The sequence below is a fragment of the Bacillus sp. CD3-5 genome, from assembly GCF_006349665.1.
Taxonomy (GTDB): Bacteria; Bacillota; Bacilli; order Bacillales; family Bacillaceae_G; genus Bacillus_A; species Bacillus_A paranthracis.
Window position 1 is genome coordinate 1 of record NZ_VEPX01000010.1, and the last position, 115,343, is coordinate 115,343.

118 protein-coding genes, 4 pseudogenes and 1 other annotated feature are annotated in these 115,343 nt (G+C 36.0%); of the genes and pseudogenes, 77 read left to right on the plus strand and 45 right to left on the minus strand.

Translation table 11 applies throughout. The features are described from left to right. The first annotated feature begins 213 nt into the window (after positions 1-213). The 7 genes and pseudogenes from FH036_RS18275 to FH036_RS27575 all read left to right on the plus strand — a co-directional run. Complete coding sequence (locus FH036_RS18275; protein ID WP_139896053.1) at positions 214-642, plus strand: hypothetical protein; 429 nt, start codon at positions 214-216, stop codon at positions 640-642. Positions 643-803: 161 nt separating this feature from the next. Further along, positions 804-2,336, plus strand: a complete 1,533-nt coding sequence (locus FH036_RS18280; protein WP_001055154.1) for a fatty acid--CoA ligase family protein — start codon at positions 804-806, stop codon at positions 2,334-2,336. A gap of 112 nt (positions 2,337-2,448) precedes the next feature. Next, positions 2,449-2,700: a hypothetical protein gene (locus tag FH036_RS18285; protein WP_139896054.1), complete on the plus strand. Its 252-nt coding sequence runs from the start codon at positions 2,449-2,451 to the stop codon at positions 2,698-2,700. A gap of 89 nt (positions 2,701-2,789) precedes the next feature. Beyond that, positions 2,790-3,815, plus strand: coding sequence for an S-layer homology domain-containing protein (locus FH036_RS18290; RefSeq protein WP_139896055.1), 1,026 nt, complete (start codon positions 2,790-2,792; stop codon positions 3,813-3,815). A gap of 18 nt (positions 3,816-3,833) precedes the next feature. Next, positions 3,834-5,114 (plus strand): annotated as a pseudogene (locus FH036_RS18295) (hypothetical protein); the annotation flags it as partial. A gap of 329 nt (positions 5,115-5,443) precedes the next feature. Beyond that, positions 5,444-6,316, plus strand: a pseudogene (locus FH036_RS18305) (Rpn family recombination-promoting nuclease/putative transposase). Positions 6,317-6,752: 436 nt separating this feature from the next. Then, positions 6,753-7,103: pseudogene (locus FH036_RS27575) on the plus strand (hypothetical protein); the annotation flags it as partial. A 50-nt stretch (positions 7,104-7,153) separates the two neighbouring features. Here FH036_RS27575 and FH036_RS18310 read toward each other — a convergent pair. Further along, positions 7,154-7,699 (minus strand): TetR/AcrR family transcriptional regulator, encoded by a 546-nt coding sequence (locus tag FH036_RS18310; RefSeq protein WP_139896058.1) that lies wholly within the window; start codon positions 7,697-7,699, stop codon positions 7,154-7,156. 169 nt (positions 7,700-7,868) lie between these two features. Between FH036_RS18310 and FH036_RS18315 the strand changes: the two genes are divergently transcribed. Together FH036_RS18315 and FH036_RS18320 are read left to right on the plus strand one after the other, a co-directional pair. Beyond that, a complete protein-coding gene (locus FH036_RS18315; RefSeq protein WP_139896059.1) occupies positions 7,869-8,786 on the plus strand; it encodes an alpha/beta hydrolase in 918 nt (305 codons plus the stop codon). Positions 8,787-8,932: 146 nt separating this feature from the next. Next, complete coding sequence (locus tag FH036_RS18320) at positions 8,933-10,039, plus strand: metallophosphoesterase (RefSeq protein WP_070805454.1); 1,107 nt, start codon at positions 8,933-8,935, stop codon at positions 10,037-10,039. A gap of 41 nt (positions 10,040-10,080) precedes the next feature. Here FH036_RS18320 and FH036_RS18325 read toward each other — a convergent pair whose 3' ends face one another. After that, positions 10,081-10,434: a DUF5412 family protein gene (locus FH036_RS18325; RefSeq protein ID WP_097852187.1), complete on the minus strand. Its 354-nt coding sequence runs from the start codon at positions 10,432-10,434 to the stop codon at positions 10,081-10,083. A 358-nt stretch (positions 10,435-10,792) separates the two neighbouring features. Here FH036_RS18325 and FH036_RS18330 point away from each other — a divergent pair, with 358 nt between their 5' ends. Next, entirely contained in the window at positions 10,793-11,770 is a 978-nt protein-coding gene (locus FH036_RS18330) for an HD domain-containing protein (RefSeq protein ID WP_139896060.1), read from the plus strand. A 39-nt stretch (positions 11,771-11,809) separates the two neighbouring features. Here the strand turns inward: FH036_RS18330 and FH036_RS18335 are convergent, their stop codons facing one another. Further along, positions 11,810-12,928: an anti-sigma factor gene (locus FH036_RS18335; RefSeq protein ID WP_139896061.1), complete on the minus strand. Its 1,119-nt coding sequence runs from the start codon at positions 12,926-12,928 to the stop codon at positions 11,810-11,812. Positions 12,929-12,933: 5 nt separating this feature from the next. After that, the gene (locus FH036_RS18340) at positions 12,934-13,419 is read right to left on the minus strand and encodes an RNA polymerase sigma factor (RefSeq protein ID WP_000823999.1); all 486 of its coding nucleotides are present in this window, start codon (positions 13,417-13,419) and stop codon (positions 12,934-12,936) included. A gap of 137 nt (positions 13,420-13,556) precedes the next feature. On the opposite strand from FH036_RS18340, the gene FH036_RS18350 reads away from it, so the two are divergent. After that, positions 13,557-14,459, plus strand: coding sequence for an AraC family transcriptional regulator (locus tag FH036_RS18350; protein WP_000446822.1), 903 nt, complete (start codon positions 13,557-13,559; stop codon positions 14,457-14,459). A 237-nt stretch (positions 14,460-14,696) separates the two neighbouring features. Here FH036_RS18350 and FH036_RS18355 read toward each other — a convergent pair whose 3' ends face one another. Both FH036_RS18355 and FH036_RS18360 read right to left on the minus strand, forming a co-directional pair. After that, complete coding sequence (locus FH036_RS18355) at positions 14,697-16,439, minus strand: sensor histidine kinase (RefSeq protein WP_001010469.1); 1,743 nt, start codon at positions 16,437-16,439, stop codon at positions 14,697-14,699. 9 nt (positions 16,440-16,448) lie between these two features. Beyond that, positions 16,449-17,153 carry a response regulator transcription factor gene (locus tag FH036_RS18360; protein ID WP_000272698.1) on the minus strand — a complete coding sequence of 235 codons (705 nt, stop codon included), beginning with the start codon at positions 17,151-17,153 and terminating at the stop codon, positions 16,449-16,451. A 135-nt stretch (positions 17,154-17,288) separates the two neighbouring features. On the opposite strand from FH036_RS18360, the gene FH036_RS18365 reads away from it, so the two are divergent. From FH036_RS18365 to aceA, 11 genes and pseudogenes are all read left to right on the plus strand, one after another. Next, positions 17,289-18,143 (plus strand): CPBP family intramembrane glutamic endopeptidase, encoded by an 855-nt coding sequence (locus tag FH036_RS18365; RefSeq protein ID WP_139896062.1) that lies wholly within the window; start codon positions 17,289-17,291, stop codon positions 18,141-18,143. 1 nt (position 18,144) lies between these two features. Further along, positions 18,145-18,537, plus strand: a complete 393-nt coding sequence (locus FH036_RS18370) for a hypothetical protein (RefSeq protein WP_014481607.1) — start codon at positions 18,145-18,147, stop codon at positions 18,535-18,537. Between the two features lie 147 nt (positions 18,538-18,684). Further along, the gene (locus FH036_RS18375) at positions 18,685-18,984 is read left to right on the plus strand and encodes a hypothetical protein (protein WP_001006053.1); all 300 of its coding nucleotides are present in this window, start codon (positions 18,685-18,687) and stop codon (positions 18,982-18,984) included. Between the two features lie 11 nt (positions 18,985-18,995). Next, the gene (locus FH036_RS18380) at positions 18,996-19,184 is read left to right on the plus strand and encodes a hypothetical protein (protein ID WP_000949422.1); all 189 of its coding nucleotides are present in this window, start codon (positions 18,996-18,998) and stop codon (positions 19,182-19,184) included. A gap of 134 nt (positions 19,185-19,318) precedes the next feature. Further along, entirely contained in the window at positions 19,319-20,584 is a 1,266-nt protein-coding gene (locus FH036_RS18385; protein WP_139896063.1) for a M48 family metallopeptidase, read from the plus strand. Positions 20,585-20,679: 95 nt separating this feature from the next. Beyond that, positions 20,680-21,582 carry a DMT family transporter gene (locus FH036_RS18390; protein ID WP_076856150.1) on the plus strand — a complete coding sequence of 301 codons (903 nt, stop codon included), beginning with the start codon at positions 20,680-20,682 and terminating at the stop codon, positions 21,580-21,582. 58 nt (positions 21,583-21,640) lie between these two features. Next, a pseudogene (locus FH036_RS18395) lies at positions 21,641-21,769 on the plus strand (S-layer homology domain-containing protein); the annotation flags it as partial. Positions 21,770-22,180: 411 nt separating this feature from the next. Further along, positions 22,181-22,840 (plus strand): S-layer homology domain-containing protein, encoded by a 660-nt coding sequence (locus tag FH036_RS18400; protein ID WP_000739940.1) that lies wholly within the window; start codon positions 22,181-22,183, stop codon positions 22,838-22,840. Positions 22,841-23,179: 339 nt separating this feature from the next. Beyond that, positions 23,180-23,842, plus strand: a complete 663-nt coding sequence (locus FH036_RS18405; protein ID WP_000731027.1) for an S-layer homology domain-containing protein — start codon at positions 23,180-23,182, stop codon at positions 23,840-23,842. Positions 23,843-24,029: 187 nt separating this feature from the next. Continuing rightward, positions 24,030-25,619: a malate synthase A gene (gene aceB / locus FH036_RS18410; protein ID WP_139896064.1), complete on the plus strand. Its 1,590-nt coding sequence runs from the start codon at positions 24,030-24,032 to the stop codon at positions 25,617-25,619. A gap of 174 nt (positions 25,620-25,793) precedes the next feature. Next, entirely contained in the window at positions 25,794-27,071 is a 1,278-nt protein-coding gene (gene aceA / locus FH036_RS18420; protein ID WP_000787355.1) for an isocitrate lyase, read from the plus strand. Between the two features lie 276 nt (positions 27,072-27,347). On the opposite strand, the gene FH036_RS18425 is transcribed toward aceA, so the two are convergent. Next, positions 27,348-28,139, minus strand: a complete 792-nt coding sequence (locus FH036_RS18425; RefSeq protein WP_139896065.1) for a phosphotransferase — start codon at positions 28,137-28,139, stop codon at positions 27,348-27,350. A 352-nt stretch (positions 28,140-28,491) separates the two neighbouring features. On the opposite strand from FH036_RS18425, the gene cspA reads away from it, so the two are divergent. Beyond that, positions 28,492-28,695 (plus strand): RNA chaperone/antiterminator CspA, encoded by a 204-nt coding sequence (gene cspA / locus FH036_RS18430; RefSeq protein WP_000301522.1) that lies wholly within the window; start codon positions 28,492-28,494, stop codon positions 28,693-28,695. A gap of 199 nt (positions 28,696-28,894) precedes the next feature. Here cspA and FH036_RS18435 read toward each other — a convergent pair whose 3' ends face one another. Further along, positions 28,895-29,098 carry a hypothetical protein gene (locus FH036_RS18435; RefSeq protein ID WP_044792694.1) on the minus strand — a complete coding sequence of 68 codons (204 nt, stop codon included), beginning with the start codon at positions 29,096-29,098 and terminating at the stop codon, positions 28,895-28,897. A 307-nt stretch (positions 29,099-29,405) separates the two neighbouring features. Then, entirely contained in the window at positions 29,406-29,591 is a 186-nt protein-coding gene (locus FH036_RS18440; RefSeq protein ID WP_139896066.1) for a hypothetical protein, read from the minus strand. Between the two features lie 284 nt (positions 29,592-29,875). Here FH036_RS18440 and FH036_RS18445 point away from each other — a divergent pair, with 284 nt between their 5' ends. From FH036_RS18445 to FH036_RS18480, 7 genes are all read left to right on the plus strand, one after another. After that, positions 29,876-30,457 (plus strand): competence protein ComK, encoded by a 582-nt coding sequence (locus FH036_RS18445; RefSeq protein WP_044792696.1) that lies wholly within the window; start codon positions 29,876-29,878, stop codon positions 30,455-30,457. Between the two features lie 239 nt (positions 30,458-30,696). Beyond that, positions 30,697-31,293 carry a DUF4306 domain-containing protein gene (locus FH036_RS18450; protein ID WP_139896067.1) on the plus strand — a complete coding sequence of 199 codons (597 nt, stop codon included), beginning with the start codon at positions 30,697-30,699 and terminating at the stop codon, positions 31,291-31,293. Positions 31,294-31,643: 350 nt separating this feature from the next. After that, positions 31,644-32,237 (plus strand): TVP38/TMEM64 family protein, encoded by a 594-nt coding sequence (locus FH036_RS18460; RefSeq protein WP_000347516.1) that lies wholly within the window; start codon positions 31,644-31,646, stop codon positions 32,235-32,237. A gap of 56 nt (positions 32,238-32,293) precedes the next feature. Further along, the gene (lepB, locus tag FH036_RS18465; RefSeq protein ID WP_000751898.1) at positions 32,294-32,857 is read left to right on the plus strand and encodes a signal peptidase I; all 564 of its coding nucleotides are present in this window, start codon (positions 32,294-32,296) and stop codon (positions 32,855-32,857) included. A 116-nt stretch (positions 32,858-32,973) separates the two neighbouring features. Beyond that, on the plus strand, positions 32,974-36,489 hold the full coding sequence (gene addB, locus FH036_RS18470) for a helicase-exonuclease AddAB subunit AddB (RefSeq protein WP_139896068.1): 3,516 nt from the start codon (positions 32,974-32,976) through the stop codon (positions 36,487-36,489). Then, positions 36,486-40,211 (plus strand): helicase-exonuclease AddAB subunit AddA, encoded by a 3,726-nt coding sequence (gene addA / locus FH036_RS18475; protein WP_139896069.1) that lies wholly within the window; start codon positions 36,486-36,488, stop codon positions 40,209-40,211. The genes addB and addA overlap by 4 nt, the downstream gene beginning before the upstream one ends. Before the next feature lie 12 nt (positions 40,212-40,223). Continuing rightward, a complete protein-coding gene (locus FH036_RS18480) occupies positions 40,224-40,511 on the plus strand; it encodes an RNA polymerase alpha subunit C-terminal domain-containing protein (RefSeq protein WP_000845836.1) in 288 nt (95 codons plus the stop codon). A 32-nt stretch (positions 40,512-40,543) separates the two neighbouring features. Here FH036_RS18480 and gerPF read toward each other — a convergent pair whose 3' ends face one another. The 7 genes from gerPF to FH036_RS18515 form a co-directional block, all read right to left on the minus strand. Then, positions 40,544-40,759, minus strand: coding sequence for a spore germination protein GerPF (gerPF, locus tag FH036_RS18485; RefSeq protein ID WP_001141566.1), 216 nt, complete (start codon positions 40,757-40,759; stop codon positions 40,544-40,546). Between the two features lie 42 nt (positions 40,760-40,801). After that, positions 40,802-41,188, minus strand: a complete 387-nt coding sequence (locus tag FH036_RS18490) for a spore germination protein GerPE (RefSeq protein WP_000902334.1) — start codon at positions 41,186-41,188, stop codon at positions 40,802-40,804. Positions 41,189-41,203: 15 nt separating this feature from the next. Next, positions 41,204-41,398, minus strand: coding sequence for a spore germination protein GerPD (gerPD, locus tag FH036_RS18495; protein ID WP_001052802.1), 195 nt, complete (start codon positions 41,396-41,398; stop codon positions 41,204-41,206). 6 nt (positions 41,399-41,404) lie between these two features. Beyond that, positions 41,405-42,019 carry a spore germination protein GerPC gene (gene gerPC / locus FH036_RS18500; protein ID WP_001070747.1) on the minus strand — a complete coding sequence of 205 codons (615 nt, stop codon included), beginning with the start codon at positions 42,017-42,019 and terminating at the stop codon, positions 41,405-41,407. Between the two features lie 67 nt (positions 42,020-42,086). Beyond that, positions 42,087-42,293, minus strand: coding sequence for a spore germination protein GerPB (gene gerPB / locus FH036_RS18505; RefSeq protein ID WP_001012508.1), 207 nt, complete (start codon positions 42,291-42,293; stop codon positions 42,087-42,089). Between the two features lie 14 nt (positions 42,294-42,307). Beyond that, a complete protein-coding gene (gene gerPA, locus FH036_RS18510; protein WP_001111188.1) occupies positions 42,308-42,529 on the minus strand; it encodes a spore germination protein GerPA in 222 nt (73 codons plus the stop codon). 96 nt (positions 42,530-42,625) lie between these two features. Continuing rightward, positions 42,626-42,805, minus strand: a complete 180-nt coding sequence (locus FH036_RS18515) for an aspartyl-phosphate phosphatase Spo0E family protein (RefSeq protein ID WP_000462850.1) — start codon at positions 42,803-42,805, stop codon at positions 42,626-42,628. Positions 42,806-43,052: 247 nt separating this feature from the next. Here FH036_RS18515 and FH036_RS18520 point away from each other — a divergent pair, with 247 nt between their 5' ends. Then, positions 43,053-43,952 carry a fumarylacetoacetate hydrolase family protein gene (locus FH036_RS18520; RefSeq protein WP_001241724.1) on the plus strand — a complete coding sequence of 300 codons (900 nt, stop codon included), beginning with the start codon at positions 43,053-43,055 and terminating at the stop codon, positions 43,950-43,952. A 35-nt stretch (positions 43,953-43,987) separates the two neighbouring features. Here FH036_RS18520 and FH036_RS18525 read toward each other — a convergent pair whose 3' ends face one another. Both FH036_RS18525 and rocD read right to left on the minus strand, forming a co-directional pair. Next, entirely contained in the window at positions 43,988-44,272 is a 285-nt protein-coding gene (locus tag FH036_RS18525) for a hypothetical protein (protein ID WP_000926867.1), read from the minus strand. Positions 44,273-44,382: 110 nt separating this feature from the next. Continuing rightward, positions 44,383-45,573 (minus strand): ornithine aminotransferase, encoded by a 1,191-nt coding sequence (gene rocD / locus FH036_RS18530; RefSeq protein ID WP_139896070.1) that lies wholly within the window; start codon positions 45,571-45,573, stop codon positions 44,383-44,385. Between the two features lie 150 nt (positions 45,574-45,723). On the opposite strand from rocD, the gene FH036_RS18535 reads away from it, so the two are divergent. Then, on the plus strand, positions 45,724-46,092 hold the full coding sequence (locus FH036_RS18535) for a YisL family protein (protein ID WP_000233504.1): 369 nt from the start codon (positions 45,724-45,726) through the stop codon (positions 46,090-46,092). A 54-nt stretch (positions 46,093-46,146) separates the two neighbouring features. Here FH036_RS18535 and FH036_RS18540 read toward each other — a convergent pair whose 3' ends face one another. Then, positions 46,147-46,701 carry a DUF2777 domain-containing protein gene (locus FH036_RS18540; protein WP_139896071.1) on the minus strand — a complete coding sequence of 185 codons (555 nt, stop codon included), beginning with the start codon at positions 46,699-46,701 and terminating at the stop codon, positions 46,147-46,149. Positions 46,702-46,939: 238 nt separating this feature from the next. Here FH036_RS18540 and asnB point away from each other — a divergent pair, with 238 nt between their 5' ends. From asnB to katB, 3 genes are all read left to right on the plus strand, one after another. Next, positions 46,940-48,787: an asparagine synthase (glutamine-hydrolyzing) gene (gene asnB / locus FH036_RS18545; protein ID WP_000333961.1), complete on the plus strand. Its 1,848-nt coding sequence runs from the start codon at positions 46,940-46,942 to the stop codon at positions 48,785-48,787. Between the two features lie 188 nt (positions 48,788-48,975). Beyond that, the gene (hemH, locus tag FH036_RS18550; protein WP_139896072.1) at positions 48,976-49,935 is read left to right on the plus strand and encodes a ferrochelatase; all 960 of its coding nucleotides are present in this window, start codon (positions 48,976-48,978) and stop codon (positions 49,933-49,935) included. 59 nt (positions 49,936-49,994) lie between these two features. Beyond that, positions 49,995-51,461, plus strand: a complete 1,467-nt coding sequence (gene katB, locus FH036_RS18555; protein ID WP_044792704.1) for a catalase KatB — start codon at positions 49,995-49,997, stop codon at positions 51,459-51,461. A 422-nt stretch (positions 51,462-51,883) separates the two neighbouring features. On the opposite strand, the gene FH036_RS18560 is transcribed toward katB, so the two are convergent. Further along, positions 51,884-53,116 carry an ammonium transporter gene (locus tag FH036_RS18560; protein WP_139896073.1) on the minus strand — a complete coding sequence of 411 codons (1,233 nt, stop codon included), beginning with the start codon at positions 53,114-53,116 and terminating at the stop codon, positions 51,884-51,886. 213 nt (positions 53,117-53,329) lie between these two features. Here FH036_RS18560 and FH036_RS18570 point away from each other — a divergent pair, with 213 nt between their 5' ends. Next, entirely contained in the window at positions 53,330-54,631 is a 1,302-nt protein-coding gene (locus FH036_RS18570; RefSeq protein ID WP_139896074.1) for an alpha-amylase family glycosyl hydrolase, read from the plus strand. Between the two features lie 316 nt (positions 54,632-54,947). Then, positions 54,948-55,850 (plus strand): helix-turn-helix domain-containing protein, encoded by a 903-nt coding sequence (locus FH036_RS18575; RefSeq protein ID WP_000397905.1) that lies wholly within the window; start codon positions 54,948-54,950, stop codon positions 55,848-55,850. A 483-nt stretch (positions 55,851-56,333) separates the two neighbouring features. Here FH036_RS18575 and FH036_RS18580 read toward each other — a convergent pair whose 3' ends face one another. Further along, on the minus strand, positions 56,334-56,825 hold the full coding sequence (locus FH036_RS18580; protein WP_001040153.1) for a YajQ family cyclic di-GMP-binding protein: 492 nt from the start codon (positions 56,823-56,825) through the stop codon (positions 56,334-56,336). A 246-nt stretch (positions 56,826-57,071) separates the two neighbouring features. Between FH036_RS18580 and FH036_RS18585 the strand changes: the two genes are divergently transcribed. Beyond that, entirely contained in the window at positions 57,072-57,926 is an 855-nt protein-coding gene (locus FH036_RS18585) for a CvfB family protein (protein ID WP_000281266.1), read from the plus strand. A 49-nt stretch (positions 57,927-57,975) separates the two neighbouring features. Here the strand turns inward: FH036_RS18585 and prsA are convergent, their stop codons facing one another. Both prsA and FH036_RS18595 read right to left on the minus strand, forming a co-directional pair. Then, entirely contained in the window at positions 57,976-58,833 is an 858-nt protein-coding gene (gene prsA, locus FH036_RS18590) for a peptidylprolyl isomerase PrsA (protein WP_001214229.1), read from the minus strand. 130 nt (positions 58,834-58,963) lie between these two features. Next, positions 58,964-59,095 carry a DUF3941 domain-containing protein gene (locus FH036_RS18595; RefSeq protein ID WP_001120845.1) on the minus strand — a complete coding sequence of 44 codons (132 nt, stop codon included), beginning with the start codon at positions 59,093-59,095 and terminating at the stop codon, positions 58,964-58,966. Between the two features lie 100 nt (positions 59,096-59,195). Between FH036_RS18595 and FH036_RS18600 the strand changes: the two genes are divergently transcribed. Then, entirely contained in the window at positions 59,196-60,053 is an 858-nt protein-coding gene (locus FH036_RS18600; protein WP_000364453.1) for a YitT family protein, read from the plus strand. A gap of 25 nt (positions 60,054-60,078) precedes the next feature. Here FH036_RS18600 and FH036_RS18605 read toward each other — a convergent pair whose 3' ends face one another. From FH036_RS18605 to FH036_RS18615, 3 genes are all read right to left on the minus strand, one after another. Next, on the minus strand, positions 60,079-60,276 hold the full coding sequence (locus FH036_RS18605; RefSeq protein WP_000527392.1) for a DUF3813 domain-containing protein: 198 nt from the start codon (positions 60,274-60,276) through the stop codon (positions 60,079-60,081). Next, entirely contained in the window at positions 60,277-60,417 is a 141-nt protein-coding gene (locus FH036_RS18610; protein WP_000516816.1) for a hypothetical protein, read from the minus strand. A gap of 105 nt (positions 60,418-60,522) precedes the next feature. Further along, a complete protein-coding gene (locus tag FH036_RS18615; protein ID WP_001041237.1) occupies positions 60,523-61,332 on the minus strand; it encodes a Cof-type HAD-IIB family hydrolase in 810 nt (269 codons plus the stop codon). Positions 61,333-61,826: 494 nt separating this feature from the next. On the opposite strand from FH036_RS18615, the gene FH036_RS18620 reads away from it, so the two are divergent. Together FH036_RS18620 and clpB are read left to right on the plus strand one after the other, a co-directional pair. Then, positions 61,827-62,006, plus strand: coding sequence for a YjzC family protein (locus tag FH036_RS18620; protein ID WP_000531421.1), 180 nt, complete (start codon positions 61,827-61,829; stop codon positions 62,004-62,006). A 211-nt stretch (positions 62,007-62,217) separates the two neighbouring features. Further along, a complete protein-coding gene (gene clpB / locus FH036_RS18625) occupies positions 62,218-64,818 on the plus strand; it encodes an ATP-dependent chaperone ClpB (protein ID WP_139896075.1) in 2,601 nt (866 codons plus the stop codon). A 37-nt stretch (positions 64,819-64,855) separates the two neighbouring features. Here clpB and FH036_RS18630 read toward each other — a convergent pair whose 3' ends face one another. After that, a complete protein-coding gene (locus FH036_RS18630; protein ID WP_001211116.1) occupies positions 64,856-65,038 on the minus strand; it encodes a YjzD family protein in 183 nt (60 codons plus the stop codon). 156 nt (positions 65,039-65,194) lie between these two features. On the opposite strand from FH036_RS18630, the gene FH036_RS18635 reads away from it, so the two are divergent. From FH036_RS18635 to FH036_RS18675, 9 genes are all read left to right on the plus strand, one after another. Next, entirely contained in the window at positions 65,195-65,929 is a 735-nt protein-coding gene (locus FH036_RS18635; RefSeq protein WP_000028698.1) for a lipase family protein, read from the plus strand. 29 nt (positions 65,930-65,958) lie between these two features. After that, positions 65,959-66,831, plus strand: a complete 873-nt coding sequence (locus FH036_RS18640) for an NAD-dependent epimerase/dehydratase family protein (RefSeq protein WP_139896076.1) — start codon at positions 65,959-65,961, stop codon at positions 66,829-66,831. Between the two features lie 53 nt (positions 66,832-66,884). After that, positions 66,885-67,058 carry a ComZ family protein gene (locus FH036_RS18645; RefSeq protein WP_139896077.1) on the plus strand — a complete coding sequence of 58 codons (174 nt, stop codon included), beginning with the start codon at positions 66,885-66,887 and terminating at the stop codon, positions 67,056-67,058. 226 nt (positions 67,059-67,284) lie between these two features. Then, positions 67,285-68,322: a Kiwa anti-phage protein KwaB-like domain-containing protein gene (locus tag FH036_RS18650; RefSeq protein WP_139896078.1), complete on the plus strand. Its 1,038-nt coding sequence runs from the start codon at positions 67,285-67,287 to the stop codon at positions 68,320-68,322. Positions 68,323-68,354: 32 nt separating this feature from the next. Then, the gene (locus FH036_RS18655) at positions 68,355-68,972 is read left to right on the plus strand and encodes a hypothetical protein (protein WP_139896079.1); all 618 of its coding nucleotides are present in this window, start codon (positions 68,355-68,357) and stop codon (positions 68,970-68,972) included. A 231-nt stretch (positions 68,973-69,203) separates the two neighbouring features. Then, positions 69,204-70,136: a beta-ketoacyl-ACP synthase III gene (gene fabH, locus FH036_RS18660; protein WP_001100552.1), complete on the plus strand. Its 933-nt coding sequence runs from the start codon at positions 69,204-69,206 to the stop codon at positions 70,134-70,136. 31 nt (positions 70,137-70,167) lie between these two features. Then, a complete protein-coding gene (fabF, locus tag FH036_RS18665; RefSeq protein ID WP_139896080.1) occupies positions 70,168-71,406 on the plus strand; it encodes a beta-ketoacyl-ACP synthase II in 1,239 nt (412 codons plus the stop codon). 106 nt (positions 71,407-71,512) lie between these two features. Next, positions 71,513-72,301 carry a DUF2268 domain-containing putative Zn-dependent protease gene (locus FH036_RS18670; RefSeq protein WP_139896081.1) on the plus strand — a complete coding sequence of 263 codons (789 nt, stop codon included), beginning with the start codon at positions 71,513-71,515 and terminating at the stop codon, positions 72,299-72,301. A 143-nt stretch (positions 72,302-72,444) separates the two neighbouring features. Then, positions 72,445-73,191, plus strand: coding sequence for a YjbA family protein (locus FH036_RS18675; RefSeq protein ID WP_000966133.1), 747 nt, complete (start codon positions 72,445-72,447; stop codon positions 73,189-73,191). Positions 73,192-73,346: 155 nt separating this feature from the next. Here the strand turns inward: FH036_RS18675 and trpS are convergent, their stop codons facing one another. After that, a complete protein-coding gene (gene trpS / locus FH036_RS18680) occupies positions 73,347-74,336 on the minus strand; it encodes a tryptophan--tRNA ligase (protein ID WP_139896082.1) in 990 nt (329 codons plus the stop codon). A 75-nt stretch (positions 74,337-74,411) separates the two neighbouring features. Continuing rightward, positions 74,412-74,628, minus strand: a binding site (T-box leader). Positions 74,629-74,733: 105 nt separating this feature from the next. Next, the gene (locus FH036_RS18685) at positions 74,734-75,114 is read right to left on the minus strand and encodes a DUF3899 domain-containing protein (protein WP_001044990.1); all 381 of its coding nucleotides are present in this window, start codon (positions 75,112-75,114) and stop codon (positions 74,734-74,736) included. A 319-nt stretch (positions 75,115-75,433) separates the two neighbouring features. On the opposite strand from FH036_RS18685, the gene FH036_RS18695 reads away from it, so the two are divergent. The 5 genes from FH036_RS18695 (at position 75,434) to FH036_RS18715 (ending at position 81,125) form a co-directional block, all read left to right on the plus strand. Beyond that, complete coding sequence (locus FH036_RS18695; RefSeq protein WP_042515569.1) at positions 75,434-77,065, plus strand: peptide ABC transporter substrate-binding protein; 1,632 nt, start codon at positions 75,434-75,436, stop codon at positions 77,063-77,065. Between the two features lie 127 nt (positions 77,066-77,192). Continuing rightward, entirely contained in the window at positions 77,193-78,122 is a 930-nt protein-coding gene (gene opp3b, locus FH036_RS18700) for an oligopeptide ABC transporter permease (protein WP_000534165.1), read from the plus strand. Then, on the plus strand, positions 78,119-79,135 hold the full coding sequence (opp3C, locus tag FH036_RS18705) for an oligopeptide ABC transporter permease (protein WP_000974101.1): 1,017 nt from the start codon (positions 78,119-78,121) through the stop codon (positions 79,133-79,135). The genes opp3b and opp3C overlap by 4 nt, the downstream gene beginning before the upstream one ends. Positions 79,136-79,153: 18 nt before the next feature. After that, the gene (locus FH036_RS18710) at positions 79,154-80,197 is read left to right on the plus strand and encodes an ABC transporter ATP-binding protein (protein ID WP_000854348.1); all 1,044 of its coding nucleotides are present in this window, start codon (positions 79,154-79,156) and stop codon (positions 80,195-80,197) included. Next, positions 80,190-81,125 (plus strand): ABC transporter ATP-binding protein, encoded by a 936-nt coding sequence (locus FH036_RS18715; protein ID WP_000166346.1) that lies wholly within the window; start codon positions 80,190-80,192, stop codon positions 81,123-81,125. The genes FH036_RS18710 and FH036_RS18715 overlap by 8 nt, the downstream gene beginning before the upstream one ends. 110 nt (positions 81,126-81,235) lie before the next feature. On the opposite strand, the gene FH036_RS18720 is transcribed toward FH036_RS18715, so the two are convergent. Beyond that, positions 81,236-82,681 carry an MATE family efflux transporter gene (locus FH036_RS18720; protein WP_002035938.1) on the minus strand — a complete coding sequence of 482 codons (1,446 nt, stop codon included), beginning with the start codon at positions 82,679-82,681 and terminating at the stop codon, positions 81,236-81,238. Between the two features lie 352 nt (positions 82,682-83,033). Here FH036_RS18720 and FH036_RS18725 point away from each other — a divergent pair, with 352 nt between their 5' ends. Further along, positions 83,034-84,680: a peptide ABC transporter substrate-binding protein gene (locus tag FH036_RS18725; RefSeq protein ID WP_000728613.1), complete on the plus strand. Its 1,647-nt coding sequence runs from the start codon at positions 83,034-83,036 to the stop codon at positions 84,678-84,680. A 28-nt stretch (positions 84,681-84,708) separates the two neighbouring features. Here FH036_RS18725 and FH036_RS18730 read toward each other — a convergent pair whose 3' ends face one another. Continuing rightward, positions 84,709-84,912, minus strand: a complete 204-nt coding sequence (locus FH036_RS18730; RefSeq protein WP_000559980.1) for a hypothetical protein — start codon at positions 84,910-84,912, stop codon at positions 84,709-84,711. Between the two features lie 596 nt (positions 84,913-85,508). On the opposite strand from FH036_RS18730, the gene spx reads away from it, so the two are divergent. Continuing rightward, entirely contained in the window at positions 85,509-85,904 is a 396-nt protein-coding gene (gene spx / locus FH036_RS18735) for a transcriptional regulator Spx (protein WP_000258267.1), read from the plus strand. A gap of 49 nt (positions 85,905-85,953) precedes the next feature. Here the strand turns inward: spx and FH036_RS18740 are convergent, their stop codons facing one another. Then, positions 85,954-86,628 (minus strand): TerC family protein, encoded by a 675-nt coding sequence (locus FH036_RS18740; RefSeq protein WP_139896083.1) that lies wholly within the window; start codon positions 86,626-86,628, stop codon positions 85,954-85,956. 326 nt (positions 86,629-86,954) lie between these two features. Here FH036_RS18740 and mecA point away from each other — a divergent pair, with 326 nt between their 5' ends. The 4 genes from mecA to pepF all read left to right on the plus strand — a co-directional run bounded on the left by mecA (position 86,955) and on the right by pepF (position 92,458). Beyond that, on the plus strand, positions 86,955-87,638 hold the full coding sequence (gene mecA, locus FH036_RS18745) for an adaptor protein MecA (protein ID WP_000350720.1): 684 nt from the start codon (positions 86,955-86,957) through the stop codon (positions 87,636-87,638). Between the two features lie 72 nt (positions 87,639-87,710). Next, on the plus strand, positions 87,711-89,255 hold the full coding sequence (locus tag FH036_RS18750; protein WP_000799201.1) for a cardiolipin synthase: 1,545 nt from the start codon (positions 87,711-87,713) through the stop codon (positions 89,253-89,255). 81 nt (positions 89,256-89,336) lie between these two features. Beyond that, complete coding sequence (locus tag FH036_RS18755) at positions 89,337-90,581, plus strand: competence protein CoiA (RefSeq protein WP_139896084.1); 1,245 nt, start codon at positions 89,337-89,339, stop codon at positions 90,579-90,581. Positions 90,582-90,631: 50 nt separating this feature from the next. After that, positions 90,632-92,458: an oligoendopeptidase F gene (pepF, locus tag FH036_RS18760; protein WP_000003388.1), complete on the plus strand. Its 1,827-nt coding sequence runs from the start codon at positions 90,632-90,634 to the stop codon at positions 92,456-92,458. Between the two features lie 116 nt (positions 92,459-92,574). Here the strand turns inward: pepF and FH036_RS27180 are convergent, their stop codons facing one another. The 4 genes from FH036_RS27180 to FH036_RS18775 form a co-directional block, all read right to left on the minus strand. After that, positions 92,575-92,748: a hypothetical protein gene (locus tag FH036_RS27180; protein ID WP_041184086.1), complete on the minus strand. Its 174-nt coding sequence runs from the start codon at positions 92,746-92,748 to the stop codon at positions 92,575-92,577. Positions 92,749-92,977: 229 nt separating this feature from the next. Next, positions 92,978-93,871, minus strand: a complete 894-nt coding sequence (locus tag FH036_RS18765) for a ClpXP adapter SpxH family protein (RefSeq protein WP_000360653.1) — start codon at positions 93,869-93,871, stop codon at positions 92,978-92,980. Then, positions 93,871-94,269 carry a globin domain-containing protein gene (locus FH036_RS18770; RefSeq protein WP_000043380.1) on the minus strand — a complete coding sequence of 133 codons (399 nt, stop codon included), beginning with the start codon at positions 94,267-94,269 and terminating at the stop codon, positions 93,871-93,873. The genes FH036_RS18765 and FH036_RS18770 overlap by 1 nt, the downstream gene beginning before the upstream one ends. Positions 94,270-94,449: 180 nt before the next feature. Beyond that, entirely contained in the window at positions 94,450-95,028 is a 579-nt protein-coding gene (locus FH036_RS18775; protein ID WP_000191107.1) for a CYTH domain-containing protein, read from the minus strand. 146 nt (positions 95,029-95,174) lie between these two features. Between FH036_RS18775 and FH036_RS18780 the strand changes: the two genes are divergently transcribed. The 4 genes from FH036_RS18780 to FH036_RS18795 are packed head-to-tail and all read left to right on the plus strand — an operon-like array spanning position 95,175 to position 97,940. After that, positions 95,175-95,546 (plus strand): UPF0738 family protein, encoded by a 372-nt coding sequence (locus tag FH036_RS18780; RefSeq protein ID WP_001180003.1) that lies wholly within the window; start codon positions 95,175-95,177, stop codon positions 95,544-95,546. 30 nt (positions 95,547-95,576) lie between these two features. Then, a complete protein-coding gene (gene yjbM / locus FH036_RS18785) occupies positions 95,577-96,215 on the plus strand; it encodes a GTP diphosphokinase (RefSeq protein ID WP_001081482.1) in 639 nt (212 codons plus the stop codon). An 18-nt stretch (positions 96,216-96,233) separates the two neighbouring features. Next, positions 96,234-97,031, plus strand: coding sequence for an NAD kinase (locus FH036_RS18790; protein WP_000673184.1), 798 nt, complete (start codon positions 96,234-96,236; stop codon positions 97,029-97,031). 15 nt (positions 97,032-97,046) lie between these two features. Continuing rightward, complete coding sequence (locus tag FH036_RS18795; protein ID WP_139896085.1) at positions 97,047-97,940, plus strand: RluA family pseudouridine synthase; 894 nt, start codon at positions 97,047-97,049, stop codon at positions 97,938-97,940. A 47-nt stretch (positions 97,941-97,987) separates the two neighbouring features. Here FH036_RS18795 and FH036_RS18800 read toward each other — a convergent pair whose 3' ends face one another. The 7 genes from FH036_RS18800 to FH036_RS18830 all read right to left on the minus strand — a co-directional run bounded on the left by FH036_RS18800 (position 97,988) and on the right by FH036_RS18830 (position 105,241). After that, a complete protein-coding gene (locus FH036_RS18800; RefSeq protein WP_139896086.1) occupies positions 97,988-99,376 on the minus strand; it encodes a peptidase G2 autoproteolytic cleavage domain-containing protein in 1,389 nt (462 codons plus the stop codon). Positions 99,377-99,574: 198 nt separating this feature from the next. After that, entirely contained in the window at positions 99,575-100,315 is a 741-nt protein-coding gene (gene prpE / locus FH036_RS18805) for a bis(5'-nucleosyl)-tetraphosphatase PrpE (RefSeq protein ID WP_000872679.1), read from the minus strand. A gap of 74 nt (positions 100,316-100,389) precedes the next feature. Then, positions 100,390-101,550, minus strand: a complete 1,161-nt coding sequence (locus tag FH036_RS18810; RefSeq protein ID WP_138322317.1) for an FtsW/RodA/SpoVE family cell cycle protein — start codon at positions 101,548-101,550, stop codon at positions 100,390-100,392. A 142-nt stretch (positions 101,551-101,692) separates the two neighbouring features. Further along, positions 101,693-102,628, minus strand: coding sequence for a glycosyltransferase family 2 protein (locus tag FH036_RS18815; protein ID WP_044792727.1), 936 nt, complete (start codon positions 102,626-102,628; stop codon positions 101,693-101,695). A 6-nt stretch (positions 102,629-102,634) separates the two neighbouring features. Further along, positions 102,635-103,393 carry a class I SAM-dependent methyltransferase gene (locus FH036_RS18820; RefSeq protein WP_139896087.1) on the minus strand — a complete coding sequence of 253 codons (759 nt, stop codon included), beginning with the start codon at positions 103,391-103,393 and terminating at the stop codon, positions 102,635-102,637. Between the two features lie 136 nt (positions 103,394-103,529). After that, positions 103,530-104,375 carry a TylF/MycF family methyltransferase gene (locus FH036_RS18825; RefSeq protein WP_000428851.1) on the minus strand — a complete coding sequence of 282 codons (846 nt, stop codon included), beginning with the start codon at positions 104,373-104,375 and terminating at the stop codon, positions 103,530-103,532. A 122-nt stretch (positions 104,376-104,497) separates the two neighbouring features. Beyond that, entirely contained in the window at positions 104,498-105,241 is a 744-nt protein-coding gene (locus FH036_RS18830) for a BclA C-terminal domain-containing protein (RefSeq protein ID WP_139896088.1), read from the minus strand. A 165-nt stretch (positions 105,242-105,406) separates the two neighbouring features. Here FH036_RS18830 and FH036_RS18835 point away from each other — a divergent pair, with 165 nt between their 5' ends. From FH036_RS18835 to FH036_RS18880, 10 genes are all read left to right on the plus strand, one after another. After that, positions 105,407-106,507 (plus strand): glycosyltransferase, encoded by a 1,101-nt coding sequence (locus tag FH036_RS18835; RefSeq protein WP_000932905.1) that lies wholly within the window; start codon positions 105,407-105,409, stop codon positions 106,505-106,507. Between the two features lie 151 nt (positions 106,508-106,658). Beyond that, the gene (locus tag FH036_RS18840; RefSeq protein ID WP_001087868.1) at positions 106,659-107,348 is read left to right on the plus strand and encodes a class I SAM-dependent methyltransferase; all 690 of its coding nucleotides are present in this window, start codon (positions 106,659-106,661) and stop codon (positions 107,346-107,348) included. After that, positions 107,345-108,031 (plus strand): glycosyltransferase family protein, encoded by a 687-nt coding sequence (locus FH036_RS18845; RefSeq protein WP_001271197.1) that lies wholly within the window; start codon positions 107,345-107,347, stop codon positions 108,029-108,031. The genes FH036_RS18840 and FH036_RS18845 overlap by 4 nt, the downstream gene beginning before the upstream one ends. Before the next feature lie 12 nt (positions 108,032-108,043). Then, positions 108,044-108,724, plus strand: a complete 681-nt coding sequence (locus FH036_RS18850) for a glycosyltransferase family protein (protein ID WP_000651514.1) — start codon at positions 108,044-108,046, stop codon at positions 108,722-108,724. A 14-nt stretch (positions 108,725-108,738) separates the two neighbouring features. Next, positions 108,739-109,476, plus strand: a complete 738-nt coding sequence (locus FH036_RS18855; protein ID WP_000676173.1) for a sugar phosphate nucleotidyltransferase — start codon at positions 108,739-108,741, stop codon at positions 109,474-109,476. Between the two features lie 8 nt (positions 109,477-109,484). Further along, positions 109,485-110,030, plus strand: coding sequence for a dTDP-4-dehydrorhamnose 3,5-epimerase (gene rfbC, locus FH036_RS18860; protein ID WP_000864171.1), 546 nt, complete (start codon positions 109,485-109,487; stop codon positions 110,028-110,030). Between the two features lie 15 nt (positions 110,031-110,045). Further along, positions 110,046-111,014 carry a dTDP-glucose 4,6-dehydratase gene (rfbB, locus tag FH036_RS18865; protein ID WP_001024148.1) on the plus strand — a complete coding sequence of 323 codons (969 nt, stop codon included), beginning with the start codon at positions 110,046-110,048 and terminating at the stop codon, positions 111,012-111,014. An 11-nt stretch (positions 111,015-111,025) separates the two neighbouring features. Further along, positions 111,026-111,880 (plus strand): dTDP-4-dehydrorhamnose reductase, encoded by an 855-nt coding sequence (gene rfbD, locus FH036_RS18870; RefSeq protein WP_139896089.1) that lies wholly within the window; start codon positions 111,026-111,028, stop codon positions 111,878-111,880. A 108-nt stretch (positions 111,881-111,988) separates the two neighbouring features. Beyond that, positions 111,989-112,759, plus strand: coding sequence for an enoyl-ACP reductase FabI (gene fabI, locus FH036_RS18875; RefSeq protein ID WP_000421886.1), 771 nt, complete (start codon positions 111,989-111,991; stop codon positions 112,757-112,759). 141 nt (positions 112,760-112,900) lie between these two features. Beyond that, positions 112,901-113,431, plus strand: coding sequence for a spore coat CotO family protein (locus tag FH036_RS18880; protein WP_080559647.1), 531 nt, complete (start codon positions 112,901-112,903; stop codon positions 113,429-113,431). 60 nt (positions 113,432-113,491) lie between these two features. Here FH036_RS18880 and exsY read toward each other — a convergent pair whose 3' ends face one another. Then, entirely contained in the window at positions 113,492-113,950 is a 459-nt protein-coding gene (exsY, locus tag FH036_RS18885; protein WP_044792732.1) for an exosporium assembly protein ExsY, read from the minus strand. Positions 113,951-114,075: 125 nt separating this feature from the next. On the opposite strand from exsY, the gene FH036_RS18890 reads away from it, so the two are divergent. After that, a complete protein-coding gene (locus FH036_RS18890; protein ID WP_000899662.1) occupies positions 114,076-114,435 on the plus strand; it encodes a DUF1360 domain-containing protein in 360 nt (119 codons plus the stop codon). Between the two features lie 101 nt (positions 114,436-114,536). Beyond that, positions 114,537-114,722: a hypothetical protein gene (locus FH036_RS18895; RefSeq protein WP_003266501.1), complete on the plus strand. Its 186-nt coding sequence runs from the start codon at positions 114,537-114,539 to the stop codon at positions 114,720-114,722. A gap of 74 nt (positions 114,723-114,796) precedes the next feature. Here FH036_RS18895 and exsF read toward each other — a convergent pair whose 3' ends face one another. After that, positions 114,797-115,300 (minus strand): exosporium protein ExsF, encoded by a 504-nt coding sequence (exsF, locus tag FH036_RS18900; RefSeq protein WP_139896090.1) that lies wholly within the window; start codon positions 115,298-115,300, stop codon positions 114,797-114,799. Positions 115,301-115,343 lie beyond the last annotated feature (43 nt).

Here is a 115,343-nt window from a genome sequence, read left to right on the forward strand (position 1 = left end):
TGGATAAACCTAGGGGGTACTTTGCCTTATTTTTTGCCTAAAAATGTTTACACATACTTTTATACATCATCGATATATTTGGAAAATCGCTGATATAAATTGAGTTGCGCTGATATATCTGAAAAATCGCCGATATAATTTCATTCACCATAAAATCACAAGACATTTGCCCCTCGTTAAGGCATATATATATTCAAAAGGAGGCGGATTGAAATGAAGAGGGTAATATACGTTGTATTACTACTCAGCTTCGTCATCGGAATGACAGCCTGTAACGATGAAACGTCTTCAAGTCGCACACTTTTATCTATTGGAAAACCAGCGGAGGATAATGTCATATATTTTACACATACAGATAACAGACGAAAGATACAGGAAATACAAGACATGTTTCAAAATAAGAAGTGGAAAAGAAATGAAACATTCAGCACTGTTAATAAGACACCAGATGTCGTCTTTTCAATAGATGAAGACAATGCAGGGTTACCGACATTATATGTTACGGTGTATTTTCATGAAGATGGAGCGGACGCGATTAACTTGTTTGGAGAGCATACGACGTTAAATAAAGAGGAACTTACTAAACTTAGAGAAAAGATGAGTGCATATTATCCTAAAATGATTTTTGGTCTAGTTTCATAAATTACTTGTAAATAAAATTCCCTTATCCTTCCAAAGTAAATGAAGAGGAGGTGATCTGTTTATATGCAGTTAATGGAATAACACTTGCCACTTTAATTTTCTTTTAATATAATTAATTTAGAATTTTTAAATATTCTAAATTTTATAAAGGTGGGGTTTGTGTGAATCTCGTTCAATCTTTGGCTGAAACGGCGAAAAAGAAGGGGGATAAACCGGCTTATATATTTATGGATCAGTCGGTCTCGTATGACCAATTAAACAAAATGGTCACAAGGTTTTCTAGCAATTTAGCAGCGATGGGCATTGGAAAAGGGGACAATGTCGCATTAGTTGTTGGAAACTCACCACATTTTTTGGTCGGTTTATACGGAACAATGAAAGCTGGAGCAACTGTTATTCCAGTTAATCCAATTTATACAGCAGACGAAATGCATTACATTTTACAAAATGGAGATGTAAAAACAATCATCGTACTCGACGTCCTTCTACCTGTTATACAATCTCTTACAACAAGACTTCCTTCACTTGAAAACATCATCATATGCGAAACCTCATCAGATTTTAACCATACAGAAACTGAAAAAATGAAAACGTTTACTAGAATGATAGGGGCTGGAGATGTAACTTACGAAGGCCCAGAGTTAGATGAAGAAGATGTAGCGGTTATTCTGTACACTTCAGGCACGACTGGAAAACCGAAAGGCGCTATGTTAACGCATAAAAATTTATATAGTAATGCGAGTGATGTGGCGTCGTATTTACAATATACGGCTAATGATCGCGTCGTTGCGGCACTGCCAATGTTCCACGTATTCTGTTTAACAGTGGCGGTCAATGCACCGATTGTGAACGGGGCAACGATTTTGATGTTACCGAAATTTAGCCCGAAAGAAGTATTCCGTATTTGCCGCACGTACGAACCGACGATTTTTGCCGGTGTACCGACAATGTATAATTATTTATATTTATTCGAAGAAGCAAGCGCAGAAGATGTGAAGACGCTTCGCCTTTGCATTTCAGGTGGTGCATCCATGCCTGTTGCTCTTCTGCAAAACTTTGAAAAACGTTTTGGTGTTATCGTTTCAGAAGGATACGGTTTATCAGAAGCATCACCAGTGACTTGTTTTAACCCACTCGATCGTCCGCGTAAACCAGGATCAATCGGTACAAATATTTGGCATGTAGAAAATAAAATTGTAAATGAACTTGGGGAAGAAGTACCTGTTGGTGCAGTTGGGGAATTAATTGTGCGCGGACCTAACGTTATGAAAGGATACTATAACGCACCAGAAGATACAGCAGCGACATTGAAAGACGGCTGGTTGTATACAGGAGACTTAGCGAAAATGGATGAAGAAGGTTACTTCTATATCGTTGACCGTAAAAAGGATATCGTCTTAGTTGGCGGTTATAACGTATACCCTCGTGAAGTAGAGGAAGTATTGTACATGCACGAATCAGTGGCGGAAGTGGTCGTAATCGGTGTTCCTGATGAAAACTTAGGAGAAGCAGTGAGAGCGTACGTCGTTCTGAAACAAACGAACGTAACAGAAGAAGAACTGATGCATTACTGTGCGTTACATTTAGCGAAATATAAAGTACCAAAGAGTATTGAATTTTTAACAGAACTGCCGAAGAATACGACAGGTAAGTTGCTGAGAAGAGCTTTAAGAGAAAAAGCGATGCAAGTTTAAATATAGGGGCAACCATCTTTATGAAGATGGTTGCCTTTCTATTTTTTAGTATTGGTTAAGCTATGGTGCCATATATTTAAACCGTAATATGACTAATAAGGAGGAGATATAAGTGGAACAGAAGGAATTACGTTTACGGCGAGTGCAGTATCTTATTTGTGACATTATGGATGAAATGAATGCTGAAAGTGAGAAGAAAAACTTAGAGGTTTTGCAGCAAGTCATTGATCATCTTTCAGGAGCGATAGGTGATTTAGTGGATCCATCGAGCACGTATTCTATCGATTATTTGGAAAGGAAAGTTCATACAGCGCATTATTTACTTTTTAAAAATGAGCGGAAAGCGTACTTATGTAGGAAATAATAGTATTATTTTTATTTGACATTGATAATCATTATCAATATGATGGTTATGTTGGGCATAATCATATAAAGAGAGAGGTCATGTTGATAATGATTAAGAAAAAATATGTTAATGCGTTCGTTATAGCAGCAACTTTAGCAGTTCCATTCAGTGGTATTATGGCACCGATTGCGAAAGCAGAAGCGGCAGTAGAAATGAAAGCAGCTAGCAAACTAGCAGATGGTACATATGACGTTATTTTAAAGACTTATAAAGATCAAACGAATGACACATCAGTTGCATCTACATATTTAAAAAATCCAAAAGTAACGATTCAAGGTGATAAAAAAATCGTTACGTTAACAGTTCAAGATAGTAGCTATTTTCAGTATCTTAGAGTAGAAAATCCAAATAAAATAGGGACATTCCATGATGTAAAAGTAATTTCCGAAGATAAAGCAAATAACGGTACGAAAGTTGTTCAATTTGAAATTGATGAGTTTTCGAAAAAATATAATATGCAAATGCATATATTAATTCCAGCAATTAAATATGATCATACATATCAAGTACAGTTTGAAATCGATGCGAGTGCAATTGAACAGAAGCCTAAATTCTCTGATGTACCAGCTTGGGCACAAGAATCAGTTCAATATTTAGTAGATAAAGAAGCAGTGCACGGTAAGCCAGATGGTACATTTGCTCCGGCTGAAAATATCGATCGTGGCTCAGCTGCGAAAATATTAGCAACTGTTTTAGGTTTAGAAATTAAGAAAGATGCAAAGCCATCATTCCCTGATGCGCAAAATCACTGGGCTACACCATACATCGCAGCAGTTGAAAAAGCAGGTATTGTAAAAGGTGATGAGAAGGGGAACTTTAATCCAAGCGGGTTAATTAACCGTGCATCAATGGCTTCTATGTTAGTAAATGCATATAAATTAGAAAGAAATGAAAATATAAAACTACCAAAAGAATTTGCTGACTTAAAAAATCATTGGGGTGCAAAGTATGCCAATGTTTTAATTCAAGAAAATATTTCAGTTGGAACAGATAATGGCTGGGCTCCAGATAAAGCGGTAAGCCGTGCGGAAGCAGCACAATTTATTGCGAAGGCGGATAAGTTGAAGAAATAAATGAAATAGAGTGAGAAAATAAAGGCGCACAACGGTCACTTTTGTGAATGGGTTGTGTGCCTTTTTGTTGTGAGATTCATTAATGGGATAGAGGTAGATAAAGTATTGCCTCTTTGGATAAGGGGGAATACTTTATTTCAATTTAGAAGAGAGAATAAAGGAAAAGTTTGGTTTGATAATATTCGTTTACTAGAAGGAAACGCTCTTATTAAAAACGAGTATGACAACGACGGAAATGTTGTTGCGACGTATGATGAAGAAGGCCAGAAGAATACATTCACATATGATGCATCAGGAAATAAAAAGAGCGAAACAGATGAAAAAGGAAATACAAAACTATATGATTACAATAAAGATAATCTATTAACAAAAGTTACATTGAAAAATGGTACTTCTGTAAATTATCGTTATGATCATAATGGAAACACAACAGAGAAATCTGTCATGTTTGGTGGGAAAACGCAAACACACAAATATGAATATGATGTAGATAATAAAAATACAGTATATATCGATGCGTTAAACCGTCGTATTGAAAATACGTACGATGAAAATGCAAACAAGATTAAAACAAAAATGCCAAACGGCTCTATTCTAGAATCTGTATATGATACAGCAGATCGTGTCGTTGGTGAAAAGCGCAACGGAAAAGATTCATTTACATTCGAACGTGATCCAAATGGACAAGTTACGAAAGTGAAAGACCATGTCAATGGTGTAGAACGCACGAAAACATACGATAAGGCTGACCGTGTCACAAGTGCAACGGATAGCCGAGGCGGAAAAATTGATTGGGCGTATCATGACAAAGCAAACAGTAAGACAGAAAAACTAAAAGAACAAACAGTAACGCAAGGTGGATACACAAATAAAGTATCGTATGACTACAACACGTTAGATCAAAACATTCGTGTGACAGACGGCTCGCAAACGTATCGATTTGATTATGACGATCAAGGAAATGTTCGTACGTATACAGCTGGTAATGGTTCAGGTTCTACCTTTAACTATGACCATGCGAACAAAATTAAAGACCTAGTAGTAGGTACATCAAACAGTATTCTACTTTCTGAACGATATGAATATGACCAAGCAGGTAACCGTACGAAAATTAAACATGAAGGTGCGGGCGGAAAAGTAACAGAAACAAACTTTGTATATGACCCGATTAACCAATTATTAAATGAAGCACTACCAAACGGAACAACTAAATCATACACATATGATGGATTTGGTAACCGTACAAGTGTGAAAGTTGTAGAGAATGGAAAAGAAACAAAATCTATAGAGGCAACATTCTAATAAGTTTTACTTCATATATGTCGCTCTTGGGTTACAAAATTAATATAGTGATATTCGTTTTTTTAGGAATTAGTTTGTTTTTAGCTGGAATTTTTGAAAAAGAAAAGTAAAGTCGATTCGGTGTATTTCAAAATCTAAACAAATAGTTTGATTTTGGGATACACTTTTTAATTTTGAATAACTTATTACTTCTATAATCTGATTTTTTATTGTATGTTGCTATAAACAGGCTCTTATATATTTACATAAGAACCCGTTTGCATGTGTATCACTGTTTTATGTACAATAAAAGAAAAGCATCTTATGAGATGGGGAGAGGAAAACCCATGTCCAATCAACAATTAGTAAATTTACGAATTGATTTCGCTTTTAAACAATTATTTGGTACAAGTGGAAATGAAGACATTCTAATTGCTTTTTTAAACGCAATGTTACGAGATTCTTTAAAATCGCCAATTGTTGCGTTACAATTAGAAGATCCACATTTGCATTGAGAACATGAAGAAGATAAATTATCGATATTAGATATTTTAGTTACATTAGATACAGGTACGAAAGTAAATATTGAAATTCAGTTGAATAATGCTCACAACATGATTAAGCGCAGTTTGTATTACTGGGGAAGGTTATACACATCCCAACTTCAAAAGGGAATGCCGTATAGTTCTCTTCGGAAAACCATCACGATTAATTTGTTGAATTTCGTTATGTTTCTTAAATATGAAGCATTCCATACAATAGGAATCCTATGGAATCAACAGCAACAGAAAGTATTGAGTGATGATATTGAAGTTCATATTGTAGAGCTTCCAAAACTTATGCAACAGTGGCGGAATGAACAAGTAAATCCCTGGGAGGATTCATTTGTTCGTTGGTTATTATTACTCCCAGCGAATGAAGATGAACAATTAACCCAAACATTGGAGGATATTGCAATGAACCAAGATCCGATTTTACAAAAAGCAATGAATAAATGGGAACGTATGAGTCAAGATTCTTCTTTTCGACAAGCGTATGAAGCAAGGGAAAAAGCTCTGATGGATGAGGCAGCAAAGTATGCACATGCCCGTAAGGAAGGGATTGAAGAGGGGAAAATACAACTCATTCGTGGTATGAGTAAAAATGGAATGTTGATAGAAGATATTGCAAAGTTTACAAATTTACGCATAGAAGAAATACGAAACATTTTACAAGTCTAAAAGAGTTATGAAAATAAGGGATGTAAAAGTGTTGATTTAACGACATTTTTACATCCCTCTTTACGAAAGTGAAAGATCTTGTCAATGGTGTAGAACGCACGAAGACATTAGCATTTGAAAAACGACACATGAAACAAACATCTCAAGAACCAATAGAACAACTCAATACTTCTAATTTTACACAACAACTCCCCGCTAATTCATTTACACTCTATGATGACAAATAGTATTGGAGAAATATATTCCTATAGGGGAGCTTAAAACATCTTTTTTAGTAAAAAGGGATATTTATATGAAGAAAAAACTAGAGATATTGAAAAAACCTAAAAGAATTTTCATCTGAGACAGCAGAGGAAATGGATGGTGAAAATTAAATGAAAAATAAATTGTAGAAAGAAGAGCTGATATCAGCTTTTCTTTTTTATAAATATCTTATATAGTTGATTGTTATGCAATAAATATGCTAGATGGAGACGTTTGGCTCTATTATTCAGAATATCCTTTAGTTCAAATGAAAGATAAAAAATTTCATATGTCGTGGAATGAAATAAAGGTAACTATGGAAATATGGTCGGAAAGTTTTGCGGTTGCTCAAGATAAAGTAGTGTTCATTACTTAAGATAAAAAGTTGGTTGTTTATGATTTAAATAATAATCATGTGCATGATGTGAATCTTCGTAATGAATTAGGAGAACCGATTCAATTTGTTGCTTATTATAGCCGCGGATCTGTTATGTATTTTCAGATGGATGATAGGCTGTATTATGTTGATACAATTAATATATGAGATGATAAAAAAAGCGCACTCAACAATCTGGGTACGCTTTTTCATAACCGTTATATATTCCTCTTCATCAACTCCCCAACTTGCGTCGCAACACACTCAACATCACTATCAATTTCGTTTAACACGTAAGATTCTAAAATGCCCATTACAGCCGTTCCTAAAAATTTTAAAATGATGTGTTTATCGATGTTTTTATTTATTGATGTGTTTGTGTTTAACTTTTTCTCTATTTCACCCATGATGAAAGTTAATAACTTTTTTTGAAACGATAATGTGCTGTTACTTTTAAATAACGCCGCGAAAAATGGTTTGTGTTCTTTGAAGTATTCAAACCATATGATCGTTCCTTCTATAAACCCTTTGTTTTGTTTCTCATAGCATATTTCTTTTAATTGGTCTAAATGATCGTCCACAATTTTATCTAATAAATTGTACTTATCTAGATAGTGTAAGTAAAAAGTTTTTCGCCCGATGTTTGCTTTTTCGGCAATGTTTTTTACTGTAATTTCGTCGAAACCATCTGTAATTAACATTTCTATAAATGCCGATTGAATGGCGTTTTGTGATTTTATAATTCTTCGATCGATTTTCTCCATAGGGTGTTCCTCCGTTGTTGATACACATATTTCTGTATGTGTGTATTATGACCCAAATGCGTAAATATGGTCATTGAAACAAGTGGTTGCTCGCTTTATTATAAATATACACGTGAGTAATAACTCTCACAAGTGTAATATTAAAAATGAGATAAAGGTGGTTTTATATATGGCAGTTACGAAGAAAGATGTACGATTTTATGCAAGAGGTTTACAAGTTGCAGGCATTTTGAACATTCCCGAAGGTGCTGAGGAAAAGAAACAAAATCCAGCGATTGTTTGTGTGCATCCAGGTAGTAGCTGTAAAAATCAAACAGCAGGATTGTATGCGGAAAAGTTAGCAGAACAAGGGTATGTAACACTTGCGTTTGATGCGTCGTATCAAGGGGAAAGTGAAGGTGCACCGAGATATATGGAAGAGCCAGCTGCGCGAGTTGAGGATATTCGCTCAGCAGTAGATTATGTAACGACTCTATCTTATATAGATGAAGAACGTATCGGTGTGTTAGGTGTTTGTGCAGGCGGTGGTTATGCGGTAAATGCTGCGATGATAGAGCGCCGCATTAAAGCGGTTGGTACAGTTGTTGGTGCAAATATCGGTCGTTTAAATCGTGAGTCTAACCCGATTGGTGTGTTAGAGGCAATTGGTAAACAACGTACTGCTGAAGCATGTGGAGCAGAGGTAATGATTACAAATTGGATTCCTAAAAATCAGGAAGAGTTAGCGGCAGCAGGTATGACGGATATAGATATTGTAGAAGCAGTTGAGTATTACACAACGCCGCGAGGTCAAAGTGTGAACTCTCCAAACAAATTAAACTTTACGAGTATGGGATCGGTAATTGGTTTTGATGCGTTCCATTTAGCAGATGCGTTATTAACGCAGCCGCTGCAAATTATTGTTGGCAGCAAGCAAGGTGCATTCGGTTCTTATAAAGATGGTCATGAGCTTTATGAGAAAGCAGCTTCAGAGAAGAAAGATTTACTTGTTGTGGAAGGCGCGAGTCACTACGATTTATATGATCAGCCAGAACCAGTAAAAATTGCGGTTGAAAAATTAACAAGCTTCTATAACGAAAATCTGTAAAAGTAATGTTATTTTGAATTGCACCTCTAATTGTTAGGTTTGCATCTAGCAGTTAGAGGTTTTTATTGTGAAGATTGCTGTGCTTATTATTTACGCTATAAGTGCATAACAAGATATAATAGAAGAAATGAATAAGGAGGCTAGTTGTGAAGAATCTTCGTTATCTCAATATATTTACGATATTAATTATATACACATTACTTATGTTTTACATTGGCTGGAACGGCTGGGTTTGGCTTCATGCGGTATTTGGCTGGGAGTCTTGGGGATATTACGCTTTCATAGTTGGCTTCATTTCGTATGCGTACATTCTCGTGCAAGTGTTTAAGTTTTTGCCTTTCCTACGAACGATAGGTTCAATTTGGTTTGCGGTTATACAATACGCGCTTATGTTATTGCCGTTAGCAAATATTACAGTCTTTCTTTTACAGTTTTCAGTAGAGAAAGAAGCGGCAATTATTTGGACAGGAGCGGCTGTATTAGCTGCATTTATTTTTATCTTTGCGTACGGAGTATTCAACGCATATAGCCCAGTAGTTAGAAAGTACGAGGTGCACATCCCGAAAAAAGTAGAGGGACGTAAAAGTTTACGCATTGCGATGGCTTCTGATATGCATTTCGGTAAATTATCTGGCGTTTCGCATTTGAAAAGGCTTGTTCGTCATGTAAATGAAATGGAGCCTGATATTATTTTACTGCCAGGTGATATTATCGATGATCATCCAGGTGTGTTCATTCAAAAAAATATGGGACATATTATGAAACAAATGACAGCTCCACTAGGCGTATATGGTGTGTTAGGAAATCACGAATATTACGGACGAGCAGTTCCAGAATTTTTACAAGAGATGGATAAGATCGATATTCGTATTTTGTTAGATGAAGTGATTACCATTGAAGATGCCTTTTATCTCGTTGGAAGAAGAGATAAAACAGAACGAGACCGCCAAAGTTTTGAAAATCTTATGAGTACGGTAGATAAAACGATGCCAGTTATCGCAATGGATCACCAACCCTTTGAGTTAAAACAAGCAGCGGATGCTGGCGTAGATTTACTATTATCCGGTCACACGCACCGCGGACAAATGGCACCAAACCATATTGTAACGAGAAGAATGTACGAACTAGACTGGGGATACGTACAAAAAGGTGCATTCCACGCAATTGTTTCTTCTGGTTTCGGATTTTGGGGACCACCGCTTAGACTTGGAAGTAGGTCGGAGATTGTGCGGGTGGAGGTTACGTTTGAATAGTAGGATAGAGGGCCAGCTAATAACAGTTGGTCCTTTTTTCTTTAGTTTTTTCTAAAATCATATGTGTCCGTTTCTACATTTAATTTATGTTTATTAATCATCAATGTATGATCGTCTAACCATTTGACGGTTGCAGTTTCTTCACGATAATTCCAGTATATATTTTTCTTGTTCATAAACTTTTTATTATTTGTTACAAGCTCTCCTCTTATAGCATAGCTAGTTGTTGCTCCGCCATTATGCCTGTATATATGTAACGTATACGTTTTATCTGGTGAGTGTATGGATTGAATCTTTTCACCGCCTGAAAGCCCAGATAAAGTGAAGAATTTCCAATATCCTAAACTAATTAATACAATAATGATTAATAGAATGGTAAAGAAAATCTTTTTCATGTTTCCCCTCTTTCCCTTAATAGCTATATATGTATTAAATCAAAAAAGAATGAAACTAACAATATTATCCTTTTTGAACTAGAATATGTATGTTCCTATTTTTAACGTCCTGTTCACGATGTAAACGAATCCTTTCTCGTGCTTGATTTGAATGAGGTTCTTTATTTTTTCAATAAAAAAAGGCTCCACATAAGGAGCGCTCAATAAAAACAAATGAATTAAAACAAATAACAGACATGTATAATATACAACATTAGTAATTTAATATCAATATATTAAGATTTATTATTTATTTTGGTGTCAATTTCATAAAAGAGGTACGATTATAAGACGAGGTTGAAATAAAGGGGGATTACAATTGATCATATCAGATGTACTATACGGAGAACTTGAAGTGGATCAAGTGTTAGAAGAATTAATTTTAAGTAAGTCTGTGCAAAGACTTAAAGGTATTCATCAAACTGGCGCAAGTTATTTAGTGAACAAGGAATGGAATGTAACGCGCTTTGATCATTCAGTTGGCGTTATGTTGTTAGTGAAGAAACTCGGTGGTTCAGTAGAAGAACAAATTGCAGGTTTACTGCATGACGTATCACATACTGCTTTTTCTCATGTGATTGATTACGTTTTTGATAATAGAAATGAAAGTTATCATGAAGAGATATTTAGTTCTGTTGTGAAAAACTCAGAAATTCCAGCGATTCTTGCGAAGTATGGTTATAACTATGAAGATATTTTGTTAGATGATTCGAAATGGACGTTACTCGAGAGGTCAGCACCAGAATTATGCGCAGACAGAGTGGATTATACATTACGAGATATGTATACATATGGGTATGTTTCTTTAGAAGAAGTTCACAGTTTTTTAGAAGATGTCATCGCTGTAGATGGGAAAATGGTTGTTCAAAGTGTCGAAATGGCAGAATGGTTTACAGAAACGTATTACAAAGAAGTAATTGATTTCTTTATGAAACCAATGAATATTTACGGAAACGATATGTTAGCGAAAACGTTAAAGTTAGCTCTTCATAAAAAGGTTATTCATGCAGATGATTTCCTTCTTGAAGATGATGAGCTTATTTTGAAATTGCAGCAATGTAATGATCCAGAAGTACATGTTTTATTAAGCAAGGTCCATCCGAATGTAAAAGTAAAAGAAGATAAAAACGATTATGATTTGTATCAGAAAAATAAAGTACGTCTTATTGATCCGCCGTTACTTCGTGCAGGTGAAGTTATTTACTCGTCTGTTGTTTCAAAAAACATAAGGAAGATGAGTGAGGTCGCTTATGAAAAAGCAGTGAGAGGGATGTATGTGAAAGTGATTTCGGATTAAAAAGTAGAGCATCTAGGAGTGATGCTCTACTTTTTCACATCACTGATCAAACCAATTCCAAACCTCAATATCTCCAAGAGTCGCATAACGAACGTGAGGCGAGTTTTGTAATTTTAATAACTCTTTCGACGGTCCGGTAATGACGATCCCGTATACTTTTACACCGTTCTCTTTTATATACTCATAACGCTTATCTAAGTTCAGCTCTTTTTCAGAAGTCTGAGTAGTTTTACTTACAGTTTCTTTATGCTCAGAAAGAATACGCATCATTTCGATTACTTCATCTTCTTTTGTCTTCGGTCGTATTTCTTCATTATTAGGGAGATTTATATGTTCTGAAAATCCTATAATTTCTCCGCCACTTAGGATGAAATCTTCTTCATCTATTCTCTCTTGTCCCGTGTCTAAGGCGTACCATAAAGGAGAAGGCGGCATTTCTTGTGCTTCAAATGCGCTATATAGAATGGATTCGACTTCTTGTAAAGTGTAAACTTTATCGAAAGATATCGCTAATTCTGCAACGGTACCCTCATGTATCTTTCCAAGTGTATCCCAAACTTTTTTAGATGATTCTTTCAAAGAAGCTTCTTCCTTGATTTTTGGATGAACAAAGGAAAGTTTTTTGGAATAGGGTTTGTTTTCCCATGATTTATTTTTGACAGTTACAGATGATAAGAAACTACGCGTTGCTACTGTCCCAATTGGAAATTCTTTTTTGCCGACCGTTTTAAATAAATTCATTTCAGTTTCTGTACGGAAAAAGGGTTTAACCTTCGTACTACCTCCAGCGGAACGACTATTTGGAATGGTTGCTTCTAGTGCGAGTGCTGGAATTTCATCTACTTCAGTTAATTTTTTCATATTATAGAAGTAAAAAGCAGATGAAAAATGACCAACAAAATAGATTGCTATACAAACGGCAAGGAAAAAACTAACGGTTTGCCAACGCTGTTTCCATTTTATTTTCCAAAACGGGACTTTCAAATTTTGTGGTGGTAGTCTTTTCTTTATCGGTTCACTCTTCGCAAGCAATTCATCCAAATATACTTCACACTCTTCGCAAGTCTCGATATGACTTTCTAACTTTTCTTGTTCATCCTGCGTAAGCGTTCCGTTTTCATACTTATCCCATAGTTTTTTAAATTCTATACAACCCATCCATATCACTCCTTTATGCTTTTCGTTTCTTTTCGTCCTCGGTGTAATTCAATTTTCACCTTCGCTAGTGAGAGACCAGTCATTTCTGCTATTTCTTTATATGAGAATCCGTAGTAATCTCGTAGTAACAGGACATTTCGTCTTTCAAGGGGAAGAGAAGATAAATTGTCTAACCAACTAGCAATCTCATGTTTTACAAAATAAGAGTGCTCTGTACTTGGTACGTTCGGTAAATGGAATTCTGTAATTGTCGTCGTTTTATATCTTTTTTCTTTTCGATACCAATCGATAAAGGCGTTGTAGGCAATTGTAAATAACCACGGCCTAATTTCTTCTCCTTTGTAATAGTCAATATGGACGAGCATGCGGTAAAAGGTTTCCTGCATGAGATCTTCAGCAAAATGGGAATCTCCGGTTAGGGAGAGAAGATAGCGAAATAAATCTTGCATATGTTCTGAGTAAATTTCTTCTAATGATTGTTTACGTTTCACTACATTTCCCTCCCTTCATACATAACAACGAAAAACATATAAAAAAGTTACAATTTTTTATGGAATTATAGTAAAAAACGTCAAGAATTGGATAGGATTCTCTTTTATCATAATACATATAAGGCGGGTGAACAGAGATGGAAAGCTATGAAACACAAATTCAAAGGTCCATTGATTATATCGAGGAAGATGTAATGGAAAAACAGACGCTGCGTAAGTTAGCTCGCATTGCAGGTTTTTCTGAGTCGCATTTTCATCGTGTATTCCAAGCGTTAGTAGGTGATACGGTAATGGAGTATGTTCGGAAGAGGAGGTTAGCCCGGGCAGCTTATCAACTTTCTCATACGGATGAAAAAATTATTGATATCGCATTTGAACATGGCTTTCAATCTCACGAAACGTTCACGAGAGCCTTTAAAAAATTATTTCAAATGACACCGAGTGAATATCGAAAGCAAGAAATAGAAACACCGATGTATTACAGCGTGAATGTAAAGCAAAGAAAATTAAATCCGTATTTAGGAGGCATACAAATGGAATATCGTATTGTAAATAAACCAGAATTTTTAGTGGCAGGTTATGAACTGAAGACGACAAGTAAAGAAGGGAAAAACCATCAAGACATCCCAGCATTTTGGCAAGAATATTTACAAAAAGATCTTGGAACGACAATTCCGAATCGTAAAGATACGAGCCAATGGGTAGAGCTTGGATTATGTACTGATTTTAATTTAGAAACAGGGGACTTCACGTACATTATTGGAATGGAAGTTACAGACTTTGAAAATGTACCAAATGAAATTGCAAAGCGTACGTTCCCAGCAGCGACATATGCTGTGTTTACAACGCCGAAAGTTCCTCATGAAGAAATGGTATCGTCTATTCACCAAACGTGGAATGCTGTTTTCTCAGAATGGTTCCCGCATTCAGGCTATGAACATTGCGGCGTTACAGAGTTTGAATTATACGATGAGCGTTGTCACGAAGATAAAAGTGAGTTCGCTCAAGTAGAGCTTTGGATACCGGTGAAGAAGAAATAATAGAAAGAAAAGCGAGCCACTGAGTGGTTCGCTTTTATCATATAGGTTGCGGTATATGCCGATTTTTGTCGGTAAGTCGATATATCTTGAAAATCGCTGATATATTTTGAGTTGCGCTGATATATTTGAAAAATCGCTGATATAATTCGAGTTGCGCCGATATATTCAGAAAATCGCCGATATAATTTCAATTACTGACTCCCAAGAAAAAAGAAAAGACGCCACATAGCGCCTTTTCTATGAACGAAACGGAAACACAAGTATAATCGTTGTTCCTTTTCCTAGTTCGCTATCGATGGAAATCGTTCCGTTATGAGCATGAACGAGCTGCTTTGTAATAGCGAGGCCAAGTCCCGTTCCGATGTTGCTTTCTTCCGTATTTGTTCCTCTGTAATATCGCTCAAATAGAAGTTCTTTCGTTTTATCATCCATTCCTTTTCCATTATCTGAAATAGATAGTGTGAATGAAGTAGCGTTTTGCGAAAGTTTTACGATGACATTAGTCGTTTCATTATTATGTTTTACCGCGTTTACGAGTAAGTTTTCGATAATACGCTGGAACCATTTTTCTTCAATGAAATATTGAATTTTGTTTGAGCTTGGTACGAATTCAATATTTTGATTTTGAAGTGTCGGATTATTAATGAATTGTAATAATACTTTTTGGACGAATTGATTCATTTCAATGTTTACATGCTGCGCAGGAAGACTGTTATTTTTTAATTGATACGTTAAGCTTAAGTCATCAATTAATGTGGTCATATATTGAGATTTCTCTTTCATAACGCTGCCGAATTGCTGAATGTCACGATCAGTCCAGTTATACTGTTTTGATTCTAGTAATAATGCGTAGCCATATATAGAGCTAAGTGGTGTTTTTAAGTCATGGGTGAGACCGGTAATCCATTCTTCACGAGTTTGCTGCAGTACTTGCCTCATCGCATCATTTTTTTTGAGTGTAATAGAAAGGTGCTCTAGTGAATTTGTAACATCACTAAATAAGCGGAATGACCATTTTTCTTTACCAGATTTCCTGAACCTGATAGGTTTTCCTTTTTTACTAACAGGCTCTTCGTACTTTCCACCAGCTATGTTTTTAAGCCAGCGCATCGCATGTAATAACGGTTTTCCAAATTTATTACCGTACCAAATAGAAAGAATGACTAAATAAACAAATACGATAAGAAGGATTAATCCACATCCGATTAGAAACTTTTTAGCAAATACATCGTCTATTTCATCATCTGGGTAGTAGTACTCATTTTTGGCAGTTACAACGAGAAGATGATTGCTATTTGTGTCATAAAAGCTAGACGTGTTTTCCTTATGATTCCACGGCTCTTTTTCGCTAAGAGCGGCTTGTATAACAGAAAATGTTTTTTTCTTTCCGTTTGGATAGGAGAATACTTCTTCGCCAACGCTATTAAAAACTTGAAGTGTTGCTTTTTCTTTAGAAAGTAACTGTTTTTCTTCTTCTGTTAATGTGAACGAATCTGTAGATACAGAAGGGTGCGTTTTCTGGATTGTTTTTAGTAATGCATTGCTTTTTAACATACCACCGTAAATAACAAGTACGTTTTTTTCTTCTAATTCAATTTCCCAATATGTAAATGTATAAGGACTTTCTATGTGATTCTGTATATACGAGAATAAAGATGCTTTCGTATAAGATGTCGGTACGTCACTAGGTGTATTAAAGTGATAGAGAACTTTTCCGTTTTCCTCTACAACTTGAATCCAATCATTTTTCTCTTTAATTAAGTCTTTTACTTCAGCTTTCACCGAAATATCGCCATCTTCTGAAGAAATGTATCTTGCAATCATAAAATTTTCAGCATCTGGAATGTTCGGTTCGTATGAAGTACTCGTAACAAGAAAAATTAAATACGTGAATGCAGCTACTACAGCAATCAGTAATGTAACTAAAACAAATACGTGTTGCATGATAAACTGGATAATAAGTCGTTTATTAAAGTTCATATCGTCACCCTACTTTGTAATGAACTTATAGCCAAGCCCGCGAACGGTTTTTATATATTCTGGTTTACTTGGGTCTTGTTCGATTTTTTCACGTAGTTTTCGAATGTGGACCATAACGGTATTGTCATCGCCATTGTAGGCAGGTGCTCCCCAAACTTTCTCGTATATTTCTTCTTTTGAAAATACGTAGTTCGGATTCTCGCAAAAGAAGAGTAATAGCTGAAATAGCTGGGCGGAACATTCGACAACACGCCCATTTACTGTAAGCTCTGCGGAATATCGATCAATTTCAAATCTGCCAAATGAACTAGCGTGTGCTTTTTGTTCGTGTGGCATGACTTGCTTCATATGTCTTCGGAGTTGTGCTTTCATACGAGCTACCACTTCAAGTGGGTTAAATGGCTTCGTAATATAATCATCTGCACCGTGTGAAAATCCAGATATTTTATCTAAATCAGATGTTTTAGCTGTGAGGAAGAAGATAGGGCAATCTGTTTTTTGGCGAATGATTGGACAAATATCAAATCCAGATTGTCCAGGAAGCATGACATCTAAAATAATTAAATCGTAATCGTTTTGCTGAGTAAGAGATAAAGCCATTTCAGCTGATGTTGCAGTTGTAATATGAGAAAAACCTTCCTTTTCAAGAATGGTAGTTAGTAATTGTAAAATTGCTGTTTCATCATCAACGAGCAAAATATTTGCTTCATACATAAAAAATCCCTCCTAATTTCCTCGAATATCATATCATCTTTCGGTAACTTATGGAATTTTTAAGGAAATTTTAAGGTTTTCTTTCTCAAAAAATTAAGAATCAAATGATATGATAAAAGTAACATAGGGGAGGAGATGAGTGTGAATCCGTTTCAAACGATGCGAGCTAGATATTTTTTAATTGTATTTGCACTATTAACTGTAGTTGCAAGAGCCAGTAATGAATTGATAGAAAATACATTTCATATGCAAAATTCTACTTTTATAAATATTCTTATATTCTATATCCTGCCGATTACGTGGATTTATTTTGATTATAAAAAACACCGTGTTGCATTTTCATTATTTATTAATAGAAATGAAACATTTAACCTGGTGCAAGTTTTATACATTGCACTTATGTTAGCCGTGTTTAGTTATGGATATCTTATTTTGTACATGTATAGTTTTGCATGGATTACACCGGAATTTATTATGAACGCATTACGTGAACCGGTTATTGATAGCACAGGGGGATATGTATATCAAGTTATTATGGTCGTATTTATCGCACCAATTATTGGTGAATTTGTTTTTCGGGGATTTTTACTGCAACGCTTTGCGGCAAAATGGGGAACGAGTATAGCGATCATTGTAGTAGCGATGTTGTTTGCGTTGTTACATGTTGATTTTCTAGGCGCAGTAGTATTTAGCGTTGTACTATCAATCGTATATATTCGTACGAATAGTTTACTCATGCCAATTGCTATTCATATGTTAAACAATGCACTTGTAATCGGCGTCTCTTTTCTAATAAATAAAGAAGAGATAATGAGTTTGGCAGATTTCTCAAATTATACGACGTTCTTTCCAGGGCTGATTATTTTTATAACGGGATTAAACTTAGTACTCATCTTTTTATTTGTTAACCGCAAATATTGGAATAAAGAAATGCCAGCTATATATGTAGAGCCGGAAAAAAGCTTTTCAGACGTAGTGGGGAGTAAATGAGATGAAGAAGACGATTGAAAAAATATTGAAAGACATTATAGATGCTACGTCTATTACAGATATGTGTGATAAAAGCGTTTGTCATTGGCTGCAACCTGTAGTAGATACGATTGTGTTTCCGGAGTATTACTTATTTTCTAGTACGCATGTAAAAGAAAATATTATTTCTCTTCTCATTGTGTTAGGAGTTTTACTACTATTTGGTCTAATTGTAGAAGAAATGATGAAGCGCATCTTCAGAAAAAATGAAGAGAAGTATATGTGGATTCATAAAATATTCGAGAAAGTAATAGTGGCTTTCCTTTTGTTTTACCCCACTTTAATGGGCAGTAAGATCCCCAACTCAAAATGCAGCGAAAGCAAAGAATTTAGGTGGGGGATCAACTGCCCATAAAAGTCCGATTGGTTCAACTAATAATCAGTGGGGGATGAAGAAAACCCCCACTGATTAAAGTTTCACTTTATAGTATGAAAACAATCATTTACTTTATAGCTTTGAAACATCATTCATTCTAAATTTGAAAGGGATGTATAAAATTATATGAATGAAACGATATCATCAAATAAGTTTTTTTATTTGATTGTGCTTAGTATAGTACTGATAACGACAGTTAATGTTATTCTTCGCTGGGAGGAAGCTTATTTCTTTATGTATTTAGCACTTCATTTGTTAGGGATTCTATGTATCAGTGGCGGAGTAGTTGCTGAAAAAAAGAGTGAAGAAAGCGTTAATTATATGTGTGTGACTGGTCTTATTTTACTTTTAGCTGTACAAGGTATTATAAAATATAGTTCTTTTTCTTTACAAGATTTTAGCTTATTAATGGATGTACTTCCTTAAGGGGGCGCGTTATGTTATCTAAGAAGCAAATAGGATATGTACTAGTTTTAATTGGATTTTTTACGCTTATTGTAACGACTTTATTTTTTCAAGACTATGAATATATAAGCTATATAAAAGGCGTTGGTTTAATCTGTTGGATTGTAAGTACGTTTCTTATCCCAGAGTATGAACCGAAGAAAGTGTCTAAAGGTAGGTAAAACTCTTCTTTATGTAGAAGAGTTTTTTTATGTAAATAGAGGGTTCTCGAGCAATTCGCGTAATAAGCTTGTTCTAATTTAGCATGTACGAACTTACAATAATAATAGACAGGCAGCATAGAGGAGGGAATAGCGTGAGGAAGGTTATTGGGTGGTCGCTTTTTTTGTACGTTGGGTTTGCGTTATTTATATATTGGTATTTATTTGGATGGAGTCATGAATTGATTCCGGACATGTATAAAGGAACGAGTGCAGATCCAGAAACGTTTATGAATGCAAGAGAGCTTACGCTAAGCCAAGATTATTCGCGCGTGAAAAATTTATTGTATTTTTTAGCAACGCCTCTTGAATGGATTATTTTATTATTTGTACTTGTGCTCGGTATTTCAAAAAAGTTTGAGAAATGGTCGAAGGAAACGACGAAAATAAGTGTCCTGCAAGTTGCGATTTATTTCTTTTATTTATCACTACTTACAACAGTCCTTGCCTTGCCGATGCAATGGATTAGCCGAAAAGTTTCCGTTGATTACGGCATTTCAACGCAAAGTACACAAAGCTGGATAAAAGATCATGTTATCGGTTTTTGGGAGAGTTATGCGACGATGTTAATCGTAGTTACCGTTCTGCTATGGCTTATCCGTAAATTCCCAAAGAGATGGTGGTTAGCTGGATGGGCGCTCTCTGTTCCGTTTACAATCTTTTTAACATTTATACAGCCTGTCGTTATTGATCCACTTTATAACGACTTTTCGACGCTGAAAAATAAGGAATTAGAAACGAAAATTTTAGCGATAGCAGATAAAGCGGACATTCCTGCTAAACACGTGTATGAAGTAAATATGTCAGAGAAAACGAATGCGTTAAATGCATATGTAACAGGAATTGGCCCTAACGCTCGTATTGTAATGTGGGATACAACGCTTAAGCAATTAAAAGATAAAGAGATTTTATTTATAATGGCCCATGAAATGGGGCATTATGTTATGAAACATATATATTGGGGCGTTGCGAGTTATGTATTGTTATCGTTTATAGGGATGTATCTCATTAGTCGTATTATCAATATGTGTATTCGAAAATGGGGAGATACGCTGCAAGTTTCAAAAGCAGCATGTTTCTCAATTTTACCTTTATTTTTCTTAATTTCTTCTGTACTCTCTTTTGCATCACAGCCAGCAACAAACTATGTTTCTCGTATAGAAGAACGAGCGGCAGATCAATATGCTTTAGACATGACGAAAGACGGGAAATCTGGTGTAAAGACGTTTCAATATTTATCAAAAACGAGTTTAAGCCAAGTAAATCCGCCTGCTTTAGTAAAGTTTTTCTTATATACACACCCACCAATTTTTGAAAGAATTCATGCGTTTGAACAATATGAAAAAGAAAAGAAGCAGTAGTGTACTGCTTCTTTTCTTTTGGGTTATTCGAATTTTGGAAAATTATAGTGTATAATATATGGAATATTCAGTGAAATGTTTAGGAGGTTAATATTTTGTTTCATTCAAAATCAATGCCGGCTATAAAAATGATCCTTTCGATGTCTATTTTTGGATCAATTGGATTTTTCTCTGTTCAAACAGGTTTACCGTCTTTTGAATTAGTATTCGTTCGTTGCATTTGTGCGACAATATTTTTAGCATTATGTTGGCTCGTAACAGGACAATATAAAAGTGAGCAATGGAATAAAAAAGAAGTCATGCAAATATTAGCATGCGGTGTATTTCTCGTTTTTAACTGGGTATTTCTATTTAAAGCATTTGAAGTTATGTCGATTACAATTGCAATTTCAGTTTATCATCTAGCACCCATTATCGTATTAATGATTGGTAGTATCGTATTTAAAGAGAGACTTACAATGTTTGCTGTTTTGTCCATTGTCATTTGTTTTATTGGAACCGTTTTAGTAGCTGGAGTAGATGGAAGTCTATCACTTGAAAAACTGATGTCATCTGGCATGGTATGGGCACTACTTGCGGCACTATTTTATGCTTTTACTACTTTACTAGGAAAAGGAATTCAGCATACGAGCGCATATGCGATGACATTTTTACAAACATTTTTAGGTATATTTTTATTGCTACCATTCGTAGACTTTGGCAAGTTTCAAGGGTTAACAGAGATGAACTGGATGATGATTACAGCGACAGGTCTTATACATACGGGATTTGTATATTACTTATTTTTTGACAGTTTAAGAGATTTATCGACGAGATTAATTTCTGTATTAGTGTTTTTAGATCCTGCGGTTGCAATACTATTAGATACAGTCTTTACCGGGTTTAGACCGACTAGTATGCAAATAGTAGGAATTGTTCTTATATTTGTTGGAATGGCATTTACTTTTCGAAAAACGAAGGATGAAAAAATAGTAGTAGAAGAAAAATTATATTCTTAATTGTAAATAATTAGGTTGAAATGAATTTATAATTTTCAGATTCATTGTATAATATAATTTGCAGTCTAATAAAGTAGCGGTAGGAACGGGAGATGGCAAGTTCCAGCCTGAAATGCTCGTTACACGTGGGCAATTTGCAAAGTTTTTACAAAGATCAATTGATAATTCTCCAGCGAAAATGGAATAGATAAAGAGAAAGCTCATAATTTGTGGAAGAGGTATCTTTCGCTCATTATGAGCTTTTGTTAATAGAGAGGTTACTATTGTCGTATGTTGTAGTTAAGTCGATATAATTGCATTTTTTGTCTAGAAAATGAACTCTTAAAACGTGAAGGATTTCTTTTGAAAAAAGTAGAATATTTATATTATAGAAACACCTTTACATGAATACAGGAAAGAAAATTAGTTTGCGTACAATTCGGTATAAAAATTGAAATTGAGAGCGAATTGGCTCTCCTTTAGTAGTGATTTTCACAATAATAGATTTTTTAAATGTAATATATTGCATAAATGGTGCAAAGGCAACATATGTAATATTGGAAAGGATTTCAGTCTATTATTTTCCGTTTTTTAAAATGGAGGTAAAGGGGAGAGGGCAATGAAGAAGAACATGTTACGTATAATGGCAACGGTAACTATTATGGGTGGTTTGTTTGTTAGTACGAATGTTCCCAACGTAAAAGCAGAAGAATATCCAGAAATGATTGTGTTTGATGATGTTCCAGTAAACTACTGGGCATATGACGATATAATGGATGTAGTATACAATAAAGTAATGTTAGGGTATGGAAATGGTAAGTTTGGTGTAGGTGATAATGTAACAAGAGAACAAGTAGCAGCAGTGCTGTATCGTACATTGAATTTGAAAAGGGAAGGACCTTTAAAAAATCCATACAAAGATATTTCTGAGAGAGCAACAATGTTTTTAGATGAAATTTTAGTATTAACAGAGCATGGTATTTTTAAAGGTGATGAAAAAGGAAACTTTAGACCAACTGCACCAGTAACACGCGCAGAAATGGCACAAATTCTTACGAATGCATTTACATTTAAGGTGAAGAAGAACCATACATTTAAAGATGTACCAGATAATCATTGGGCAAAAAATGCGATTAGTGCACTACAGTCTAATCATGTCATAGTAGGAACAGGAAATGGGCGATTTGAACCGAATAAAGTTGTAACACGTGAGCAATATGCAACGTTTTTAAATAGAGCTGTTTTTTATTTTCCAGTAAAAGATGAAGATTATGAATGAAAGTTAAAGTATAAGGACGTTTAAGTTATATCAATATAATATATATTTTAAAAAAAGCGCGGGAATTCCACGCTTTTTTCTTATTTAAAATTATTTGTAATTATATCGATTTTCTATTCGTAATTTAGTTTTTCAATTTTATTGGATAAGAAGAGATTGAATAAAGTGACTTTTTATTGTTTAAATATACGGTTTAGTAACTTTATTATTAATAAAGTGTAAATAAAAGTATGTGAAATATAGTTCATAAATTAGACAAAAATCACATGGAAATTATATTGTTACACTTCTGTTAATTCTTTATATTAGAAAAAAATATGTTTTTAGGGAGAGAATACTTTGAAGAAAAAAGTTTTAAAAGTAGTAACAGCTTTAACAATTATGGGTGGAGTAGCATTTAGTGCTGAAGGGACTACAGCAAAAGCTGAATTAGCTGCAAAGCCACAACAAGCAAGTCAGGCATTCTTTAAAGATGTACCAGCAGGACATTGGTCTTATGAAGCAATTCAAACTTTAGCAGAACAAGAAATTATGCTTGGTTATGGAAATGGGATGTTTGGTTTTGGACATAACGTAAATCGTGAACAAGTAGCAGCTTTAATTTACCGTGCACTTAATCTTGATGAAGAATTTGGTGAAGATGAGGAACTAGAAAGCCCGTATAATGATATTGTTGATGATAAATCAACGATGTTTCCTTTTGAAGTGTTAGCAGTAACGGAATTAGGTATCTTTACTGGTGATGAGAAAGGAAACTTTAGACCAAAAGATACGTTAACACGTGCAGAAATGGCGCAAGTTCTTACGAGAGCATTTGGATTAGAAGTAAAAGGACCAGCAAAATTTAAAGATGTACCAAAGGGACATTGGGCAGAAAATGCGATTAATGCAGTAGGTTCAAATGGTATTTCAGTAGGAGATGGGAAGGGTAACTTCTCTCCGAACATGAAAGTAACACGTGAACAATATGCACAGTTCTTATTTAACGCAATGTTTGAATAAATAATAAAGAGGAGTTAGTGTTGTATAACACTAGCTTCTTTTTTTATGTGAAATGCCGGTGAAAGAATACAGTTTTAGAAAAAACGATTAATTTTTCAAAAAAAACTTCCTTTTCTGAAGATTTGTTATATAATATAAAACATAAAATCAAATCTGTTATAAAACAGTTTAAGAAGGGGATGCTAATATGTCGACGCAAACTTCACGGGTTACACTCGTGGGAGAAATGTTACCAGCGTACAACGAAATATTGACACCTGAGGCGCTTAGGTTTTTAAAGGAACTACATGAAAATTTTAATGAGCGCCGCATAGAACTTTTACAAAAACGTGTGAAAAAACAACAGAAAATTGATGCAGGAGAGTTTCCGAAGTTTTTAGAAGAAACGAAGCACATACGTGAAGCGGATTGGACAATTGCCAAATTGCCAAAAGATTTAGAGGATCGCCGCGTAGAGATTACTGGCCCAGTAGATAGAAAGATGGTTATTAACGCTTTAAATTCAGGAGCACATCTTTTTATGGCGGATTTTGAAGATTCGAATTCACCAACTTGGGAAAATGCTATTGAAGGTCAAATAAACTTACGAGATGCAGTAAAGGGAACGATTTCACATAAAAATGAAAACGGAAAAGAATATCGTTTAAATAGTAAAACAGCTGTATTAATTGTGCGTCCAAGGGGATGGCATTTAGAAGAAAAACATATGCAAGTTGACGGAAAGAATATGTCTGGTAGCTTAGTAGATTTTGGACTTTATTTTTTCCATAATGCGAAAGCTCTTTTAGAAAAAGGAAGCGGTCCATACTTTTACTTACCGAAAATGGAAAGCTATTTAGAAGCAAGATTATGGAATGATGTTTTCATATTTGCTCAAAAATATATCGGTATTCCAAATGGAACGATTAAAGCAACGGTGTTACTGGAAACGATTCACGCTTCGTTTGAAATGGATGAAATTTTGTATGAGCTTAAAGATCATTCTGCTGGGTTAAATTGCGGAAGATGGGATTATATTTTCAGCTTTTTAAAGAGTTTCCGCAACCATAATGAATTTTTACTTCCAGATAGAGCGCAAGTCACGATGACGGCGCCGTTTATGCGTGCGTATTCTTTGAAAGTCATTCAAACGTGTCATCGTCGTAATGCACCAGCTATTGGAGGAATGGCAGCACAAATTCCAATTAAAAACAATCCAGAAGCAAATGAAGCAGCTTTTGAAAAAGTACGTGCGGATAAGGAGCGCGAAGCTTTAGACGGTCATGACGGGACTTGGGTTGCCCACCCGGGACTTGTACCAGTCGCGATGGAAGTATTTAATCACATTATGAAAACGCCGAATCAAATTTTTAGAAAACGTGAAGAAATACATGTTACAGAAAAGGATTTATTAGAAGTACCAGTGGGAACGATTACAGAAGAGGGGCTTCGCCTGAATATTAGCGTAGGTATTCAATATATCGCATCTTGGTTAAGCGGACGGGGAGCAGCACCAATTTATAACTTAATGGAAGATGCAGCAACAGCGGAAATTTCTAGGGCACAAGTATGGCAATGGATTCGCCATGAAGGTGGAAAATTAAATGATGGCCGTAATATTACACTTGAATTAATGGAAGAGCTAAAAGAAGAAGAGTTAGCAAAAATAGAAAGAGAGATTGGTAAAGAAGCCTTTAAGAAAGGGAGATTCCAAGAGGCGACAACGTTGTTTACAAATCTCGTTCGGAATGATGAATTCGTACCATTTTTAACATTACCGGGTTATGAAATTTTATAAAGTGAAACTTTAATCAGTGGGGGGAGGGGTATCCCCCATTGATTATCAGCCCTCACCAATCGGACTTTTACGGGCAGTTGGCTCCGACCTAACTTCCTTGTATTCGCTGAATTTTGAGGTGGGAGTCTTACAGCCCGTTAATGTGGGATAAAAAATGAAAAGGGGATGGAACAAATGAAAAACGAAAGAATCGAGAAATTACAAGAGAGCTGGGAGTTAGATACGCGCTGGAAAGGGATCACACGTCCATATTCGGCAGAAGATGTAATTCGCCTGCGCGGGTCAATTGATATTGAACATACGTTAGCGCGCCGCGGTGCTGAAAAGCTGTGGGCGTCGCTTCATACGGAAGATTATATTAATGCACTTGGCGCATTAACAGGAAACCAAGCGATGCAGCAAGTAAAGGCTGGGTTAAAAGCAATTTATTTAAGTGGATGGCAAGTAGCAGCAGATGCAAACCTTTCTGGACATATGTATCCAGACCAAAGTTTATATCCAGCAAATAGCGTACCTGCTGTAGTAAAACGAATTAATCAAACGCTTCAACGTGCGGATCAAATTCAGCATATGGAAGGAAGCGGTGATACAGATTATTTCGTACCAATTGTAGCAGATGCAGAAGCTGGATTTGGCGGACAATTAAACGTATTTGAGCTAATGAAAGGTATGATTGAAGCAGGCGCATCTGGTGTACACTTTGAAGATCAATTATCTTCAGAGAAGAAATGCGGTCATTTAGGTGGAAAAGTATTACTACCAACGCAAACAGCGGTACGTAATTTAATTTCGGCACGCCTTGCTGCAGACGTAATGGGAGTACCGACAATTATTGTTGCAAGAACAGATGCGGATGCAGCAGATTTAATTACGAGCGATATCGATCCTGTTGATAAAGCGTTTATTACAGGAGAAAGAACACCAGAAGGATTTTACCGTACGAAAGCAGGTCTTGATCAAGCGATTGCACGTGGTTTAGCATACGCTCCTTATGCAGACCTCGTTTGGTGTGAAACATCTGAACCAAATTTAGAAGATGCAAAACGATTTGCGGACGCAATTCATAAAGAGCATCCAGGGAAATTGCTTGCATACAATTGTTCCCCTTCATTTAACTGGAAACAAAAACTAGATGAGAAAACAATTGCGAGCTTCCAAAAAGAAATCGCATCTTACGGTTATAAGTTCCAGTTCGTAACACTTGCTGGATTCCACTCATTAAACTACGGCATGTTCGAATTAGCACGCGGCTATAAAGAGCGCGGCATGGCAGCGTACTCTGAACTACAACAAGCAGAATTCGCAGCAGAAAAATACGGCTACTCTGCAACTCGCCATCAGCGAGAAGTAGGAACAGGTTACTTTGATGAAGTAGCACAGGTGATTACAGGTGGTACTTCATCAACGACAGCATTAAAAGGATCTACAGAAGAAGCACAATTTACGAAATAAAGGGAAACTTTAATCAGTGGGGGTTTTCTTCATCCCCCACTGATTATTAGCCCTCACCAATCGGACTTTTAGGGGCAGCCCGACCCCCACCTAAATTCTTTGCTTTCGCTGCATTTTGAGGTGGGGGTCTTACTGCCCATTAAAGCGGGATAAAAGGAAGAGGCCCCCTTTTTGAAGGGTGCCTCTTATTATTTTTCGCACGATTCGAGAGTAAATAAAAATATATCGACGATTCGACAAAGAATATCGAATTACCAACAAAAAAAGACAATATGATCAAATCCACTCAGCTCCATAATCACGAATAAACTTCATATCTTTTTCATAATGTTCTAAATGTCCTTCGTCAATCATTCTTTGGAAATTTATGTCGCCTTCGTTTGCTTTTCTTTTCATATATGTACATAATGCTTCTAGACGTAGTAGTACCATACCTAAGTAATCTTCATCCATACTTTTACCGTAGGACTGGACGAATAATTTTATTCTTTCTTTCATACGGTCAGCATGTTGTGCCGATTCATAATGAATTGCCTCGCCTGATTCTGTATAATACACTCTACTTAAAGGCACACAAGTATACAGTGTATAAGCGATATCCCAAATTCTTGGTCCAGGAGCAGCAACATCGAAATCAATAATACCTACAGGTTTCTCGTTATTAAAAATAATGTTATATATAGCAAAATCATTGTGGCATAAAACCTCAATGTTATTTGGGGTATGGTCCATAGGTTTCCAATCATCTAATAACGGAAAGTCACTTACAGCATCATGATAAAGGCGAAGCATCTTTGCTATTTCTTTTAACACATCATTAGATCGCATATATTCTTTTAAAGGATAATTTCCAGCATCTCCTTCAATAAAAGATAAAATCTCTCTATTTTTCTCATCTATACCTAAAAACTTTGGTGCGTAATGAAAACCTTTGTTTTCTAAATGCTGTAATAACTTATGAATTTTTACACTGTCTGGCTTCAATTCTCGCCGAACAGTATTTTTAGAACGATATACGTTTGAGACGTTTCCCCCTGTAAGCTTTTCTTCGTTTGTGTAGTTTGACATTTCATCCCCTCCAGTAAGTACTGTCAGATTACATTTTAACACTTAGAAAAAGGAATATAGTGGCATTCGAAAGATTTGTTTATTTTTATTCAAATAAGATATTGATAATTGCATACGTGATTTAATGTGTCAGTTATTTTCAAAAAAGATTGTACATTTTATTTTAATGTGCTATGATAATATCAGTTGAATAGTTAAATTAAGCAATCCATATATTATCAAGTGCTGAAAACGAACGAGAAAAAGTATGTGAGAACTAGTTTATGTTTCGTATTTGATAATGTGTGGATTCTTTTTTTAGATAGGAAAACTAAAAATTTAAAAAAATGTATTTTCTTAGGAGGAAATAATTATGGCAGTAACAGGACAAGTAAAATGGTTTAACAACGAAAAAGGCTTCGGTTTCATCGAAGTTCCAGGCGAAAACGACGTATTCGTACACTTCTCTGCAATCGAAACTGAAGGTTTCAAATCTCTAGAAGAAGGTCAAAAAGTTAGCTTCGAAATCGAAGAAGGTAACCGTGGACCTCAAGCTAAAAACGTAATCAAACTATAATTTTATAGTTGATGATGGAAAAAAGGATGGCTAATGCCATCCTTTTTTTAGGTTGTGGAGAAAGTTTTCCCAGAGCCTGTTTTTATATCTAAATCTCTTTTTCTATGTTACAACGGGTGAAAAATTATCTGGAATGCGTATTAGTTTCTGTAGAAGAATTAGTTCAGCAAGAGCATTTGCTGCGTATGATAGTAAATAATTATAAATTTGTATTCTCTGTTGAAATGGGGAAATCTTTTCCAGATAGACCTTGAGTAACATCTTTTTTGTTAGCATTGTTGTTAGAATTTTGTTCGTCTTGAGATGATGTTTCTAACATTTGTTCTTGCTCCTTACTAGGGGTATTCAGAGCATCTGATGGGACGCTATTAATCTGTTGGCTTAATAGACTTTTTTTCTCCATATTATACAGCTCCTTTTTGGAATTAGATAAAAAACTAATGTAATCATAAATAATCACTTACATATTTTGTGTTTTGAAGTGGAATTATATACAAAACTTATATTGCAGATTTAACGAGTTAAAAAGTTGCTAGTGATGTATAAAGGTGAAGTTCTTAATAAAAATGGGTAACACGTACAAGTACTTTTTAACGTAGTGGATCATTTTTAATCATGTTTTTTGTATGTAGTAATATTAAAAAGGGGATACAAGGACACCCGGAAGAAAATAGGAAGAAGAGCAAAAGGCTTCCAAAATAGAAAGCCTTTTACTCTTCTTTTTCAACTTTTTTCTTCTCGCATTTCTTACATTCAGAGCATTTCGATTTACGAAAAGGCTTTGCAAAAAATAATAGAATGAAAAATAAAGCGAATATAATGCTAGCTGAGTTTTTCACGATTACGATGTTGTTATTTTTCATGTGAATCGTTGGTTGCATTTCTTTTTCTTTCATAGTGGACCTCCATATATTGGATTTTTATTTTAATTATAGCAAAGTTAATTGTCTTAATGATGCGAAATGAGGAAGTAGTTGTAAATATTTATAGGTAGTATAAATAGATTTTGTATAGGTTTATTATTATAAAAACAATATATTTTTATTTTATAATTTAAAAGGCGTTTGACAAATAATAAAGTATTGTAAAAAAGCGGAATCTGTAAGCCATTTCCTTTTCATAGATGCTAAAATTATACATGCAGCTGCTAATATAAATAGAAAAAAGGAGATAGTGGAATATGGAAAGTAAAGTAGAACGCTACGTCGAAAACTATGTTGTAAATAAAAATACAATGGCCTTACTTCCTGTAATTCTCAGTGAAAAGAAAATTGTTACGCGAGTTGTTGAAGTGCAAGACTCTTTTTTCGTATTTCAAAAACCTCTAGATATTATAGAAAGAAGTTGTCGCAAGCATGGTTCTAGTTTCTTAGGCAGAAAAGAAGGAACGAAAGAGTTAACTCACATTACACATAAAGCACCAATTGCGATTAGTCCGACCGATCAACTTTATTTTTTCCCTACCTATTCGTATTCTAGAAAAGAGTGCGCGTGGTTATCTCATTTTTATATTGAAAGCAATAAAGAATTAAAAGATGGAAACCTTATTATTCGATTTATAAATGGCTTTGCGGTGAAGTTAGAGATATCGAAAACTAGTTTTGAAAATCAACAAAATCGTACTGCGAAATTGCGTACTGAGTATGAAGATCGTAGGAAAAAACAAGGGAGCCCTTGTTTTAAAGAGATTGATCAAAGGGATGAATCAACATTAAGACCAGCTTATGAGAAAGTGTATTTTGTTAGAGAAGAGGATGTATGAGAGGAAAAGGATGGGGTGACTCATCCTTTTTGATTTCATTATATATCCAGTTTACGTTGTAAGATTTATAAACAAAACGAGAGAAATGTACAAACTTTTTGTTCTCTAAGGGCTTAAGATAATATAAAATTACAATATAATGGTAATTATCCTGTGTACTTAATATAGTGTGAACATATATCATGTTACATTTGTGAAGTACATAATATTTTTTTCATACTGTATAAAAAGGAGATGGTATGTTGAAAAGGATTATGTTATTTTGGGCGCAATATATTCTTGTTTTGCCTATATTATTGCTTACCTTTATGTTTACTGGTTTTGTTGGTAGTCAGTTAATGATAGGGGCTGACAAACGACATTTTATATTTACGCCTCAAAATGCTACAGAATATAGTCAAATTAGTGAAATTGATAAATTACTATTTTCTTTTTCAATTCAACCAGTTGTCACCATAGTATTTCTTCTATCGATTGTGTACGTACTGACACTGCTTGTTTTTCAAATTATTGAATGCAAGAAGCAAAGAAAGATATTACACAGTTTGCAATATATGATTCTTATACCAATTGTTATTTACTTATGGTTAGGGATAACACAATTTTCCGCAGTTAGTTTAACTTGGATAGATAATTGGAAAGATTATCTTATATTTACTCCTGCAACTATAACGAATGAGCAAGATATATATATGGTTGATAAGTTTCTATACAAATTTCGAATGTTACCTATTCGAAGTACGGTATTAATACTATCTTTTATTTATTTGTTAATACTTATTGTGATTGACAGTGTACGTGTGCTAAAAAAATTGCGTGTAAGAAATAGTCAATAGCAGAGGGGAATTGTTTGAAAGTAGAATAATGATCCGTTGCTACTTATTTTCGTATAGGTAGAAATAACCTTACGTGCAGTAAGGTTATTCTTATGAAAAAGACTAATTATTACTTTCTGTATTTTCTTCTTTTTTAACCATTGAGTGATAATTTTTGGGTGCGTTGTCTAAATTAACTTCATATCCTGTCGAATATTGATAGATTATCATAGCATAATAATGAAGGAATTCTAATGAAGGATATGGAAACTTAATAATTACATCTCCATATGTCGTATCTACCATTTCCTCTTTCATATAAGCGATGATACAGTAGAGGTAGTACTTAGAGTAAAGGGGTAAAGTGTAGAATGGATTTTCAGACAATCAAAGAGTATTTTTCACCAGAAAATATGGATCATATTGTTGAAAGTTATAAAGCATTCGGACCACTGCTTGGTATTGGTTTACCGATGATAGAAGCGTTGATTCCAGCATTGCCACTCATCGTATTTGTATTGGCGAATGCTGTTGCATTTGGATTTTGGCTCGGTTTTCTTTATTCTTGGCTTGGATCAGTAATGGGTGCCTTACTTGTTTTTTTCATAATCCGCCATTTTGGCCGAAGTCGTTTCTTTTCTTTTGTGAATAAGCATGAGAAAGTACGAAAGGCAATGGGATGGATTGAAAGGAAAGGGTTCGCGCCGATTTTCGTCATCTTTTGTTTTCCGTTTACACCGTCTGCGCTTATAAATGTTGTTGCTGGTTTATCACGCATTAGTGTAAAACAGTTTGGCCTTGCGCTCGCGTTCGGAAAGCTTGTGATGATTTTTATTTTAACGTATATCGGTCATGATTTAATGTCATTTATTCATAATCCGGTGAAATCAGTCATTGTAGCGATTGGTATTTTTATTTTATGGTATGTCGGTAAGAAAATTGAAGTAAAGTTAGAACTGCATTAAGAATAGTCTTCTTTGTAAAGGAAAGCTTCATTATTAAAGGATAAGGGGAGAAGCGGATGAAGAAAACTTTGAAAAAAGAAGGCATAGAGTGGATACGAACAATTTTAATTGGTGTATTATTAGCTGTATTTTTTCGAACGTTTTTCTTTTCAACGTATGTTGTAGAGGGGAAATCAATGATGCCGACATTGCAAGATGGCAATATGCTCGTTGTAAATAAGGTGAGTTATCAAGTGGGGGACTTGAATAGGTTTGATGTTGTTGTATTTCATGCGAACAAAAAAGAGGACTACGTAAAACGAATTATCGGTTTACCTGGGGATCATATTGAATATAAGCATGATAAACTATATATAAACGGACAATTCGTGGATGAACCTTATCTAGAGAAATATAAGAAAGAGATACATGGACGACAACTAACAGGTGACTTTACGCTAGAAGAGTTAACGAAGGAAAAAACGGTGCCACCTGGATATATTTTTGTAGTAGGTGATAACCGCCTCGGGAGCTGGGATAGTAGACATTTTGGTTTTGTAAAAGCTGATACAGTTGTCGGTAAAGTTGATTTACGATATTGGCCAATTCAAGAGGTGCAAACGAATTTTTCAAAAGGTTGATATAATAGGTGGAAGTATAGAAAAAGACAAACTACTCCGTTTGTCTTTTTTCGTGTCCTATAATACAATTATAGTAGCAAACTAACGTTCGTTATGTAAGTGAAAGGTGGGGTTACATGTCACTTCGATTTATCATTGGTAGAGCGGGAAGTGGAAAAAGTACACTTTGTTTACACGAAGTGCAAGAAGAGTTAAAGCAGCGTCCAAGAGGGGAAACAATATTATATCTTGTGCCAGAACAGATGACATTCCAAACGCAGCAGGCGTTAATTGGTAGTGAGGATGTTAGAGGTTCTATTCGGGCACAAGTTTTTAGTTTTTCACGATTAGCGTGGAAAGTATTGCAAGAAGTTGGCGGAGCGAGTCGTCTTCACATTGATGAAGCGGGCGTACATATGTTACTTCGTAAAATTGTAGAGTCTCGTAAAGATGGATTATCGGTATTCCAAAAAGCAGCGGAGCAAAATGGTTTCTTTGAACATCTTGGCAGTATGATTGCGGAGTTTAAACGATATAACGTGACGCCATCAAACGTATATGAAATGTGGCAACAATTAGATGCACATAGTAGCAGTGCTGAACAAAAGCTATTAGCGAATAAAGTGTATGATTTACAGTTATTATATGATGATTTTGAACGTGCTTTAATCGGAAAGTACTTAGATTCAGAAGACTATCTGCAATTGCTAGTGGAAAAGCTTCCGCAGTCTGAATATGTAAAGGGAGCTGAAATTTATATAGATGGCTTCCATTCGTTTTCACCGCAAGAACTAGAAATTGTAAGACAGCTTATGATTTGCGGTGCGAGAGTGACAATTACATTAACGATAGATGAAAAAACGTTAGCGCAGCCAGTAAATGAACTAGATTTATTTTATGAAACGACGTTAACGTATGAAAAAATAAAACAAGTAGCGCGTGAAGAGAAAATAGAAATTGAAAAAACGCTTCCGCTTATGGAACAACCGCGTTTTCATTCTCCAGCATTAGCGCATTTAGAAGCTCATTATGAAGCGCGTCCGAATGAGAAATTTAACGGGGAAGCAAGTGTAACGATTCATACAGCCGCGAATTTACGAGCTGAAGTAGAAGGCGTTGCTCGTGAAATTCGTAGACTTGTGGCAGATGAAGACTATCGTTACCGAGATATTGCAGTTCTTCTTCGTAACGGAGAAAGTTATTACGATGTAATGCGGACTCTATTTACAGATTATAATATCCCGCACTTTATCGATGAAAAACGCCCGATGTCACATCATCCGTTAGTAGAATGCATTCGTTCTGCACTCGAGATTATTAGCGGGAATTGGCGTTATGATGCAGTATTTCGCTGCGTGAAAACAGAGCTTTTATATCCATTAGACGTAAGAAAAGAAACGATGCGCGAAGAAATGGATGAGTTTGAAAACTACTGTTTAGCATACGGTGTACAAGGGAAAAGATGGACTTCTGAAGATCCCTGGATGTATCGCCGCTATCGTTCTCTTGACGATACGAACGGGATGATGACAGACAGTGAACGTGAAATGGAAGAGAAAATAAATCGATTGCGTGACGTTGTAAGAACGCCTGTTATTCGTATGCAAAAAAGACTGAAGCGTGCGGGAACGGTTATGCAAATGTGCGAAGCTGTTTACTTATTTTTAGAAGAGCTTGACGTTCCGAAAAAATTAGAAGCATTACGTATTCGTGCAGAAGAGAGCGGAGATTTCTTATTTGCGACAGATCATGAACAAGTATGGGAAGAAGTAATGAGTCTTCTTGATACGTTTGTTGAGATGCTTGGCGAAGAAAAAATGTCACTTTCTATGTTCACAGACGTTATGTCGACAGGTCTTGAGGCGCTTCAATTCGCAAACATTCCGCCGTCATTAGACCAAGTGTTAATTGCGAATATTGATCGTTCTAGATTATCAAATGTGAAAGCAACATTCGTCATTGGAGTGAATGAAGGTGTGATTCCAGCAGCACCGATGGATGAAGGTATGCTTTCTGATGAAGAAAGAGATGTTCTTAGCGCTGCAGGTATTGAACTCGCACCAACGACGAGACAGACTTTATTAGAAGAACAGTTTGTTATGTACCAAATGGTAACGAGAGCAACTGAGAAATTATACATTTCATGCCCGCTTGCAGATGAGGAAGGAAAGACGTTACTTGCTTCTAGCTTTATTAAGAAAATAAAAAGAATGTTCCCTGATGTGAAAGATACATTTATTACGAACGACGTAAATGATTTATCACGTTCGGAACAAATTTCATATGTAGCAACACCAGAAGTAACGTTGTCATATGTTATGCAGCAACTTCAAACGTGGAAGCGATATGGATTTGAAGGCAACTTAGACTTTTGGTGGGATGTATATAATTTCTACGTTACTTCAGATGAATGGAAGCAAAAAAGTAGCCGCGTATTATCAAGCTTATTCTACCGAAATCGTGCGCAAAAGCTAAGTACAGCTGTAAGTAGAGATTTATACGGAGACAAAATAAAAGGAAGCGTTTCTCGTATGGAATTATTTAATCGTTGTGCGTACGCTCATTTTGCGCAACACGGTTTATCGTTAAGAGAGCGTGATATTTTCAAACTTGATGCGCCAGATATTGGGGAACTATTCCATGCAGCACTGAAGAGAATTGCGGACAGGCTATTACGTGAAAATCGTACTTGGGCGGATTTATCAATAAAAGAGTGTGAGCATCTTTCTGCTGTAGTAATAGAAGAGATTGCACCGTTATTACAAAGACAAATTTTATTAAGTTCAAACCGTCATTTCTATTTAAAACAAAAACTACAACAAATCATTTTCCGTACGTCAATCATTCTTCGTGAACACGCGAAATCAAGTGGTTTCGTACCAGTTGATTTAGAAGTACCATTCGGTATGGGCGGTACAGGATCGCTTCCGCCGATGGAATTCTCATTACCAAATGGTGTAAAGATGGAAGTTGTCGGCCGTATTGACCGTGTTGATAAGGCGGAAGATGAAAATGGGACATACCTACGTATTATTGACTATAAATCAAGCTCAAAAGCGTTAGACTTAACGGAAGTGTATTACGGATTGGCACTTCAAATGTTAACGTATTTAGATGTTGTTACTTCAAATGCACATACGTGGATGAAAAAAGGCGGTACAGCATCACCAGCGGGTGTATTGTATTTCCACATTCATAACCCAATTGTTGAGGTGAAAGGTGACGCATCTGAAGCAGAAATTGAAAAGGAAATTTTAAAGAAATTCAAAATGAAAGGTCTCGTATTAGGAGATGCTGACGTTGTTCGTTTAATGGATAATAAACTTTCAACAGGAAGCTCTGATATTATTTCTGCTGGTCTGAAAAAAGACGGTAGCTTTAGTGCGCGTTCAAGTATTGCAAGTGAACAAGAGTTTAACGTCCTGCAAAAATATGTACACCATACGTTTGAAAATATCGGAAAAGACATTACAGAAGGTGTGATCGATATTGCCCCTTACAAAAAAGGAAATAAAGCGGCGTGTACGTTCTGTAACTTCAAATCGGTTTGTCAGTTCGATGAATCACTTGAAGATAACCAATTCCGTACGCTAAAAGATATGAAAGATAGCGAAGCGATGGAGAAAATTAGAGAGGAGATTGGCGGAGAATGATAGAAAATTGGCCTAAAAAACCAGAAGGTAGTCAGTGGACAGATGACCAGTGGAAAGCCGTTGTAGCGAACGGGCGTGATATTTTAGTTGCGGCTGCAGCAGGATCAGGGAAAACAGCAGTATTAGTTGAACGTATTATTAAAAAGATTATTAATGAAGAGAATCCAGTCGATGTCGACCGCCTGCTCGTTGTAACATTTACGAATGCAGCGGCGCAAGAGATGAAAAACAGAATTGGGGAAGCATTAGAAAAAGTATTAATTGATGAGCCTGGCTCTCAGCACATCCGAAAGCAGCTGAGCTTATTAAATAAAGCTTCCATTTCAACGATCCATTCATTTTGTTTACAAGTTATTAGAGGATACTATTACATGCTTGATGTTGATCCTCGTTTCCGCATTGCGAATCAAACCGAAAATGAATTGTTAAAAGAAGAAGTGTTAGATGACATATTAGAAGAAGAGTATGGAATAGAAGATAATACGATATTCTTTGAACTCGTTGATCGTTATACGAGTGATCGTAGTGATGATGACTTACAGCGTATGATTTTAGCGCTTCATACAGAATCAAGAGCGCATCCAAATCCGGAAAAATGGCTTGATAAATTAGTAGAAGCATACGACGTAGAAGGAAAGACAATTGAAGATTTAGTGTATGCTTCTTACTTATTAGAAGATGTGAAATTCCAGCTTGAAACAGCAGAACAGCATATTCGTAAAGCAACCGAACTCGCAATGCTTCCTGACGGCCCGACGCCTCGCGTTGAAACCTTGCAAGCTGATGCAGTTTTACTTGGAACGTTATCATCAGCTGCTCGTGAATCGTGGACAAGCGTTTATGAAGCGATGCAAAACGTATCGTGGCAAACGTTAAAGCGTATTAAGAAAAGTGATTACAATGAGGATATTGTAAAACAAGTAGACTCTCTTCGTAATAAAGCGAAAGATGAAGTGAAGAAATTACAAGAAGAGTTATTTAGCCGTAGACCTGAAAGTTTCTTACGAGATTTTCAAGATATGCATCCTGTATTAGAAAAGCTTGTTCAACTTGTAAAAGTATTTACAGAGCGCTTCCAAGCGATGAAGCGAGATAAAGGAATGGTCGATTTCACAGATTTAGAGCATTTCTGTTTACAAATTTTAAGTGAACAAAGTGAAAATGGTGAGATGAACCCATCAGCAGTAGCGCTTCAATATCGTAATAAATTTGCTGAAGTATTAGTCGATGAATATCAAGATACGAACTTCGTACAAGAATCGATTATTAAATTCGTAACGAAAGATTCTGAGAGTGAAGGGAACTTATTCATGGTAGGTGACGTGAAGCAGTCGATCTATCGTTTCCGACTAGCAGAACCAGGCCTGTTCCTAGGAAAGTATAAACGCTTCACACAAGAAGGATTGGGCGGCGGAATGAAGATAGACTTAGCGAAAAACTTCCGTAGTCGTCATGAAGTGTTAGCGGGTACGAACTTTATCTTTAAACAAATTATGGGCGAAGAAGTTGGAGAAATCGACTACGATGCAGACGCTGAATTAAAGTTAGGTGCTACCTATCCAGAAGGTGAAGATGTAGCGGCAGAACTACTATGCATTCAGCAAACGGAAGAAGAAGTGCAAGAAGGTGAAGAAGGTGCAGAAGTAGAAAAAGCGCAACTTGAAGCTCGCCTTATGGCGCAGCGCATTAAAGCGATGGTTGATTCAGGTTATGAAGTGTATGATCGTAAAACGGATAGTATGCGCCCTGTACAATACCGCGATTTCGTTATTTTACTTCGCTCGATGCCGTGGGCGCCGCAAATTATGGAAGAGTTAAAGCTGCAAGGAATTCCAGTATACGCTGATCTTGCGACTGGTTACTTTGAAGCGACAGAAGTAAATATTATGATGAACGTATTCCGCGTGATTGATAATCCGATGCAAGATATTCCGCTTGCAGCTGTGCTTCGTTCACCAATCGTTGGATTAAATGATGAAGAACTTGCGACGCTTCGTGCTCACGGAAAGAAAGGTTCGTTTTATGAAGTAATGAGCTCATTCTTAAAAGGGGCACCGCTTGAGGAAGAAAAAGAACTACATGATAAATTAGAGTGGTTTTATAATTTACTGCAAGGATGGCGTGAATTCGCGCGCCAACAGTCACTTTCTGATTTAATTTGGAAAGTATACGGTGAGACAGGTTATTACGACTTTGTTGGTGGTTTACCAGCTGGAAAGCAAAGGCAAGCGAACTTACGCGTACTGTATGACCGCGCAAGACAATACGAAGCAACATCGTTTAGAGGATTATTCCGCTTCTTACGTTTTATTGAACGTATTTTAGAACGCGGTGATGATATGGGTACGGCAAGAGCTTTAGGTGAACAAGAAGATGTCGTTCGTATTATGACGATTCATAAAAGTAAAGGATTAGAGTTCCCAGTCGTATTCGTAGCGGGGCTTGGTCGCCGTTTTAATACACAGGACTTAATGAAACGTTTCTTACTTCATAAAGACTTTGGTTTCGGTTCACAATTTATCGATCCTCGTAAACGAATTAAATATACGACATTATCGCAACTTGCGATTAAGCGTAAAATGAAAATGGAATTAATCGCGGAAGAAATGCGCGTATTATACGTAGCGTTAACGCGTGCAAAAGAAAAGTTAATTTTAATTGGTACAGTTAAGGATGCAAATAAGGAAATGGAAAAATGGCTTGATGCGAGGGAGCATAGTGAATGGTTATTACCAGATCATATACGTGCCGGAGCGTCTTGTTATTTAGACTGGATTGCACCTTCATTATATAGACATCGTGATAGTGAAATGCTTCTTGAATTAGGACAAGGAAGCATTCCGGCTGAAATTTATGGATACGACACGAGCTGGAAAGTAGAAGTTGTTGACGGTAACACGTTACTCGCGCCAGAACCGGTTCAAGAAGAGAAACAAGAATTGTTAGAAGCACTTCGTGAGAAAAAGGCCGTTCCCCTGCAAAGTGAACGGAAAGAAGAGGTGTACGATAGATTAATGTGGAAGTACGGATATGAGGAAGCGACATCTCATCGTGCGAAGCAATCTGTTACAGAAATAAAGAGAAATTATCAATCTGAAGAAGGTAGCGATAATGCCTTTATTAAAAAATTACGTGCACCAATTCAAACACGTCCTCGTTTTATGGAGAAAAAGGGATTAACATATGCAGAGCGCGGAACAGCAGTACATGCCGTTATGCAGCATGTTGATTTGAAGAAGCCGATTACAGAAGAAGTGATTCGGGAGCAAATTGCTGGAATGGTAAATAAAGAATTATTAACATTCGAGCAGGCGGAAGAAATTGCGATTGAAAAAGTAATTTCATTCTTTGATAGTGACCTAGGTAAAAGGGTATTAGCGGCGAAAAGTGTTGAGCGTGAAGTACCATTTACGATGATGCTTGCAGCAGAAGAAGCATATCAAGATTGGCAAGGGAAGAGCGGGGAATCCATTCTTGTCCAAGGGGTTATTGACTGCATGATCGAAGAGGAAGACGGTATTACGTTAATCGACTTTAAAACGGATACGATTGCAGGAAAATTCCCAGGTGGATTTGATCAAGCGAAACCAATTTTAGAAGAGCGATATAAAGTACAACTTTCGTTATATGCAAAAGCGCTCGAGAAAAGCTTACAACACCCTGTGAAAGAGAAATGTTTATACTTCTTTGATGGCAACCATGTTGTAAAAATTGAAGAATAGAGGGACTTGAAAATGAAAACGGAAAAAACGTTAAGAACGTGTGAAAAAGGACATGAATATTATAAAAGTAGCGATTGTCCAACTTGCCCAGCTTGTGAGAAAGAAAAGAAACCTAAAACAGGGTTTCTTTCACTTCTTTCATCACCAGCACGAAACGCGCTAGAGCATCATGGAATTCAAACGATAGAAGAACTCTCAAAGTATAGTGAAAAAGAAATTTTAAAACTGCATGGTATGGGACCTACGTCTATGCCAAAGCTTAGAAAGGCTTTGGAGGAGAGCGGGTTATCATTTAAATAAAAGAAAAAGTAGGAGATATTCTCCTACTTTTTTTACGCTGTTCCAATCTGATCTTGATCGGCCACATCAGAATCAAACGTATTTGTTGCACTAACACCGTTAAACGTATTCACGACAAACCCGACATTGGAAGCTCCGGATCCGTTATACGCTTTCGTATTCTCTTTCGGAGACACATTATAAAAATCCCCTAAATTGAAAGAACCATTACTGTTTTGCACGACGAGATTTCCAACAACAGAAGGCATACCATCCACCTACTTTACTAAACTTTGTAATTACTATATGAATTATTGTGCGGAAGGTTCATCTGTAATATATTGGCGAATTTGCATAATACGAGAGTTATTAAAAACATAATCAACATTTCCAATTTGAAATCCACCAGAGTTTAAAAGTGTGCGCAATTCAACGTTATTCACTTCAATAAAAGGACACTCATTTATAATGTTTAATTTTACATCTGTCGTTCGTTTCGGGATTGTAATGTATTCATCTGTAAAGATTTCAAATGCATCTAAGCGACCTTCGTCTTTTATATAACAAGGGAATTCCCGGTGAACGGCAAGAGCTCTACTTTTTAATTCCATTTGATTTGCATCCCCAACTTGAAATACGGCAGCAATCCCTAACGAAACAATAGAAACATTTTGGACAATAGACACGTGATGTAACATAATTTCTCAGTCTCCTTAACCTGGAGTAGGAGGGACATCTGTTACTAATGGCACAAATGGACCCTCTGTAACAGTTTCAAACGGCGTATCAAGAATAGAAGATAGAATGAGGAAATTTGCATCCCCAATTAAAAAGAGTGCGGACGACGATACACCGTTCATTTTAATCTGTCCGACTTTGAACTCGCGGTTTACAACGTTAAGGTTCATACATACTTACTCCTTTCGGAAATTGCCCGGTATGTGTTGAATAAAAGAGAGGAAGGCTTTGTCGATATCATGTTTCATAGCTTGAATAATGATATCTCGTAAATAATCTGGATCTGTTGAAATCCCTTCATGTGATTGTGCTTGTGATAAATAATAAGGAAGTCTATGCTCCATCTGTTTCTTTATGTCGTCAACCATCATTTGTCGATACATTTCATCGAGCGGCGTTCTCTCTTCTTGTTCAAAATGGAGAATTCGATTATATGCTTCTTCATCTAAGTAACGATGCATTTCCTGAAGGATACCTTGGTAAAAGTCTGGGTTTGTATCTGTTTCAGGATTGACCTTCAAAGTTTCCGTGTCAACTTGAAAATCCTCAATTTGTTGTCCTTTTGTTGAAAATGGATTTAATCCAATATTTAAAGTGCCATTTAAATTTTCTACTTTTAATTGATCGAATTTATATTCCACTTTTCCTATAGAAGAGGAGGGGCGACTTTTTAATTCATTAAGCTCTTCTTGTAATTGACGAACTTGATCTTCTAAGTTAAGAATGGTCGCTTGTTGTGCTTGAAGAGCTTGTTGAAGTTGGTGTAAGTAAGTATATATATCTTGATTCATTTGTGAAACCTCCTTTTCAATAGGGAGGGTAAATATATTCCTACTATATATTTATGACAAGGATGTCTTAAGAAGAACTAGTTGATGGTTTGATAGAAATAATTTGTCCTTTTGCCTGTAATGGGCGAAGGGGTTCTGTAAATCCGCCAGTATTTGAGAATTTAGATAGGGCTTTAATACTTCCGGCAGTACCAATTTGGAATACAGAAGAGGTTGTAATGCTATCAATTTTAATACTGTTAATGATGATGCTTTGGTTTACATAAAAATTCAATACAATCGCCCCCTTTAAGTTGAACCAATTATCGCTTGATCAACGACATCTGAATCATTAACAGTCGTTGCGCTTTGATAATTGTAGACAGAAACGTTATCTCCAACGTTAAAAGAGCCGGCCCCCGCAAAAGCACGTGAATAACTAATAGGCCTAATCGCAAATACATCTCCAATATGAAAAATACCACTTGATCCAATATTGACGATACGAATATGTCCGACCATAGCTGGCATACAAAACACCTTTCGTTTTTAAAATTTTCTTTTCTATTATTGTATGGGCGTTTTCAATAAAATGTGTGTTTTTTTGAAATAAAAGAAACACACACGTTATTGTGTGTGCGTGTCGAGTGTTTGGTTAGGATGAATATCCGTATGTACATGCCAAATTACATTTAAGAGCCTGTCCAGTTCTTGGCTACAATCCACTGTTTTTTGAGAAGTCATTCCGTAGCGTTCAGCAAAATAAATCATTTTTTCACGTTTTTTTTCAATCGCTTGCTCAAACATTGAAATCGGCTCCATCTCTAAATGAAATTTTTTGTATATATGTAGTACATATTATACAAAAACTTCATAAAAAAGAAATGCATTCGCTAAAAAAAGTAAAATTTCTACATTTTATGCCAAATGATAAAGAAGTAACGAATAGGGTATGAGAAGAATATTGTAAAAATTAGCGTGTATGAGAAGGTTTTTTTCTTACGGATGCGAATACAATTAAAAGGTATGAGTTTTAGGATGGAGAGTGGAAATATTGCGTTTGGTAACGGCGAAAAAAGAAGAAAAGGTATTTGTAGGTATTGTGGATGAAGAGGAAGAAAAGGTATTGCACTTAAGAGAAGCGCAAAGGCAAAAGGGAGAAAAGGTTACAATCCCCATTACAATGTTAGAGTGTATTGAAAGAGGAACCGAATGTTTTGAAAAAATATGTGATATTGTAAATTGGGCGAAGGAAAATGAAGGGGCGGCGTATTATCCGTTAACTGAGGTGAAAATATTAGCACCGATTCCAAGGCCGAGAAAGAATATTTTGTGCGTTGGAAAAAACTATCGTCAACATGCGATAGAAATGGGCGGAGTAGAGTCAATTCCAGAAAATATAATGATCTTTACGAAAGCGCCAACGACAGTTATTGGAATGGATGAAAAAATTAATAGTCATCCCCACGCAACGAATGAATTAGACTATGAAGGAGAACTAGCTATTGTCATTGGTAAGCGAGGGAAACAAATAAAAAAAGAAAAAGCGCTTGAGCATGTTTTTGGTTATACCATTATAAATGATATAACTGCTCGTGACATTCAAAGGAAGCATAAACAATTTTTCCTTGGAAAAAGTTTCGATACATTTTGTCCGATGGGACCGTATTTAATTCATAAATCGATGATTAGTGCGCCAAATGCGTTACACATTGAAACGATAGTAAATGGGGAAGTAAGGCAAACTTCAAATACAAATAAAATGATTTTTTCAATAGAAGAAATCATTTCAACGATAAGTAAAGGAATGACGTTAGAACCAGGAGATATTATCGCAACAGGAACGCCAGCTGGTGTTGGCAAAGGTTTCACGCCACCGAAGTTTTTGCATGCGGGTGATGAAGTAGTCGTTACAGTAGAAGGAATTGGTACTTTGCGAAATGTAGTGAAGTGAAGAAAAGAGCTATCTTATGAAAAGATAGCTCTTTTCTATGGTCTTGGGTGATAGAGGTAATCGATAACGGAAAAAGTGTAAAGACCAATGACTGCAAGTGTACAAATGCCAAATAGTATAACCGTAAGTGCGCTTTTTTCTCGTCCAAAACCAATAATAGTAAGAATAACAGTAGTCCAAAATGATGCTTTCAGTAGTGTGAATGTAGTGGGAGTTGAGTAGTGACTAAGCAATGTTACAGAAAGTAGGAAGCCAAAGAATGTAACGAAAAGAAAAGATGTAGCTAAATAGTTAATATGTTTGCCATATCTTAATAACATATCGCACCTCCTTTGTGATTTTAAAATACAGAAAATTACAATTTAATTTTAGTATAAATCAATATAAAAAGAAAGAGGTTGTCCTAACGTGTAGAACAACCTCTCTATTATTACGATAATACAGCTTTAATTTTTTGGAATGCCCACTCTAAATCTTCTTCAGAGATTACTAGAGGTGGTGCGATACGAATTACATTTTCGTGTGTTTCTTTACATAACAGTCCAGCTGCTTTTAGTTGTTCACAGTAAGGACGAGCTGGTTCGTTTAATTCGATACCGATAAATAAACCTTTACCGCGAACTTCAGTGATCATTGGGTTATCAATCTCTTTTAATTGTCCAACTAATTTTTCACCTAATTGAAGAGAACGCTCTGTTAATTTTTCTTCTTCTAACACTTCAAGAGCCGCGATAGAAACAGCACATGCAAGTGGATTACCACCGAATGTAGAACCGTGAGAACCTGGCTCAAATACACCTAAAATGTCGCGGTTTGCTGCTACGCAAGAGATTGGGAACACACCGCCGCCAAGTGCTTTACCAAGTATGTACATGTCAGGAGTTACATTGTCCCAGTCACAAGCAAATACTTTACCAGTACGTCCTAAGCCAGTTTGGATTTCATCTGCTACAAATAAAACGTTTTCTTTTTTACATACTTCAAAAGCTTCTTTTAAGTAACCAGCTGGTGGGATGTTAATTCCTGCTTCACCTTGAATTGGCTCTAAAATGAATGCTGCTGTGTTTGGTGTAATTGCAGCTTTTAACGCTTCTAAATCACCGTAAGGAATTACAACGATGCCAGGAAGCATTGGACCGAATCCACGCTTGTACTCTTCGTTTGAAGACATAGAAACAGCACCCATTGTACGTCCGTGGAAGTTATCTTCACAAACGATGATTTCAGCGCGGTTTGCTTCTACTTTCTTCACATCATAAGCCCAGCGACGAACTGTTTTAATTGCAGTTTCAACAGCTTCAGCACCTGTATTCATTGGAAGTACCATTTCTTTATTAGTTAGTTTCGCAACTTTTTCGTACCAAGGACCTAATTGATCGCTATGGAAAGCACGAGAAGTTAACGTAACACGATTAGCTTGGTCAATTAAAGCGTTAATAATTTTCGGGTGACGATGACCTTGGTTTACTGCAGAATATGCACTTAATAAGTCCATATAGCGGTTTCCTTCAGGATCTTCTACCCAAACACCTTCTGCTTTAGAAATAACGATTGGAAGTGGGTGATAGTTATTTGCCCCGTATGTGTCTGTAAGTTCGATAATATCCTTAGTTTGAATCATGATTGTTCCCCCTTTTGTTATTACAAGAAGTTTGTAAATACTCTAAATATTATAGCATTTAAATGTAAAAAAGCGAAACATTTCCTGAAAATAAATGAACATGTTATCATATAGAGTGAAAAAGTGTGAAAAGAGGAGGTAAGGGATACGATGGTACATATGCATATTACAGCATGGGCGTTAGGTTTAATTTTATTTTTCGTTGCGTATTCACTTTATTCAGCAGGAAGAAAAGGGAAAGGTGTACATATGGGGCTTCGCCTAATGTATATCTTAATTATTGTGTCAGGCTTCATGTTGTACATGAGTATTGTGAAGACAGCAACAGGTAGCATGCACATGTGGTACGGCATGAAAATGTTAGCTGGTATTTTAGTTATCGGCGGAATGGAAATGGTTCTTGTAAAAATGAGCAAAAACAAACCAACAGGGGCGGTTTGGGGCTTATTTATTGTTTCGCTTGTCGCGGTAATTTATCTTGGATTGAAATTACCAATTAACTGGTACGTGTTCAAATAAAAATAAAACCACCTTATAATCTCAAAAACTTGGGAGATAAGGTGGTTTTTTATTTTATGTCGCATCAATATGAAACTCTTCTCCGTTTACTTTCGTAAAACGAAACATATTTTTATTTGACGCAGCATGACGAACAAAATGGTGCTGCAATGTACAAATCATCTCTTCGTTATCAAACAAAAGAATATTAACTCCTTCGCATGCTTCTTCTTTCGGTAAGAAAGATAAATAATTATGACAATACATGCAATCATATAAAGAGTAGTGAAGGGATTGCAATGCCTCTGTTAATAAGGCAAAGACAGAGTCAGGTAACTCCTCAAGCCATTCCGTATAACTAAGAAGTAATTTTTTTCGAATTCGTATCATTTCCCCGTTTTGCAAGTGGTGCTGTTCGTTGGCGATTTGTAATATATCTTGTTCATAGAAACGAGCTGGTAGCCAGTTGTTGTTATATAAAATTTCAAAGCCATCACCGGCAATATCTTCTAATAAAAATGCTTCCTCATTTTCATCATCAAAGAATACCCATTCATTGTTTATATATTCTACATTACCGACTGTATGAGCGCGGGGCTGGTTATATAAAATATGTTTACGTTGTATCATACACGATTTCTCCTTTATGAAAAGTAGTTATCTCTGTTATAGACAGTTCGTGCATTCTTTATAACTAGACACATCCGGACATAGGCGGGCATACAATAAAACACGTTTTACTGAGTGAAAATGCTATTCCATATGTGGATAGTAGGTTATCGTCAAGTTTGTCATTTTTTTGATCCGCACTTTTAGAGTGGGGTTACTGTACGTTCAAGAAAAGAAATAAGATGGAAGGATGATTTATATGTGCGGGATTACAGGATGGGTGGATTATAAACGCTCATTAGAAGGAGAACGGGACATCGTTACGAAGATGGCTGAGACGTTAGCGAAGCGTGGCCCAGATGATAATAAAGTTTGGATTAAAGGCAATGTCGCATTTGGGCATAAACGGTTAATCGTTGTTGATCCTGAAGGTGGTAAACAGCCGATGACTTGTTTAAAAGATGAAGCAAATTATGCAATTTGCTATAACGGCGAACTTTATAACACGGAAGATATTCGAAAGGAACTATTAAGAAGAGGATATACGTTCAAAGGTCACTCTGATACGGAAGTATTGTTAGCTTCTTATATCGAATGGAAAGAAGAATGTGTCGATCATTTAAACGGTATATATGCGTTTGCTGTATGGGATGAACAGAAAGAACAAGTGTTTATTGCGCGTGATCGATTAGGGGTAAAACCACTATTTTATAAATATGACAGTGGGCGATTACTATTTGGTTCAGAGTTAAAAGCGATATTGGTGCATCCAGATGTGAAGGCGGAAGTGACGTTAGAAGGATTATCTGAAATATTCGGCCTTGGACCATCTAGAACGCCTGGTCACGGTATATATGCTGGTATAAAAGAATTACGTCCAGGTCATGCGATGACATTTTCAAAGAACGGTTTATGCATATGGAGATATTGGAATGTAGAAAGTAAAAAGCATGAAGATTCCTTTGAAGAAACAGTAGAAAAAACACGCTTTTTATTACAAGATTCGATTACAAGGCAGCTCGTTTCTGATGTACCATTATGCACTTTTTTATCAGGCGGTGTAGATTCAAGCGCTATAACAGCAATTGCTGCAAAAGAATACGAAAGATCGGGAAAAGGTCAATTACACACGTATTCGGTTGATTACGAAGATAATGACAAATACTTTAAAGCAAATGCGTTTCAGCCAAATTCAGATGCACCATTTATTCATTTGATGACGGAGACGTTTCAAACGATCCATCATCGCTGCGTCATTTCAAATGAACAATTAGCGCAGTATTTAACAGAAGCGGTACTCGTTCGTGATTTGCCTGGTATGGCAGATATCGATTCGTCATTATTATGGTTTTGCCGCGAAATTAAACAAGATTTTGTCGTCGGTTTATCTGGGGAATGTGCAGATGAAATATTTGGTGGTTATCCGTGGTTTTATAGAGAAGATGATTTACAATCGAGCGCATTTCCGTGGATGCGTTCTACAGAAGCGCGTGAACAATTGCTAAAGAAAGAATGGAGAAATAAATTAAATTTACAACAATATGTGCAACAACGTTATGAGGAATCGATTCAAGAAGTTCCTATTTTAGATGGGGAAAGTCCGCTAGAAGCGAAAAGACGCCAATTATTTTATTTAAATATGGTATGGTTTATGACAACATTATTAGACAGAAAAGACCGTATGAGTATGGGGGCGAGCTTAGAAGTACGTGTTCCATTTGCGGATCATCGTCTTGTCGAATATGCGTGGAATATTCCTTGGGAAATGAAAATGTATAAAAACCGCGAAAAAGGTCTATTGCGTAAAGCGTTAGAAGGGTTACTTCCAAATGAGATATTATATAGAAAGAAGAGCCCGTATCCAAAAACACATAATCCGCACTATACGAAAGCAGTAACAGTATGGATACAAGATTTATTAACAGATAAAGGCTCGATTTTACACGAGCTATTTGATAAAGAACAGCTGAGTGGATTAATTGAGTCAGGCGGCAGTGCATTCCAAACGCCATGGTATGGTCAATTAATGACTGGGCCACAACTTTTAGCTCATTTAGCACAAATTCACGTTTGGTTTAAAGAATATGGAGTAAATATTAAAGAATAGGAGAAAAGCGACTTACTTTATAAGTAAGTCGCTTTTTATTAAATAAATTGTCATATAAAATTCAAAATCATATTAGAAAAAATACTTATTTAGAATAATTATCTTTACGGACTTATTATTAGTTGTTATAATTGGAAACAAATGTTCTTGAAAAAGATTCTCATTTACAAAATTGAGGTGTTATATAGATGACGAAGAAAAAAATAGGTTTACTCGTAATGGCGTATGGAACACCAGAATCATTAGCTGATGTAGAAGCGTACTACACACATATTCGCCACGGTCGTAAACCTTCCGAAGAAGCACTTCAAGACTTAATCGGGCGCTATAAAGCGATTGGTGGAATTTCACCGCTTGCAAAAATTACGAAAGAGCAAGCGCATAAATTAACAGACTCAATGAATAATATGTTTACAGAGTATGAATTTAATTGTTACTTAGGCTTAAAACATACTGCTCCGTTTATAGAAGATGCAGTAGAAGAGATGAAGCGCGATGGAATTGAGCAAGCAATTAGTATCGTATTAGCGCCGCATTATTCTACCTTTAGCATTAAGGCATATAACGAGCGTGCAATTCGTCTCTCGGAGGAAATAGGTGGTCCTGTTATTGAACCAATTAAACAATGGTATGATGAACCGAAATTTATTTCGTATTGGGCAGATCAAATAAAAGAAACATTTACAAAAATTGAAGATAAAGAGAAAGCGGTCGTAATTTTTTCAGCGCATAGTTTACCAGAAAAAATTATTGCAGTAGGTGATCCTTATGTGGAGCAATTGCAGCATACAGCGGATTTAATCGCAGCAGCTGCAAACATCCAAAACTATACAATTGGTTGGCAAAGTGCCGGAAATACACCTGATCCATGGATTGGACCGGATGTGCAAGATGTAACGAGAGATTTATTTGAAGAGCATAGATATAAATCTTTCATATATTGCCCAGTTGGTTTTGTGGCAGAGCATTTAGAAGTTTTATATGACAACGATTACGAGTGTAAAGTTGTGACGGATGAATTAAATGCTGCGTATTTTAGACCAAATATGCCGAATGCACAATCTACATTTATTGAATGTTTAGCTACAATTGTTTCCAGAAAAATGAAAGAAATAGTTGACAAAGAACTAATTTTGAATAATAATTAATTTATAATAATTTTAAATAAATAATAATTACTATGAAAGAAAGAGGAGGATCCCCCTAGATGAATCCAAATAATCGCTTAACAACAAACCAAGGTGCTCCGGTCGGAGATAACCAAAATTCTCGTACAGCTGGTCGCCGTGGACCAGTATTATTAGAAGACTATCATTTAGTAGAAAAACTAGCTCACTTTGATCGTGAACGTATTCCAGAGCGTGTTGTGCATGCACGTGGTGCAGGTGCTCACGGTGTATTCGTAACGAAAAACAGCATGAAGAAATATACGAAAGCAGCATTTTTACAAAATGAAGGAACTGAAACACCTGTGTTTGTTCGTTTTTCAACGGTTATTCATGGTCAAGGTTCTCCTGAAACAGCACGTGATCCACGCGGTTTCGCTGTTAAATTTTATACAGAAGAAGGAAATTACGATATTGTAGGTAACCATTTACCAGTCTTCTTCATTCGTGATGCAATTAAATTCCCTGATATGGTGCATTCTTTAAAACCAGCACCTGATACAAATATTCAAACACCAGATCGTTACTGGGATTTCATGACGTTAAGTCCAGAATCTACACATATGATGACATGGGTATTTTCTGATTACGGTACACCAGCAAGCTATCGTGAAATGGAAGGTTTCGGTGTACATTCATTCAAATGGATTAATGCAGAAGGTAAAATCGTCTACATTAAATATCACTGGAAACCACAGCAAGGTGTACGTAACTTAAGTGCAAAAGAAGTGCAAGAAGTACAAGGAAAAGACTTTAACCATGCAACTCGTGACTTATTCGATGCAATCGAAAAAGGAAATTATCCGAAGTGGGATTTACACGTACAAGTGATGCAACTAGAAGAAACGGATTCTTTAGATTTTGATCCGTTAGATCCAACGAAAGTTTGGCCAGAAGATCGTTTTCCATTAATAGAAGTAGGGACAATGACGTTAAATCGTAACCCGAAAAACTTCTTTGCTGAAGTAGAACAAGTGGCGTTCTCTCCAAGTGCAACTGTAAATGGTATTGAACCATCTGAAGATAAATTATTACAAGGTCGTTTATTCTCTTATCCAGATACACAGCGTTACCGCCTTGGTGCAAACTACTTACAAATTCCTGTAAACTGCCCATACGCAGCTGTTCATAACCAACAACGTGATGGTGCGATGCAAGTGGGTCAAAACCCATCTACAATTAACTACGAACCGAGCCGTCATGCTGAAAATCCAGTTGAAGACCCAGCTTACCGAGATTCAACTATGAAAGTAGAAGGCTACGTATCTCGTGAAAAAATTGACAAACCAAATGATTTCAAACAAGCAGGTGAGCGTTACCGTTCATTCTCTAAAGAAGAGCAAGACAACTTAATTGCAAACTTAACAAATGACTTAAAAGACGTAAATGAACGTACGAAATTACTAGCTGTATGTAACTTCTTCCGTGCAGATCAAGAGTACGGTATGCGTTTAGCGCAAGCATTAAACGTTGATATTACGCAATATGTAGGAAATGCTCCGAAATAAATTGGAAAAGACGATTGTTATGAAGAGGGCACTGAAAAACTCCACTTCATAAGAAAAAGGATCCCATCACCTACTATATACAGATGATGGGATCCTTTTTAATTTCAACATATTGATGAAATATGTGTTATTTTTTCAAAGCAACCACTTTTTCAGTGGCCTCGTTATGAAACGGTCGTCTTTTTTTGTTTATGTAAAGTTACACGCGGGTATTCTTCAGTTTCGTTATGTCGGAATTTGTTGGTAAATCGATATATCGTGTCGAAACGTCGATATATTGAAATAATCGCTGATATATTTGAAAAATCGTCGATATATCCGAAGAATCGCTGATATATTTATATTAATACCGCTCAGGGTATGCTGCCGGCAAGTCTAATAAAAAGAGATGCAATCTACTATCAATAGATTGCATCTCTTTTTTAGTTCACTCGCTCAGTATATTCATAAGCTTTCTCCCCATGCATTGAAATATCAAGTCCCATATGTTCCTCGTGCTCATCTACCCGGACAGGGAGGAAGAAGTTAATCGCTTTAATAATCGCGTACGTCATTATAATTGTGAACGCATATGTTGCGCCGATTGCTATAAGTTGTTTAAACAGCAGCGCGGCGTTTCCGTAAAATAATCCGTTAGCGCCATCACTGTTTACGGTGGTAGTTGCAAATAGTCCTGTCGCAATGCCGCCCCAAGTTCCGCCGATGCCGTGACATCCAAATGCATCGAGTGTATCGTCGTATCCGAATTTTGTTTTTAAGAAAAAGACTGCTCCGAAGCATAATACGCCGCCAATTGCTCCGATAAGAAGAGCTGAGAAAGGTGTAACGAACCCGCAAGCTGGTGTAATAGCGACTAAACCGGAAACAACGCCGCAAGCAGCTCCCATCGCAGTCGGCTTTGATTGGAAGAACCATTCTGAAAGCATCCAAGTTAATGCGGAGGCAGCGGCAGCTATATTTGTATTAATAAATGCAGTTAAAGCTACATCATTTAAAGATAATGCGCTTCCGACGTTAAAACCGAACCAGCCGAACCATAGTAGCCCAGCGCCTAACATCGTAAATGGTAAATGATGAGGAGACGAACCGTTTATGTTTTTGCGTTTTCCAAGGAAAATAGCTAATACAAGGCCAGCCACGCCAGATGTAATATGAACGACATTACCGCCAGCGAAGTCTAAGGCGCCAAGTTCTCTTAGCCATCCGCCAACGCCCCATACCCAATGAGCGACAGGATTGTAAACGATTGTTGTCCATAGAAGGATGAAAATAAGGAAAGCTGAAAATCGCATTCTTTCGGCAAATGCTCCTGAAATTAAAGCGGGAGTTAAAATAGCGAACATAAGTTGAAACATCATAAATAAATTGTGAGGAATAGTAGATGAGTAGTCTGGATTTGGTGCGTAGCTAACTCCGTTTAAACCGAACCAATCGAATGTGCCGATAAGTCCGTGCCAATCTGGTCCGAATGATAAAGAATAACCAATTACAATCCATTGAATCGAAACGATAGCCATTGCGCTATAACTATGCATTGTCGTACTGAGTACGTTTTTACTGCGAACCATACCTCCATAAAAAAGTGCTAATCCTGGTGTCATTAACATGACCATTACTGTCGCTACAAACATAAAAACTGTATCTCCTGTATTCATTCTCTCTCCTCCTATAATGTTAGAAAAAATAACATCAATTTGTTATGTTTCATATCATATTCGAAATAAAAAGAAAAATCAACTAAAAATTCAAAAAGTTTTATATGCAATGTTAGAAAACCTAACATGTATTAATTTGATAAGAATGAAATCAACGTATGCGATTCGTTTGGATAATTGGTATAATATTCTTACAATTAAAATACATGGGGGATGCGTGTGGGGAAAATACATACTAGGAAACTATTCATTTGTTTTTGTTTAGCTGTCGTTTTGTTTGTACCAATACATACATTTGCAGACGAAAAAAGAGAGTGGCGAGACGAAGTTATATATTCCATTATGATTGATCGTTTTAATAATGGGGAACCGAAAAATGACAAACAGTTAGAAGTTGACAATTTAGAAGGATATCAGGGCGGAGATATAAGAGGTATTATAAAAAGACTGGATTACATAAAAAAAATGGGATTTACTACTGTTATGCTTTCGCCGCTTTTTGAAAGTGTAAAATACGATGGGTTAGACGTGCGCAATTTTCAGAAGGTAAATGAACATTTCGGAACGGAAAATGATGTGAAAGAACTTGTGCAAGAAGCTCATGCAAAAGGAATGAAAGTTGTATTTCAATTTCCGCTTGGAGAAAACGAACAACAAGTAATCGACTCGATGAAATGGTGGATCAAAGAAGTTGATTTAGATGCAAGTTATGTAATACATAGTGAAAAAAAGTCGCCTGCTTTTTGGGATGATGTGCAAAAAGATATGCAAGTGATAAAGAAAGATTTTCGAGTTATGACAAAAGAAGATAGTGAATACAACGAAAAAATAGTAGATGCGTTTTCCAAAGCGGATGTATCGGTGAAACCTTTATATGATGTAAGTAAAAAAGACGGAGCAGCCGCTACTTTTTTAGATAATCAAGATACAAAAAGATTTGCTCGTATTGCAAAAGAGAATATGAATTATCCACCATCTCGTTTGAAACTAGCTCTTACATATTTATTAACAACACCAGGTATTCCGAATTTTTATTACGGAACTGAAATTGCATTGGATGGAGGAGGTACGCCAGATAATAGACGATTAATGGACTTCAAATCAGATGAAAAGTTTATGCAACACATAACGAAACTCGGTGAGCTTAGACAAGCGAGGCCATCTTTACGCCGCGGTACGTTTGAGCTTCTATACGATAAAGATGGAATGAGTGTACTAAAGAGAAAGTATAAAGATGAAGTGACAGTAGTAGCGATTAATAATACGAAAGAAACACAAAAAGTTGCTTTACCTGCAAGTGCGATTGGTGAAAAACAAGAGCTAAGGGGATTGTTAGAAGATGAAATTATAAGAGAAGAAAACGGAAAATTTTATCTCGTTTTAAAGCGTGAGGAATCGAATGTGTATAAAGTTAACGGGGAAACAGGTGTGAATTGGCTATTTATTTCTTTAATCGTCGGTGTGAACGTAGTGTTTATTGCTTTTTTAATTGTGGTTAAAAAGAGGCGGAAATAAGGGGATATTCTCTTTTGTGTTCAATTAAAAGTGCGTGATGAGGTGAGATGTTTAAGTCTTCTTATCGTATTCGTAATTCTGTATTTTGGGGATAACAGTGACGATGGGAAATTTGTTTGGTGGGACAGGCTAAGGAGAAAACTTTCTCTCTAGTCTGTTTTTCTTTGAAGTAAGACTCTCACCTCGAAATGCAACTGAACAAAGAGGTAAAAAAATCGATAGAAGCAACAATAATTGAAAATATACTAATTTTACATTACATTAAAGGGTAAAAAGTATTTTGTTACTCATTGAGGGCTATATTTGAGGAGGAAAAATGGAATTTTACGATTTGGGTATTACCATTAAAGAACTTAGAATGAAAAAGAATATATCACAATCTGAATTGTGTCATGGAATATGTTCGCAAAGTCAAATTAGCAAAATAGAAAAAGGTATGATTTATCCATCTAGCGTATTGTTATATCAATTATCTGAAAGACTTGGTATTGATCCAAATCATATTTTCGCACTAACTCAAAACAAAAAACTAAAATATGTAGAAAATGTAAAATGTGTAATGAGAGATTGTACAAAACAAAAACAATATAATGAACTTTATGAAATAGTGAAACAAGAGAAAACCGAAAATAATTTCCAGTTAAAAGAAGATAAACAATTTCTAATATGGCATGAAGCGATTGCTATATTTTATGTGAATAAATCAATAAAAACTGCTTTAAATCTTTTAAATAATGCACTAAAACTAACTGTAACGAATGGTGATTTTTTATCGGAAAGAGAAATAGATATTATGCAGTCGATGGCTATATTTCATTGGGCAAATAAAGAATATGAAAAGAGTATTACTATATTAAGAAGATGTTTAACTAATTTTAATAAGTTAGATTTCCCTAGAGATAAAGAGGTTAAATTAAAAATCATTTTTAATTTAGGGAAAATGTTAGGTCATGCAAATCAACATGAAGAGGCAATAAAATACAATGATATGGGTATTAAATTAGCTATTAATCTAAATACTTTATATTTATTAGGCGAATTATACTATGGGAAAGCTTGGAACATGCTAAAGCTGAAACAATGTAATGAAGAAGATGTAGCTGATAATATGAAAAAAGCATTATTTATCTTTGAACTAACAGAAAAAGAAGATCTGATAAAAATAGTTAAAGAAAAATATTTTGAACAACAAAATAAAAAAATCACTCATAATTTCTGATGAACATCTTATTATTCTCTATAAAAAAAGCACCTAATGGTGTCTTTTTTATGACTTATATCATCGATTATTACAGTTCGTAGGTTTCTTATACCAAGCTTTGTTGATGTATTTACAATTCGCAGGTGTTGAAGTTTTAGATGTATCCCCAGGTGTAGTTATATTATTAGAACACCCTGCAATATATAGACAGAATGTAGTTAATAAAAAACATAGTATTAATTTCTTCAAATAACCACTTCTAACTCTTTTTAATTAACATTTTTCATAAAATAAATTCCTTACTAATTTTACATTACAGGAAAGGGTGGAAAATATTCATATACTCATAATTTGTTACATTTGATTGGGGAAGGAGGTTTTTGTTCCGATTTTTAAAAGGGTCTTCTTCATTTATGCATAAAATTTATCCGATTGCCCGTAAGCTTAGACTTTTACCCGCTAAAAAGAAAAACATCCTCTACATAGAGGATGTTTTTCTTTTTAGCGGTAGTTAATAAATTGTACGTCAATCGGTAAGTCAGCGCTACGAACTGCTGCGATAACTGCTTGTAAGTCATCACGGCTTTTCGCTGTAACACGTACTTGATCATCTTGTACTTGTGTTTTTACTTTTAATTTCATTTCTTTAATGATATTGTTAATTTTTTTTGCGTTATCTTTATCGATACCTTGTTGAAGTGTTGCGCGTTGGCGAACAGTGTTACCAGCCGCCGCTTCAACTTTTCCGTAATCTAAGTTCTTAATTGGAACGTTACGTTTTACGAGTTTAGAAATAAGAACGTCTTTTACTTGCTCTAATTTGAACTCATCGTCAGAAGTTAAAACAAGTACTTCTTTCTCAAGTTTAATATCACTTTTACTTCCTTTAAAGTCATATCGGTTTTGGATTTCTTTTAATGCAGTGTTAATTGCGTTTGTTACTTCAGGTAATTCTACTTTCGAAACGATGTCAAAAGAACTATCTTTTGCCATAGTTAGCACCTCCAAATAAATTTCTACTCTTTTTATGTACTGTACATACTAAAGTATAGCTGAAAACGAGCTTAGACTTAAGTGTTTTCATACTTATAATGATGTAACCTCATTTTATTATAGTGAATTTTGGGCAGTTGGACAAATAAAGAGAAAATCGTGTTATAATTAACTTTTGTTTGGAATGATAAAAATATAAAAAGTTAAAAAGTTCATTTTATATATATAGAAGGGAATTAAAAAAATATGTATTTACAAATAGGATCGATTGAACAGGTAACTGTTTTACGCGAAACGGAAATCGGATATATGGTTGGGAATGAAGAAGAAGAAATTTTCCTACATAAAAATGAAGTAGCTGGAGAAATTGAAGAAGGCGATACGATTGACGTATTCTTATACCTTGATCACCAAAATCGTATTTCAGCAACAATGAAGGAGCCAATTATTACAACGTATGATTGGAACTGGGTAAAGGTTGTAGAAGTTATTCCGAGTTTAGGTGTGTTTGTTGATATTGGTGTATCAAAAGATATACTAATTCCAGCTGATGAATTCCCAATTTATATGCCAGTATGGCCAGAAGTTGGAGACGAATTATATTGTACGTTAAAATTAACGAATCGTGATCGTTTAATTGCTCTTCCAGCAAGAGATAGTGATATGCAAGAAATCGTTGTAGATGCGACACCATCTATGCGTAATAAAAACGTAAACGGACGTGTGTATCGTTCACTTCAAGTTGGTTCGTTCGTATTAACAGATGAGCATTTCCGTGCATTTTTACATCATACAGAAAGAAAAGAGCAAGTTCGCATCGGTCAACGTGTAACGGGACGAATTATTGATGTAAAAGATGACGGTACAATTAACATCTCCCTTCTTCCTCGTAAAGAAGAAGGAATGGAAGATGATGCTGCAGTGATTTATGCATATATGGAAGAACGAGGCGGAGCAATGCCGTTTTGGGATAAGAGCTATCCAGAAGACATTAAAGAACGTTTCAATATGAGTAAAGCTGCATTTAAGCGTGCACTTGGTAAGTTGATGAAAGAAGAAAAGGTTTACCAAGAAGAAGGTTGGACGTACTTTAAGAAATAAAGGAAATAAAAAGCACCACCTTATATTTTACCTATAAGGTGGTGCTTTTTTAATTCCCTTGCTCATGTACAAGAGTAAACGTATCTTTTAACTCACTATCGTTTATTTTAATATTTGCTTTTTTCAATTCATCTTGCAATAGTTTTTTGCCGAATATAGGGTCAGAGATACGTTCTTCTTCTAAGTTTTTGCGAATAGAGTCTTTCACTTCATCATAGGGTTTTAATTCTTTTTTATCAGTTAATTTAATAATATGATAACCGTTTGGTGATGTAACGGGATTGCTAATTTGTCCGACCTTTAGTTTATAGGCAGCAGTTTCAAATTCAGGTGCCATTCTACCTGAATTGAAATATCCGAGGTCTCCGCCTTTTTCTTTTGATAGTAGGTCTTGCGATTCTTGTTTTGCTAGTTCTTCAAATGAAGCACCAGCATCTAATTTTTTCTTTATTTCTTTCGCTTCATTTTCGTCACTTACTAAAATGTGGCTCGCTTTAATTTCTGGTTTGTAGTGGTCTTTCACGTCTTTTTCTGTAATACTTTTCTTAATCGCTTCATTCATAGCAAGTTTGAACTTAATTTGATTTTTGAAATCAGCTTCATCTTTTAAACCATTGTTTTTCAATACGTTTTTAAATTGGTCTCCGTATTGATTTTTGGCTTTTTGTAATTCTTTATCTACATCATCGTCAGATACTTTATATTTTTTCGTGATAACGTCTTGCGCCATCATTTCGTACAGCATGTCTTTTCCGTAACGATCTTTCAACTGTTTTTCGAAGTCGCTCTTCGTAATGGTTGAGTCTGTTGCTGTAGCGACTGTATCTGAGTCGTTTTTTTGTCCACAAGCAGATAGCATTAATATACTTAGTAGTGCAGTAATAATGAAAATGTGTTTTCCTCTCATGCTAACACCTCATCCGAATATGTTATCGCTATTGTAGAATATAGAAGTGAACATGAAGTGAATTTTTAATGTTTTTTCCCTGTAAACTGTAAAAAAAGTACACCAACAATATTGTTGGTGTACGATGGAATCAAAGGTGATCGGTCTTTTTAGAATAGGCACGCTTACCTTGCTCTATATTCTTTTGTTCTTGCTCATTTTTTTGCGCGCGTTTTGCATTATTATCGCGTGCTTTTTTGTCGTTATCACTCGTATGTGGCATATGTATCAACTCCATTTCTAAACGTTGTACGTTTATCATTTCCTTTTTCGTAAAGACTATGTATAGCAGTGTATTCATGAATAATGAAGGTGGATTGGAAATGGATTTGAAGTTGAATTATACCGAACTTATAAAGAAGTTAATCGTTGTAATCGTCGCAGGTTTGTTAAATGCGATTGGAATGAATTTATTTTTAACGCCAGCGAAAGTGTATGCAAGTGGCTTTGCTGGATTGTCTCAATTGCTATCACAAATATTAGGTGATTTTTTATCTATTCACATATCAACTGGGGTATTATTTAGCTTGTTTAACATTCCAGTCGTTATTTTAGCATGGAAAAAGGTTGGAAAGGCCTTTACTTTCTTTAGTTTTCTTTGCGTTATCTTTATGACTATGTTTTTAGAAATTATCCCAGTTAGAGCAGTTTCAAACGACATCATATTAAATGCAATTTTTGGTGGGCTTATTTCAGCAATCGGGGTAGGGATTGCGTTGAAGTGGGGGGCTTCTACAGGTGGTTTAGATATAATCGCCATGATTTTATCAAAGATTAAAGACAAGCCTGTCGGTACGTATTTTTTCTTCTTTAATGCACTGATTATTATCGCCGCTGGTTATGTGTATGGATGGGAAAAAGCATTATATACTTTGGTGACTTTGTATGTTTCAACGCGAATCATCGATGCGATTCATACGCGTCATGTGAAGATTACGGCGTTAATCGTTACGAAGAATGGGGCGGATGTACGAAAGGCGATTCACTCACGCTTAGTGAGGGGGATTACAACTATACCAGCAACTGGTGCTTATACGAATGAAAATAAGGAAATGTTAATGATTGTTATTACTCGTTACGAACTGTATGAATTGGAGAGGGTTATTAAACAAGTGGACCCAGGTGCATTTACAAACGTACTGCAAACAGTTGGGGTGTTCGGATTGTTTCGAAAAGATTAAAGAGGACCAAAGCTGGTCCTCTTTTTTAATGTGCATTCGTAATGTTTTGCAACTGCTCTTGCATTTCACGTAGCTGAACTTTTTCAGCTGTTGAAGAGTTTGCGTAAGCAGAGTGCAAAGCGTTTTTTGCTCTATATACGAGATCTTGTTGCTCGGCGCCGCTTGAACAAGATACGGCATTTGCAACAGCATCTCTAGCTTGTTGGAATAGTAAATTCCCCATTTAGACCCCTCCAAAAGAAGAGTTACTTCTCGCTTTTTCTGCCTCAGCTAATGTACCTCTGTACGGGAATCTTGCATCATGCTTCATAACAGCATCGGCTCCTTGTTGGATAAAACGTTTTGATTTGTTCTTTTTACCCATTCGAAAAACCCCCTTTATTTAGCTGAAAACAATCGACGCGCTAACTTATGCGTCTAATGATAGTATGAGCGTTTGGCGAGAAACTATAAGCAGGGAATTTTTAGATTACAATCCAAGAACCTCTTCTAAATATAGAGCAATACCATCTTCTTCGTTCGTTAACGTCGTATGGTTTGCGAGTGATTTTAATTCAGGGATGGCATTTCCCATTGCGATGCCGTGACCAGCAAATTCAATCATTTCAAAGTCGTTATCCTCGTCACCGAAAGCGATAATTCGTTCTTGTGGAATGTTATAATGACTAGAAATTTTTTGTAATCCGACAGCTTTATTTAATCCGCTTTTTACGATTTCAATAATCGGCCAAGGTGCACCCCATTTTCTATGGTCGATTACTTCGGCATGCATATCAGTTAAATGTTGACGAATTGCAGTAGAATGCTCGTCATGTGCGTCAATTAATAAGCAAGTTGGATGATCGTTTAAAATATTTAATAAGTCTCCTGTAAAAATGTTTGGAGAACCGAATTCGAAAATATGTTTTTTATCTTCATCAATTTCACGAACATACACATCGTCCATTACTTCAGCGTATATATTTTTTACGCCAAAATCAAAGCAAGCTCGGACAATTTCTTGCGCTGTTGCTAGCTCAAGAGGAGAGTGATGTGTGCCCCACTTTGAATCAAGAGGATGATGTACGTATGCGCCATTAAAGTTTACGATTGGTGTATTTAAACCGAGTTCTTTATAGTAATCATAACTAGCGCGGAATGGACGTCCTGTTGAAATAACAACGATATGTCCTTGTTCCTTTGCTTTTGCAATTGTATGTTTCGTTCGAGTGGAAATTATTTTGTTGTCTGTTAATAAAGTGCCGTCTAAGTCTAGTGCGATTAAATGCTGTTTGTTCATAATTTCACCTCTTATAATAATTTATTTTTGTTTCGATCTGTATTTCCGTTTTAATATGCAGAAATAAGAGGTTAAGCTGGATGAGACCACCAAAGATGGAAACTTCACTATATATCCATCTTACGTCGCAAAGTGTTGCGGTGTCTACTATTTCTCGCTGGAAATTAAGAAAAGTCAACATCTTTTTAGAAAGTTCAAACAATGTTTCTTTCATTATGGACAAATTGTGAAAAGGGTTACATTGTTCGTAGGATGAGGCTTATAATGAACATGTAATCTTCTCGTATATGTTTGACTCTCCTTTGAAACTGGCCTATAGTAGGTTGGTTTCTTTTTTTTCTACAAATAGGGAAGAAATCCCTGCTTTAAGCTTGTGTCATTCATGTATATGTACAAGAATGAAATGTAGTACTTGTTTCCTAAACATGACAGACAAGCTTTCTTTTAAAATGGATATACTAATGAGGCAAAGACGTCATGGAAGGAGAATGGAAATGGGACAAAATCGTAGGTTTCGTTCTGGACAAAAAGCGCCGAATGATGGCATTTACGTAGAAATTGGTGAAACGGGAAGTATGGTGAAAGATCCGCAAATGGTAAAACTAACTGCTGGTGAAAAGTTTCCAGATAACACAAATCATAACCGTCAGTGGACGTATAAAAGAAAACCGTAACAGAAGCCGCAATCGTTATTGCGGCTTTTTTGTCGTCATAAATTATAATTTCATTTACCGTACTTTTTTAAGTAGCATAATGAATTTTCCCTTTTTCTTTTTCAAATAATAAGTTTGAAAATACATAATCAAAATTATTGTATAAAAAAGTCAGTTGGCGTATAATCAAATCAAAGGTCAAAGAAAGTCAAACATTTGGAGGACTGTAAAGATGGACTTAAATCAAATGACAACAAAAACACAAGAGGCGATTATGAGTGCTCAATCTTTAGCGGTATCTCATCATCATCAAGAAGTAGATACTGTTCATCTCTTGTTTACATTATTAGAAGAGCAAGATGGGTTAGCAGTACGTATTTTTCAAAAAATGAACGTCGATATAGAAGCATTAAAAGAAGGCGCCGAAAATTTAATTAAGAAAAAGCCTTCCGTAACGGGGAGCGGTGCAGAAGCAGGTAAATTATATATAACAGGTGCTTTGCAACAACTGCTTGTAAGAGCAGGAAAAGAAGCAGAGAAATTGCAAGATGATTACATTTCAGTTGAACATGTATTACTTGCTTTTACTGAAGAAAAAGGCGATATAAACCAATTATTTACAAGATTTCATATTACGAAAGATAACTTATTACAGTCTTTAATGACAGTTCGGGGGAATCAAAGAGTGACTAGTCAAAATCCAGAAGCAACTTATGAAGCGTTAGAAAAATATGGTCGTGATTTAGTGGCGGAAGTAAGAGCGGGGAAAATTGACCCTGTTATCGGCCGCGATAGTGAAATTCGCCGCGTAATCCGCATTCTTTCACGTAAAACGAAAAACAACCCAGTTTTAATTGGTGAACCAGGTGTTGGTAAAACAGCAATTGTTGAAGGGTTAGCACAGCGTATTGTGAAAAAGGATGTACCTGAAGGATTAAAAGATAGAACAATCTTTGCATTAGATATGAGTGCGCTTGTAGCTGGAGCGAAATTCCGCGGTGAATTTGAAGAGCGTCTCCAAGCTGTATTAAATGAAATTAAAAAGAGTGAAGGTCGTATTTTACTATTCATTGATGAACTTCACACAATCGTCGGCGCTGGTAAAACAGAAGGCGCAATGGATGCAGGAAATATGTTAAAACCGATGCTTGCGCGTGGTGAACTGCATTGTATCGGGGCGACGACGTTAGATGAATATCGTAAATATATTGAGAAAGATCCAGCGCTAGAAAGACGTTTCCAACAAGTATTAGCAGAAGAACCAACTGTTGAAGATACAATTTCCATTTTACGTGGCTTAAAAGAGCGTTTTGAAATTTATCACGGTGTAAATATTCATGACCGTGCGATTGTAGCAGCATCAGTTTTATCAGATCGATATATTTCGGACCGTTTCTTACCGGATAAAGCAATTGATCTTGTCGATGAAGCTTGTGCAACAATTCGTACAGAAATCGATTCTATGCCGACAGAATTAGATGAAGTAACGCGCCGCATTATGCAGCTGGAGATTGAAGAAGCGGCTCTTGGAAAAGAAAAGGACTTTGGTAGCCAAGAACGTCTAAAAACGTTGCAACGTGAATTATCGGATTTAAAAGAAGTTGCAAGTGGTATGAGAGCGAAATGGGAGAAAGAAAAAGAAGATATTCACAAAGTGCGTGACTTACGTGAACATTTAGAGCGTCTGCGCCGTGAATTAGAAGAAGCAGAAGGGAATTACGATCTAAATAAAGCAGCGGAACTTCGCCACGGAAAAATTCCTGCAATTGAAAAAGAGTTAAAAGAAGCAGAAGAAATGGGCGCACATAATAAACAAGAAAATCGTTTATTACGTGAGGAAGTAAGTGAAGAAGAAATTGCTGATATTGTTTCGCGCTGGACTGGTATTCCTGTTGCAAAACTCGTTGAAGGTGAACGCGAGAAATTACTACGTTTAGAGCAAATTTTATCAGAGCGTGTCATCGGACAAGAGGAAGCAGTAAGCTTAGTATCAGACGCAGTTCTTCGTGCGCGCGCAGGTATTAAAGACCCGAACCGTCCGATTGGTTCCTTCATTTTCTTAGGACCTACTGGTGTTGGTAAAACAGAACTTGCAAAAACGTTAGCGCAGTCATTATTCGATAGTGAAGAACAAATGATTCGTATTGATATGTCTGAGTATATGGAGAAACACGCTGTGTCACGCTTAATTGGTGCGCCTCCTGGATATGTTGGATATGAAGAGGGCGGTCAATTAACAGAAGCGGTAAGACGTAAACCGTATTCCGTTATTTTATTAGACGAAATCGAAAAAGCACATCCAGAAGTATTCAATATTTTATTACAAATGTTAGATGACGGTCGCATTACAGATTCGCAAGGACGTACAGTAGACTTTAAAAACACGGTTATTATTATGACTTCAAATATTGGATCTGCTCATTTATTAGATGGATTAGGAGAAGATGGCTCCATTAAAGAAGAATCAAGAGAACTTGTAATGGGACAATTAAGAGGTCATTTCCGACCAGAGTTTTTAAACCGTGTCGACGAAATTATTTTATTCAAACCTCTTACAATGAATGAAATTAAAGGTATTGTTGATAAAATTGTAAAAGAATTACAAGGCCGTTTAGCTGACCGTCATATTACGGTAGAATTAACAGACGCAGCGAAAGAGTTTGTTGTCGAAGCTGGCTTCGATCCAATGTACGGAGCTCGTCCGTTAAAACGATATGTACAGCGTCAAGTTGAGACGAAATTAGCGAGAGAATTAATTGCAGGAACGATTACTGACAATAGTCACGTAGTTGTTGATGTAGAAAATAACGAATTAGTCGTTCATGTGAAGTAAAACAAAAAAGAGTTCGGATAAAATCCGGACTCTTTTTTTAGTGTTGTTCTACTGGCTCGTTTGGAATTGCAGCTGAAATTGCTAGTACTAATACCGCAAGAACAACTGAGAAAATAGACGCTTGGTTAAAATCGTATGTACCGCCAGTCATAGAGCCGATTACGTAGCTCATCATATGTACAAGCAAGAACGACCAAATTAATGCCCAAATGAAACGCATATTTTACACCTCTATTCGTTCAATCTGTCCTTATTGTAACACAATTGAAAAAAGAATATAGAAAAATATTTGTAGATTTTTCAACGCAAATTTGCATTCCGTTCATACATTATAAAAGAGTACTTTTATACGTTTAGAAAATAAGGCGGGGGAAAAATGAGTATTACGGAACGTTTTTTTTACTTAGAAAAAGAACCATGTGTCATTTATTTACCGGAGAAGCCAAATGGATTTTCTGTCATGCTTCTAGGTGATTACAACTACTTTATTGAGAATGGTACAAGTTTATGGACACAGCATGCGGGTAGATCTTATTTTTTACATGGCCTTATTGAGGAAGGCTATACGGTCTTTTCTTCTAATTTATACGGAAGACATTGGGGAAACGATCAATCTGTTCGTCTAGCAAAACGCCTATATGACGTTGTTCTGAGAAAAGAGACATTGAATGCGAAAATGCACATTATGGCAGATGGTATGGGGGCACTTGTTGCGCTTGAAATGATGAACAAATACCCTGAATGTATACGTTCTGTCATTATGTTAAATCCGTGTTTAGATTTACCAGAATATGTGGAGTTTGAGAAAGAGCATAAATTTTTTTACAAGAGACTCTTGAAGGAATTAAGTTTAGCGTATGATGCTAAAGAAGAAGAATTAGAAGCGAAAATAAATAAGAAATCATTTACGCTTCTTCCGTCTTGTGTACCTGTTAAAATTTTTGTATCAACACAAGAAAAAAGAGGAAGAAAACAGCTGCTACGTAAATACGAGAAAATGAGGCAATTGAACCAATGCGATACTTCTGTCTTATTCCATCTGCAAGATGTGAAATATAAAATGGTTAGGCAAACGACTGATTTCTTTAAAAAATATGAAGAAGAATTGTGAAGCTCCCATATACATAAATGAGGAGCTATTTGTTTCAAGGAGAAAGGGTTGGTGGTATGGAACGCGTGCTAATTATAGGTGCACTTACGTTTGTAGGTTATCACCTTGTGAATAAAATGATTGCAGAAGAAGTAGAAGTATATGGTCTTGATTTTGATGAATTCGATAATATGACAAAAATTAATGAAGAGAAGTTATTGTTAATTGGGCGAAATGCGTTATTTACGTATTATTCGATAAGAGATGAAGACGGATGGAGATCCGTAGAGGAAGAGAAATTTGATGCCGTTTACTTTTGTCTGTATGAGCCTAACCAACAAAGTGGCTTTCGAAATGAAAGAGTTATATTACAGTATTTAAAGCGAATGATAAGACTGTGTGAAGAACATAAAGTGAAGTTAAATCTAATTTCTTCTATTGAAGCAGGAAACGTAGATGAGTCCGAAAATAAACGTCTATTTGCGAAAGTGGAAGAAGGATTGAAAAAAGGAGAGGTACAATATAGTGTATTTCGAGTTCCTACATTATATGGGCCATGGCAACCATCTTTTATGATGTATCATCAGCTCATTTTATCAGAACTGGGTGAGAAAGAGTGCCATTATACGAGTGAGGAAAACGCCAGTGATCTACTGTACGTTGAAGATGTATGTGAATACTTATGGGAAAATGGAATGAACGAGGAGCATCTCGGTATATATAATTTACTTAGTGGTAAAAAATCATTATGGAAAAAAGGTATGAACCTTTTACGTGCAGAGGATAAAGTGAAGAAAGAGAATGTGGAAGAAAGAGATGGAACTGTAGAGGTTATTTCGATAAAAAGAAATACTCCGTTAGAATACGGTTTAAATAAACAATTGGCACATATGAAAAAATATAAAGAGTTATACGAAGGATAGCGAGCGTGTTACACTATGTATGTGAAAGTTTTAATGGAGAGGAAGAACATAATATGAATGAGAAAAGCATGCAATTTTTACAAATCGCAATGAAGCATTTACCAGAAGCAAAGGCCATTTTAGATGATAATGGAATTGCGCTTGATATGGAGAAAGCTCAACCAGTATTAGAGTTATTGATGAAAGTTATGAACGAAGCATATGAGCTTGGGAAAGCAGATAAATAATATTTAGGTGAAAGAGGTTCAAGCCACGCATAGAGGTGGCTTGGATTTTTTTGTTCTAGGCTCCAGAAATGGTAGAGGGATAAGAAATTGCAAGGATATTTAAACGGAAAAGATCTCTAATTTCTTGATGATTTTAATGCAACATTGCTGTATTTATTATAAAATATTATTTGGAAGGAACAGGATATTCATTTTATTAAAGTCTTGAAAGTTAAAGGTGGTAAATATGGAAATTACAGACACTAATCATCCTATTAATGCATTAATTAATTTAACGTCAGAACAATTAGAACATTCTATAGATCAGAATGAGTTGCAAATTTCTTTGTTTGTTGTAAAAAAACAAACAAATGCAGAAAATTATTATCACTCAAAACGACTACCTTTAGCTAAGGAATTAAGAGTGTGGCTAGCAAAGCATATTATTTCTCAATTAAAGTCTTTTAGAGGGCCAGATAATCAATTTATTATCAGTCAATATAATTTTGAAATTCAAAAAAATGCGACTTTAGCAAAACTCAATGTTCGGGATACGGACGCTTTAATGACGAGATTTAATACTTTACATGAATCTTTGGAGCTAAATGAATTGTTAGAATGGCAAAAATCTAATTTTCAGTATATCAAGATATCATTTGGCGATAATGCATTTTATTTTAATTTTTATCGTGCACCTAAAAAATCCAGTCAAAAGAGAAAATATGCCATTTTTAATTCTAATGAGTGGCATATTAAAGAACAGCCGGATATAGAAGTAGGAGGAGCAATCAGTTTCTTCGCCATAGGACATGAGGTTTATATTAATAACCTGAGAAACTTTGAATACACATTTGGGTATAGTGATCATATCAATGCTAAAAGGGATCAGAACATTGATGCTATTACTTCATTAGATTTGTTTCAAGGCGAAGATTCTAATAAGGAAGAGTTTGTCGTGAAGTGTAAAAAATATATTTATTCACGCTCTTTGGCACAGATATCTGAAAGTACACTTGAAGCATTAGAGGAGAATTTTGAAGCACGTTGTGAAGACTTGAAGCAGATAAAACAAAGGTATGATGGATTAATGGAAGAAACAGAAAAACAAGAGATGAGAGAACGGTTTAAAGAAATATGGTCGTTATATGATTTTATTAATTTGAATAACAATACGATAATTTTTAATGAAGAACAAGAACCGACAACGTTAATCCACTTTTTTGCTGATAAGATTGTACGTTCATTCTTAACTGATGAATTTAAAGTTGCCCTTGCTTATGAATAGGTGTGTGATAATAAATTAGGAGGGTGTTACTTATGTGGTCAAAAAAAGAACAATTTCTCCTATGGGTATTGGCCTACTTACCATTAATGGGAATATTTTTGTTGAAGTTCACCTTAGAAAATAAACTTATTCCTCGTTCTATACAAGGGGTGTGGGGAAAACTCCCACAAACTTCAGAGAAAGTTACAGAATTAATTTATGCAATAATCATAGTGGTATTTGGTTTGTTTTTAGGGGTATTAATAACCAGAATAGCTTTGAAAAAAGCAAAAGAATCAACTAGTAGTATTAGTGAAGTATATATAAAAAAATATGCTAAGCCAAAGGCAGAACATTATTCCTTCTTTTTAATAACGATGTTACTTCCTCTTTTTTCTTTGGATGTGAAATCGGTTACTAATTTATTGGGAGGTTTGTTAATACTGGGGATTATTATTCTTATCTATGTAAAAACGGATTCGATTAGTACAAATCCATTATTTTTTGTTATAGGTAGGAATGTTTTTCAAGCTGAAATTACTAGTACCTCTGGAAGTGGGATTCGAAAAAATGTTTTTCTAATATCTGAAGATGGATATTTAGATTTGAGTGAGGAATTTAGAATACAGCATTTAGTTGGTGATGTTTATTACATTATTTCTAGTAGATAAAGTATGTTTTTGGAAAAATGTAAAACGCGATTTTAAAATAAATATGAATTTTTATGGAATAAATTTAGTGTAGAAGGACTTTCGATATTATGGAAGTCCTTATTTGTTTTATCTCCTACTATAGGGAGAGAATATTAGTTGTGTACATAAATATATTCTAGACAAAAATACATTTATGTTTTAAAATTAGTACCAAGTCATAATAATTGATATAAAACGGAGGGCTGCGATGTGAACGTGGGCATTTTAGGGATCGGAAGATATGTGCCGGAAAAAGTAGTCACAAATCACGATTTAGAGAAAGTAATGGATACATCCGATGAATGGATTCGTACGAGAACAGGTATTGCGGAAAGACGCATTGCCGATGATACAATAGATACTTCATATATGGCCGTAGAGGCTTCTAAAAAAGCGCTTGAAGATGCAGGGGTTAGCGGAGAGGATATCGATCTTATTTTAGTAGCGACAGTAACACCAGATCGTGCTTTCCCAGCAGTAGCTTGTGTTATTCAAGAAGCAATTGGCGCAAAACATGCAGCTGCAATGGATTTAAGTGCAGCATGTGCTGGTTTTATGTACGGAATGATTACAGCGCAGCAATTTATTCAAACGGGAACTTATAAAAACATATTAGTAGTTGGTAGTGATAAACTATCTAAAATTGTAGATTGGAACGATCGAAATACAGCAGTACTATTTGGAGACGGAGCCGGTGCGATCGTAATGGGAGCTGTTTCAGAAGGTAAAGGCGTTCTATCTTTCGAATTAGGAGCGGACGGAAGTGGCGGTAAGCATCTTTATCAAGATGAGTATGTTATGATGAATGGCAGAGAAGTCTTTAAATTTGCTGTTCGTCAACTTGGGGATTCTTGTCTTCGCGTTCTAGATAAAGCTGGTCTTACGAAAGAAGATGTGGATTTCTTAGTACCGCATCAAGCGAATATTCGTATTATGGAATCTGCAAGAGAGAGATTAAATCTACCACAAGAAAAAATGAGTATGACAATTGAGAAGTTCGGTAATACATCAGCTTCTTCCATTCCGATTGCAATGGTAGAGGAATTGCAAAACGGACGTATTCAAGATGGTGATTTAATTATACTTGTTGGTTTTGGCGGTGGATTAACATGGGGAGCAGTCGCTCTTCGTTGGGGTAAATAAGGACTGAGAGAAAAAAAGGAGTGTATTTTGTATGGAAAAAAAGAGGGTCGTAATTACAGGACTAGGAGCTGTTACACCGGTCGGTACAGATGTTGAAACAGCGTGGGAAAACATTAAAAAGGGTGTATCTGGAATCGGACGACTTACAAGGATTGATCCGGAACTATTTCCAGCAAAAGTAGCAGCAGAAATTAACGACTTTGAAGTCGAGAAATATATTGATAAAAAAGAAGCGCGCCGTATGGATCGCTTTACACAATATGCAGTAGCAGCAGCGAAAATGGCAGTTGCAGATGCAAAGCTTGAGATTACAGAAGAAAACGGACCTCGAATTGGTGTATGGATTGGTTCTGGTATTGGCGGTATGGAAACATACGAAGAACAATTTAAAATTTTTACTGAGAAAGGCCCGCGCCGCGTGAGCCCATTCTTCGTACCGATGATGATTCCAGATATGGCAGCAGGCCAAGTATCAATCGCAACAGGAGCAAAAGGAATTAATACTTGTTCTGTAACGGCTTGTGCATCTGGTGCAAACTCAATTGGTGATGCATTTAAGGCGATTCAGCGCGGTGATGCGGATGCAATGATTACGGGCGGAGCAGAGGCGCCGTTAACAAGTATGGCATTCGCAGGATTTAGCTCAGCGAAAGCATTAACATTCAATGAAGACCCAGCAACAGCTTGCCGTCCATTTGATAAAAACCGTAGCGGTTTCGTAATGGGTGAAGGTTCAGGTATTTTAATTCTTGAAGAATTAGAGCACGCATTAGCTCGTGGTGCTCATATTTATGCGGAAATCGCTGGTTACGGTGCAACTGGTGATGCATTCCATATTACAATGCCTGCTCCTGGCGGTGAAGGCGGCGTGCGCGCAATGCGTCAAGCTTTAGCGGATGCAGGTCTACAGCCAAAAGATATTGATTACATTAATGCGCATGGTACAAGTACGGATGCGAATGAAAAGTATGAAACGATGGCAATTAAAGAAACGTTCGGTGAGCACGCGTATAAAGTAGCGATCAGCTCAACGAAATCAATGACAGGTCACTTATTAGGAGCAGCAGGTGCTGTTGAAGCGATCTTCTCTATTAAATCAATTACAGATGGAGTAATTCCTCCAACAATTAACTATGAAACACCAGATCCAGAATGTGACTTAGATTACGTACCAAATAACGCGAGACATCAAGAAGTAAACGCAGTGTTAAGTAATTCATTAGGATTCGGTGGTCATAACGCAGTATTAGTATTTAAATCGTATAAATAATAGATAAAATAAGGAGTTTTTTTGCAACATATTGCGAAAAAACTCCTTATTTATTTTTACGCCTTTTTCTCCTTTTGCATATACATAAGAAAAAGGAGGGATAAAGATGGGGATTGTTGAAACTGCTGAATGGTTACATCTATATTATGGACGGCCAGAAAAGCTGTGTGAGAAGTTTACGAAATATATCCCGCTGCCAAAAGAAAGGTTGTATCGCTTTTTAATTTCTAAAGGTATGTATCGCCCTGTTATGCGAGGAGAACGAGAAATTAAAGAGTTAGAGAAAAAGGAAGTTTGGAAAGAGTTACGTGCGGAGTATGAGAAACTGAAAAATTGGTTAAAAGGTCCGGATGTCCCTGTCTTTATTTTATTATCAGACTCCTATAATCGAACGGTACAAGAAGAGTATAACGGCAGGGCTGGATTATCTATGCGCCACGTTATTTTCTTATTCGTATGTGGACGGAATTCGGTGGAAGAATTAAAAGTGCTGTTGGCGCATGAATATCATCACATATGCAGGTTACATCAAATTGAGACGAAAGAAACAGAATATACATTACTTGATACGATGATTATGGAAGGATTAGCTGAGCAAGCGGTAACGGAAAGATATTCAGAAAAAAACAATGCACCGTGGACGACGTATCTTTCAAAGGAAGAGGCTATATATTATTGGAAAAATGTTGTACATGAAAGAATAAGTATAAAGCGAGGAACAAGGGAGCACGACATCTTATTAAATGGATTTCACTCTTATCCGAAGTTGCTTGGCTATGCGCTTGGATTTCATATTGTCAAAGATTGTGTAACTTTTGGGGGAGAAGATACACTTTCTTTATTGCCTATAGATGCGAAAGAAATATTAAATAAAGCCAATACATTTCATATATAAAAAAACAGGAGCTCTCTTTCCTGTTTTTTTAGTATTAATAGAAGAAAAAATAATAATTAGAATATATTTCCTTAGGTGGAATAAAGTTAAGAAAAATTGAACATAATGATGGATACAAACAGTAGTGAAGTGAGGGGTAGTGAATGTTATATCTACATGATGTATGGGTAAATTGGTTTGAAGGTGAAGAAAATGGGTATAACGTTTGTCATTTTTACGAATGGCGGAAAGATGATACGATTGAGCTATTAGATCAAGTGCCATTATTAAAAGTAGATTCCACATTATATCATTACATCGAGAACGAATTGTTAGAGCTTCCTCAAAAATTGTTGGAAGACGTACATCATAAGGCTTATATTCGTAAAAATCATGAACGTTTGCAGCAAGAGTATTGCTTTGTAGTTACAGATGGAAAAGGAATTATTGCGATCGATACAATTGGTTACAATGTACCGATTCGAAAAAGTAGACTTATACCGCGCCAAGAGCAGATGGTATATGAGATGGTAGAAAACGTACAAGCAGAAAAGTATGAGTTCCAAGTAGAAGAAATGGAAAAAGAACATCATATTTTATCACCATCGCCTTTCGTTATGAATGGCTTAACTCGTAAAGAAAGACAGCTTAAACAATTATTATTTATGGCGTTAGATCAATTACATACAACGAAAAACACAGCAGAAATTCGCTATTGGTTCACAGAGTGGGATCCATCAGCATACGGAATGGTTCAACATATGGAATTTGAAGATATTTGGGCTAAGCTGTATGATGAAGCGAAAGCAGGTTGGTCTGAGAAGCACGAACAATTATGCGAGCGTCTCGTAAAAGGACAGCCATTTTTTGAAAAGTTATGGGAAATGGAAAACGAGCAAAAGGTAAATTAAAAAACCGCCGATTGGCGGTTTTTTAATTTGTTGTAGTCTAGCTCCAGTGGCAAGCTCTTCGTGTCTAAGAACCTTCCCCACGAGAAGGTAAAAAGCACCTTCTGTGGGAAAGAACCTTAGCCGTCGGGGCTAAGCAGTCGCCTCCGCTTTATAAGTTACCTACGTTTTCTGCTTAGTCCCATTGCGTTTTCTACTTTGCGTAGTTGTTTGAATGCAACGCGGTTTGCTTTTTCGGCACCTTTGTCTAGAATTTCGTCTAGTTCTGGTGAGTTGATTAGTTCGTTATATTTGTCTTGGATTGGGCGGATTGCTTCTACGACTACTTGCGCTAAGTCGCCTTTAAAGTCGCCGTATCCTTTTCCTTCGTACATTGCTTCAATTTCTTCAACTGTTTTTCCAGAGAATGAAGAGTAGATTGTTAATAAGTTAGAGATGCCAGGTTTGTTTTCTTTATCAAATTTCACGATACCGTCAGAGTCAGTTACAGCACTCTTAATTTTCTTTTCAATTGTTTTTGGTTCGTCAAGCATGCTGATCATTGATTTTGGATTCGGATCAGATTTACTCATTTTTTTCGTAGGCTCTGTTAGTGACATAACGCGAGCCCCTACTTTTGGAATGCGAATTTCAGGAATTGTGAATACTTCACGGAAGCGTTTGTTGAAACGCTCTGCTAGGTCGCGTGTTAATTCCATATGTTGTTTTTGATCATCACCAACAGGTACAATTTCAGTGTTGTAAAGTAAAATATCAGCAGCCATTAATGGTGGATAAGTTAGTAATCCGGCTGGAACTGAATCTCTACCTGATGCTTTATCTTTATATTGCGTCATACGCTCTAATTCTCCAACGTAAGCAACGGATTGCATAATCCATCCTAGTTGAGCGTGTGCCGGTACTTCTGACTGTACAAATAAAGTAGCTTTTTCAGGATCGATACCGCATGCTACATAAAGTGCAGCAAGACTGCGGATGTTTTTACGAAGTTGTACCGGATCTTGAGGTACTGTAATCGCATGTTGGTTTACAATACAGAAATAACAGTCGTGTTCATTTTGAAGCTCTGTAAATTGCTTCATAGCTCCTAAATAGTTTCCAAGTGTAATCGTTCCACTCGGCTGAATACCAGAAAAGATAACTGACATAAGTAATTCCTCCTAAATTTGAATGCGTGATGGGGAAGAGAAGGCAAACAAAAAAGCCCATTCATCCCAAAAAACTATAGGGACGAATGGACCGCGGTACCACCCTAATTATTTCACTACTGTGAAATCTCTCTAATCCATAATAACGTTTGGATATAACGCCAAAGCCTACTACTTTCGGTTCGGTTTGGTGCTCAAAAGCCCATTCCATACTGTACAATTACTTGTTCACACCAGCCACAAGCTCTCTGAAATTGCCTCAATATGTACTCTTCTTTATCATCGCATACATATAAATTTATTTATTGTTACCTGAGCTCTTTAAATATGAAAGAACTAAAGTTTTATAACAAAATGTTTTGCTGATTATTATATCATATGGGATAGTGTTTGCAAACTACATCAAAATAGTAAAGCTAATGAAGGTCGAGAACAACCCAAGAACGATACCGGTAATGCAAATTGGATACGTCCATTTGAATGAATATGTTTTATAAATACGTTCTTTCTTATCGATAGGTTCCTCTACTTCTTCAATTAAAGAGTCGATTTTTTTATTCGTACCAAATACTCTTTGGAAGGCGTAAATTGTTACATTAAAAAATCCATTTTGAAATATGAATAAAAAACCGCCTATAAGAATAAAAAATAGTGCGATATAGAACGAGATGTTGACAAAATTCAACAAAAACTGCGATGAAACAAGGAATGCACCAATACTAGAAGCAATTATCGCTATGAAAATTAGTATACAAGTATGAAAAAAAACTTTATTCAAAATGTTCCCCTCCGTCAAAATATTACTAGAATTATTATACTATAAAAGCTATAATATGTACTAGAATTAATTTTTTGAAAATTATACGCAATTAAAGGTCTGATTGCAAGATGATGGTAGCAATGTTAACGTATCCCTTTACAAAAAAATAAAAATATAAACATTTTATTAAAAATTTTAACAAAAAAACAAAAAACTATATTCACAATTGTTATATTATATGTATAATGAAAATTGTAGAAACTTGGAGATTATTCTTTCAATTCTACTTTTTTACAAGTGAGGGTACAGGAAGTGCAATTAGGGGAGGCAACACAACATGAAGAAAAAGATACCGTTATTACTTGCATCGACGTTGACTGTCAGTATGTTAGGAGCTTGTAGTTACCAAAAAGAGGATAATAAAGCAGGCGCAAAAGAAAAATCCTCAAACAAGCAAGTGCTAAATCTAACTGAAACAGCTGAAATTCCAACTATGGATACGACGTTATCAACAGATGCAACATCTTCTAACATCATGAATAACACAATGGAAGGGTTATATCGTCTGGGGAAAGATGATAAACTTGTTCCAGGTGTCGCTAAATCTTATGAGAAATCAGAGGATGGCAAAAAGTATGTGTTTAAGTTACGTGAAGATGCGAAATGGTCTAATGGTGAACCGGTAACAGCGAAAGACTTCGTTTATTCTTGGCGAAGAGCTGTAGATTCAAACACGGGTGCCAAGTTTGCTTACATACTATTTGATGTTAAAAATGCGGAGAAAGTTAACAAAAAAGAATTACCAGTTGAAGAACTTGGTGTAAAGGCAATTGATGATCATACACTTGAAGTGGAATTAGATAACCCTGTTCCTTATTTTGTAAGTTTAACAGTCTATCCAACATTGTATCCTTTGAATGAGAAGTTTGTAACAGAACAAGGAGCAAAATTTGGATTAGAATCCAATACGACACTTTATAATGGTCCATTCGTATTAAATGAATGGAAGCATGAACAAAGTTTCCAACTTAAGAAGAATCCAACGTATTGGGAAAATAAAGAAGTAAAACTTGAGGAAATAAACTTCAATATTGTTAAGGATCGTTCAACTGCTATAAATTTATATGAAACGAAAGCAATTGATCGTGTAGTCTTAACATCAGAGTTTGTAGATAAATACAAATCAGATGCTGACTTTAAAACGATTAAGAGACCATCTACACAATTTATTCGCTTAAATGAAAAGAATAAATTTTTAGCAAATAAAAATATCCGAAAAGCAATTGCAATGTCCTTTGAACGTGAAAACATCGGAAAAGTGATCTTAAACGATGGTTCAGAGGGTATATACGGTTTTGTTCCGAAAGGCTTAGCAAAAGGTCCGAATGGAAAAGACTTCCGTGAAGAAAACGGAAAGCTTATAAAAGAGGATATGAAAGAAGCACAAAAATACTGGGAAGCTGGTAAAAAAGAACTTGGTGTAGACAAAGTAGAGTTAGAGCTATTAAACTTTGATACTGACGATGCTAAAAAAATTGGAGAGTATTTAAAAGGCCAATTTGAAAAGAACTTACCAGGTTTAACAGTTCCAACGAAAATGCAGCCATTTGCACAAAAATTAAAACTTGAAGCAAGTGGAGATTATGCAATGTCATATGCGGGATGGAGTCCAGATTATATGGATCCAATGTCATTCCTTGAAATGTATACGACAGGTAATGCGCAAAACAAAGTACATTACGCAAACCCAGCGTATGATGATTTAATTAAAAAAGCAAAAACAGAAGTTGATGTACAAGCTCGTTGGGATGCATTATTACAAGCAGAAAAACAACTGCTTGAAGATGCAGCGATTGCTCCAGTATATCAACCAGGAAAAGCTTATTTACAACGTGGCTCAATTACTGGCCTATTAGAACATAAATATGGCGGGGAATTTAGCTATAAGTGGGTTGAACTAAAAAATTAAAAATGGTTTCCATCATGAATAAGGGTATATGCCTATGATGGGCATATGCTCTTATTTTAAAAAAATAAAAGTAAGAATATTTAAAACTATCTTATTGCTTTTGAGAAAAACGGGGAGGTGCTTGACTATGGGACGTTATGTATTAAAACGTTTCGTGTACATGGCTTTGACATTATTTTTAATTACTACACTGACTTTCTTTTTAATGAAATTACTTCCGGGTTCTCCGCTTAAAAACCAGGAGAAGTTATCACCGGCACAAAAAGAAATCATTCTTGAAAAATATGGTTTAAATGATCCAGTACCAGTTCAATATGCACGTTACTTAGGTAACTTAGCAAAAGGTGATTTAGGGGTATCATTCCAATATGATAACCGTCCAGTAACAGACATGATTGTGGATCGCATTGGACCATCAGCACAACTTGGTTTACAAGCGATTATATTAGGTACATTTATCGGTTTAATTTTAGGAATCGTTGCGGCACTTCGTAACAATACGTGGGTCGATTATGGGGCGACAATTATTTCCGTACTCGGGATGTCGGTACCATCGTTCGTATTCGCCGCATTACTACAATATTTCGTAGGGGTAAAACTTGGATGGTTCCCAGTAGCATTCTGGAAAGGACCAGAGTTTACAGTAATGCCTACAATTGCTTTATCGATGGCAGTTATCGCAACAATCGCACGTTTCGCTCGTGCAGAGTTAATTGAAGTTATGCAAGCTGACTACATTTTAACAGCGAAAGCGAAAGGAATTAGCCAAGGCGTTATCATTATTAAACACGCACTTCGTAACGCATTAATTCCAGTTGTAACAATTTTAGGACCAATGGTTGCAGGTTTAATTACAGGAACATTAGTTATTGAGCAAATTTATGCTGTACCTGGACTAGGGGAACAGTTCGTAAAATCTATTACAGTGAATGACTATACAGTTATTATGGGAACTACAATCTTCTATAGTGCGATTTTCATCTTAGTTATTTTCATTGTTGATATTTTATACGGAATTATTGATCCTCGAATTCGTTTAGCGGGAGGGAAAAAATGATGAAAGATGTACAAAAATTATCTCCAGATTTATTTCAACAAGCCAATCAAAATAATGTGGATAATGAAGTCATTGCCCGTCCAAGCTTAACGTTTTGGCAAGATGTAAGAAGACGTTTGTTCCAACATAAAGGAGCAATGTTCGGTTTAGTTTTATTAACTCTTATTATATTACTAGCAATTTTTGGGCCGATGGTAAGTAAACACTCGTATAAAGAGCAAGATTTAGGACGTGCGAAATTACCACCGAAAATTCCAGTTATTGAAAATGTTCATTGGCTACCATTTGACGGTACAGATCAATATGGTGTTGATCAATATGAAAAACGTGATATTAAAGAGTATTTCTGGTTTGGTACAGATGATCTTGGACGCGATTTATGGACAAGAACATGGGAAGGTACGCGAGTATCATTATATATCGCTCTTTTAGCAGCAGCAATTGACTTAGTAATTGGGGTTGCATATGGAGGTATTTCAGCGTTCTATGGCGGTAGAGTAGATAACATTATGCAACGTATTATGGAGATTATTAACGGTATTCCATACTTAATCATCGTTATTTTAATGGTAATCATTATGGGATCTGGTATATGGTCAATTACACTCGCAATGGCAATTACAGGTTGGATAGGGATGTCGCGTATCGTTCGTGGACAAATCCTAAAATTAAAAAATCAAGAATACGTATTAGCATCTCGTACATTAGGTGCAACAAATACACAATTAATTGTAAAACACTTAATCCCGAACGTAATGGGACCAATTATTGTAATGACAATGTTTACAATCCCAACAGCGGTGTTTGGTGAGGCGTTCTTAAGCTTCATCGGTTTAGGTATTCAGCCACCATTCGCATCACTTGGTTCTCTTGTAAATGACGGTTATAAATCAATTCAAACGTATCCGCATATGATGTTCATTCCTGCGGTTGTTATCAGTATATTAATTTTAGCGTTTAACTTAATGGCAGACGGATTACGCGACGCGTTAGATCCAAAAATGCGTAAGTAAAAGAGGGGAGAGGAAAAGATGAAAACATTGTTAGAGGTAAAAGATTTACAAGTCTCCTTTGATACACATGCAGGTGAAGTACAAGCTGTACGCGGCGTTACTTTTGATTTAAAAAAAGGGGAAACATTAGCGATTGTAGGAGAATCTGGTTCTGGGAAATCAGTTACTTCTAAAGCATTAATGGGATTAATTCCGAATCCTCCTGGACGCATTAAAAATGGTGAAATCGTATTTGAAGGTCGTGACTTAACGAAATTAACAGAAAAAGAAATGCAGCAAGTACGTGGTAAAGATATCGCGATGATTTTCCAAGATCCAATGACATCATTGAACCCAACGATGACAATTGGAAATCAAATTATGGAAGGCCTTATTAAACACCAAGGGATGAGTAAAGCAGATGCACGTAAAGTTGCTTTAGAATTAATCGACCTTGTAGGTATTCCAAATCCAGAAGCTCGTTTAAAGCAATATCCGCACCAATTCTCTGGTGGTATGAGACAGCGTGTAGTTATTGCGATGGCGTTAGCTTGTAACCCAAAATTATTGATTGCCGATGAGCCGACAACAGCGCTAGACGTTACGATTCAGGCACAAATTTTAGAGCTTATGAAGGACATTCAGCAAAAAACAGAAGCAGCAATTATTTTCATTACGCATGACTTAGGTGTAGTGGCAAACGTTGCGGACCGCGTAGCAGTTATGTACGCTGGTAAAGTTGTTGAAATCGGAACTGTAGATGAAATTTTCTACAATCCAAAACATCCGTATACTTGGGGCTTAATCGCATCTATGCCAAGTTTAGATGGTTCAGAGGAAGAGTTATACGCAATTCCTGGAACGCCTCCAGATTTATTGAAGCCGCCAAAGGGAGATGCTTTTGCACCACGTAACCCGCAGGCACTAAAAATTGATTTTGAAATGGACCCACCTTTATTTAAAGTAAGTGATACACACTATGCGGCAACTTGGTTACTTCATGAGCAAGCTCCAGAAGTAAGACCGCCGGCAGTCGTTGAAAAACGCATTCTTCAAATGAAAGCAGGTGAACAACATGACTAAACAACGTGAGAAATTAATTGAAGTAAAAAATGTAAAGCAGCACTTCGACGTGAGTGGTGGTGTTGTCAAAGCGGTTAATGATATTTCATTTGATATTTACCGCGGAGAAACATTTGGTCTTGTAGGAGAATCAGGTTGTGGTAAATCAACAACTGGAAGAACGATTATTCGTTTATATGATGCAACTGCTGGTGAAGTGTTGTTCGACGGTGAAAATGTACATGGTAAAAAATCACGCGCAGAATTGAAGAAATTCAATCGTAAAATGCAAATGATTTTCCAAGATCCATATGCATCATTAAACCCTCGTATGACAGTAGGGGATATTATTGCAGAAGGTATCGATATTCACGGACTAGCAAAAAACAAAAAAGAGCGTATGGACCGTGTTCATGAATTATTAAACACAGTTGGTTTAAATAAAGAACACGCAAACCGTTTCCCACATGAATTCTCAGGTGGACAACGTCAACGTATCGGTATCGCTCGCGCACTTGCTGTAGAACCTGAATTTATCATTGCCGATGAGCCAATCTCAGCACTTGACGTATCAATCCAGGCGCAAGTTGTAAACTTACTGAAAAAGCTACAAAAAGAAAAAGGTTTAACATACTTATTCATTGCCCACGATTTATCAATGGTAAAATACATTAGTGACCGCATTGGTGTAATGTACCGTGGTCAAATCGTTGAGCTAACAACAAGTGATGAGTTATATGCGAATCCAATTCATCCATATACAAAATCACTATTATCAGCAATTCCGCTTCCAGATCCAGATTATGAGCGCAATCGTAAACGTATCGTATACGATCCATCTCAGCATAATTATGGTAGTGAAGAACCGACAATGCGTGAAATTCGCCCGGGACATTTCGTACTATGTTCTGAAGCGGAGTATAAGAAATATAAAGAGATTTATCAATAATAAAACAGCCAATCTTCCGTTATGGAAGATTGGCTGTTTTTCTACTATATAAACAGTTTTATTGTTAACATTTGTTTGTAAGTGAATACATGCATTTGATTCAATGAGTATTACTGTGCCTGCACAGAAACAATCTCTTCTTGTTCTTCAGGTTTAACAAGTGCATAACGCTCCCACGCTCTACTTTTCCAGCGGAAGAACATAATAATGGCGCGCGTCCATTCATCAATAGCAATCGCTAACCAAATACCAACGAGTCCCATATCTAAATGGAATGCGAAAAAATAACCGAGTGGTAAACTCATTAACACCATAGAGAATGCGCCGATTAAAACGGGGTACTTTGCATCGCCAGCTGCGCGAAGTGAATTGATGATGACGATATTCATCGTACGCCCTGTTTCAAGTAATACACTTAGTAAAAGAACGCTTGCACCCAAAGCAATAATGTGCGGATTATCTGTAAATAGTCCCATTAATTGTGTGCGGAATGTAATAACGAGAGCGACCATACATAAAGTGACTCCAATTGCCCACTTTACACTTTTCCATACGCGTTCATATGCTTCATCTTTTTCACCACCGCCAACGAGGCGCCCGATAATAATGGCTGTTCCCATGCCAATCGCAATAGCGAATAAATAAGTAAACATAGAAATGTTCGTAGCGTATTGTCTAGCCGCTAATGATTCCGTTCCTAAATATGTTGCATAGTATAAGAAGACAATTTGGCAAGCTTGATACATAACCTGCTCAAATGCAGATGGAATCCCAATCTTTAAAATTTTCCCGATGTATTCTTTTGATAAAGTAAAGTAATATTGTAATTTCACACGGTATTCCATAACGCGGTACAGTAACCAGAAGAAAACGATAAGTGCGATTAATCTGCTGACAGCAGAAGAAATAGCAGCTCCTTGCACACCGAGCTCTGGGAAGCCAAATTTCCCGAAAATAAGTACGTAGTTTCCTGCGATATGAATAATATTCATTCCAAGTGAAATAAACATCGCTTGCTTTGTGAAGCCATGTACGCGGATAATTGCGGCTAATGAATTAATAATAGCTTGGAGGAAAATAGCTCCCCCGACGATAGATAAATAGCTTTGTGCATACATAAGTACATCGCCTTGTAAGTTCATTGCCATCATCATATGTTTTGAGAATAAAAGAAAACCAGCGCTTATAACGAGTCCGACCACTAAATTTAATGTGACGGCTAAAGCTGATATTTTAGATGCTTCCATAAAACGTTTGGAACCGAGGTATTGAGATACGACGATAGCTGCGCCGTTCCCGATGACTTCTAGTACCAAAATAGCGATATGGAGATATTGATTCGCTGCACCAACCCCAGATACAGCATCGTCTGATAATGCACTTAACATGAAAGTATCAGCGATCCCCATTAACATAAATAGAAAAACTTCTAGAAAAATAGGCCATGTTAATAAGAATAAACTTAATTTCTCAGTAGGCCCGTTTTTTGCCTGAATTGCTGTCATGTCCGTCCCCTCTTTACCGATATCTATTTTTAGCAAAGTGTATCGTAACATACTTTCTTATCCTTTGCACTCATTTTAACCTACATATCTTTATTATGAAGGGAGTGCTATTTTATGATAAAAAGAGAAGGATAATTATGCATAAAGTATTATGAAATATAAATTTTGTTTTTATCTGATAATTTAGAAAAGTTTAAAAATAATTGTTTTTAACACTTTAGTAAGGATAATCAGCAATATGAAACGTTTACAAAGGTTTATTTTTAAACAGAAAATTTTAATGAAATAGAAATATAAATATACAAAGAATATATTTGTGTGTATAATATGAATTGTTAGAACATATATATATTTCTATTTGTTTGAAAATGAAAGGGCTAACATTTTTGTGGAGGGTGGAAATATGAAAAAAAAGATGCCAGTTTTTGTAGTATCAACAGTAGCGATGAGCATGATGTTAGGGGCATGTAGCTACCAAAAAGATGAACCGCAAGCGAACGCAAAAGGGGATAGCGGGAAAAGCGGTGCAAAGCAAGTCATTAATTTAATTGAAACGCAAGAAATTCCAACGATGGATCCAGCGTTATCAGCGGATGCGGTTTCTTCAAGAGTAATGACTAATACGATGGAAGGCTTATACAGTTTAGGAAAAGATGATAAGCTAGTTCCTGGTGTAGCGAAGGAATTTAAAAAGTCAGAAGACGGTAAAAAATATACATTTACATTACGTGAAGACGCAAAATGGTCAAATGGTGAGCCTGTAACGGCGAAAGATTTCGTATATGCATGGCAAAGAGCAATTAATCCAGATACAGCTGCGAAATCAGCGTACATTATGTATGATATAAAAAACGCAGAAAAAATTAATAAAAAAGAGATGAGTCCGGATCAATTAGGTGTAAAAGCGATTGATGATCATACATTAGAAGTGGAATTAGATAATTCCATTCCATACCTTGTAGATTTAATGGTATATCCAATCTTCTATCCTGTGAATGAAAAGTTCGTGAAAGAGCAAGGTACGAAGTTTGGTTTAGAAGCGAATACAACGCTTTATAACGGACCATTTACATTAAGTGATTGGCAACATGAACGTAGCTTTAAAATGACAAAGAGCCCGTCATATTGGGACAATAAAGAAGTGAAGATTGAGGAAGTAAACTTTAATATTGTTAAAGATACGTCTACACCAATTAATTTATATGAAACAAACGCAGTCGATCGAGCGACGTTATTAGCGGAGTTCATCGATAAATATAAAGGAAAACCAGATTTCCAAACAGTAGAAGATACATCTGTATTCTTCCTTCGTTTAAATCAAAAAGATCCAGCTTTAGCAAATAAAAATATTCGTAAAGCAATTTCACTTGCTTTTGAACGTAAGCCGTTCGTTGATACATTATTAAATAACGGTTCTAAGCCAGCAACAGGATTAATTCCTGATAACTTCATTAAAGGACCGGATAAAAAAGACTTCCGTGCTGTAAATGGAGATATTGTAAAACCAAACGTGAAAGAAGCGAAGAAATATTGGGAAGCTGGTAAAAAAGAGCTTGGTAAAAATGAAATCGAATTAGAGTTATTAAATGAAGATGTTGAATTATCGAAGAAAACGGGTGAATATTTAAAAGGTGAGTTAGAAAAGAATTTACCAGGTTTAACAGTGAAAATTAAACAACAACCATTCGCACAAAAACTAAAATTAGAAGATGCGGGCGATTTTGTCATGTCATTCTCTGGATGGAGTGCGGACTTCCCAGATCCAATTACATATCTTGATATGTTTGTAACTGACGGATCACAAAATAAAATGAAATATTCTAATCCGAAATATGATGAGATTATCATGAAAGCGAAAAAAGATGGAAGCGATGTAAATGCTCGTTGGAAAAGCTTACTAGAAGCAGAGAAAATGTTACTTGATGACGCTGCGATTGTTCCAGTATATCAACGTGGTAGAGCATACTTGCAAAGAGATTCAATTAAAAATATGTACAACCATAAATATGGCGGCGATTTAAGCTTTAAATGGGCGTCAGTAGAGAAATAAGAAAAAAGCAGGTGATTACCTGCTTTTTTTAATACGTACGTTTTTTATAAATACCTTTCCCGCCGACCTCGTTCCAGCCGGATTGGACATCCAAACTTTTATTAACAAACTTCATCTTTTCTTTTCCGCCAAAGAGTTTTTCACCAATGCTATTTGTAATGACACCAATCAATGCTGTTATTCCGATGATGAGGGTAGCAACAGTGACAAAATCAATAAAAAAAGCAATCATTTGCAAATTCCTCCCCCTTTGTCTGTCTGTATTTTTATTGTATGAGATAAAAGATAAAAAAGAAAGAAATGTCAGAAAAATAATGGATTTATTTTAGAAATCGTATAGACATGAATGAGAATGTTTGTTAAAATAAGAACAAACGTTCTTTTGAATTCTCACTTATATAGTCTTACATTTCATAATTGATTTATCAAGAAAAGGTAAGAAAACGTTCTCTTTTTCATAGGAAAGATTATGGAGAAATAACTATAAATCATATGAAGAATCTATGAATAGCAAGCGTTAATAGGGTTGAATGTTATTGTTAAAGAACAGCTAAAGTGAGTACGATTATGTTACATAGCAGTGGAATGCACAGAAGAGTTTTCTCAATTAGAAGGAAATTTACTGTATATTTCTTGCAAAATCTATTGTATAATGATTATAGAAGTTACTTATTAAAAGTAATTGTTGTTTACTAAAAGTTGTTGCTTACATGAAATGCAATTTTTTTACTTTGTTTTGAGACAAGGTATCGTGAAAAATTGCTGAATTTAGAAATTTAAACTGTAATTAGTACAGAATTTGTACTCTTTAAGGAGAGTGAGCTTTGTATGGTAACATTATATAGTTCTCCAAGCTGTACGTCTTGTAGAAAGGCGAAATTATGGCTAGAGGAAAATCATATTCCTTATACAGAACGTAATATTTTCTCAGATCCATTAACGATTGAGGAAATTAAAGAGATTTTACGTATGACAGAAAGCGGAACGGATGAGATTATTTCTACTCGTTCAAAAGTTTTCCAAGAATTAAATGTAAACTTAGAGTCTTTACCACTTCAAGATTTATATAAGATGATTCGTGACTATCCAGGGATTTTACGTCGTCCAATTATGATTGACGAGAAACGCCTTCAAGTAGGTTACAATGAAGACGAAATCCGCCGTTTCTTACCACGTACAGTAAGAACGTTCCAATTGCGTGAAGCACAGCGTCTTGTAAATTAATTATAATAATATGAAAACCTTCTACCTATTATATAGTAGAAGGTTTTTTTTAATGTTTCACATTGCGTAATCGAACTTGTTGTACGATAAAGCCGACGCATAAAATAGTGAAAATGAACAAATAGGGAATGCCTGCAGTGAAACTTGGATTGTTATGAAAAAAGGTTGCAAGTCTATCTTCATGTGTGACCATTTTGCCTGCTGTATAAGCGAGAATTGCTGCCCCGCAATAAATAAGGAATGGAAAACGTTCCATAAGCATTAAAATGAGTTTGCTACCCCAAATAATAATCGGGATAGAAATGAGCAAGCCGATTATTACGAGTGAAAATCTTCCGTGAGCTGCCCCTGCAATGGCAATAACGTTGTCAAATCCCATAACAAGGTCCGCGAATACAATTGTACGCACAGCTTGAAATAAAGTTGTTTTTCCTTGAATAGAAGAAAGATCATTGCTATTATCAGTTAGTAAATTTACTGCAATCAATGTAAGTAAAACGCCCCCGATAAGTTGCAGAAATGGAATGTCGAGTAAATAGACAGCTAGTATAGTAAGGACAATTCTAAGTACGATTGCTAAAAGAGTACCGATCAAAATAGCTTTATTTCGTTTTGATTCAGGTAAATTTCGGCTAGCTAGTGCGATAACAATTGCGTTGTCACCACCTAATACAACATCGATACCGACAATCATTAGTACAGATGTTAAAAACTCTAAGTCCATTCGTCTGCCTCCATTTATGATGTTTTAATAAGCGAACTATATGTATGTGGTGAATCTTCTCTAATAAAAGTTTCACTTTATTACAGTGTACGGGGGAAGGTGGAAATGTATGTCCAAATTTTTTAGGAGTGAGAAATCGCTATAATGATATATTTGTGTAGATGGTCGATTAAAGATAGGCATATAACTATTTTTGTAAAATAAATCGATTTTATTTCCATTCTGGAGAATCTTATCATAAAATGAGAGTACAAGAATCTATTGATTTGTCATATGAGTGGGGAATCCCTTCATAACAATTCTAAGCAGGAAGGGAGAGTTGTATTTTGGATATTGAAAGAATTAATGATCATACGATGAAATTTTTTATTACGTACATTGATATAGAGGACAGAGGCTTTAATCGTGAGGAAATTTGGTATGACCGCGAAAGAAGCGAAGAGCTCTTTTGGGAAATGATGGACGAAGCTCGTGATCATGACGATTTCTTTATTGATGGGCCGTTATGGATTCAAGTGCAAGCAGTCGATAAAGGGATTGAAGTACTTGTAACGAAAGCAGAACTTTCAAAGGATGGACAAAAGCTAGAACTACCAATAGGTGTAGATAAAATTATAGACATTCCTCTAGACGAAGGCATTGAATCATTATTCCAGCAAGAATTAGTGGAAGAGGTAGAAGAACAAGTAGGAACAAACTTTAACGAAGATGGTACGTTTGGCTTTTTAATTAAGTTTAATGATTTTGAAGATGTCATTTCATTAAGTCACCGTCTTATCTTTGAAGATATAAAAGATGAGCTGTATTCATTTGAGGACCGCTATTATGTATATGTGGAATTCGATGAAGTGCTACATGATGAGGAAGAAATTGATCGCATTTTAAGTATTGTTTTAGAATACGGAGAAGAATCAACTTTAACAATTCATCGTGTAAGTGAGTATGGGAAACAAATTGTGAAAGAGCATGCGCTTGAAACAATTCGCAATAATTTTCCTGCTAAAACGTAGGCCGATTTCTGTAGTATGAAATCGGCTTTTTATATGAAGAATAGGAAAGCTTTCTTAGTAAGGAGGTAAGAGATGAAAAATACGTTAAAGTTGATTTTCTTTGTTTTACTATTGTTTGCATTATTTGTTTCATTACGTATGTTTATTGATGTGGCATTTTATTCGGATGTAATTGGGATAAAAGATGTTTCGATTTTAGGTATTATTAGTATTTTATTTACGGTATCTGCATTTTTAATTGGCTGCGTTATTTTCTTAGAGAACCGTCATCCGTCAAAAACACTTACATGGCTCATTGTGTTAGGTATTTTTCCCGTATTTGGATTCTTCGCTTATTTATTATTCGGACAAAACTTTCGGAGGAAGAGAATGTTCCAAAAGAAGGCGTTGCTCGATGAACAAGCGTTTTTACAATATAAGGGGCATGAAGATTACGAAGAACGGATTTTGCGCAATCATAAGCATCAAGAGCTGTTATTTCGTTTAGCGGATCGCTTAGGCGCTTTAAATATTTCATTTCAAACTGAAACGAGAACATTAACAAATGGAGATGAAACGTTTCAGGCCATTTTAGATGGATTAAAACGAGCGAAACATCACATTCATATGGAATATTACATTGTGCGTGATGATAAGCTTGGAACAGAAATTAAAGATATTTTAATACAAAAATCAAAAGAGGGCGTAGTCGTTCGTTTTTTATTTGATGCGGTTGGAAGTTTTAAATTATCAAAATCGTATATTGAAGAATTAAACGATGCAGGTGTCGAAATGATTCCGTTCTTCCCTGTACGCTTTCCGATTTTAAACGATAAGATTAATTATAGAAACCACCGAAAAATCGTTATTATTGATGGAAATGAAGGGTTTGTAGGTGGATTAAATATTGGTGATGAATATTTAGGGAAGGATAAGTACTTCGGCTTTTGGCGAGACACACATTTATATTTGCGTGGTGAAGCTGTTCAAAGCTTGCAGCTTATTTTCCTTCAAGATTGGTTTTATATGACTGGTGAGGCTGTGCTAGCCCCTGAATATTTACAAGCGAAAGCAGTTGAGGGAGAGCATTGGGGAGGCGTGCAGCTCGTTGCAGGTGGGCCGGATAATAAATGGGAAACCATTAAACATTTATATTTTGCCATGATTGCTTCTGCCAGGAAATCTATTTGGATTGCGACGCCGTATTTCATTCCGGATGATGATATTTTATCCGCATTAAAGGTAGCGGCACTTGCTGGTATCGATGTTCGTTTGTTAATGCCGAGTAAGCCTGATAAGCGCACTGTCTTTTACGCATCGAGATCGTATTTCCCAGAGCTTTTAGATGCAGGGGTAAAGATATATGAATACGAAAAAGGTTTTCTCCATAGTAAAGTTGTCATTGTCGATTCTGATTTAGCTTCAATTGGGACAGCGAATATGGATATGAGAAGTTTTCATTTGAACTTTGAAGTAAATGCCTTTTTATATGATACAGATAGCATTCGAAAACTTGTTCAAGATTTTAAAGACGATTTAGAAGAATCAAGTGAAATTCATGTCGATCGTTTTCATAAAAGGCGTCTTCATAGACGAATTGTTGAATCAACGTACCGGTTATTATCACCTTTATTATAAAGAGAGATGTCCGAAATTGGGACATCTCTTTTTTAAAAAGGAATTTGTAATAAATTGTAGAATATAAGGAGCTGAAAGGGTGTGATTCCGATATTTATCGCAAAAAGAGAAAATGGAGAAAAAATTCATCTACTCGATCATCATGATGAAGAGCTTTTACACCATATGCGTAAAAGGGAAAGTTTCTTTTGCATAGCTTGCGGGAAGGAAGTACTAATGAGATTAGGAAAACAAAAAAAGTGGCATTTTGCTCATAAGAAAGTAGATTCATGTTTAGCCTTTTATGAAGCAGAATCCACATATCATATGTACGGTAAAGAATTGTTATATCGGTGGTTCAAACGTCAAAATGTTCATGTAGAGATAGAGCATTATCTGCCAGAGATTCAGCAACGACCGGATATTTTTATAGAGAGAGCAGGGAGAAAAATTGCGATTGAATATCAATGCGCAAATCTTTCCATAGAACAGCTCTGCAAACGAACTTATTCGTATTGGCAAGCTGGTATACAGGTCATTTGGATTATTGGTGGAAATCAATTGAAAAAGCACTCTGCATACTGGATGAAATTCTCCTCAATTATGGCTTTCTCCTTACAATCTTATCCTCAGCCACTTCTTATTTTCTTCTGTTCGAAACAAAAATCATTTATGAAATGCGCGTTTATCACTTCATTTTCTACAAGCGTCTCTTTCTCACACATTATATATTTACCAATTGAAACGACTACTTTTGAAATGCTCTTTTCTCCCGTTCCATTCAAAAAAGAAATATTAGACCGAGAATGGAAGAAGCGAAAGGACTATTTTCGAAAAAATGCTTTGCCTATTTGGAATTATAATTATAAGTCACTATTACGCCTCTTGTATCAATGTAAATGTACCCCAGCAAATTTCCCTTCTGAAATTGGTGTGCCGCTCCCGTCCTCATTTGCTTTTCAAACAAATCCATTTATATGGCAAGCTTTTCTGTATATGAAGTGTATAGGCGAGCTTGCGATAGGGGAGTGTATTTCCCTCGAGTATGCGTGTAGCTATGTGAAAAAGTATACGAAAAGGCGGATGCTCCCGTACTTTTCAACACATATATGGAAAGTAGCAGTTACTGAGTATATGACATTTTTATGTTGTGCAGGCGTATTACGTAAAGTAGGGACTTATAAGTACCGGAAAATAAGGGGGATAGCTATGTTAAAAACTGAAGAGGAAGTTATAAAATATGATGCAATTTGCTTAGCGTATGCCTTATCTTTATTTGAGGCAAAGTACAACATGAGAGAAGGAAAAGGGGATATAATAAAGACTGATCGTGAAGGAATTACATAAGAAAAATCGAATTGTATGTAAGTAGAGATATTTAAAGGAGGGCTTAAAGGATGTCTGAACAAAACACAGCAAAAACATTACCAGATCGCAAAGAAATTGAAGAATCAAGTACGTGGCGGTTAGAAGATATTTTCCAAACAGATGCAGAATGGGAAAAAGAATTCCAAGCCATTAAAGAGCTATTACCGAAGTTAACTGAATTTAAAGGGAAACTGGGTGACTCTGCGAACAATTTACTGGAAGCATTGCAATATGAAGATGAAATTTCAATGCGATTAGGTAAGCTATATACATATGCACATATGCGTTACGATCAAGATACAACAAACTCTGTGTATCAAGCGTTAAATGACCGCGCGACAAATTTATATTCACAAGTATCTAGTAGCACAGCATATATTGTGCCTGAAATTTTATCGATTTCAGAAGATACACTGCAAACATTCTTGAAAGAAAATAGAGACTTAAGTGTATATGAGCATGCGTTAGAAGAAATTACGCGTCAACGCCCTCACGTATTATCTGAAGCGGAAGAGGCTCTATTAGCAGAAGCATCTGAAGTAATGAGTGCGTCAAGTAATACATTTGGTATGTTGAATAATGCGGATTTGAAATTCCCATCTATTAAAGGTGAGGATGGAGAAGAAGTAGAAATTACACATGGTCGTTACATTCAGTTTTTAGAAAGTGATGATCGTCGTGTGCGTGAAGATGCATTCAAAGCTGTATATGAAACGTACGGAAAATATAAGAACACATTTGCAAGTACGTTAAGCGGAGCTGTAAAGCGTAATAATTTCAATGCACGTGTTCGTAAATATGACTCTGCACGTCAAGCAGCATTAAGTAATAATAATATTCCTGAAGCGGTGTATGATCAACTTGTTCAATCTGTAAATGACAATTTACACTTGCTACATCGATACATTGATATTCGTAAGCGTGCGCTAGGGCTTGATGAGCTTCATATGTATGATTTATATACACCACTTGTACCAGAAGTGAAAATGAATGTGAAGTATGAAGAAGCGCAAGACATGTTATTAAAGTCTTTACATGTACTTGGTGATGAGTATGTTGACATTTTAAAAGAAGCATATGAAAATCGCTGGGTAGATGTGTATGAGAATAAAGGAAAAAGAAGCGGAGCATATTCATCTGGTGCATATGGAACAAATCCGTATATTTTAATGAACTGGCATGATAATGTAAATAATTTATTTACACTTGCTCATGAGTTTGGTCATTCGGTGCATAGTTACTACACAAGAAAAACGCAGCCGCACGTATACGGTGACTATTCAATCTTCGTTGCAGAAGTAGCATCAACTTGTAATGAAGCGCTTCTAAACGATTATTTATTAAAAACGACAGAAGATAAGAAAGAGCGTCTATACTTATTAAATCATTATTTAGAAGGATTCCGTGGTACTGTATTCCGTCAAACGATGTTCGCAGAGTTTGAGCATATGATTCATAAGAAAGTACAAGAGGGACATGCGGTTACGCCAGACATGTTAACGGAGATTTACTATGATTTAAATAAGAAATATTTCGGTGATTCTTTAGTAATTGATGAAGAAATTGGTTTAGAGTGGTCTCGTATTCCGCACTTCTACTACAACTATTACGTATATCAATACGCAACAGGATTTAGTGCAGCGACGGCTCTATCTAAACAAATTTTAGAAGAAGGGCAACCAGCAGTAGAACGTTACATTAATGAGTTCTTAAAAGCAGGAAGCTCAGATTACCCAATTGAAGTGCTGAAAAAAGCTGGAGTAGATATGGCATCTCCAGAACCAGTAAAAGAAGCATTGCAAGTATTTGAAGAGAAATTAAATGAATTAGAAGCATTATTATTTGAAGAGAAGTAATAGAAAAGACGAGGGAATTACCTCGTCTTTTTCTTGATGTTATTTTGTCGATATTTGTCGAAAAAATTAAGCGAATGGTCTTCTTTTTCTAAATTAGAAGACAGTTTTACAGTTTATTAAAACCCTTTAAATCGTTTTTTATGGTTGAAATAAGAGAGAGCGATGACAATGACTCCAAATAAAAGAGGGAAGGCAATCATTTTAGGAAAAGCTTGTAGTAGAGAGAGGATGTACAAGAAAAAAGAAATGATGACAGCTAGAATGATAAGTAAAATATACGTTTTTTTCATACAAAACACCTCCAAAATAGCTTTTTTATAGCTTATTCAAAAATGAAAACGTTTAGAATGTGACAAAAGTGTGAAATTCGACAAAAGGGGTTGTCATCTGACGTCGAATCTTGTAATATAATAAGCGTGAACGAATTCACATACAAACATATACCCCTTTGTTTGAACGTGAAAATTTCTCCCATCCCCTTTAATATTTTTATAAGCCGTAAAGAAAAAGACCTGGTGTTTACACCAGGTCTTTTTCTTTTGCTATCCATTTCCAATAACGCTCACATTTTACGTCAATCATTTGTACTTTTCGTTTCAGTTGTAATTTTTTTAGTTCACGTTCAATTTCTTGCTTCGAGCAGTCATATATAAATGCTACTTCTTTTGAAGAGATAAATTGTGTCGCTTCCAGTAATACTTCTAAAGTTGGTAATGGCTCTGGCTCGATTTCACATTTTACAAGTTCTTTCAATAATTGTACGTAGACGTCGTAGGAATACGTTCCAGCGATTTTAATACCTTCTTCATCTGAATTTGCATGAAAGAATACGAGAGAAGGTATTTCTGTAATATGCATCTCATTTGTGAATTTTAAGTCACATTGGAAAGCCTTTTTTGCGCTAGCGGAATATAGGTCTTTTTTAAATTCTTCTACATCAATATTGCTATCTTTTGCGCATGCAAGCAATAATTCGCAGTCAGGATTTGATACATTTTCAAGGAAAATGTATTCTTGGAGTTTTCGCAAAAACTTCGAACCTGCTTTTCGGCCTTGCAACTCCGCTGCTTTAATTGCCATCGAAACTAAATATGGTGTTGACGATGCTTCTTGCATATGTACCTTTCCATCACATGAAAAACCTTGTAAACTTGTTGTCTTTTCCCACACAAATCGAATATTAGCAGGTTTATTCCATTTGTGTGAGGAAGCGTTCGTTCCGTCCACTTTTCCTGTTACGATATGACGAATAGAGAAGTATTTCCCATATTCAAGCCATAGTTTAATAATAAAGGGTTCAATTTCCCAGCAATCTTTACAAAGTGGATCAATAAATAAATATGCTTCTACAGACTTATGCTCACATGCGGAAGGAGATGGCATATTGATATGCTTTGCTTCCTGTTTATCCATTATATTTCACCTGTTTCGTCTGGAGTATTAACCATATGCTGAGCAGTTAATGCTAAACGTTCAAAAACGAACTCTCTTATATGACCGTGCACTCCTGTGTCATCCATTGCTTGCTCCATGCACGATAGCCAAGCCTCTGCTCGTTTTGGAGTAATCTCAAACGGGAGATGGCGTGCTCTTAACATAGGATGACCATGTTCTTCCGTATACAAATTAGGACCACCTAAATATTGTGTTAAAAATTGCTTCTGCTTCCTAGCTGTTTCTGTTAAATCATCCGGGAAGATGGGAGATAGGTCAGGGTGTTTACTGACATAGGAATAAAATGTGTCTACTAATATTGCAATGCATTGTTCACCGCCAATTGCTTCAAATGGTGTCATCGGTTGCTTGCTCATCCTTTTAAACTCCTTTTTCCATGAAATGTATATCTATTGTAGCAATGGAATGTTAGGGAGGGCAAATAAACAGCCTTCATAACGTTCTTTGCTTATTCTACAGATGTAAAAGAATCCTTTCTTTTTCAAAAAGTGAGATGTATCCACTAGTAGAACGTATTCACTAGTGGAATTTTCACTTTAGCGTGCTTTGTTTTGTTTGGCAAGGAAAAAGCGTTTTACTTTATTATTTGTATGACGTATTGGTATGTCGTGTTGCTTTAATAAATGAATAAATGCAGCTTTGCCTGCTTCTTCATCTTGCACTTCAAATTCAATTTCATAATCATCGTGATTGTAATAGAAACTATGATCAAAGACAAGCGTTCCGCCTTCAAATAGTGTTTCGGCTCTTTCAGTTGTTAAACTACCCATATAAGTTAAAGCAGAAACAGGAATTTGTAATGTGTGTAGTTGATCTACTACAGCGCCTTGAATAATTGTATTTGTTTCCATCATCAATCTTGCTTCATCTGCTGTTATAACTTGATGCGTTTCTAACAAGCCGACTTCTGCAGGTTGTTTCAATGTTAATGTATAAGTTTCTCCTTTATGACGAATACGAAGTGCAGAGCCAGCTTCTTTTAATGAGAGGCTCGGTGTTTCAAAGTAGTGATTCACCTGTTTCGTAAATCCTTCAATAGAGAATGATTTACATAATGTATGGAATTCTTCTTCTGTAACAATATTTTTAAATTCAATTTCAATTTCTTGTGTCATTGTATGCGCGCTCCTTTTGAAAAATAATTCTTTACACATTATCGCTTTTTCACAAATTTGGTTCAATGTTTTATTTGTTTGCGTCCATGTTATGATACAATAATACTGTTAAGTAAGACAGGAAGTTGAGATGGAGGAGTTAGAGCATGCAAAATAAAATCCAAGTTAAGAGCGTAGAAAAGAGAGAGAATGCTCTTATTTTTTGTGCGGAAAATAGTGAAATAGAGGTAAAGGAGTTAAGTGCGCGTAATCACGTACTTGTAGACTCAGATAATTTATCATTTTTATATATCTTAGAAAACGAATCATCTTTCATTTATGTAAGCATTCCGCATACATGCTGGGAAGCAATGCATGAAGCGATGAATAACGACGTGGTTATGTTCGTTCGCGTGAATGACATTGAAATGGAATTAGAAGGTTTGAAAGAAGAAGTAGAATATTTAGTTGAAAATATTGAAGGTAATGCAAATTACGGAGAAGAACTAGTAACTGCTGTAGAAAAAGTATTTCTATAAGCAAATGGATTGATTTTGGTGGTGGTTGAAATGAATCGAAATTGGGAAGAATTTTTAGCACCTTACCACCAAGCGGTGGCAGAGCTGAAAGTGAAACTAAAAGGAATGCGCACTCAATTTGCAATGTTAACAGAGCATTCTCCAATTGAGTTTGTAACAGGAAGGGTAAAGTCGGTTGCAAGTATTATTGATAAAGCGGAGAAGAGAAATGTACCGTTAGACAGGCTAAGAGAAGATATGCAAGATATCGCGGGCCTTCGAATGATGTGTCAATTTGTTGATGAGATTAAGCCTGTTGTAGAATATCTTCGAAAACGAAATGACTTTGAAATCGTGGAAGAACGTGATTACGTCACGCAGAAGAAAGATAGCGGTTATCGTTCTTATCACGTTGTCATTAGTTACCCAGTTCAAACGATTCAAGGTGAACAAAAAGTATTGGTAGAAATCCAAATACGTACGCTAGCAATGAACTTTTGGGCAACAATTGAGCATTCTTTAAATTATAAATATAGTGGACGTTTTCCTGAAGATATTAAAATACGCTTGCAACGTGCAGCGGAAGCAGCATTTTTATTAGATGAAGAAATGTCTTCTATCCGTCTTGAAATTCAAGAAGCGCAGAAAGCTTTTTCAAGAAAGCAAGAAACGAAAGATTCCGAATCATAAACTAAAGGGTGTTGGGCGATGAAATTTACAATTATGTCAAAGGGAGATCAATCATCAGATGCACTGGCAAGCACGATGAAAGAATACTTGCTAGATTTTGGATTTATAATGGATGAAAAGGAACCCGATATTGTAATTTCTGTTGGGGGAGATGGAACGCTTTTATATGCGTTTCATCGTTATTATAATCGATTGGATGAAACAGCATTTGTTGGTGTACATACAGGGCATTTAGGTTTCTATGCAGATTGGTTACCGACAGAAGTAGAGAAATTAGTAATTGCAATTGCTAAAACACCATTCCAAGTGGTGGAATATCCGCTTTTAGAAGTGATTATTCGCTATGTGAATGGGAGTAAAGAGTCGCAGTATTTAGCGATGAATGAAGCGACTGTAAAAAGTGCAGAAGGTACATTAGTAACAGAAGTGGAAATACGCGGAGAGTACTTTGAAACGTTCCGTGGGGATGGCCTTTGTATTTCTACTCCTTCGGGAAGTACTGCGTATAATAAGGCGCTTGGCGGAGCAATTATTCACCCTTCTATTGAAGCGATTCAAATTGCGGAAATGGCATCTATTAATAACCGGGTGTTTCGTACAGTAGGTTCGCCGCTCGTATTGCCGAAACATCATACATGCGTGCTGAAGCCGACTGCAGGAATGAACTTACAAATTACGGTGGACCATTTAACGATGGTTCATCAAGATGTGAAATCAATTCAGTATCGCGTGGCAAATGAGAAAGTACGATTCGTTCGTTTCCGTCCATTTCCGTTCTGGAAACGAGTTCGTGACTCGTTTGTTGCAGATAAATAGAAAGGGTTTATATATTTGAACAGATTTACATTGAAATGGGATATAGACTCGGCTGAGGAAGGAACTTTGGTTAGAGAATTTTTAAAAACAAAAGGGATCTCCAAAGCCGCATTAACGGATATAAAGTTTCATGGCGGATCTATAGAAGTAAATGGTCAACATGCGAGCGTTCGTCATCAGTTGCAAGCTGGTGAAGAATTACGTGTCTTTTTTCCAGTAGAGGAAAGAAGTGAAGGGATGATTGCTGAAGATATTCCTTTATGTATCGTATATGAAGATGATGCAGTTCTTGTCATAAACAAAGAGGCAAACATGTCAACGATCCCGTCTAGAGAACATCCGGCAGGAAGTGTTGCGAATGCGCTCTTATCTCATTATGATAAGCGACATCTTGCAAATACGGTGCACATCGTAACGAGGTTAGATCGTGATACTTCAGGGCTTATGCTTATTGCAAAAAATCGTTTCGTACATCATCTTTTATCGAAACAGCATCAACAAAAAGCTGTGAAAAGAACGTATGAAGCGATTGTTCACGGTGAGATGGTAGAAAGAGAAGGAACGATTGACGCACCGATTGGACGAAAATCGGATAGCATTATTGAGCGGACAGTTTGTGAGGAGGGGCAAAGAGCCGTTACTCATTTTAGAGTGATCGATAGCGTCAATCATAAGACGCACGTATCACTTGAGCTCGATACAGGGAGAACGCATCAAATTCGTGTGCATATGGCGTACATAGGACATCCGCTACTTGGCGATAATTTATATGGTGGAAAAAGAGATGAAATGAAACGACAAGCGCTTCACAGTACATCCTTGACGTTTTATCATCCTATTTTAGAGAAAGAAATGTCTTTCACTACACCGATTCCAAGCGATATGCAAGCGATATTAAGACATATTTAACAAGGGAACAAAATTCTTATGTAACGAAGAATTTTGTTCCCTTTTTTTTAGCGGAATAATATTAAAATTTGATTGTCGCCAGTGCGCTTTATAACGAAAAAGCCACTTTCAGATTTTGTAGCAATGCCATCGTTATTTGGACGACAATATCCATGCGTTTCGCAAGTACCGTCATCACGTACTAACATTTGTCCAATTAATCCGACAGGAAGCCACTCGTTACGATCTTTTCTTGCTATATATTTGCAAGCTGGATCCCATTCTGTATTTAAAAGAGGTTGTATGTCTTGCGATTCCGTACGTACATATTGACGTTTTCCGAAGCTATCTGTTTTATAGCGTTTTTGCCAACTTAAAGCACCGCTATTTCCTATAAGAGCGGGGGTGGCACTAGATATTCCTAAGATGAATGAATCGTTTGAAGTAGCGATTCGAATTTTTTCTTCGCTACTAAATGTAACGAAATAACCTACATCAATAAAAGTATTGTCTACTGTTTCAAACATTTGCGCAAAATCAGTTCCGCTTGCATTGTAAGAAGCGCCCTCAATGTACATTTCTCCATTATGAGCAAGCCACTTTGCACCGATATTATGATCGGTTTCATTTGTACCGTTTGCAATAAACCAAGAATAGGATTCTTCTGCTGTACCGAATCGTCCCATAATATGGCTACCTGCAAAATGAGCTGTTGATGTATGATTACCTTCCGCATGAGAAGAAAATCCGTTAGCGATAGTCGCGGTTCCTTCTGCATGAGCTGCTTCGCCTAAAGCGATTGTATGTTTACCTTCTGCATGAGAATAAGCGCCACCTGCTGTCGTTTCACTCCCTTCACTATGGGAACTATGTCCAGTTGCTTTCGTTTTTGATCCTTCTGCATGAGAGAAAGAACCTTTTGCATGTGTCAGAAGTCCTTCTGCATGTGAAGCTGTACCCTCTGCATGAGAGTGAAGACCCTCTGCATATGCATACCGCCCATCTTTTTTTACTTTTGTATTTTCAGATGTAGGGGTCTGAATGATAATCGTTTTTTCTGTTTGTATATCACCTGATGGTACTAATGCTTCTTTAATTTTTTTTACTTGATTTATAATAGCAGCTGGAATTTCTGCTTCCACTTTTTTATTTATTGCTACAGGGCTGTTCTCTTCTGTATTCTTTTCTACTTGCTCAGAAGGCACAATCTGTTCAATATGAGTAGAGAGAGGTTTATTTTTTTGCTGCATCTTTGCTTTTCTATTATCAATTATGCGGCTCATTACAGCATTCTGTAATGAGACATATTTTGGTCTATCTTTGTTTTTTGTGGAAGCCTCTTGTTCTTCCAGTTCTTCTACAGCTGCAGCTCGAATGCTGCACCAGTTGTTAATTCCGTACATGGGCAGATAAAAAGGCGGGCATTTTCTTTTTTGTTTAGAAGATTTTTTCTTCATTCTGTCACCTCCTGCGACAGTATATGCCGTGTCATTAAAAAAAGATGCACTTTATTGCATCTTTTTTTAATGACTTTACCCAATTTTTATCCCATTTTAATGGGCGGGCTGCCCATTAAAGTGGGATTGGTGAGGGCTGATTAAAGTTTCACTTTATATGAGAGACGCCTAAAAGATACGGTAATCCTTACATATGAGTTATGAAATTGGGCGGAATTTCTCAGGGACAAAAGGCAGGGAGGAAGGAACGGAAACAATCTCCATTTCAGGATAACGTAGTCCAGTTAGTTTGCCACCAAATACAGCACCAGTGTCAATATTGACTGTATGCTTTACAAAGCGAGGTTCTTTTACGGGTGTATGTCCATATACAACCCAAGCTGTTCCTTTATACTCCTTCGCCCAGTCGCGACGGACAGGTGAACCGTCAGCATGTTTTTCTCCTGTAATATCGCCGTATAATACAAATGTTTGTACTTTTTTATCTTTTCTTCCTATGTAATCTTGCCGAATGCCGGCGTGACACACAATTAACCTTTTTTCATCGAGTACATGATATAAAGGGGATTGCTCGTAAAGTGTGATGAATTTTTCTTTTATCATGTTTTGTTGATGAGAAGGTAGTGCTTCATATTCGGCAACAGTTGTTTCGAGTCCATGAGCGATTGTCACATTACGTCCAAGGAAAAATCGGTATAGTTTATTGCAGTGATTTCCCGGAGCGTAATACGCTACTTTTTTATTTATGACAAGTTCCCATACAATTTCAATCATACGTAATGAATGGGGACCGCGATCTGTGATATCGCCAACAAAAGCAAGTTTGCGTTGATCAGGGTGAATCGGCAAGTCACTATTCCAGTTATATCCGAGTTTTTTCGTTAAATCTTGAAACTCTTGGAAGCATCCATGAATATCCCCTATAATGTCGTATTTCATATTTAAACCTCCATCATATTTTTCATTAGTATATCTAAAAAAGGATAGAGATAAAAATATACCGTTTTTGTGCTTCAGTTGAACATAAAGATTTTCGTTCTTGAGCGGACGTTTAAAACAAATCCAATCGCTATCATGTATGTGAGTAAGGAGCTTCCTCCGTAGCTCATAAGGGGTAGTGTGATGCCTGTAATAGGTAGTAATCCGATTGTCATCCCGATATTTTGAAATACTTGAAAAGTAAACATTCCGATTGTACCAGCGCAGATGTAACTGCCGAAAGGGTCATTACTTTCTATAGCGATATGAATCATGCGAAAAATAAGTAGGAAAAAAAGTGCAATAATGACGCTTGCGCCTAAAAATCCGAATTGCTCAGCGACATTCGTGAAAATAAAATCTGTATGTGGTTCTGGAAAGTATACTTGTCCATTTTCCCAACCTTTTCCTTGCATTTCTCCTGATCCAGTAGCTAAGAAAGCTTGTCTTAATTGATAGCCTTGCGCATCATATTTGTATGGCGCTAACCAGCCGTAGAAGCGATTTAGTTGATATTCTTGTAAAATGTGTGCTTTAAAGAATTTTGTATGAGTAAAAAAAATATACGTTAATGTAACACCAGTTGCAAAGATACCGGAAGCTAACCCGAAAATAAAACGCCAACGTATACCAGAAACTAATATCATTGCTGCGAGCATAGCTGAAATTACCATTGTGTTTCCTAAATCAGGTTCCTTTGCGATAAGTAGTAGGGGCGGCAAACTTGTTGCGCATATTTTTCCGAGTAATAAAAAATCATCGTGTATTGTTCGGTAAAAATATTTCTCATTGTGATTTGCTATAATTCGTCCGGTGACGATAATTAAAAACAATTTCATAATTTCAGAAGGCTGGAAATTTCCGATGCCTGGGAGCCTGTACCAAGCGGTCGCACCTTTAATTGTAATGGCACCTGGTACTTGAAGTTCTAGCCCAATTAGTAGTACCAATGCAAAGCTATATAAATACCAAGCAATTTTTTGATAACGATCGAAATCGATAATCATAATAACACCGATGGCTATGAATCCAATGAAGTACCACTGGATTTGCTTTAATACAAAATTTACATTTTGCAAAAATGGTGGTAAAGAGGCTTGTGCACTTGTAATTGCAAAGCAACTAACAATCCCAATGGCAAATAAGATGCATAGTAATACGTAGTCTATTTGATATTGAGAATTTGGATCTTTCAATGTATGTATTCCTTTCTATCGCCTAGTAAATATATGGATTATGTCATGAAAAAAATAATATACAAGCAGACTATGCATACATTTATTCCACTATTTGCGGGAAGTCATACATCACAAGGAAGGAATTCCCCCTTGTGATGGATTAGATTGCATGGAGTTCTTTTGTAACTATATTCAAACAATGAGAAAGGCGAGTATGTGTATCGGTCGTTGGAATGAGTTCTGGATATAGCTGATAAAATGTTGTAGCGTTTTTATACCATTCGCAAGCTTTTAACAGACTCGTTTTGTAATAGTCAGTCTCTTGTAGAAAACCATATTTTTTTGAATGTAAAACGAGATGTGAAAAATCTTCGCAACCTTCAAGGTATTTGTGATGTACTTGCTGTCCCGTATGAAGGCGGAAAGAACTTAAAGGTTCCGTAATATAGATTGCATCACCTTTGGAAAGTAAACTGATCCAAGAAGCCATATCCACACTACAATTATAATTTCTACCATTTAAAGTACCGAAAGGTTCTGTTAATAGGCGTTTTCGAAAGAGTACAGTCGTAGGTTCACCAATAATATTTTGCCCTAGTATAAGCATATGGTTTCCAAGATCTTTCCCATTTAATAGAGTATCTTCATCATATAATCTGTTCATGGAGGGGTGTTGTTCAATTATCTCTCCATCATCATTAATCCAAGTACGATAAGATGTAATAAGTGCGAGATTTTGATCTAAGTCTTTTTGGAAATAAAACATCATTTTTTCAATTTTACTACTATAAAATATATCATCGTCCATTAAGAAATTTATGTACTCTCCATTTGACTGCTTTAAGAGCATAAGGGCGTTATGAAATTGCCCTAGAGTAGTGGCATTTCGAATGTATGTTATATTTTTATGCTTATGTAAATAATGTCGGTATATTAATTTTTCTGTTTCATTATTTGTACTATCGTCTCCTACAATAATTTCAATATTGGAATACGTTTGTGCTAATGCACTTTCTAGAGCAATTTTAAAATAATGTGGTCGATTATAGGTGGGAATAAGGATGGAAACGAGCGGCAGATTTTTTATATTATTCATATACAACTACCTTTCAGCAATTTTTTGTGTAAGAATCATATCTTGATAACTTGTATGTTCAGTTCTGCCACACCATGAGCCATAATGGGGAGGAGTCTGCATTTCTAGTCCATACTTATTTAATAGGGTAAGAATATCTTTCTCAAGATAGGCAACTGCGAAATTCGGGATATCTTTATTTAGAACATAACAATTGTCAATTTGATGATAAAAACCTAACGTACTTAGTCCTGCATTTAAGTAATAGGAAGATTCAGGGTTAATTAAAAAGAAAGTAATAAAACATCTCCCATCCTTTTTTAAAACTCGAGAAATTTCACTTAAGTAATGTTCTAATTCTTTCGGAAGAAGATGGGTAAATACAGACGTTAAAAAAATAAAATCGAATGATTCATCTTCATATGGAAACTTGTATTGGGAAGCATCTTCTTTTCCATCGGGATTGTAGAATTGGTTATATATATCGACATGTTCAAAATGGAAATTGTTACGGCGTGTTGAAATGTTATTTTTGCACCATGTAATTCCCTTATTAAATAAGTCAAATCCATAATAATTACCATCATCGCTTAAATAGTTCATTAATGGAACCGCCATCCGGCCGATACCACAGCCTACATCTAACACTGTTTCATTTGATTTTAAATTGCCAATTTCAATAAAATACTGCATAAACTCTTTTCCAACTTCTTCAAAATGACCACCTACATATTGAACAAGTTCTGGAGGTGGGATTAATGTGATTTTTTTCTCATTTTCGTTCAAAAAATTCACACCTTTCTTATAGTAAAGTAGGAAATTTCTACTTTATATTGAGGGGAGCTTTGCTTTTATTCATTACAAGAGTGGGTTTCATGAATTAGTAGTATAATAGTACCCCTCAACTAAATATTTTTTTATTCTATTCTTTTCTCCAAAAAATACCGAAATCATCGATTTGAGTCATAGGAGTTTTTATGTTTCTTTCACTTCTGAAATCTGTTACAGCCTCTGCGCATGTTACCAGTCCATAATCATCAATAATAATAAAGCCACCTATTGAAACTTTATCGTATAAATTTACAAGACTATCCATCGTTGATTCATACATATCGCCATCAAGACGAGCAATTGCAATTTTTTCTACCGGTGCTGAAGGCAATGTATCTTTAAACCAACCCTTTAAAAATTTCACTTGATCATTTAATAAATCATATTTTCTAAAGTTCTCTTGCACTGTTTCTAAAGAAACCCGTAAGTAATCGAATGTATGCAAATAATCACCGTAATCTTTCGGGTATTGTTCTAAGTTAGGTGCTGGTAGACCTTCAAACGAATCGGCAACCCACACAGTACGATCTGTAATGTTGTTTGCTTGTAAAAAACCATTCATAAAAATGCACGATCCTCCGCGCCATACACCAGTTTCAATAAAATCACCTTCTATATTTTCACGGACAACAGTTTCCATAGCTTCGTGTAATTGATTCATACGTTTTCGGCCAATCATACTATGTGCTGCTCTTGGCCAATCTTTGCCACCTTGACGCTCACTTTCTGAAACGTTAGGGTCAACGATTTTTAAATTGTGATTTTCTACGTACTGCTTAAGAAATAAAGGAAGCGGAACAGTAACTGGTTCATATGATAGCTCTTTAGATATATGTAACGAAGCAGGTAAATATGGTTCGTATTCTAACCATATTTCAAATAAAATTGTTTTCTTTAATAATTCAAGATAAAGCTGAACAGCTGATTTATTTTCCATATAAGTGCCTCCTGCGGAATGTCATACAACATTATGACTATGTAGAAAAGAGAGATTTAATGATTGAATTTACAAATGAAAAAGCAGTAAGACTAGTATCAGTCTTACTGCTAAGTACAAAATTAAGCGATTTTCTCAATAATAATTGATGCACTTGTACCAAGAGCTAGTGATAATCCAATTCCTGTAACAATTGCTTCAACAAGTGATGGAGTTGTCGTAATTTGTGTAATGGCTTGGATAACGATAGGAGCTCCAAGTGAAATTAAGCTCGTGCCTGTACCTGGTACAGTATTACCATTAACTTGAATTGCAAGACTTCCTAATAAACCTACTGCCGCTGTATAAGCAATAACAGTAATTTTATAGAACCCAGTCTCACTAATTACGAAAGTATCAGGATCCATTTGAGAAATTGCTGTACCAAACTGAGATCCAACAGTATTAAATGGTACTGGATCGTTAACGCCAAGAGCTAAAGAAACTGTAGCTGAGTTAAAGGCATACAACCCTGCTGGAAGTCCTAATCCAGAAGGTCCAGTCGGCCCAGTCGGTCCGGTAGCACCAGTTGGCCCAGTTGGCCCAGTTGGCCCAGTTAGTCCAGTAGCACCAGTGTCTCCAGTTGGCCCAGTCGGTCCAGTAGTACCAGTGTCTCCAGTTGGCCCAGTCGGTCCAGTAGTACCAGTGTCTCCAGTCGGCCCAGTCGGTCCAGTCGGCCCAGTTGGTCCAGTCGGTCCCGTTGGTCCGGTAGGAAGGGTAAACGGCGGTATTGGTGGTAATGTTGGTCCTACAAGATTAGGGTCAAATGCACTAGCTGATAAAGATTCATCGGGATTTAATCCATCTGAATAATTATTATTTGACATAAATTCACCTCCATAAAGCGTTCATTATATAGTAGATGCAAAACCGGAAGAAAATGACACGGACATTTGAATTATTGAAAAGAAATCTTAAACTGCTTGTGCAAGTTAAAAAAGTGGAAAGTTTATTGTATGTATAACATATGATTGATTTGGAAGAGGGTGATTATGTTGAACAAGCAAGGAATTACAATTAGTTTATGTATGATTGTTCGAGATGAGGAAGATACAATCGGTCGATGTTTAGACTCAGTAGAAAAAATTGTTGATGAAATTATTATAGTGGATACAGGTTCCATTGATCGAACGAAAGAAATTGTAGCTCAATATACCTCTAACATATATGACTTTCCGTGGATTAATGATTTTGCGGCAGCTAGAAATTTTTCTTTTTCGAAAGCAACGCAAGAATATATATTATGGTTAGATGCTGATGATGTGTTATTAGAAGATGCTCAAGAGGCATTGAACTTATTAAAAAGAGAATTAGATCCTAATGTGGATGCTGTTTCGATGCCTTATCATCTTGTAATGGATTCTAATGGTAAACCTTTATATTGTACAAAAAGATATCGACTTGTAAAGCGTGAAAAACAATTTCAATGGTTTGGAAAGGTGCATGAGTATTTAGCTATTTTTGGTGAGATTTTTAATAGTAATGTTGCGATTACGCATAAAAAAGAAAAGAAAGTAACGAACCGCAATTTAAAAATTTTTCAAGATGCTGTAGCAGCTGGAGAAGAATTGAGCCCGAGAGATTTGTTTTATTACGCGAATGAATCTATGGATAATCAAAAATATGATGATGCAGTTCTACTATATGAAACATTTCTTAATCAGGACGAAGGTTGGTATGAAGAGAAAATTTATGCATGTGGTAAATTAGGAGATTGCTATGCAAAGCTTGGATCATGGGAAAAGGCAATTGAATCTTGCGTGAAGTCGTTTCGATATGATGTTCCTAGAGGAGAGAATTGTACAAGAATAGGATATATATATATGGAACAGCAAAAATATAACGAAGCGATATTTTGGTTTAAACTTGCAACGGAAGTACCAATGGCGACGGAGAGTCCGTTTCATAGTCCAGCGAGCTATACATGGCTTCCTTATTTACAAATGTGTATTTGTTATAGCAAGTTAGGTGAGCAAGATAAAGCTTATTATTACAATGAATTAGCAGCTTCTTATGTTCCGAATAATGCTGCAATTGAATATAACCGCAAATATTTTCGGAGTGTTTTTGATAAACAATATAAATCGTTATAGGCAGCTTTTTTTAGAAATGGCTCATCGCGATTCTAACTCTAATAAATTAGCTATATAGTAAAGTATCGGCAATGTAACTAGTACTGGTTACATCTATAGACTTCATATGAGGTTTATATTTCAAATTCAATTTGCATAAGGAGTGTGTAAAATGAATTCCCCAAAAAATTCTTTATACGAAGAAAAGTCTGGGCATTATTATAATGCAGTGAATCCGAATTTATTAAAGCACATAAAAAAAGAATGGAAAGAAGTTCTTGATATCGGTTGTTCGAGTGGTGCACTTGGAGCTGCCATAAAAGAAAATGGTACACGTGTATCTGGAATTGAGGCATTCCCAGAGGCAGCAGAACAAGCAAAAGAAAGACTAGATCATGTTGTTTTAGGCGATATAGAAACAATGGATATGCCGTATGAGGAGGAGCAATTTGATTGCGTTATATTTGGTGACGTATTAGAGCATTTATTTGATCCGTGGGCGGTAATAGAAAAAGTAAAACCGTATATAAAGCAAAATGGTGTGATTTTGGCTAGTATACCGAATGTTTCACACATTTCAGTATTAGCTCCCTTACTTGCTGGAAATTGGACGTATACAGAATATGGTTTATTAGATAAAACACATATTCGCTTCTTTACATTTAATGAAATGTTACGAATGTTTTTAAAAGCAGGCTATTCAATTAGTAAAGTAGATCGTGTATATGTTGATCATAAAATGTATGAACCGCTTATTGAGGAATTATATGGCATTTGTAAAAAATATCGTCTTGGAAGTGGCTTCATGGCTGAGACGGTTGTATTTCAATACATTATTGAAGCAGAAAAATCAAAATTATGAGTGCAGCAGATAAAACAATATTATTTGTTACGTGTATAAATGATCGGAAAATGTATGCACAATGTGCACGACATATATTACAATTGCCAGTTCCTCCAGGATACACGATACAGTTTATGCCGATTCGGAATGCGAAAAGTATGACGAGTGGATATAATCAAGCAATTTCGCATCCGGCAAAATATAAAGTGTATATACATCAAGATGTTTTCATTGTAAATGTAGGGTTTTTATATGGATTACTTCAATTGTTTCAAGAACATGAACATCTTGGAATGATTGGTATGGTTGGAGCCCAATATGTCCCTCCAAATGGAATATGGAATGTAGGCAGAGGAGTTGTTGGAAAAGTCATTGGTTATATGAATGATTTATTTTATATGGCAAGTCAAGAAAAGCCGTATCATGACTCAAAAACATTTATGCCTGTAGAATGTATTGACGGTTTATTAATGGCAACACAATACGATATTCCATGGCGGGAAGACTTGTTTGATGGGTTTGACTATTATGATGTGTCTCAATCGTTTGAATTTAGAAAAGCGGGCTATACAGTTGGGGTTCCTGTACAGCGTGATGCGTGGTGTATTCACTATCATATCGATGTGGATATGACCAACTATGAAAAGTATAGAAAGATATTTGTAGAGCACTATATGTCAGATGTAAATCAAGACGAATAGAGGGGCTACAAAATGAAAGATCATACAATATTAGTCGTTGTTTGTATAAATAATGAAGAGCTATTTGAACAATGCGAGAGACAAATAAGAAACCTTTTTGTTCCCCCTGGTTATGTCGTACAAATTTTTCCGATACGAGATGCGAAAAGTATGGCGAGTGCATATAACCGAGCACTTTCATATCCCGCGAAGTATAAGGTTTATATACATCAAGATACTTATCTTATTAATCGAGAGATGTTTTATACACTCATTTCTCTTTTTAAAGATAACGAAAAACTAGGTTTAATTGGAGTAGCTGGTGCTCAGTTTTTGCCGAGCAACGGGATATGGTGGGAAGGGAAAAATTTAGTAGGGAAAGTGATTGAGTACAGGAGACAGAATTATCAATTATTAAATTTAGATCAAGTTTTTTATGGGAATCAACCATTTTTGTCAGTTCAGGCAATTGATGGTTTATTGATGGCAACGCAATATGATATTCCATGGCGAGAAGACTTATTTCAAGGATTCCACTTTTATGATGTGTCGCAGTCTTTAGAGTTTCAAAAGGCTGGTTATTTAATTGGTATCCCTAATCAAGCAAATGTATGGTGTATTCACTACAACGGGGATGAGTTTGATGCGGATACATATGAGAAGGATCGGAAAGTGTTTGTAGAACATTACAAAGATATATTATCTCCATCATAAGGGAGAGATGCAGGGTGAAAGGAATTATTTTAGCAGGTGGAACTGGGTCGAGATTATATCCCATAACGAAAGTAACGAATAAACATTTGCTTCCTGTTGGACGTTATCCAATGATTTATCATGCGGTATATAAGCTAAAACAATGCGAGATTACAGACATTATGATTATTACAGGTAAAGAGCATATGGGAGATGTTGTTAGTTTTTTAGGAAGCGGTCAAGAGTTTGGCGTGTCCTTTACGTATCGTGTGCAAGATAAGGCTGGCGGAATTGCGCAAGCATTAGGGCTTTGTGAAGATTTCGTTGGGAATGATCGCATGGTAGTTATATTAGGAGATAATATCTTTTCTGATGATATTCGTCCGTATGTTGAAGAGTTTGCAAATCAAAAAGAGGGTGCGAAAGTACTGCTGCAATCTGTAGATGACCCGGAGAGATTTGGCGTAGCGCATATTCAAAACGACAAAATAATTGAAATTGAAGAAAAGCCGAAAGAGCCGAAAAGTTCCTATGCAGTCACAGGAATTTATTTGTATGATTCGAAAGTCTTTTCTTATATAAAAGAATTAAAACCTTCCGCAAGGGGAGAACTTGAAATTACAGATATTAATAATTGGTATTTAAAACGAGGGGTACTTACTTATAATGAAATGAGCGGTTGGTGGACTGATGCAGGAACTCACATTTCTCTTCAAAGGGCGAATACGTTAGCGCGGGATATAAACTTTGGTAAACAGTTTAACGGAGAATAGGTGAGAATATGAAAGTTATAGAAACAAACTTTACTGACGCAAAATTGTTAGAACCGAGGTTATTTGGAGATGGGCGTGGCTTTTTTACTGAAAGTTATAATAAGAAGGTGCTAGAAACATTAGGGATTACGTATTCATTTGTACAGGATAATGTTTCATATTCAGCAGAAGCGGGAACGATTCGGGGATTACACTTTCAAAAAAATCCGAAAGCACAAACGAAACTTATTCAAGTTATGCAAGGAGCAATCTATGACGTTATCGTCGATTTGCGAAAAGATTCCCCAACGTTTAGGCAGTGGAGAGGATATATTTTAAGCGCGGATAATCATCGGCAATTATTAGTGCCAAAAGGATTTGCACACGGTTTTTGTACACTTGTTTCGCATACGATTGTTATGTATAAAGTAGATGAGTATTATAGTGCTAATCATGATTCAGGGGTACTTTGGAGTGATAAAGAATTAGCAATTCCATGGCCGGTAACAAGTCCTATTTTGTCTGACAAAGATCGAATATTGCCATCACTTCAGGAATGTGAAGATAGTTTTTGAGTAGGAGAGTTGTTTATGAATATATTAGTAACAGGTGGAGCTGGATTTATTGGAAGTAATTTTGTGCATTATATGTTACAAAGCTATGAAACATATAAAATTATTAATTTCGATGCATTAACATATAGTGGAAATCTAAATAATGTAAAGTCTATTCAAGATCATCCGAATTACTATTTTGTAAAAGGGGAAATTCAAAATGGAGAGCTGCTGGAGCATGTTATTCAGGAACGTGATGTGCAAGTCATTGTCAATTTCGCAGCTGAATCACATGTGGACCGTAGTATTGAAAATCCGATCCCTTTTTATGATACAAATGTAATTGGGACAGTCACCTTATTAGAATTAGTAAAAAAATATCCGCATATTAAACTCGTGCAAGTATCAACGGATGAGGTGTATGGATCTTTAGGAAAAACAGGGCGATTTACCGAGGAAACCCCGTTAGCTCCAAATAGTCCATATTCTTCAAGCAAAGCGAGCGCCGATATGATAGCTTTATCTTATTATAAAACATATCAATTACCAGTTATCGTAACGCGTTGTTCCAATAACTATGGGCCGTATCAATATCCTGAAAAATTAATTCCGTTAATGGTTACGAATGCGCTCGAAGGAAAAAAATTACCGTTATATGGCGATGGATTAAATGTAAGAGATTGGCTACATGTAACGGATCATTGTCGTGCGATTGACGTTGTTTTGCATAAGGGACGTATAGGAGAAGTATATAATATAGGTGGAAATAATGAAAAAACAAATATAGATGTTGTGGAACAAATTATTACTCTCTTAGGAAAAACGGAAAAGGATATTGAATATGTGACAGATCGTTTAGGACACGACCGCCGTTATGCGATTGATGCAGAGAAAATGAAGAATGAATTTGATTGGGAACCAAAGTATACGTTTGAGCAAGGATTGCAAGAAACGGTGCAATGGTATGAGAAGAATGAGGAGTGGTGGAAACCATTAAAAAAGTAAGGGGCATATAAATGAAAGAGCGGGTTATCATAACAGGAGCAAATGGTCAATTGGGAAAGCAACTACAAGAAGAGTTAAATCCTGAAGAATATGACATATCTCCATTTGATAAAAAGTTACTAGATATCACAAATATATCCAAAGTGCAGCAAGTAGTACAAGAAATAAGGCCGCATATCATTATTCATTGTGCAGCGTATACGAAGGTTGATCATGCTGAGAAAGAACGAGATCTTGCGTATAGAATAAATGCAATAGGAGCTCGAAATGTAGCAGTTGCTTCACAATTAGTAGGAGCAAAGTTAGTTTATATTAGTACGGATTATGTATTTCAAGGCGACAGACCGGAGGGGTACGATGAATTTCATAATCCGGCGCCGATCAATATATACGGGGCTTCTAAATATGCGGGAGAGCAGTTCGTCAAAGAGTTACATAATAAATACTTTATCGTTCGTACATCGTGGTTATATGGTAAGTATGGAAATAATTTTGTGAAAACGATGATGCGATTAGGGAAAGAAAGAGAAGAAATATCTGTTGTAGCGGATCAAATAGGTTCTCCTACGTATGTGGCGGATTTAAATGTGATGATTAATAAGCTCATTCATACTTCTTTATACGGTACGTATCACGTATCCAATAGAGGATCATGTTCTTGGTTTGAATTTGCAAAGAAAATATTTTCGTATGCAAATATGAAGGTGAATGTGTTACCTGTTTCAACCGAAGAATTTGGGGCTGCAGCAGCAAGGCCGAAATATTCTATTTTCCAACATAACATGCTACGATTAAATGGTTTTTTGCAAATGCCTTCTTGGGAAGAAGGATTAGAGCGTTTTTTTATAGAAACCAAAAGTCATTAACAATTTTAAGTTAATGACTTTTTTGTTTGCCTTTAAGAGGTTTTATGTTACTATAATTATAGTATCAGGTACTAATAACAAGTATAAGTATTTCTGGGAGGATATATCATGGAACTATTACAAGGGAAAACATTTGTTGTTATGGGCGTTGCGAACCAAAGAAGTATTGCATGGGGAATTGCTCGCTCTTTGCATAATGCAGGTGCAAAATTAATCTTCACATATGCAGGAGAACGTTTAGAGAGAAATGTTCGTGAATTAGCGGATACATTAGAAGGACAAGAATCACTTGTATTACCTTGTGATGTAACAAATGATGAAGAACTTACAGCTTGTTTTGAAACAATCAAGCAAGAGGTTGGTACAATTCACGGTGTTGCACACTGTATCGCTTTTGCAAATCGTGACGACTTAAAAGGTGAATTTGTAGATACTTCTCGCGATGGATTTTTACTTGCACAAAATATTAGTGCATTCTCTTTAACAGCTGTAGCAAGAGAAGCGAAGAAAGTAATGACAGAAGGCGGAAATATTTTAACGTTAACATATCTTGGCGGCGAGCGCGTTGTGAAAAACTATAACGTTATGGGTGTTGCGAAAGCTTCATTAGAAGCGAGCGTGAAATATTTAGCAAATGATTTAGGCCAACACGGCATTCGCGTTAACGCTATTTCTGCAGGTCCAATTCGTACGTTATCTGCCAAAGGTGTAGGCGACTTTAACTCAATCTTAAGAGAAATTGAGGAGCGCGCACCACTTCGTCGTACAACAACGCAAGAAGAAGTTGGGGATACAGCAGTATTCTTATTCAGTGATTTAGCACGCGGCGTAACAGGAGAAAACATTCACGTTGATTCAGGGTATCATATCTTAGGATAAATATAATATTAATTTTTAAAGGACAATCTCTACATGTTGAGATTGTCCTTTTTATTTGTTCTTAGAAAGAACGATTTTTAACGAAAGTTCTTACCACGTTATGAATATAAGTATAATAGTACACGATTTATTCAGCTACGTATGGAAGTGGGAGGGACGAGTGTGAAGAATAAAAATAAAAGTTCAACAGTTGGAAAACCGTTGTTATATATTGCGCAAGTAAGTTTGGAACTTGCTGCACCGAAAATAAAAAGAATTATTTTAACAAACTTTGAAAATGAGGATCAAAAAGAGGAAAGTAATAGAAACGAAAATGTTGTAAGTAGTGCGGTGGAAGAGGTAATAGAAGAGCAACAAGAGCAACAAGAAGAACAAGTAGAAGAAAAAATAGAAGAAGAGGAACAAGTACAAGAGCAGCAAGAACCAGTGAGAACTGTCCCGTATAATAAATCATTTAAGGATATGAATAATGAAGAGAAAATTCATTTTTTATTAAATCGCCCTCATTATATTCCGAAAGTAAGGTGCAGAATAAAAACAGCTACAGTCTCATATGTTGGATCAATCATATCGTATCGTAATGGAATTGTAGCGATTATGCCACCAAATAGCATGCGAGATATTAAGTTGTCTATAGATGATATCCAATCAATTAGTATGGCTGGCTTTTAAATATGTAAAGGTGGTAGAAATCTTCTACCACCCCAATAGTTTTTTAGTTTACTTCACTTATTAGATAGAAACGTCGCGTAAGCATTGAATCGCACAGAAACAGCTTAAATCTACAGTAATGCAAGTAGTGGTAGATATTAATCTTGCATTTGGTACAGCTAAAAACGTACAAATTGGATCGTCACCAGGTGGTATCGAAGTACCGTCACCTAATACTACACTTAATACACGTAGCACAGCACAGCTATCATCATCTACGCTTTCCACACGGAAAATTGGAGATCGGCAGCTAGTAAGGCTTGATGATGGTGCAAATGCTTCAAAAGGTTCTCCAGTTTTTGTGTATAAAATAAAAGGGCGTGTATTTGCTACTGATGCAGTGTTGTGTGCACCTAAAAATGGAATTTCACAACCAGATCCACACGTAGTAGTAGAACAATCTTGTAGTTCATTGATGAATTTTACAACGTCAACTACACAATGAGAAGAGCTATGGTGTTTATTTTCGTTACAACTCATTAATGTCACTCCTTATCTTCTTGTTTGTATTTACATTAATAAGATATTGGAGTCGAGGAGATTTGGTCACAATCTCAAGACCTTTTTTTTTAAATAGGCGAAAGAAGATAAGGGAAGGTGGAATTATGCTGTTTACAAGTTGGCTTTTATTTTTTATTTTCGCGTTAGCTGCTTTTAGGCTCACCCGTTTAATTGTTTATGATAAAATTACAGCTTTTTTGCGAAGACCGTTTATTGACGAATTAGAGATTACAGAGCCGGATGGAAGTGTATCAACTTTTACAAAAGTAAAAGGTAAAGGATTAAGAAAGTGGATTGGCGAATTATTAAGCTGTTATTGGTGTACAGGTGTATGGGTTAGTGCTTTTTTATTAGTGTTATATAATTGGATCCCTATCGTTGCAGAACCGTTACTTGCGTTATTAGCTATTGCAGGAGCAGCAGCAATCATTGAAACGATTACAGGATATTTTATGGGAGAATAATATATTTTCATACTAAGAGAAAAAGCGGAGTTTAAAAGAATGAGGGAACGGAAATAAAGAGTTGTTCATATAGTAAATAGACAGAATTGACAGTAGAGGAGATGTTTGCTGTGAGCAATAATCCAAGGCAAAATTCATATGACCTGCAGCAATGGTATAATATACAGCAACAGCACCATGCACAACAACAGGCATATCAAGAACAATTGCAACAACAAGGGTTTGTGAAGAAAAAGGGATGTAATTGTGGGAAAAAGAAGAATACAATAAAACACTATGAAGAATGAAACACTCATGTTACCGTGAGTGTTTTTTATTATACATAAAAAGCGGTATTTCAAAGGTGAAATACCGCTTTTTACTAGCTAATTTGTGCAACTGTTAATGCTGCAGCACGAATGTCTACAGTTCCTATTAACTCAACTGGTACAATTCGAATTAAGTCACCAGGGTTTAAGTTAATAAGAATAACACCGCTGGATACGTCTACTTCGCCAGTACCAATAACGTTAGAACGAACTGCTGTACCTGATCCAGGAATAATGTTAGCTGGCGTACCTAATGATAAGAAGAAACGACCAGCTTCTGGTGCAGTAGGTACATTATCAAGACTAATTGTTAATGTATAACTGATTTGATAAATACCAGCTCGTAGAATTCGAATGCCATCTCCGACACTTACCGTATCATTTATTACAGGAACAGTAATATTTGGGTTTGGACTGACGCTAGGTAATAGTAGTGGTGTAAATAGTGAAGCGAACTGAGGTGCAGACGCGTTGAAAGCAAAACCGAAGGCAGGTAGTGTACTAGCTGGTTTTGCCTCGCAATCAATTTTCGTAAATTCGCAATCAGAAGAGAACATGTTTTTCACTCCTTTATCTGTTTCTACTTTCAGTTAATGAAAA

Bases quoted from the DNA above. Each gene is read 5' to 3' on its own strand.
- FH036_RS18275 (WP_139896053.1), top strand. From the start codon at position 214: ATGAAGAGGGTAATATACGTTGTATTACTACTCAGCTTCGTCATCGGA.
- FH036_RS18290 (WP_139896055.1), top strand. From the start codon at position 2,790: ATGATTAAGAAAAAATATGTTAATGCGTTCGTTATAGCAGCAACTTTA.
- FH036_RS18310 (WP_139896058.1), bottom strand. From the start codon at position 7,699: ATGGAGAAAATCGATCGAAGAATTATAAAATCACAAAACGCCATTCAA.
- FH036_RS18315 (WP_139896059.1), top strand. From the start codon at position 7,869: ATGGCAGTTACGAAGAAAGATGTACGATTTTATGCAAGAGGTTTACAA.
- FH036_RS18325 (WP_097852187.1), bottom strand. From the start codon at position 10,434: ATGAAAAAGATTTTCTTTACCATTCTATTAATCATTATTGTATTAATT.
- FH036_RS18335 (WP_139896061.1), bottom strand. From the start codon at position 12,928: ATGGGTTGTATAGAATTTAAAAAACTATGGGATAAGTATGAAAACGGA.
- FH036_RS18350 (WP_000446822.1), top strand. From the start codon at position 13,557: ATGGAAAGCTATGAAACACAAATTCAAAGGTCCATTGATTATATCGAG.
- FH036_RS18355 (WP_001010469.1), bottom strand. From the start codon at position 16,439: ATGAACTTTAATAAACGACTTATTATCCAGTTTATCATGCAACACGTA.
- FH036_RS18360 (WP_000272698.1), bottom strand. From the start codon at position 17,153: ATGTATGAAGCAAATATTTTGCTCGTTGATGATGAAACAGCAATTTTA.
- FH036_RS18365 (WP_139896062.1), top strand. From the start codon at position 17,289: ATGAGTGTGAATCCGTTTCAAACGATGCGAGCTAGATATTTTTTAATT.
- FH036_RS18370 (WP_014481607.1), top strand. From the start codon at position 18,145: ATGAAGAAGACGATTGAAAAAATATTGAAAGACATTATAGATGCTACG.
- FH036_RS18375 (WP_001006053.1), top strand. From the start codon at position 18,685: ATGAATGAAACGATATCATCAAATAAGTTTTTTTATTTGATTGTGCTT.
- FH036_RS18380 (WP_000949422.1), top strand. From the start codon at position 18,996: ATGTTATCTAAGAAGCAAATAGGATATGTACTAGTTTTAATTGGATTT.
- FH036_RS18400 (WP_000739940.1), top strand. From the start codon at position 22,181: ATGAAGAAGAACATGTTACGTATAATGGCAACGGTAACTATTATGGGT.
- aceB (WP_139896064.1), top strand. From the start codon at position 24,030: ATGTCGACGCAAACTTCACGGGTTACACTCGTGGGAGAAATGTTACCA.
- aceA (WP_000787355.1), top strand. From the start codon at position 25,794: ATGAAAAACGAAAGAATCGAGAAATTACAAGAGAGCTGGGAGTTAGAT.
- FH036_RS18425 (WP_139896065.1), bottom strand. From the start codon at position 28,139: ATGTCAAACTACACAAACGAAGAAAAGCTTACAGGGGGAAACGTCTCA.
- cspA (WP_000301522.1), top strand. From the start codon at position 28,492: ATGGCAGTAACAGGACAAGTAAAATGGTTTAACAACGAAAAAGGCTTC.
- FH036_RS18435 (WP_044792694.1), bottom strand. From the start codon at position 29,098: ATGGAGAAAAAAAGTCTATTAAGCCAACAGATTAATAGCGTCCCATCA.
- FH036_RS18440 (WP_139896066.1), bottom strand. From the start codon at position 29,591: ATGAAAGAAAAAGAAATGCAACCAACGATTCACATGAAAAATAACAAC.
- FH036_RS18445 (WP_044792696.1), top strand. From the start codon at position 29,876: ATGGAAAGTAAAGTAGAACGCTACGTCGAAAACTATGTTGTAAATAAA.
- FH036_RS18450 (WP_139896067.1), top strand. From the start codon at position 30,697: ATGTTGAAAAGGATTATGTTATTTTGGGCGCAATATATTCTTGTTTTG.
- FH036_RS18460 (WP_000347516.1), top strand. From the start codon at position 31,644: ATGGATTTTCAGACAATCAAAGAGTATTTTTCACCAGAAAATATGGAT.
- lepB (WP_000751898.1), top strand. From the start codon at position 32,294: ATGAAGAAAACTTTGAAAAAAGAAGGCATAGAGTGGATACGAACAATT.
- addB (WP_139896068.1), top strand. From the start codon at position 32,974: ATGTCACTTCGATTTATCATTGGTAGAGCGGGAAGTGGAAAAAGTACA.
- addA (WP_139896069.1), top strand. From the start codon at position 36,486: ATGATAGAAAATTGGCCTAAAAAACCAGAAGGTAGTCAGTGGACAGAT.
- FH036_RS18480 (WP_000845836.1), top strand. From the start codon at position 40,224: ATGAAAACGGAAAAAACGTTAAGAACGTGTGAAAAAGGACATGAATAT.
- gerPF (WP_001141566.1), bottom strand. From the start codon at position 40,759: ATGCCTTCTGTTGTTGGAAATCTCGTCGTGCAAAACAGTAATGGTTCT.
- FH036_RS18490 (WP_000902334.1), bottom strand. From the start codon at position 41,188: ATGTTACATCACGTGTCTATTGTCCAAAATGTTTCTATTGTTTCGTTA.
- gerPD (WP_001052802.1), bottom strand. From the start codon at position 41,398: ATGAACCTTAACGTTGTAAACCGCGAGTTCAAAGTCGGACAGATTAAA.
- gerPC (WP_001070747.1), bottom strand. From the start codon at position 42,019: ATGAATCAAGATATATATACTTACTTACACCAACTTCAACAAGCTCTT.
- gerPA (WP_001111188.1), bottom strand. From the start codon at position 42,529: ATGCCAGCTATGGTCGGACATATTCGTATCGTCAATATTGGATCAAGT.
- FH036_RS18515 (WP_000462850.1), bottom strand. From the start codon at position 42,805: ATGTTTGAGCAAGCGATTGAAAAAAAACGTGAAAAAATGATTTATTTT.
- FH036_RS18525 (WP_000926867.1), bottom strand. From the start codon at position 44,272: ATGTTATTAAGATATGGCAAACATATTAACTATTTAGCTACATCTTTT.
- rocD (WP_139896070.1), bottom strand. From the start codon at position 45,573: ATGATTCAAACTAAGGATATTATCGAACTTACAGACACATACGGGGCA.
- FH036_RS18535 (WP_000233504.1), top strand. From the start codon at position 45,724: ATGGTACATATGCATATTACAGCATGGGCGTTAGGTTTAATTTTATTT.
- FH036_RS18540 (WP_139896071.1), bottom strand. From the start codon at position 46,701: ATGATACAACGTAAACATATTTTATATAACCAGCCCCGCGCTCATACA.
- asnB (WP_000333961.1), top strand. From the start codon at position 46,940: ATGTGCGGGATTACAGGATGGGTGGATTATAAACGCTCATTAGAAGGA.
- hemH (WP_139896072.1), top strand. From the start codon at position 48,976: ATGACGAAGAAAAAAATAGGTTTACTCGTAATGGCGTATGGAACACCA.
- katB (WP_044792704.1), top strand. From the start codon at position 49,995: ATGAATCCAAATAATCGCTTAACAACAAACCAAGGTGCTCCGGTCGGA.
- FH036_RS18560 (WP_139896073.1), bottom strand. From the start codon at position 53,116: ATGAATACAGGAGATACAGTTTTTATGTTTGTAGCGACAGTAATGGTC.
- FH036_RS18570 (WP_139896074.1), top strand. From the start codon at position 53,330: ATGCGTGTGGGGAAAATACATACTAGGAAACTATTCATTTGTTTTTGT.
- FH036_RS18575 (WP_000397905.1), top strand. From the start codon at position 54,948: ATGGAATTTTACGATTTGGGTATTACCATTAAAGAACTTAGAATGAAA.
- FH036_RS18580 (WP_001040153.1), bottom strand. From the start codon at position 56,825: ATGGCAAAAGATAGTTCTTTTGACATCGTTTCGAAAGTAGAATTACCT.
- FH036_RS18585 (WP_000281266.1), top strand. From the start codon at position 57,072: ATGTATTTACAAATAGGATCGATTGAACAGGTAACTGTTTTACGCGAA.
- prsA (WP_001214229.1), bottom strand. From the start codon at position 58,833: ATGAGAGGAAAACACATTTTCATTATTACTGCACTACTAAGTATATTA.
- FH036_RS18595 (WP_001120845.1), bottom strand. From the start codon at position 59,095: ATGCCACATACGAGTGATAACGACAAAAAAGCACGCGATAATAATGCA.
- FH036_RS18600 (WP_000364453.1), top strand. From the start codon at position 59,196: ATGGATTTGAAGTTGAATTATACCGAACTTATAAAGAAGTTAATCGTT.
- FH036_RS18605 (WP_000527392.1), bottom strand. From the start codon at position 60,276: ATGGGGAATTTACTATTCCAACAAGCTAGAGATGCTGTTGCAAATGCC.
- FH036_RS18610 (WP_000516816.1), bottom strand. From the start codon at position 60,417: ATGGGTAAAAAGAACAAATCAAAACGTTTTATCCAACAAGGAGCCGAT.
- FH036_RS18615 (WP_001041237.1), bottom strand. From the start codon at position 61,332: ATGAACAAACAGCATTTAATCGCACTAGACTTAGACGGCACTTTATTA.
- FH036_RS18620 (WP_000531421.1), top strand. From the start codon at position 61,827: ATGGGACAAAATCGTAGGTTTCGTTCTGGACAAAAAGCGCCGAATGAT.
- clpB (WP_139896075.1), top strand. From the start codon at position 62,218: ATGGACTTAAATCAAATGACAACAAAAACACAAGAGGCGATTATGAGT.
- FH036_RS18630 (WP_001211116.1), bottom strand. From the start codon at position 65,038: ATGCGTTTCATTTGGGCATTAATTTGGTCGTTCTTGCTTGTACATATG.
- FH036_RS18635 (WP_000028698.1), top strand. From the start codon at position 65,195: ATGAGTATTACGGAACGTTTTTTTTACTTAGAAAAAGAACCATGTGTC.
- FH036_RS18645 (WP_139896077.1), top strand. From the start codon at position 66,885: ATGAATGAGAAAAGCATGCAATTTTTACAAATCGCAATGAAGCATTTA.
- FH036_RS18650 (WP_139896078.1), top strand. From the start codon at position 67,285: ATGGAAATTACAGACACTAATCATCCTATTAATGCATTAATTAATTTA.
- FH036_RS18655 (WP_139896079.1), top strand. From the start codon at position 68,355: ATGTGGTCAAAAAAAGAACAATTTCTCCTATGGGTATTGGCCTACTTA.
- fabF (WP_139896080.1), top strand. From the start codon at position 70,168: ATGGAAAAAAAGAGGGTCGTAATTACAGGACTAGGAGCTGTTACACCG.
- FH036_RS18670 (WP_139896081.1), top strand. From the start codon at position 71,513: ATGGGGATTGTTGAAACTGCTGAATGGTTACATCTATATTATGGACGG.
- FH036_RS18675 (WP_000966133.1), top strand. From the start codon at position 72,445: ATGTTATATCTACATGATGTATGGGTAAATTGGTTTGAAGGTGAAGAA.
- trpS (WP_139896082.1), bottom strand. From the start codon at position 74,336: ATGTCAGTTATCTTTTCTGGTATTCAGCCGAGTGGAACGATTACACTT.
- FH036_RS18695 (WP_042515569.1), top strand. From the start codon at position 75,434: ATGAAGAAAAAGATACCGTTATTACTTGCATCGACGTTGACTGTCAGT.
- opp3b (WP_000534165.1), top strand. From the start codon at position 77,193: ATGGGACGTTATGTATTAAAACGTTTCGTGTACATGGCTTTGACATTA.
- opp3C (WP_000974101.1), top strand. From the start codon at position 78,119: ATGATGAAAGATGTACAAAAATTATCTCCAGATTTATTTCAACAAGCC.
- FH036_RS18710 (WP_000854348.1), top strand. From the start codon at position 79,154: ATGAAAACATTGTTAGAGGTAAAAGATTTACAAGTCTCCTTTGATACA.
- FH036_RS18715 (WP_000166346.1), top strand. From the start codon at position 80,190: ATGACTAAACAACGTGAGAAATTAATTGAAGTAAAAAATGTAAAGCAG.
- FH036_RS18720 (WP_002035938.1), bottom strand. From the start codon at position 82,681: ATGTTACGATACACTTTGCTAAAAATAGATATCGGTAAAGAGGGGACG.
- FH036_RS18725 (WP_000728613.1), top strand. From the start codon at position 83,034: ATGAAAAAAAAGATGCCAGTTTTTGTAGTATCAACAGTAGCGATGAGC.
- FH036_RS18730 (WP_000559980.1), bottom strand. From the start codon at position 84,912: ATGATTGCTTTTTTTATTGATTTTGTCACTGTTGCTACCCTCATCATC.
- spx (WP_000258267.1), top strand. From the start codon at position 85,509: ATGGTAACATTATATAGTTCTCCAAGCTGTACGTCTTGTAGAAAGGCG.
- FH036_RS18740 (WP_139896083.1), bottom strand. From the start codon at position 86,628: ATGGACTTAGAGTTTTTAACATCTGTACTAATGATTGTCGGTATCGAT.
- FH036_RS18750 (WP_000799201.1), top strand. From the start codon at position 87,711: ATGAAAAATACGTTAAAGTTGATTTTCTTTGTTTTACTATTGTTTGCA.
- pepF (WP_000003388.1), top strand. From the start codon at position 90,632: ATGTCTGAACAAAACACAGCAAAAACATTACCAGATCGCAAAGAAATT.
- FH036_RS27180 (WP_041184086.1), bottom strand. From the start codon at position 92,748: ATGAAAAAAACGTATATTTTACTTATCATTCTAGCTGTCATCATTTCT.
- FH036_RS18765 (WP_000360653.1), bottom strand. From the start codon at position 93,871: ATGGATAAACAGGAAGCAAAGCATATCAATATGCCATCTCCTTCCGCA.
- FH036_RS18770 (WP_000043380.1), bottom strand. From the start codon at position 94,269: ATGAGCAAGCAACCGATGACACCATTTGAAGCAATTGGCGGTGAACAA.
- FH036_RS18775 (WP_000191107.1), bottom strand. From the start codon at position 95,028: ATGACACAAGAAATTGAAATTGAATTTAAAAATATTGTTACAGAAGAA.
- FH036_RS18780 (WP_001180003.1), top strand. From the start codon at position 95,175: ATGCAAAATAAAATCCAAGTTAAGAGCGTAGAAAAGAGAGAGAATGCT.
- yjbM (WP_001081482.1), top strand. From the start codon at position 95,577: ATGAATCGAAATTGGGAAGAATTTTTAGCACCTTACCACCAAGCGGTG.
- FH036_RS18790 (WP_000673184.1), top strand. From the start codon at position 96,234: ATGAAATTTACAATTATGTCAAAGGGAGATCAATCATCAGATGCACTG.
- FH036_RS18800 (WP_139896086.1), bottom strand. From the start codon at position 99,376: ATGAAGAAAAAATCTTCTAAACAAAAAAGAAAATGCCCGCCTTTTTAT.
- prpE (WP_000872679.1), bottom strand. From the start codon at position 100,315: ATGAAATACGACATTATAGGGGATATTCATGGATGCTTCCAAGAGTTT.
- FH036_RS18815 (WP_044792727.1), bottom strand. From the start codon at position 102,628: ATGAATAATATAAAAAATCTGCCGCTCGTTTCCATCCTTATTCCCACC.
- FH036_RS18825 (WP_000428851.1), bottom strand. From the start codon at position 104,375: ATGGAAAATAAATCAGCTGTTCAGCTTTATCTTGAATTATTAAAGAAA.
- FH036_RS18830 (WP_139896088.1), bottom strand. From the start codon at position 105,241: ATGTCAAATAATAATTATTCAGATGGATTAAATCCCGATGAATCTTTA.
- FH036_RS18835 (WP_000932905.1), top strand. From the start codon at position 105,407: ATGTTGAACAAGCAAGGAATTACAATTAGTTTATGTATGATTGTTCGA.
- FH036_RS18840 (WP_001087868.1), top strand. From the start codon at position 106,659: ATGAATTCCCCAAAAAATTCTTTATACGAAGAAAAGTCTGGGCATTAT.
- FH036_RS18845 (WP_001271197.1), top strand. From the start codon at position 107,345: ATGAGTGCAGCAGATAAAACAATATTATTTGTTACGTGTATAAATGAT.
- FH036_RS18850 (WP_000651514.1), top strand. From the start codon at position 108,044: ATGAAAGATCATACAATATTAGTCGTTGTTTGTATAAATAATGAAGAG.
- rfbC (WP_000864171.1), top strand. From the start codon at position 109,485: ATGAAAGTTATAGAAACAAACTTTACTGACGCAAAATTGTTAGAACCG.
- rfbB (WP_001024148.1), top strand. From the start codon at position 110,046: ATGAATATATTAGTAACAGGTGGAGCTGGATTTATTGGAAGTAATTTT.
- rfbD (WP_139896089.1), top strand. From the start codon at position 111,026: ATGAAAGAGCGGGTTATCATAACAGGAGCAAATGGTCAATTGGGAAAG.
- fabI (WP_000421886.1), top strand. From the start codon at position 111,989: ATGGAACTATTACAAGGGAAAACATTTGTTGTTATGGGCGTTGCGAAC.
- FH036_RS18880 (WP_080559647.1), top strand. From the start codon at position 112,901: ATGGAAGTGGGAGGGACGAGTGTGAAGAATAAAAATAAAAGTTCAACA.
- exsY (WP_044792732.1), bottom strand. From the start codon at position 113,950: ATGAGTTGTAACGAAAATAAACACCATAGCTCTTCTCATTGTGTAGTT.
- FH036_RS18890 (WP_000899662.1), top strand. From the start codon at position 114,076: ATGCTGTTTACAAGTTGGCTTTTATTTTTTATTTTCGCGTTAGCTGCT.
- FH036_RS18895 (WP_003266501.1), top strand. From the start codon at position 114,537: ATGTTTGCTGTGAGCAATAATCCAAGGCAAAATTCATATGACCTGCAG.
- exsF (WP_139896090.1), bottom strand. From the start codon at position 115,300: ATGTTCTCTTCTGATTGCGAATTTACGAAAATTGATTGCGAGGCAAAA.